This window comes from Oceanobacillus jeddahensis (assembly GCF_000750635.1).
GTDB lineage: Bacteria > Bacillota > Bacilli > Bacillales > Amphibacillaceae > Oceanobacillus > Oceanobacillus jeddahense.
Genome location: NZ_CCDM010000002.1, coordinates 288,358 through 403,700, shown reverse-complemented (window position 1 = coordinate 403,700; position 115,343 = coordinate 288,358). Strand labels below are relative to the sequence as shown.

At 37.9% G+C, this 115,343-nt stretch carries 106 protein-coding genes, 3 pseudogenes and 1 CRISPR repeat array (2 of these 110 only partly in view); of the genes and pseudogenes, 37 read left to right on the top strand and 72 right to left on the bottom strand.

Annotation, left to right across the window (positions count from 1 at the left end; genetic code table 11):
* From BN986_RS09705 to BN986_RS09685, 5 genes are all read right to left on the bottom strand, one after another.
* On the bottom strand, positions 1-101 hold the beginning of the coding sequence (locus BN986_RS09705; protein WP_040979598.1) for a 2,3-butanediol dehydrogenase. The gene continues 952 nt to the left of window position 1, outside the view; the window shows 101 of its 1,053 coding nt (coding positions 1-101); the start codon lies at positions 99-101; its stop codon lies off the left edge, out of view.
* Positions 102-441: 340 nt separating this feature from the next.
* The gene (locus tag BN986_RS09700) at positions 442-750 is read right to left on the bottom strand and encodes a PTS sugar transporter subunit IIB (RefSeq protein ID WP_040979597.1); all 309 of its coding nucleotides are present in this window, start codon (positions 748-750) and stop codon (positions 442-444) included.
* A gap of 1 nt (position 751) precedes the next feature.
* A complete protein-coding gene (locus BN986_RS09695; RefSeq protein WP_040979596.1) occupies positions 752-1,087 on the bottom strand; it encodes a PTS lactose/cellobiose transporter subunit IIA in 336 nt (111 codons plus the stop codon).
* 3 nt (positions 1,088-1,090) lie between these two features.
* Entirely contained in the window at positions 1,091-2,380 is a 1,290-nt protein-coding gene (locus BN986_RS09690) for a PTS sugar transporter subunit IIC (protein WP_081922176.1), read from the bottom strand.
* A 142-nt stretch (positions 2,381-2,522) separates the two neighbouring features.
* Complete coding sequence (locus tag BN986_RS09685) at positions 2,523-3,836, bottom strand: 6-phospho-beta-glucosidase (RefSeq protein ID WP_040979595.1); 1,314 nt, start codon at positions 3,834-3,836, stop codon at positions 2,523-2,525.
* Positions 3,837-4,156: 320 nt separating this feature from the next.
* On the opposite strand from BN986_RS09685, the gene BN986_RS09680 reads away from it, so the two are divergent.
* Both BN986_RS09680 and BN986_RS09675 read left to right on the top strand, forming a co-directional pair.
* Entirely contained in the window at positions 4,157-4,879 is a 723-nt protein-coding gene (locus BN986_RS09680; protein WP_040979594.1) for a GntR family transcriptional regulator, read from the top strand.
* A gap of 310 nt (positions 4,880-5,189) precedes the next feature.
* Positions 5,190-5,888: a carbohydrate deacetylase gene (locus BN986_RS09675; protein ID WP_040979593.1), complete on the top strand. Its 699-nt coding sequence runs from the start codon at positions 5,190-5,192 to the stop codon at positions 5,886-5,888.
* Positions 5,889-5,968: 80 nt separating this feature from the next.
* Here BN986_RS09675 and BN986_RS09670 read toward each other — a convergent pair whose 3' ends face one another.
* Positions 5,969-7,009 carry a YdcF family protein gene (locus BN986_RS09670; RefSeq protein ID WP_040979592.1) on the bottom strand — a complete coding sequence of 347 codons (1,041 nt, stop codon included), beginning with the start codon at positions 7,007-7,009 and terminating at the stop codon, positions 5,969-5,971.
* Positions 7,010-7,168: 159 nt separating this feature from the next.
* Here BN986_RS09670 and BN986_RS09665 point away from each other — a divergent pair, with 159 nt between their 5' ends.
* The gene (locus BN986_RS09665) at positions 7,169-8,326 is read left to right on the top strand and encodes a CapA family protein (protein ID WP_040979591.1); all 1,158 of its coding nucleotides are present in this window, start codon (positions 7,169-7,171) and stop codon (positions 8,324-8,326) included.
* Positions 8,327-8,460: 134 nt separating this feature from the next.
* On the opposite strand, the gene glnA is transcribed toward BN986_RS09665, so the two are convergent.
* The 7 genes from glnA to BN986_RS09630 form a co-directional block, all read right to left on the bottom strand.
* A complete protein-coding gene (gene glnA / locus BN986_RS09660; protein WP_040979590.1) occupies positions 8,461-9,798 on the bottom strand; it encodes a type I glutamate--ammonia ligase in 1,338 nt (445 codons plus the stop codon).
* Positions 9,799-10,125: 327 nt separating this feature from the next.
* Positions 10,126-11,523 (bottom strand): decarboxylating NADP(+)-dependent phosphogluconate dehydrogenase, encoded by a 1,398-nt coding sequence (gene gnd / locus BN986_RS09655; RefSeq protein WP_040979589.1) that lies wholly within the window; start codon positions 11,521-11,523, stop codon positions 10,126-10,128.
* A 151-nt stretch (positions 11,524-11,674) separates the two neighbouring features.
* Complete coding sequence (locus tag BN986_RS09650; protein WP_040979588.1) at positions 11,675-13,033, bottom strand: gluconate:H+ symporter; 1,359 nt, start codon at positions 13,031-13,033, stop codon at positions 11,675-11,677.
* A 2-nt stretch (positions 13,034-13,035) separates the two neighbouring features.
* Positions 13,036-14,595, bottom strand: coding sequence for a gluconokinase (gene gntK, locus BN986_RS09645; protein WP_040980786.1), 1,560 nt, complete (start codon positions 14,593-14,595; stop codon positions 13,036-13,038).
* A 361-nt stretch (positions 14,596-14,956) separates the two neighbouring features.
* Entirely contained in the window at positions 14,957-16,681 is a 1,725-nt protein-coding gene (locus BN986_RS09640; protein WP_040979587.1) for a class I adenylate-forming enzyme family protein, read from the bottom strand.
* A gap of 37 nt (positions 16,682-16,718) precedes the next feature.
* Entirely contained in the window at positions 16,719-17,987 is a 1,269-nt protein-coding gene (locus BN986_RS09635) for a beta-ketoacyl-[acyl-carrier-protein] synthase family protein (protein ID WP_148417099.1), read from the bottom strand.
* Positions 17,988-18,252: 265 nt separating this feature from the next.
* Positions 18,253-18,849 (bottom strand): DNA-3-methyladenine glycosylase, encoded by a 597-nt coding sequence (locus BN986_RS09630; protein ID WP_040979585.1) that lies wholly within the window; start codon positions 18,847-18,849, stop codon positions 18,253-18,255.
* Between the two features lie 176 nt (positions 18,850-19,025).
* Between BN986_RS09630 and BN986_RS09625 the strand changes: the two genes are divergently transcribed.
* On the top strand, positions 19,026-20,180 hold the full coding sequence (locus tag BN986_RS09625; protein ID WP_040979584.1) for an acyl-CoA dehydrogenase family protein: 1,155 nt from the start codon (positions 19,026-19,028) through the stop codon (positions 20,178-20,180).
* 342 nt (positions 20,181-20,522) lie between these two features.
* Here the strand turns inward: BN986_RS09625 and BN986_RS09620 are convergent, their stop codons facing one another.
* The 8 genes from BN986_RS09620 to BN986_RS09585 all read right to left on the bottom strand — a co-directional run bounded on the left by BN986_RS09620 (position 20,523) and on the right by BN986_RS09585 (position 31,700).
* On the bottom strand, positions 20,523-21,689 hold the full coding sequence (locus BN986_RS09620) for a YeiH family protein (protein ID WP_052400737.1): 1,167 nt from the start codon (positions 21,687-21,689) through the stop codon (positions 20,523-20,525).
* Positions 21,690-22,020: 331 nt separating this feature from the next.
* Entirely contained in the window at positions 22,021-23,502 is a 1,482-nt protein-coding gene (locus BN986_RS09615) for an APC family permease (protein WP_040979583.1), read from the bottom strand.
* Between the two features lie 345 nt (positions 23,503-23,847).
* Positions 23,848-25,623 (bottom strand): sulfoacetaldehyde acetyltransferase, encoded by a 1,776-nt coding sequence (gene xsc / locus BN986_RS09610; RefSeq protein ID WP_040979582.1) that lies wholly within the window; start codon positions 25,621-25,623, stop codon positions 23,848-23,850.
* Between the two features lie 32 nt (positions 25,624-25,655).
* The gene (locus tag BN986_RS09605) at positions 25,656-26,585 is read right to left on the bottom strand and encodes a selenium metabolism-associated LysR family transcriptional regulator (RefSeq protein ID WP_052400736.1); all 930 of its coding nucleotides are present in this window, start codon (positions 26,583-26,585) and stop codon (positions 25,656-25,658) included.
* Positions 26,586-26,627: 42 nt separating this feature from the next.
* A complete protein-coding gene (locus tag BN986_RS09600) occupies positions 26,628-27,983 on the bottom strand; it encodes an aminotransferase (RefSeq protein WP_040979581.1) in 1,356 nt (451 codons plus the stop codon).
* Positions 27,984-28,401: 418 nt separating this feature from the next.
* Positions 28,402-29,127 (bottom strand): GntR family transcriptional regulator, encoded by a 726-nt coding sequence (locus BN986_RS09595; protein WP_040979580.1) that lies wholly within the window; start codon positions 29,125-29,127, stop codon positions 28,402-28,404.
* A gap of 300 nt (positions 29,128-29,427) precedes the next feature.
* Complete coding sequence (locus BN986_RS09590; RefSeq protein WP_040979579.1) at positions 29,428-30,660, bottom strand: MFS transporter; 1,233 nt, start codon at positions 30,658-30,660, stop codon at positions 29,428-29,430.
* Positions 30,657-31,700 (bottom strand): ArsR/SmtB family transcription factor, encoded by a 1,044-nt coding sequence (locus tag BN986_RS09585; RefSeq protein ID WP_040979578.1) that lies wholly within the window; start codon positions 31,698-31,700, stop codon positions 30,657-30,659. The genes BN986_RS09590 and BN986_RS09585 overlap by 4 nt, the downstream gene beginning before the upstream one ends.
* A 228-nt stretch (positions 31,701-31,928) precedes the next feature.
* Here BN986_RS09585 and BN986_RS09580 point away from each other — a divergent pair, with 228 nt between their 5' ends.
* Positions 31,929-32,219, top strand: a complete 291-nt coding sequence (locus tag BN986_RS09580; protein ID WP_040979577.1) for a UPF0175 family protein — start codon at positions 31,929-31,931, stop codon at positions 32,217-32,219.
* Positions 32,220-32,723, top strand: a complete 504-nt coding sequence (locus BN986_RS09575; RefSeq protein WP_040979576.1) for a PIN domain-containing protein — start codon at positions 32,220-32,222, stop codon at positions 32,721-32,723.
* 254 nt (positions 32,724-32,977) lie between these two features.
* Here the strand turns inward: BN986_RS09575 and BN986_RS09570 are convergent, their stop codons facing one another.
* The gene (locus BN986_RS09570; RefSeq protein ID WP_040979575.1) at positions 32,978-33,187 is read right to left on the bottom strand and encodes a hypothetical protein; all 210 of its coding nucleotides are present in this window, start codon (positions 33,185-33,187) and stop codon (positions 32,978-32,980) included.
* Between the two features lie 272 nt (positions 33,188-33,459).
* On the opposite strand from BN986_RS09570, the gene BN986_RS09565 reads away from it, so the two are divergent.
* Positions 33,460-34,326 carry an SDR family oxidoreductase gene (locus BN986_RS09565; protein ID WP_040979574.1) on the top strand — a complete coding sequence of 289 codons (867 nt, stop codon included), beginning with the start codon at positions 33,460-33,462 and terminating at the stop codon, positions 34,324-34,326.
* Positions 34,327-34,382: 56 nt separating this feature from the next.
* Here the strand turns inward: BN986_RS09565 and BN986_RS26970 are convergent, their stop codons facing one another.
* The 3 genes from BN986_RS26970 to copZ form a co-directional block, all read right to left on the bottom strand.
* On the bottom strand, positions 34,383-34,547 hold the full coding sequence (locus tag BN986_RS26970; protein ID WP_157037071.1) for a hypothetical protein: 165 nt from the start codon (positions 34,545-34,547) through the stop codon (positions 34,383-34,385).
* 3 nt (positions 34,548-34,550) lie between these two features.
* Positions 34,551-36,977: a heavy metal translocating P-type ATPase gene (locus BN986_RS09560; protein ID WP_040979573.1), complete on the bottom strand. Its 2,427-nt coding sequence runs from the start codon at positions 36,975-36,977 to the stop codon at positions 34,551-34,553.
* 108 nt (positions 36,978-37,085) lie between these two features.
* Positions 37,086-37,292, bottom strand: a complete 207-nt coding sequence (gene copZ, locus BN986_RS09555) for a copper chaperone CopZ (RefSeq protein WP_040979572.1) — start codon at positions 37,290-37,292, stop codon at positions 37,086-37,088.
* Positions 37,293-37,775: 483 nt separating this feature from the next.
* Here copZ and BN986_RS09550 point away from each other — a divergent pair, with 483 nt between their 5' ends.
* From BN986_RS09550 to BN986_RS09540, 3 genes are all read left to right on the top strand, one after another.
* A complete protein-coding gene (locus BN986_RS09550; RefSeq protein ID WP_074435646.1) occupies positions 37,776-38,756 on the top strand; it encodes a glycine betaine ABC transporter substrate-binding protein in 981 nt (326 codons plus the stop codon).
* Positions 38,757-39,182: 426 nt separating this feature from the next.
* Positions 39,183-40,157 (top strand): glycine betaine ABC transporter substrate-binding protein, encoded by a 975-nt coding sequence (locus tag BN986_RS09545; protein ID WP_040979571.1) that lies wholly within the window; start codon positions 39,183-39,185, stop codon positions 40,155-40,157.
* A gap of 105 nt (positions 40,158-40,262) precedes the next feature.
* On the top strand, positions 40,263-41,060 hold the full coding sequence (locus BN986_RS09540; RefSeq protein WP_040979570.1) for a GNAT family N-acetyltransferase: 798 nt from the start codon (positions 40,263-40,265) through the stop codon (positions 41,058-41,060).
* Between the two features lie 117 nt (positions 41,061-41,177).
* Here BN986_RS09540 and BN986_RS09535 read toward each other — a convergent pair whose 3' ends face one another.
* The 9 genes from BN986_RS09535 to BN986_RS09500 all read right to left on the bottom strand — a co-directional run bounded on the left by BN986_RS09535 (position 41,178) and on the right by BN986_RS09500 (position 48,349).
* Positions 41,178-41,597, bottom strand: a complete 420-nt coding sequence (locus BN986_RS09535; RefSeq protein ID WP_040979569.1) for an OsmC family protein — start codon at positions 41,595-41,597, stop codon at positions 41,178-41,180.
* An 18-nt stretch (positions 41,598-41,615) separates the two neighbouring features.
* Positions 41,616-43,154 carry an AbgT family transporter gene (locus BN986_RS09530; RefSeq protein WP_040979568.1) on the bottom strand — a complete coding sequence of 513 codons (1,539 nt, stop codon included), beginning with the start codon at positions 43,152-43,154 and terminating at the stop codon, positions 41,616-41,618.
* A gap of 325 nt (positions 43,155-43,479) precedes the next feature.
* Positions 43,480-43,935, bottom strand: a complete 456-nt coding sequence (locus BN986_RS09525; RefSeq protein ID WP_040979567.1) for a DinB family protein — start codon at positions 43,933-43,935, stop codon at positions 43,480-43,482.
* Between the two features lie 229 nt (positions 43,936-44,164).
* A complete protein-coding gene (locus BN986_RS27350) occupies positions 44,165-44,317 on the bottom strand; it encodes a hypothetical protein (RefSeq protein ID WP_187378542.1) in 153 nt (50 codons plus the stop codon).
* A gap of 146 nt (positions 44,318-44,463) precedes the next feature.
* Positions 44,464-44,943, bottom strand: a complete 480-nt coding sequence (locus tag BN986_RS09520) for a GNAT family N-acetyltransferase (protein WP_040979566.1) — start codon at positions 44,941-44,943, stop codon at positions 44,464-44,466.
* A 171-nt stretch (positions 44,944-45,114) separates the two neighbouring features.
* On the bottom strand, positions 45,115-45,612 hold the full coding sequence (locus BN986_RS09515) for a nucleoside 2-deoxyribosyltransferase (protein ID WP_244444984.1): 498 nt from the start codon (positions 45,610-45,612) through the stop codon (positions 45,115-45,117).
* Positions 45,613-45,687: 75 nt separating this feature from the next.
* Positions 45,688-46,470: an HAAS domain-containing protein gene (locus tag BN986_RS09510; RefSeq protein WP_040979565.1), complete on the bottom strand. Its 783-nt coding sequence runs from the start codon at positions 46,468-46,470 to the stop codon at positions 45,688-45,690.
* Positions 46,471-46,803: 333 nt separating this feature from the next.
* Positions 46,804-47,421: an NUDIX hydrolase gene (locus BN986_RS09505; protein ID WP_040979564.1), complete on the bottom strand. Its 618-nt coding sequence runs from the start codon at positions 47,419-47,421 to the stop codon at positions 46,804-46,806.
* A gap of 628 nt (positions 47,422-48,049) precedes the next feature.
* On the bottom strand, positions 48,050-48,349 hold the full coding sequence (locus BN986_RS09500) for a Dabb family protein (protein WP_040979563.1): 300 nt from the start codon (positions 48,347-48,349) through the stop codon (positions 48,050-48,052).
* A 189-nt stretch (positions 48,350-48,538) separates the two neighbouring features.
* Between BN986_RS09500 and BN986_RS09495 the strand changes: the two genes are divergently transcribed.
* Positions 48,539-49,624, top strand: coding sequence for a hypothetical protein (locus tag BN986_RS09495; RefSeq protein WP_040979562.1), 1,086 nt, complete (start codon positions 48,539-48,541; stop codon positions 49,622-49,624).
* A 271-nt stretch (positions 49,625-49,895) separates the two neighbouring features.
* Positions 49,896-51,054: a CRISPR direct-repeat array (repeat unit 32 nt; unit sequence TTCGCACTCTATATGAGTGCGTGGATTGAAAT).
* 101 nt (positions 51,055-51,155) lie between these two features.
* Here BN986_RS09495 and BN986_RS09490 read toward each other — a convergent pair.
* From BN986_RS09490 to BN986_RS09470, 5 genes are all read right to left on the bottom strand, one after another.
* Positions 51,156-52,028: an AraC family transcriptional regulator gene (locus tag BN986_RS09490; RefSeq protein WP_040979561.1), complete on the bottom strand. Its 873-nt coding sequence runs from the start codon at positions 52,026-52,028 to the stop codon at positions 51,156-51,158.
* Between the two features lie 92 nt (positions 52,029-52,120).
* On the bottom strand, positions 52,121-53,101 hold the full coding sequence (locus BN986_RS09485) for a zinc-dependent alcohol dehydrogenase family protein (RefSeq protein ID WP_040979560.1): 981 nt from the start codon (positions 53,099-53,101) through the stop codon (positions 52,121-52,123).
* Between the two features lie 87 nt (positions 53,102-53,188).
* Positions 53,189-53,914 carry an ABC transporter permease gene (locus BN986_RS09480; protein ID WP_040979559.1) on the bottom strand — a complete coding sequence of 242 codons (726 nt, stop codon included), beginning with the start codon at positions 53,912-53,914 and terminating at the stop codon, positions 53,189-53,191.
* A complete protein-coding gene (locus tag BN986_RS09475; RefSeq protein ID WP_040979558.1) occupies positions 53,915-54,625 on the bottom strand; it encodes an ABC transporter permease in 711 nt (236 codons plus the stop codon).
* Positions 54,622-55,533: an ABC transporter ATP-binding protein gene (locus BN986_RS09470; RefSeq protein ID WP_040979557.1), complete on the bottom strand. Its 912-nt coding sequence runs from the start codon at positions 55,531-55,533 to the stop codon at positions 54,622-54,624. Before BN986_RS09470 ends, BN986_RS09475 begins: the two co-directional genes overlap by 4 nt.
* Before the next feature lie 67 nt (positions 55,534-55,600).
* Here BN986_RS09470 and BN986_RS28075 point away from each other — a divergent pair.
* Positions 55,601-56,040, top strand: a pseudogene (locus BN986_RS28075) (sigma-70 family RNA polymerase sigma factor).
* Entirely contained in the window at positions 56,024-57,118 is a 1,095-nt protein-coding gene (locus tag BN986_RS09460; RefSeq protein ID WP_040979556.1) for a DUF4179 domain-containing protein, read from the top strand. Before BN986_RS28075 ends, BN986_RS09460 begins: the two are co-directional and overlap by 17 nt.
* A 121-nt stretch (positions 57,119-57,239) precedes the next feature.
* On the opposite strand, the gene BN986_RS09455 is transcribed toward BN986_RS09460, so the two are convergent.
* From BN986_RS09455 to BN986_RS09405, 11 genes are all read right to left on the bottom strand, one after another.
* Positions 57,240-57,734, bottom strand: coding sequence for an NUDIX hydrolase (locus tag BN986_RS09455; RefSeq protein ID WP_040979555.1), 495 nt, complete (start codon positions 57,732-57,734; stop codon positions 57,240-57,242).
* 45 nt (positions 57,735-57,779) lie between these two features.
* A complete protein-coding gene (locus BN986_RS09450; RefSeq protein WP_040979554.1) occupies positions 57,780-59,147 on the bottom strand; it encodes a sensor histidine kinase in 1,368 nt (455 codons plus the stop codon).
* The gene (locus BN986_RS09445) at positions 59,144-59,812 is read right to left on the bottom strand and encodes a response regulator transcription factor (protein ID WP_040979553.1); all 669 of its coding nucleotides are present in this window, start codon (positions 59,810-59,812) and stop codon (positions 59,144-59,146) included. The genes BN986_RS09450 and BN986_RS09445 overlap by 4 nt, the downstream gene beginning before the upstream one ends.
* A gap of 1,154 nt (positions 59,813-60,966) precedes the next feature.
* Entirely contained in the window at positions 60,967-62,127 is a 1,161-nt protein-coding gene (locus BN986_RS09440; RefSeq protein WP_040979552.1) for an FAD/NAD(P)-binding protein, read from the bottom strand.
* A 149-nt stretch (positions 62,128-62,276) separates the two neighbouring features.
* Positions 62,277-62,636: a hypothetical protein gene (locus BN986_RS09435; protein ID WP_040979551.1), complete on the bottom strand. Its 360-nt coding sequence runs from the start codon at positions 62,634-62,636 to the stop codon at positions 62,277-62,279.
* 410 nt (positions 62,637-63,046) lie between these two features.
* Positions 63,047-64,276 carry a helix-turn-helix domain-containing protein gene (locus BN986_RS09430; protein WP_040979550.1) on the bottom strand — a complete coding sequence of 410 codons (1,230 nt, stop codon included), beginning with the start codon at positions 64,274-64,276 and terminating at the stop codon, positions 63,047-63,049.
* 276 nt (positions 64,277-64,552) lie between these two features.
* A complete protein-coding gene (locus tag BN986_RS09425) occupies positions 64,553-65,338 on the bottom strand; it encodes an HAD family hydrolase (RefSeq protein WP_040979549.1) in 786 nt (261 codons plus the stop codon).
* Positions 65,339-66,163, bottom strand: coding sequence for a carbohydrate ABC transporter permease (locus tag BN986_RS09420; protein ID WP_040979548.1), 825 nt, complete (start codon positions 66,161-66,163; stop codon positions 65,339-65,341).
* Positions 66,164-66,185: 22 nt separating this feature from the next.
* Positions 66,186-67,109, bottom strand: a complete 924-nt coding sequence (locus tag BN986_RS09415; RefSeq protein ID WP_040979547.1) for a carbohydrate ABC transporter permease — start codon at positions 67,107-67,109, stop codon at positions 66,186-66,188.
* Between the two features lie 77 nt (positions 67,110-67,186).
* On the bottom strand, positions 67,187-68,479 hold the full coding sequence (locus tag BN986_RS09410; RefSeq protein ID WP_052400733.1) for an ABC transporter substrate-binding protein: 1,293 nt from the start codon (positions 68,477-68,479) through the stop codon (positions 67,187-67,189).
* A 184-nt stretch (positions 68,480-68,663) separates the two neighbouring features.
* Positions 68,664-69,965, bottom strand: a complete 1,302-nt coding sequence (locus tag BN986_RS09405) for an ABC transporter substrate-binding protein (RefSeq protein WP_052400732.1) — start codon at positions 69,963-69,965, stop codon at positions 68,664-68,666.
* Between the two features lie 406 nt (positions 69,966-70,371).
* Between BN986_RS09405 and corA the strand changes: the two genes are divergently transcribed.
* From corA to BN986_RS25710, 4 genes are all read left to right on the top strand, one after another.
* Positions 70,372-71,322, top strand: a complete 951-nt coding sequence (corA, locus tag BN986_RS09400) for a magnesium/cobalt transporter CorA (protein WP_040979546.1) — start codon at positions 70,372-70,374, stop codon at positions 71,320-71,322.
* A gap of 153 nt (positions 71,323-71,475) precedes the next feature.
* Positions 71,476-72,243 (top strand): IclR family transcriptional regulator, encoded by a 768-nt coding sequence (locus BN986_RS09395; protein ID WP_040979545.1) that lies wholly within the window; start codon positions 71,476-71,478, stop codon positions 72,241-72,243.
* 85 nt (positions 72,244-72,328) lie between these two features.
* Entirely contained in the window at positions 72,329-73,735 is a 1,407-nt protein-coding gene (locus BN986_RS09390; protein ID WP_040979544.1) for an APC family permease, read from the top strand.
* A 1-nt stretch (position 73,736) separates the two neighbouring features.
* The gene (locus tag BN986_RS25710) at positions 73,737-74,546 is read left to right on the top strand and encodes a creatininase family protein (protein ID WP_052400731.1); all 810 of its coding nucleotides are present in this window, start codon (positions 73,737-73,739) and stop codon (positions 74,544-74,546) included.
* A 380-nt stretch (positions 74,547-74,926) separates the two neighbouring features.
* On the opposite strand, the gene murQ is transcribed toward BN986_RS25710, so the two are convergent.
* From murQ to BN986_RS09350, 7 genes are all read right to left on the bottom strand, one after another.
* Positions 74,927-75,835 (bottom strand): N-acetylmuramic acid 6-phosphate etherase, encoded by a 909-nt coding sequence (gene murQ, locus BN986_RS09380; RefSeq protein WP_198136793.1) that lies wholly within the window; start codon positions 75,833-75,835, stop codon positions 74,927-74,929.
* Positions 75,836-75,849: 14 nt separating this feature from the next.
* Positions 75,850-76,872, bottom strand: a complete 1,023-nt coding sequence (locus tag BN986_RS09375) for a serine hydrolase domain-containing protein (RefSeq protein WP_040979542.1) — start codon at positions 76,870-76,872, stop codon at positions 75,850-75,852.
* Positions 76,873-77,850, bottom strand: coding sequence for an N-acetylglucosamine kinase (locus tag BN986_RS09370; protein WP_040979541.1), 978 nt, complete (start codon positions 77,848-77,850; stop codon positions 76,873-76,875). It abuts the gene before it with no gap.
* A 6-nt stretch (positions 77,851-77,856) separates the two neighbouring features.
* Complete coding sequence (locus tag BN986_RS09365; protein ID WP_040979540.1) at positions 77,857-78,729, bottom strand: MurR/RpiR family transcriptional regulator; 873 nt, start codon at positions 78,727-78,729, stop codon at positions 77,857-77,859.
* A gap of 54 nt (positions 78,730-78,783) precedes the next feature.
* Positions 78,784-79,956, bottom strand: a complete 1,173-nt coding sequence (gene anmK, locus BN986_RS09360; RefSeq protein WP_040979539.1) for an anhydro-N-acetylmuramic acid kinase AnmK — start codon at positions 79,954-79,956, stop codon at positions 78,784-78,786.
* A 101-nt stretch (positions 79,957-80,057) separates the two neighbouring features.
* Complete coding sequence (locus tag BN986_RS09355; RefSeq protein ID WP_040979538.1) at positions 80,058-81,146, bottom strand: DUF871 domain-containing protein; 1,089 nt, start codon at positions 81,144-81,146, stop codon at positions 80,058-80,060.
* A 149-nt stretch (positions 81,147-81,295) separates the two neighbouring features.
* Complete coding sequence (locus tag BN986_RS09350; RefSeq protein WP_198136792.1) at positions 81,296-81,616, bottom strand: PTS lactose/cellobiose transporter subunit IIA; 321 nt, start codon at positions 81,614-81,616, stop codon at positions 81,296-81,298.
* Positions 81,617-81,896: 280 nt separating this feature from the next.
* On the opposite strand from BN986_RS09350, the gene BN986_RS09345 reads away from it, so the two are divergent.
* The 3 genes from BN986_RS09345 to BN986_RS09335 are packed head-to-tail and all read left to right on the top strand — an operon-like array spanning position 81,897 to position 83,861.
* Positions 81,897-82,202 carry a PTS sugar transporter subunit IIB gene (locus BN986_RS09345; RefSeq protein WP_040979537.1) on the top strand — a complete coding sequence of 102 codons (306 nt, stop codon included), beginning with the start codon at positions 81,897-81,899 and terminating at the stop codon, positions 82,200-82,202.
* Positions 82,203-82,231: 29 nt separating this feature from the next.
* Positions 82,232-83,503, top strand: coding sequence for a PTS sugar transporter subunit IIC (locus tag BN986_RS09340; RefSeq protein WP_040979536.1), 1,272 nt, complete (start codon positions 82,232-82,234; stop codon positions 83,501-83,503).
* A 52-nt stretch (positions 83,504-83,555) separates the two neighbouring features.
* Entirely contained in the window at positions 83,556-83,861 is a 306-nt protein-coding gene (locus tag BN986_RS09335) for a hypothetical protein (protein WP_040979535.1), read from the top strand.
* 181 nt (positions 83,862-84,042) lie between these two features.
* Here the strand turns inward: BN986_RS09335 and BN986_RS09330 are convergent, their stop codons facing one another.
* The 4 genes from BN986_RS09330 to BN986_RS09315 all read right to left on the bottom strand — a co-directional run bounded on the left by BN986_RS09330 (position 84,043) and on the right by BN986_RS09315 (position 89,512).
* Positions 84,043-85,317: a (Fe-S)-binding protein gene (locus BN986_RS09330; protein WP_392392281.1), complete on the bottom strand. Its 1,275-nt coding sequence runs from the start codon at positions 85,315-85,317 to the stop codon at positions 84,043-84,045.
* A gap of 47 nt (positions 85,318-85,364) precedes the next feature.
* Entirely contained in the window at positions 85,365-86,777 is a 1,413-nt protein-coding gene (glcD, locus tag BN986_RS09325; RefSeq protein ID WP_040979533.1) for a glycolate oxidase subunit GlcD, read from the bottom strand.
* A 56-nt stretch (positions 86,778-86,833) separates the two neighbouring features.
* A complete protein-coding gene (locus BN986_RS09320; protein WP_040979532.1) occupies positions 86,834-87,982 on the bottom strand; it encodes a CdaR family transcriptional regulator in 1,149 nt (382 codons plus the stop codon).
* 180 nt (positions 87,983-88,162) lie between these two features.
* Positions 88,163-89,512, bottom strand: coding sequence for a PTS transporter subunit EIIC (locus BN986_RS09315; RefSeq protein ID WP_040979531.1), 1,350 nt, complete (start codon positions 89,510-89,512; stop codon positions 88,163-88,165).
* Between the two features lie 291 nt (positions 89,513-89,803).
* On the opposite strand from BN986_RS09315, the gene BN986_RS09310 reads away from it, so the two are divergent.
* The 8 genes from BN986_RS09310 (at position 89,804) to BN986_RS09275 (ending at position 98,332) form a co-directional block, all read left to right on the top strand.
* On the top strand, positions 89,804-91,003 hold the full coding sequence (locus BN986_RS09310; protein WP_040979530.1) for an enolase C-terminal domain-like protein: 1,200 nt from the start codon (positions 89,804-89,806) through the stop codon (positions 91,001-91,003).
* A gap of 213 nt (positions 91,004-91,216) precedes the next feature.
* Positions 91,217-91,930 (top strand): GntR family transcriptional regulator, encoded by a 714-nt coding sequence (locus BN986_RS09305; RefSeq protein ID WP_040979529.1) that lies wholly within the window; start codon positions 91,217-91,219, stop codon positions 91,928-91,930.
* 192 nt (positions 91,931-92,122) lie between these two features.
* A complete protein-coding gene (locus tag BN986_RS09300) occupies positions 92,123-94,027 on the top strand; it encodes a BglG family transcription antiterminator (protein WP_040979528.1) in 1,905 nt (634 codons plus the stop codon).
* 224 nt (positions 94,028-94,251) lie between these two features.
* Entirely contained in the window at positions 94,252-95,547 is a 1,296-nt protein-coding gene (locus BN986_RS09295; protein ID WP_040979527.1) for a 6-phospho-beta-glucosidase, read from the top strand.
* Positions 95,548-95,634: 87 nt separating this feature from the next.
* On the top strand, positions 95,635-95,940 hold the full coding sequence (locus tag BN986_RS09290) for a PTS sugar transporter subunit IIB (protein ID WP_040979526.1): 306 nt from the start codon (positions 95,635-95,637) through the stop codon (positions 95,938-95,940).
* A gap of 14 nt (positions 95,941-95,954) precedes the next feature.
* Positions 95,955-97,238, top strand: coding sequence for a PTS cellobiose transporter subunit IIC (gene celB / locus BN986_RS09285; protein WP_040979525.1), 1,284 nt, complete (start codon positions 95,955-95,957; stop codon positions 97,236-97,238).
* Positions 97,222-97,995 carry a ChbG/HpnK family deacetylase gene (locus BN986_RS09280; protein ID WP_244444981.1) on the top strand — a complete coding sequence of 258 codons (774 nt, stop codon included), beginning with the start codon at positions 97,222-97,224 and terminating at the stop codon, positions 97,993-97,995. Before celB ends, BN986_RS09280 begins: the two co-directional genes overlap by 17 nt.
* Positions 97,982-98,332 (top strand): PTS sugar transporter subunit IIA, encoded by a 351-nt coding sequence (locus BN986_RS09275; protein WP_040979523.1) that lies wholly within the window; start codon positions 97,982-97,984, stop codon positions 98,330-98,332. Before BN986_RS09280 ends, BN986_RS09275 begins: the two co-directional genes overlap by 14 nt.
* A gap of 252 nt (positions 98,333-98,584) precedes the next feature.
* Here BN986_RS09275 and BN986_RS09270 read toward each other — a convergent pair.
* Positions 98,585-99,306 (bottom strand): annotated as a pseudogene (locus BN986_RS09270) (SDR family NAD(P)-dependent oxidoreductase).
* Between the two features lie 72 nt (positions 99,307-99,378).
* Positions 99,379-100,109 (bottom strand): annotated as a pseudogene (locus tag BN986_RS09265) (SDR family NAD(P)-dependent oxidoreductase).
* 208 nt (positions 100,110-100,317) lie between these two features.
* On the opposite strand from BN986_RS09265, the gene BN986_RS09260 reads away from it, so the two are divergent.
* Positions 100,318-100,923 carry a TetR/AcrR family transcriptional regulator gene (locus BN986_RS09260; RefSeq protein WP_052400729.1) on the top strand — a complete coding sequence of 202 codons (606 nt, stop codon included), beginning with the start codon at positions 100,318-100,320 and terminating at the stop codon, positions 100,921-100,923.
* A 75-nt stretch (positions 100,924-100,998) separates the two neighbouring features.
* On the opposite strand, the gene hmpA is transcribed toward BN986_RS09260, so the two are convergent.
* Positions 100,999-102,219, bottom strand: a complete 1,221-nt coding sequence (gene hmpA / locus BN986_RS09255) for an NO-inducible flavohemoprotein (RefSeq protein ID WP_040979522.1) — start codon at positions 102,217-102,219, stop codon at positions 100,999-101,001.
* 158 nt (positions 102,220-102,377) lie between these two features.
* Between hmpA and BN986_RS09250 the strand changes: the two genes are divergently transcribed.
* On the top strand, positions 102,378-102,818 hold the full coding sequence (locus BN986_RS09250; RefSeq protein WP_040979521.1) for an RrF2 family transcriptional regulator: 441 nt from the start codon (positions 102,378-102,380) through the stop codon (positions 102,816-102,818).
* Positions 102,819-103,062: 244 nt separating this feature from the next.
* Here the strand turns inward: BN986_RS09250 and BN986_RS09240 are convergent, their stop codons facing one another.
* A complete protein-coding gene (locus BN986_RS09240) occupies positions 103,063-103,932 on the bottom strand; it encodes a GNAT family N-acetyltransferase (RefSeq protein ID WP_040979519.1) in 870 nt (289 codons plus the stop codon).
* Positions 103,933-103,995: 63 nt separating this feature from the next.
* Positions 103,996-104,277 carry a hypothetical protein gene (locus tag BN986_RS26965; RefSeq protein ID WP_148417098.1) on the bottom strand — a complete coding sequence of 94 codons (282 nt, stop codon included), beginning with the start codon at positions 104,275-104,277 and terminating at the stop codon, positions 103,996-103,998.
* 138 nt (positions 104,278-104,415) lie between these two features.
* Here BN986_RS26965 and BN986_RS26685 point away from each other — a divergent pair, with 138 nt between their 5' ends.
* On the top strand, positions 104,416-105,582 hold the full coding sequence (locus BN986_RS26685; protein ID WP_244444980.1) for a short-chain dehydrogenase: 1,167 nt from the start codon (positions 104,416-104,418) through the stop codon (positions 105,580-105,582).
* 698 nt (positions 105,583-106,280) lie between these two features.
* Here the strand turns inward: BN986_RS26685 and BN986_RS27615 are convergent.
* The gene (locus BN986_RS27615) at positions 106,281-106,376 is read right to left on the bottom strand and encodes a putative holin-like toxin (protein ID WP_222860955.1); all 96 of its coding nucleotides are present in this window, start codon (positions 106,374-106,376) and stop codon (positions 106,281-106,283) included.
* Positions 106,377-106,546: 170 nt separating this feature from the next.
* Here BN986_RS27615 and BN986_RS09225 point away from each other — a divergent pair, with 170 nt between their 5' ends.
* Both BN986_RS09225 and BN986_RS09220 read left to right on the top strand, forming a co-directional pair.
* Positions 106,547-106,981: an NUDIX hydrolase gene (locus BN986_RS09225; RefSeq protein WP_040979518.1), complete on the top strand. Its 435-nt coding sequence runs from the start codon at positions 106,547-106,549 to the stop codon at positions 106,979-106,981.
* Between the two features lie 61 nt (positions 106,982-107,042).
* Complete coding sequence (locus tag BN986_RS09220) at positions 107,043-107,264, top strand: hypothetical protein (protein ID WP_040979517.1); 222 nt, start codon at positions 107,043-107,045, stop codon at positions 107,262-107,264.
* An 83-nt stretch (positions 107,265-107,347) separates the two neighbouring features.
* On the opposite strand, the gene BN986_RS09215 is transcribed toward BN986_RS09220, so the two are convergent.
* Both BN986_RS09215 and bla read right to left on the bottom strand, forming a co-directional pair.
* A complete protein-coding gene (locus tag BN986_RS09215) occupies positions 107,348-109,342 on the bottom strand; it encodes a penicillin-binding transpeptidase domain-containing protein (RefSeq protein WP_052400728.1) in 1,995 nt (664 codons plus the stop codon).
* A 15-nt stretch (positions 109,343-109,357) separates the two neighbouring features.
* Positions 109,358-110,275 (bottom strand): class A beta-lactamase, encoded by a 918-nt coding sequence (gene bla / locus BN986_RS09210; RefSeq protein WP_040979515.1) that lies wholly within the window; start codon positions 110,273-110,275, stop codon positions 109,358-109,360.
* Positions 110,276-110,614: 339 nt separating this feature from the next.
* Between bla and BN986_RS09205 the strand changes: the two genes are divergently transcribed.
* The 3 genes from BN986_RS09205 (at position 110,615) to BN986_RS09195 (ending at position 113,429) form a co-directional block, all read left to right on the top strand.
* Positions 110,615-112,405 carry a BlaR1 family beta-lactam sensor/signal transducer gene (locus BN986_RS09205; RefSeq protein WP_148417097.1) on the top strand — a complete coding sequence of 597 codons (1,791 nt, stop codon included), beginning with the start codon at positions 110,615-110,617 and terminating at the stop codon, positions 112,403-112,405.
* Positions 112,406-112,420: 15 nt separating this feature from the next.
* The gene (gene blaI, locus BN986_RS09200) at positions 112,421-112,807 is read left to right on the top strand and encodes a penicillinase repressor BlaI (protein ID WP_040979513.1); all 387 of its coding nucleotides are present in this window, start codon (positions 112,421-112,423) and stop codon (positions 112,805-112,807) included.
* Between the two features lie 91 nt (positions 112,808-112,898).
* Positions 112,899-113,429, top strand: a complete 531-nt coding sequence (locus BN986_RS09195; RefSeq protein ID WP_040979512.1) for a GNAT family N-acetyltransferase — start codon at positions 112,899-112,901, stop codon at positions 113,427-113,429.
* Positions 113,430-113,494: 65 nt separating this feature from the next.
* Here BN986_RS09195 and BN986_RS26960 read toward each other — a convergent pair whose 3' ends face one another.
* Positions 113,495-113,671 carry a P-loop NTPase family protein gene (locus BN986_RS26960; protein ID WP_157037070.1) on the bottom strand — a complete coding sequence of 59 codons (177 nt, stop codon included), beginning with the start codon at positions 113,669-113,671 and terminating at the stop codon, positions 113,495-113,497.
* A gap of 311 nt (positions 113,672-113,982) precedes the next feature.
* Between BN986_RS26960 and BN986_RS09190 the strand changes: the two genes are divergently transcribed.
* On the top strand, positions 113,983-114,726 hold the full coding sequence (locus BN986_RS09190; RefSeq protein WP_040979511.1) for a class I SAM-dependent DNA methyltransferase: 744 nt from the start codon (positions 113,983-113,985) through the stop codon (positions 114,724-114,726).
* A 46-nt stretch (positions 114,727-114,772) separates the two neighbouring features.
* Here BN986_RS09190 and BN986_RS09185 read toward each other — a convergent pair whose 3' ends face one another.
* A complete protein-coding gene (locus tag BN986_RS09185; RefSeq protein ID WP_040979510.1) occupies positions 114,773-115,144 on the bottom strand; it encodes an iron chaperone in 372 nt (123 codons plus the stop codon).
* An 80-nt stretch (positions 115,145-115,224) separates the two neighbouring features.
* Positions 115,225-115,343, bottom strand: the final stretch of a protein-coding gene (locus BN986_RS09180; protein WP_040979509.1) for a DUF1572 domain-containing protein. 415 nt of this gene lie beyond the right edge of the window; only the last 119 of its 534 coding nucleotides appear in the window; the start codon falls outside the window, past its right edge; it ends in the stop codon at positions 115,225-115,227.

Here is a 115,343-nt window from a genome sequence, read left to right as displayed (position 1 = left end):
GTCCAAGCTACTTCAACTTTCACATCTTTTGCTCCGACTTCTTTTACTTCAACGTCCTCCACACGAACATCTTTCTCAGCATAAATTCTTGCTGCTTTCATAAAAATTCTCTCCCATCTTATAATTTTTCTTATAGAAGGCAGAGTTTGCTTTTTCTAAATGAAAAGTATTTCTAGTTATATACACCTAACTATTTTATCAAGTATACTCTGTCTACCAATCTATTATATCACTTATCTAGTAAAACTTAACCATAAATGCTCATAACTTCGACGCATTTAGCTTCATGATTTGTCTCTTTTATACTACCTTTTCTTTTTATCCTTAATAAAATACAACTATTTATTTTGGAGTGTTACTATACCGGTACTTCTAAAAAATATATTTATATGTAAAAACTCGAATCTGCAAAAACGCAGATTCGAGTTTTCAATGTCTAATTTAATTTTCTCCATATAAGTCAATGGCCTGCTTAAGAACTTTATCTCCCTGCATCATTCCATATGCCATCTGATCAATGACAGCCACTTTCACACCTTGTGGTTCTACTTTTTCTTTGATCTTCCCCTCTAAATAGCGAACTTGTGGACCAACCAGAACGACTTGCAATCCTTCAAGGTGATTATTCAGCTGTGATTCTGCAACAGCTTCAATATCAGCCTCTACATTTTGAGCCTCAGCCGCTTCTTTCATTTTTTTCACAAGCATGGACGTAGACATTCCCGCTGAACAAACTAAACGTATCTTCATATTACTTTTCCTCCAGACGAGTTATTTTTTGATGCATATCTATCATTTCAATAGCTAAATCTTTTACTGTTAACGCATTCATTAAATGATCTTGTGCATGAATAAGGATAACCGAAAGCTCCGTTGTTTTTCCATTAGCCTCATCATGTAATAGATTTGTCTGTATATGATGCGCTTCGGCAAATGCTTCATCAGCTGATTCCATCTTTTTAGCCGCTTCTTCAAATTCCCCTTTTTTAGCAAGCAGTAAAGCCTCCATCGCGTCTGATTTTGCGTTTCCTGCATGTAGAATAATTTGAAAAGATAGCATTTGTACTTCTTCTTTCGTCATTGTCATAATTTACTGACCTCCCATTTTCTCTTTCATCGCCCGAACTCCTGCCATAATGAAAGGAATATAGATAATAACCGCTACAGTTAAATTGATAAGCTGAAGAATAATTCCTCTGACACTGCCTCCAGTTACTAAGTAGCCACTTAAAATTGGCGGCGTTGTCCATGGCAGAATTGCTACAGTTTTTGGTACAAGACCAGTTGATAATGCGATATAAGAAATAACTGTTAACGTTACCGGTACAAGAATAAATGGAATCAAGAAAATTGGATTTAACACAATTGGCAAGCCAAAAATCACCGGTTCATTAATATTAAACAGTCCTGCTGGAGCAGATACCTTGGCAACCTCCCGATATGGATGATTCTTTTCTCTTCTTATCACAATAAAGATAGCAATCAAGAGCGCAATTGTTGTACCTGATCCACCCATAAAGACGAAAGAATCCAAGAATGGTTTGGTCACAACATTTGGCACGTCAAAAGCAGACATTCCCTGCTGGAAAAGACTTGCATTTTGCTCAATCAATGGCAGATAAACTGGCTCAATAACAGAACCGATAATATTTGTGCCGTGCAGACCAAAGAACCAAAGTAAATGATTTAAGAAAGAAACAACCAATGCTGCCGGCAACGTGTTCCCAAGACCTTGTAATGGTTCTTGAATCGCATTAAAGATAACCTCAAACATACTGATTCCAACAAACACATTAATCAGTGCTTGGAATAAACCTACCAACGCAAGAATAATCATTGCCGGGATCAAAGCAGCAAACGAACGGGTTACCCCTTCTGGAACACCATCCGGCATCTTAATGGTAATATTCGTCTTAAAAAGAAAACGGAATAATTCAGTGATAAGTATTGAAATAATAATTGCTACAAATAAACCTTGAGCACCTAACCAGGCAAAGTCCAATCCCCAATCTCCTGTTTCTGGAACTAATATAATGTAGGAAGCAATAGAAATTAACCCTACAGATAATCCATCTATTTCATAAGACTTAGCTAAATTATAAGCGATTGTAAAGGAAATGAGTAGTCCAATAACAGCAAACGTTCCATTCCAAACGCTTCCGCCTAAAGTCTGCCAATTCCCTTCTCCAAAAATGTTATTTAAAATCGCAACAACGTCAAAGCTCCCAAAAGCAGGAAAATTATTTATGAGTACGGCTAATGAACCAATAATAATCAAAGGCATTATAGCTACAAAACCATCACGAATCGCAACCAAATGACGTTGTGAACCGATACGACCAGCAATTTCAATGAACTTTTGCATAAATGTATTATTCATTTTAATATCCCCTTATCTGTTGAATTGTGTTCGAACAAAACTCGATTTAGCAGGTGGTTTCCCTAAGATCTTCCAGCCTTACTTAGCCAAGATACTTTACGGTTGGATTTCCTTTTCTTATTTTGATATTTTCAGAGGGAAATCAGACACGCATAAATTGTGGTAAATACGCTTTATGTGCTTCTAAAAGTTCATCTAAAACTTTTTTGGCCTTTTTCTCATCTTGAATCAATGGGTTTACTAAAAAGGCATTGTATGCGTCTTGGTAATCACCTGAAATACTTGCTTTAATCACCAGCTCTTCCATTGCTTTCATATTCTGAATCATCCCCCGCATCGGTGCAGGAATTCCGCCAATTGAAATTGGTTTTGGACCATTTTTTGTAATCACACAGTTTGCTTCAATAACCGCATCGTAAGGTAAATCAGGAATCGTACCATGATTCCATGTATTTACCGTTTGAATATCTTCTTTATTATTATAAATAGAATCCATCAAACTGCATGCTACTTGACTATAAAAAGCACCGCCGCGTTGTTCTAATTCCTTTGGCTTGTTGCGAAGACTCTCTTGTTTGTACAATTCGAAAAGTGATTCTTCCAGCTCTTGAACGACTTCTGCGCGTGTCCCATTCTCCTCGTAAGCCTTTAAATCCTTTTTCAATACTGTTTCCGATTGGAAGTAATATTGATGATATGGATTTGGTAATAGCTTCGTAGACTTCATAAATGTTTCTGACCATTCTAACGGCATAATGTTCGCTGGGCTGTAATCAAATTCTTTTTGAAGAAGTTTTTGGAATACTTCCTCAGTACGATCCTCCCCTCCTACAAAAATTTTATCTCCAAACACAAAATGGTTTAACCCGATAAATTGAATCAATACTTGTTCTGGGGGTACTTGTAATAATTCAGCTGTGGAATGGCGCATATTAAATGGGATGTTACATACACCAATGATCTTTTTATGATCGGAATGATTAAGCAGTGCTTCTGTAACCATTCCTGCTGGATTAGTAAAATTAATCATCCATGCATTGGGACAAAGCTCGTTCATTTCTTTAGCTACTTCCATTAATACCGGTATAGTTCGAAGCGCTTTCATTATTCCGCCTGCACCATTTGTTTCCTGCCCAATTAACCCATGTTTTAAAGGGATACGTTCATCATGAGCCCTTGCATTTAGACCTCCAACACGAATTTGTGTAGATACAAAATCAGCTCCCTGTAAAGCACTTCTTCGATCCAACGTCCAGGTTAATTTAATATTCACTTTGGCTTCTTCCACCATTCTTTTTCCTAATTGACAAATTGTATCTACCTTTTCTTTCCCTGCTTCTACATCAACTAGAACAATTTCCGTGACAGGGAATGTAGATTGTCTTTGAATAAGCCCTTCTAGAATTTCTGGAGTATAACTAGAACCTCCACCAATAATCACTATTTTTAAAGACATGATTGGTTGCTCCTTCACTTCGATTTTATAATCAATTGAATTGCTTCTGTTATTAACTTATTAAAATGTATCATACAAATAATTATTTGTCTACACAAAATAAAATTTATTTGTTATAACAATTGTTTTTTTACTTATAATCTAGTAAACTATCTTTATAATAGAAACTTTCTAAAGAAACTTTTTGTTAATTTCATAATGAATCTTATGAGCAGTCAACATTAATAAGTCTTTAGTCCTAATAAATGTTTTATCACTTGTACTTTTACATCTAAAAGGGTATGATTTTTTAAAAGTGTCGCTAAAGGAGTACGGAACCTATGGAGAGAAACCAATCACTACACACTTATATCAAGGAAGAGTTGTTACATCGCATTAAAACAAATCAATACCAGCCTGGGGAGAAAATTCCACCCGAACTGGAATTATGCAAAAGCTTTAATGTAAGCCGTACCACTGTACGCACTGCATTGAACCAGCTTACATTAGAAGGGTATTTAGTTCGTCAGCAAGGGCGGGGTACTTTTGTTGCGGATTCAAAAGTAAAGCAAGCCTTATCGCAAACCATCAGACGATACAGTGATCAATTAGTCGATCAAGGAAAGCATCCGGAAATTGAGGTATTAGGTATTTCTGTCGTTGCCGCCAATGAATTATTATCCAATCATTTAAATGTGAATCTTCGGGATCCTATTCAGCGCGTGGAGCGTGTTCGTAAAGCGAATGGAGAGCCTACCCAATACGAAGTGGCTTATGTTCCCTGGTCTGTTGCCCCTGGGATTACAACAGAACAAGTGGCCAGTTCCTTATACAAATCATTAGATGAGTTCTTTGGTGTGTGGATTGCAAAAACCTCAGAAAATATTGAAATCGCTTTTGCAGATGAACAAATATGTAAATTTTTAGAATGTGAGCAAGGACTTCCCTGCTTTTATATTGAAACATCAGCTGAAGATGGAAATGGAAATAAGGTCGAATTTTCCAGATCCTTCTTTCGCGGAGACAAAACCAATTTTTCTATTGAACGTACCTATTCTAAATAACTCAACTTTCGCACCTTAAAAAGAAACTTCATTTCCACAGAAACAGGAGTTGATCGTTCAGGAAAAAGCTGCCATTTCGTCAAACATATCAAAATATTATCTCTTTCATTCGCTGTAGAATCCTATCAGAGCGGAGTGGTTGGCCGGAGCGGGGCCATGCACAATCACCAATTCCCAAAAGGCCGGTTATATAACCAAAAAGCAAGTATGGTAATGGAGAACATGTTCATCTTAAAATAGCAAGATATATATGCTTATTTTAAGGTGCGAAAGTTGAATAAATAACTATAAATCTATCAGGAGTGTTTTTATGCGAATAGAAATCAATGCAGACGATTTCGGGCTGACAAAAGGGGTTACAGATGGTATTATCCAAGCACACCAACACGGTTGTGTGACATCAACAACCTTAATGATGAATGGATTTGCTACTCACTACGCAGTAGAAAAAGCAATGGAAAACCCGAATCTAAAAGTTGGGATTCATCTTGTATTGACTTGGGGCAGTCCGCTTCACCCTTCTGTCCCTCACCTAATGAAATCAGATGGAATATTTAAATTTACGAATGGGTTCCTTGATATGGAAGCTCCGAATATCTCAGAAGTTGAATTAGAATGGCGAGCTCAACTTGATGCTTACTTAGCAACAGGATTAGCTCTCGATCATATGGATAGCCACCATCATGTTCACGGCTGGCCGCCTTTAAAAAACCTCGTTATAAAGCTTGCTAAAGAATACAATGTTCCTGTTCGTTATGTTGATTCCTTAGCAGACCATCCAGAAATATGCTGGACAGATATGCTATGGACAGGCTTTTATAAAGAAGGGGTCACAGACGATTTATTCGATGTTATTCAAAAAGAAAATGTCTCCTCCATTGAAGTGATGACACACCCAGGACAAGTGGATGAAGATTTAAAAAAGGTTAGCTCGTATACGGATGCCCGCCAGAAAGAAATAGAAATTCTTAGCAGGATAGAGATTCCTGATTGGGCGGAGCTAAATTAAAAAAAGAAATCCAAACACTTATCAAAATTCTTCCATGAGAATTGGAGATGTTTGGATTTCTTTTTTCAAGCACTATTCTTTTATGTGAAAAAGTAAGCGACCAGGGTCAATAATAAGGAGAAACCCATCACACAACTAACTATCATAAAATGACGGCGACGTCCCATAACGACAACAGCTATATATTCTCTAACCATAGCATTAGGCCAATAATAAAATGCCGTTTTTGAGCCAATTCCCTGGCTATCCAGTCCAGCTTTTCTTGCATACATTCCTGCCCTGAACAGGTGGAAATTATTCGTTGCAAAAATACTCCTGTATGCTCCCTCTCCATTTCTCTCGTCCATAATTTTTTTAGAAAAGACCATATTCTCATATGTGTTCACAGATTTATTCTCTTGAATGGTGTCTTCGATTGGTATCCCCTTTTCCACAGCATAGTTTTGCATTGCTTCTGCTTCAGGAAGCCCTTCATCCGGCCCCTGTCCGCCGGAAAATATAATTTTGGGAGGGGCGACTACCTTTTTCTGCTCATTATAAAATGCTATTGCTTTATCAATTCTGCTTGCCAGTAAAGGAGGTACACGATCATTAATTAACCCGCTTCCTAACACGATAATAAAATCTTGATTGCGCTTTGGCCGTTTCCACTGATTCAATCCATAAGCGGTTAAAAAGTTAAACATATGTAAAAACACATAGAAAACAACTAATCCAGCACCACTAAAAAGCGGCTGCAAATACTCCGGAAAAAACTGTGTTGGATTAACAAGATTAATAATAATTAATGTTAGTATACCAATAGCCATGATTAATGTTAAAGAATTTCTAAATCGTTTCCCTTCCTTCTGCCTCAATACTTTAGCATTGTAAAATAAGCCGGCAATTAACGCGAGGACACCAAAAGGAATCAGCACAACTAAAAGGAAGAACGGAAAGACTAACACAATATACTGATATGGTCCATCAATATATATGTAAAAGAATATACAAAAGAGAATGAATGTTATTAAAAAACTATTAAACAAAAGCCCATTGATTAGTTTCCGCGGGTCCCGTAAATAATTGATTAGAAATAGAATAAAAAAGAATAGCGGTATGGAGGCGATAAAATATACCAAATAAATTACCCTTTCTAGTTATTATCATGTAATGACTCTACTACTAAAATAGAAGTTCTTCTTATTATAAGCTTTTATATAATTGAAATCATCATTTGTTTAAAATTAATTCTATGGTAGGATATAACCAAACAAAGTTAAAACAAAGTGGTGAAATCGATGCATCTATTCAAAGCATTTTTATATTTTTTTACTATTCTTTTTAGCCTGGCAGCATGCTCCCCGTCTCCAGATGATCAAATAAGCAGCATACATTCTCCCAAAAATATTTCTATCGGAATTAAAGAAACAGACTGGATTTCTCCTAAGATTACAGTTGCAGCAATCGGAGATATTTTAATTCATGACCGTGTTTACGAAGATGCCTGGGACGGAGAAACATATGATTTCAAACCAATGCTTACTGAAGTCGCTGATATTTTAAGAGAACCGGCCATCACCGTTGCCAACCAGGAAACTATTATGGGTGGTGAAGACATCGGTTTATCAGGATATCCTAATTTCAACAGCCCGTTTGAAATTGGAGATGCTTTACAAGATGCCGGTGTTGACATTGTTACCATGGCAAATAACCATACCTTAGACAGAGGCGAAGAAGCGATCCAAAATGCCATTGCTTATTATCAAGAAATGGGAATGCTGTACACTGGAAGCTTCCAAAGTAAAGAAGATCAATCCGAGATTAGAGTATTAGAAACAGACCAGGATATTTCTGTTGCTTTTCTCAGCTATACATACGGAACAAACGGCATGCCCATACCAGATAAAAAACCTTATCTCATTAATCTGATTGAACGGGATCAAATAAAAGAAGAAGTTGAAGAAGCAAATAAACTGGCAGATGTAACCATTGTAAGCTTACATTTTGGTGAGGAAGAAGAGCGAATGCCAAATCAAGAGCAAAAAGAATTATCCCAATATGCTGCGGACCTTGGAGTAGACGTCGTGATCGGACATCACCCCCATGTTCTCCAGCCAATAGAATGGCTGGAAGGAAAAGAAGGGAACAAAACATTGGTTGCTTATTCTTTAGGAAATTTCTTGTCAGGCCAATATCAGTTTTATAATCGTATTGGCGGCATTTTTGAATTTGATTTGGTAAAAGAAGATGATGACGTGCTTGTCCAAAGCCCCCGTTTCCTACCGACCTTTGTAGTGTTTGAAGAAGATGGAGGCACGATGACAAATGTTCGAGTTGTCCCACTGGAACACGCAGCAGAGGAACAAATAGAAAATCTTGAAGAAGTTCTATCTGAAATACAGACCCATATGACGCAGTGGATGCCGGAATTAGAATGGAGCGTTTTAACTGACTAAAAATATAAAAAACGGAGAATTTAATAAAGCGTTTCGGACAAATATAACCATATCATTTACATCATTTTCTCTTTTTGGGTAAACAAAAAAGATATTGCAGTTTTTATTACATTGCAATATCTTTTTTATTAACCTTAATAGGTTTTCAAATACTGTTCTCTCTCCCATGGATGCACAGTGGTGCGGAACATATCCCATTCTATATCTTTTGCTTCAATAAAATGTTCGAATAAGTGGTCACCAAGAGATTCAACAAGTACGTCATCTTGTTCGAGCAAACCCATTGCTTCTTTAAGGGTAGATGGTAGATCCTTCACACCATTTTCTTCCCGTTCTTTTTTATTCATCACATAAATATTACGATCAACAGATTCTGGTATTTCCAACTCTCTCTTAATTCCATCTAAACCAGATGCCAGCAGTACGGATAAAGCCATATACGGATTAGCCGATGGGTCCACGCTGCGAACTTCAATGCGTGTACTTAAACCGCGGGAACTTGGAACGCGAACTAAAGGACTGCGATTTGACGCCGACCAAGCTACATAGCAAGGAGCCTCATAACCCGGTACTAAGCGCTTATAAGAATTGACAGTAGGATTTGTCACTGCTGTAAAGTTTGTGGCATGTTCAAGGATACCAGCTGTAAATTGATAAGCCGTCTTACTTAATTGTAACGTTGCATTCTCATCAAAAAATTGATTGTCTTTCCCTTTGAACAGCGACATATTTGTATGCATTCCAGAGCCATTTACTCCAAACAGAGGCTTCGGCATAAATGTAGCGTGCAAGTTATGCTTTCTGGCAATTGTTTTTACGACTAATTTAAATGTTTGAATATCATCTGCATGCTTTAATGCATCAGAATATTTAAAATCTATTTCATGTTGCCCAGGTGCAACCTCATGGTGAGATGCTTCAATTTCAAAACCCATTTCTTCCAATTCCAATACAATATCACGACGGCAATTTTCACCTAAGTCTGTTGGAGCTAAATCAAAATAACCGCCATGATCATTTAACTCTAATGTCGGTTCTCCTTTTTCATCTAACTTGAACAGAAAGAATTCCGGCTCCGTACCAATGTTAAATGCATCGAATCCTAATTCCTCCATTTTTTTCAAATTACGCTTCAGATTATAACGCGGACATCCTTTAAAAGGCGTACCGTCCGGATTATAAATATCACAGATAAAACGTGCAACTTTCCCTTTTTCGGAAGTCCAGGGAAAGACAACAAATGAATCTAAATCCGGATATAAGAGCATATCTGATTCTTCAATACGTACAAAACCTTCAATACTTGATCCGTCAAAAGCCATTTTATTATTCAGCGCTTTATCTAATTGACTTAAAGGTATTTCAACGTTTTTAATCGTACCAAGCATATCCGTAAATTGTAGTCGGATAAAACGCACATTCTCTTCTTTAATTTGTTTTAGAATCTTTTCCTTTGTTAGTTTTTCTGCCATATGATTCCCTCCCAAAATATTGAATGATTATAACGCGGAACTTCTTTAGGCCCGAACGGATCGGGCAATTACTGGCTGCCTTATCCCCCGATTAGAATTCACAAACCTGACCAAGACCATTCGTCATCTTTATCCATGGAGAATCGTCCATAAAACTTCCACTGAATGAAGCTTCGTTTTATCAGCTTAACTTGCCAGGTTTTCTTTAATGTAATTAGATTACACTAATGTTAGATTGTTTGTCAATATTATGTTAGTTTTTATTACATATAAATTCATAAAAAAAGAAGCGCTCAAACCAAAACGCTTCTTTTTTGCCAATATATTTTACCACTGTATATGAAAATGACCGTCTTTATCGGTACGCTCAAATGTGTGCGCTCCAAAGTAATCACGCTGCGCCTGTATTAAATTTGCACCGCTTTTGCCAGAGCGGTAGCCGTCATAATATACTAACGAAGCATTGAAACACGGCAATGCTAAACCCGTTTCCATTCCTTTGATCACCACTTTACGCATTGCAGCCTGATACTTATTCAAAATTGCTTTGAAATATGGAGAGAGAAAAAGATTTGATAATTCCTTATCCTCTTTAAAAGCATTGCTGATTTCATTTAATATTCCTGCACGGATAATACATCCTCCACGGAAAATCAATGCAATTTCATCGAGCTGCAAATCCCAGTTATACTGTTCTGACGCCCGTTTATATTGATAAAACCCTTGTGCGTAAGTGCTTATTTTCCCCATAACCAATGCTTGTCGCACCAGTTCAATCCATTCATTTTTATCATCTTGTTCCAATAATGAAGCAGGACCTGAAAGTTCTTGTTCTGCAATCATGCGCTCTTCCTTCACATTTGATAAAAACCGCATAAACACAGATTCTGTCACAATCGTTAAAGGAACACCAATATCAAGCGCATTTTGACTGGTCCATTTGCCGGTTCCTTTTTGTCCGGATTTATCTAAAATAACATCAATCATAGGCTGATTTGTTTCTTCATCCACTCGTGTCAAAATATCAGCTGTGATTTCCATCAGATAACTTTCCAGCTCGCCTTTATTCCATTCTGCAAAAATAGCGGCTATTTCATTTACACCCAGACCTAATCTTTCCCGCAGAAATTGATAGGCTTCTGTAATAAGCTGCATATCTGCATATTCAATCCCATTATGCACCATTTTCACGTAATGACCAGAACCTTCTTCGCCAAGATACGAACAGCAGGCTTTACCATCTACCTGCGCTGCAATTTTTTCCAAAATAGGCGCAACATGCTGGTAAGCTTCTTTATCTCCACTTGGCATTAATGAAGGTCCATTCAATGCTCCTTCTTCTCCACCAGAAACACCGACTCCAATAAAATGCAATCCTTTTTCCTTCAAATCATTATATCTGCGATTGGAATCTTGAAAATTGGAGTTTCCTCCATCCATGATAATATCGCCTTGATCTAACAAGGGGAAAAGACTATCGATAACGGAATCTACCACTGCTCCAGCTGTTACCATCAAAAAGATTTTCCTCGGCTTTTCCAATGAATCGATAAAACGTGTCAGCTCATAATACGCTGTTGCATTCTCATGCGGATGCTTTTCTTGAAATGCTTCTGTTAAATCCGGTGTATAATTATAGACCGCAACCTTTTCATCCTTATTCGCCATATTCAAAGCAAGGTTCGCTCCCATTACTCCCAGTCCAAAGACGCCAATTGAATTCATTTTTTTATTCCATTCCTTTCAATAGATGTCCAAACGCTCTATATAATCAAGAGAGCCCGGACATCCTTCACACAAATATTTCAGTTAAAACTTGAGACAGTGCTGCGATATTTTTAAGATAGAATTTCTATCTGTCAGTTTGCCCAATTTTTTAAATGACTAAGCTTAATAAGAGAGTAAATATTAACCCCGATACCGAAATAATCGTTTCCAGCAACGTCCAGGTTGCAAATGTTTCCTTCATTGATAAATTAAAGTATTCCTTAAAAATCCAAAAACCGGTATCGTTTACATGGGAAGCAATCAAACTTCCTGCGCCTGTAGCTAAAACCATGAGGGCCAAGTTCACATCGGTCCCTTCAATTAACGGAATAACCATTCCTGCCGTTGTTAATGCCGCAACTGTTGCCGAACCTAATGAAACTCTCAATATAGCAGCAATCAGCCAAGCCAGCAGGATGGGAGACATATTTGAACCAGAAAAGATATTCGCTACCGCATCACCGACACCGCCGTCGATCAATACTTGTTTTAAAGCACCGCCGCCTGCAGTAACCAAAAGAACAATACTAATTCCACGGACAGATTCCTCTGCTGAAGCCATTAGCGTTTTCATCGGAATCTTGCGCGCAATCCCCATTGTGTAAATTGCAAATAATAATGATAAAAGCAAAGCTATTGTCGGGTCTCCAATGACACGAACAATTTCAAAAAATAAATTATCCGCAAGACCGGCGATTTCCTGGACTAACTGCACAACAGTTGTAACCGCCATCAATATGACAGGAGAAAGTGCAGTTAGAGCACTTATACCAAATCCAGGTGTTTCTTCTTCTTCAAATGTCTTCGTTGTCCCGAGTGATCCAATATTGCCGATCCTAGCAAAAGCATCCGGCACTAATTTCTGAGCTATTTTCGTAAATAACGGTCCGGCGATAATCACCGTCGGAATAGCAATAACAATACCGATAAGCAGTACCATGCCAATATTTGCTTCATACTGCTGTGCAATTACTGTCGGTCCTGGATGAGGAGGCAAGAATCCATGTGTCACGGATAACGCAGCCGTCATCGGCAGTCCAAGATATAGTAATGGCAATTTCACTTCTTTAGCAATCTGATACACAATCGGGATCAATAAAACAAGTCCTACTTCAAAGAACAATGCGATACCAATGATAAAAGAAGCAACAACAACAGCCCATTGAATCCGTTTTTTACCAAATACATTAATTAATGTTAACGCAATACGATGCGCACCGCCGGCATCAGCTAATAATTTCCCCAGCATCGCGCCAAAAACAAAGATAAGTGCAATATCGCCGAGCGTTCCTCCAAGTCCTCCTTGTACGGTTTCAACAATTTCCCCAAGAGACATTCCCAATGCCAATGCCGTTAATAAAGAAACTACAATTAATGCAATAAACGTATTTAAGTTCCACTTCATAATAAGCAATAATAATGCAACTACTGCTAATGCTACTATGATAAGTGGATAGATATTTTCCATTTTTATTCATTCCTATCTTCATGTTTTTTATTTTCCAGCGATCTTTTTTCCTGGTAAGCCGTAATCTGTTCGTATTCCTGTTCCAGCGAACGTGAAATATTGATAAAGATCGGCATTAATTCCCGATATGCCTGACTATGTTCCGGATTCGGCTCATGCTGATGCGTAAATCCAATTAATTCTTCCACCACATCAAAAGAATCTATTTTTCCTTCCGCATATAATCCAAGTAAACAAGCACCTAAACAAGAGGATTCATAACTTTTGGGAACAATGACATTTTGATCAAAAATATCTGCCATCATTTGTCGCCATAACTCTGATCTGGAAAAACCGCCTGTTGCCTTGATGGACTTCACCGGTACATCCATTACTTCTACTAACGCCAGGAAAACGGTATATAAATTAAAAATAACGCCTTCCAAAGCAGAACGGACCATATGCTCTTTTTTATGATTTAAAGTTAACCCGATAAATGAGCCACGAACATTTGCATTCCAAAGCGGGGCACGCTCTCCCGCTAAAAATGGATGAAATAGTAACCCGTTAGATCCCGGCTCTACCTGTTTTGCGATTGCAGTTAACACTTCATAAGCGTCTATATTTAAACGTTTTGCTGTTTCCACTTCACTTGCTGCTAATTCGTCGCGAATCCAGCGCAGCACCATGCCGCCGTTATTTACCGGACCGCCGATAACCCAATGATTTTCGGTTAACGCATAACAAAAAATACGTCCTTTTTGATCTGTACGCGGTTTAGGAATAACCGTACGAATCGCCCCACTCGTACCAATCGTAATGGCAACGTCACCTTCTTTTATCGCATTTACTCCAATATTGGACAGCACACCATCACTTGCTCCAATAATAAATTTTGTGTCTGGAGCAATTCCTAAATCCTTTGCAATTTCTGGGTGACATTTGGTAAAGCTTTCCGTAGTTGGAACAAGTCGCGGCAGCTTATCCTCTGAAATACCTGTAATTTGTAAAGCTTCTTCATCCCAAGCAAGCTTTTCTAAATTCATCATTCCAGTAGCCGAGCCGAGGGAATAATCCATTACATATTCGCCAAAGAACTGATAAAAAACATATTCTTTAATCCCGATGTATTTCTTAGTCTTTCCAGCTATTTCCGGATGCTCTTGCTCTAGCCATGTAATTTTACTCAGTGGAGACATTGGATGAATTGGTGTTCCCGTTCGTAAGTAAACTTCATGACCATTCCAATCATTTTTAATTTTATTTGCCCAATGTGAACTGCGATTATCCGCCCAAGTGATACATGGTGTAATTGCTTTATCATCTTCATCCATCGCAATCAAACTATGCATTGCACTACTAAAGGAAAGAAAGGAAAGATCTTTTTTATCAATTGCTGATTCCTTCATCGTTTGTTGAATAACGTAACGTACTGCCTGATAAATTTCTTCCGGATGCAACTCAGCTGTGCGAACATCTGGTGTATGCATTTGATATCCTTGATTGCTTTGCGATATGATTTCACCTGTTTCTCGGTAAAGTACTGCTTTTGTACTTGTTGTCCCGATATCTACTCCGAGCATAAATTTATTTTGATCCACTTCTGTCCCTCACCATCTTCTTTATTTTGAAATATATTCATTCCTTTGATATATCCTTCTACCATTTATTTAATCCATTCGCCCGCACTTTTCATATAATTGAAATAAAGGGCTTACAAAACATATCTACTGTTATTCGAATACTTGTATACAAGTATCCTAACACGGATTTATTCCCCTGTAAACGCTTTTATTTCATTTTTTATATAAAGAATAAAGTCAGATAAATGATTGGAAAGTTGTGACATATTGGATTTGAAAATGAATATATGTGAATCTATCTTAACGAAAAAAACTCCTGTCAAGAAGATAACTTATCTCTCATGACAGGAGGAGTTGCATATTACTTATTCAATTTTTCTTCCGCGATATCTTGCAGTTTGAATTTCTGAATCTTACCTGTTCCTGTAAGCGGCCAGTCCTCCGCTTCCACAAACCAGATATAACGCGGTACTTTAAAACGCGCTACATGTTTCCGACACAGCTTTCTAATTTCTTGTTTCGTACAGGTTTCGCCTTGTTTTAATTCAACAAAAGCGGCTCCTGTTTCCGTTGTTAGTTGGTCTGGTACACCAACAATATACACTTGGTTCACTGCCGGATGCATGGAAATAATATCCTCAACTTCTTTTGGAGCAACAGTTTCTCCAGATACTTTATAAAGGTCCTTGCTTCTGCCTAACAGACGAATATAACCTTGCTCATCAATCGTTCCTAAATCGCCGCTGCGGATATAACCATCTTCATCCTTCGCAAAGGCTGTTTCTTCCGGTTTTTTATAATAACCTTCTGTTACCACATTGCCCCGCACTGCTAATTCACCAACAGATCCATCTGGCAATGTTTCCCCCGTATCCGGATCAATCACTTTGTATGCCACACTTTTATTTCCATACTCCGCATGAGCTGCAGCACCTGCTGTTTTTACTTTCCCAACTGTTGTGGAGATAATCTCCAACGGATCACCGATTTCAGTAAGCATTGTTGTAGAACCTGCTTCGGTTGCTCCACAGCCTGTTCCTATCTCTGTTACTTGTAATTCGTCTACCGCCCGCTTCCATAGCGGAACCGGTGAAGGTGCTGCACAGCATAATAGTGCATAAAGGTGATCCAGATTGGTATGTTTCACTTCTGGACGATTTAACAAAGCAACCAGCATCGATGGGACAGCCAGAAAATCATGCACCTGGTATTTCTCCATTAACTCCAGTGATTGCAATGGTTGAAACGCATGACAGGTTACCATTCCTCCACCTACAAAGGAGGCTGCAAACAATCCTTCCTGCAAAAAGTAAACATGGTACATCGGCAATGGTGCATAAATTCGTCTTCCAACTTCATATCCTCTGGTTAAACATGTTGCAAAACCAGAACGGAGCAGCATATCATCGGTCAACATAACACCCTTTGGCAAGCCTGTAGAACCGGAAGTATAAATAATGGCAGCCGTTGTGTCCGGGTCATCTGTTTCTTTCCAACGATTGTTCAACTCCATTTCTTCCACTACGTCTGCGCCGTGTAAAAATACTTCCCATGTCATGTAAATTTCCGGTACAGCTGCTCCTTTATTAGGAATGCAAACCGCTTTTTTAAAAGGGCTTTCTGTATCATTTTGGAGTTCAGAAACAATATCCTCTAACGCTTCCGCATGATGCTGCTTCCCGGCGTATTGATGTGTAATCAGCCAATTCGTATCGGATTGACGAAGCATATAGGTCAATTCTTCCTTTTGAAGCTGCGTATTCAATGGCACCACAACTGCTCCCACCATAGATGAAGCAATAAATAAAGCGACATATTCCGGTTCATTTTCCATTAACACAGCGACATGATCTCCCGGTGCAACGCCTGCATACAGCATTGCTTTTGCATAATTATATGCTTCTTTCCACATCTCTTCGTAGGTCACAACTTTATCCGGCATCATTATCAAGGGATAATCATTATATTGCTGGCACTGCTTATAAAAATGGGTTGCAATGGTCCGCTTCTCCCAACTTGGATACATCTTTTCCAGCCCAGCTTGCCGCTCCTTTATATTTGTATGGCTTTGTTGCTCTCCCAGCATTTTTTATCTCTCCATTTCATTCTTCGGTTAATCTTTTTTACTCCCCTTGAGGTGCCTGCCAAATCACAATTCCATTTTGTCCGCCAAACCCAAAGGAATTACTCATTGCTGTTTTAATTTGCTGCTTCCGGCTGACATTGGGAACAATATCCAATGGAGCCTCTTCGTCCCGATTTTCGGAATGAAGGGTAGCCGGTAAGATTCCAGTCTCCATCGCTTTAATTGATGCAATGCTTTCGATGGCTCCAGCCGCTCCTAATAAGTGTCCGACGCTGCCTTTAATGGAGCTGACCGGCTTATGGTCCAATTTCTCTCCAAATATCATTTTTAAAGCTTTTGTCTCTGCGATATCCCCAGCTGATGTCGATGTCGCATGCGCATTAATATAATCAATATCTTCCGGATTCAGTTGTGCTGAACGGAGTGCCCGCTCAATAGCCAATGCAGCGCTTGTTCCTTCTGGATCTGGTGATGTATCATGGTAAGCATCATTCGAAGCTCCATAACCTTTTAAAGTCGCATAAATATGTGCCCCTCTTGCTTTAGCACGCTCCAGCGGTTCCAGAACAAATAAACCTGCCCCTTCTCCCATGACCATCCCTGTCCGCGCTGCATCAAACGGCCGGGACCATGTTGAAAAATCTTCGGGTCCTTTCATTGCTAATGCGCCGGCATCCCCTAACCCTGATAAGAATACATTTGACCACAGGCTATCGACGCCCCCGGCAAGGATATAATCCACATCATCACGGAAAAACCAGTAAGCAGATTCGCCGATCGCATTTGCTGAAGCAGCACAAGCGGTTACATATGTATTCGATGGACCGCGGAATCCGTACTGAATAGAAATCGTACTTGCTGCGGCATTTGGAATCGATTTAGAAATCATACGTGGCCCAACTCTTTTCGCCTTTCCAGTCGCTAATTTTTCAGACGCCTGCTCCAAAGACTGAATACCTCCAAAAGCCGTTCCAATTGCTGTTCCGAACCGATTTCGGTCTACATCATCGATAAAAGATTCTCCATCCTTTTTTAACAATCCGGCATCTTGTAATGCTTCATCCGCTGTAATCAAAGCCAGTTGTGTAAAATAATCGGTATTTCTGATAACTTTTTTAGAAAGAAAATCAGAAGCTTCGAAATCAGGTACACGTGCCCCAACTTTTGTCCATTTACTTATATTTTCATCGGTTATTTCCCTTACCGCAGAACGATTCGCAATTAAATTGTCCCAAAATGTGGTTACCCCCATGCCGAATGGAGAGACAGCTCCCATTCCCGTTACCGCAATCTCTATCTGCTTCATCATTGATGCTCCTTTTCATATTATTTAGACAAAATTGTCCCTTGTGTCTTACCTTTATTATGAACATGATTGTTTATTATTCCAAAAGCTACCTAGGGCTTTAAAACCCTAGCATCATTATAAAGTAAGTATATATTTTCCTCAAACCATCCATTTCCAAATTTGTTTTATGAGTGAAATAACTGTATTTGTTATCTCACTCATTAGAAAATCTATCGTACAAAAAACCCCGTTATTCAATAAATGATAACGAGGTTCTTAATTATTATTTAGAAACAAATTTATTCCCGGCAACCCAAAATCGATAGGGATAATCTCTTGCCTCACCAGAATTATCTATCCCAATCCGTGGACCAGTGTTTATTTTCTCCGGCTTCTTTCCGGCAGCGATAAATAAGGGCGGCTCCTGGAGGGACCGTCCATAGTCACCCATATTGATATCTAAAGCTTGTGACAGTTTACCTGGTCCGCTAGTCAAGTTCTGAAATTTTTTCACTGGGCGGCGGGCCAGCATTAAATCAACTCCTGTATAAGGTTCCACCGCTCGAATTAATACACTTTCCGGTACTTCTTTTTCCGCACTGACAACATTAATCAAACAATGATTATGGATAAGATGCGTATATGTCATCCCTGCCTCGGCATAAAGAATTTCTGTCCGCTTCGTTCTTCGGTTTCCGAATCCATGCGCTGCTCTGTCAGCATTTCCTAAGTATGCTTCTGTTTCCACGATAAATCCGGAGCTCGTTCCTTCCTCTGTCTGCTTTACTAAAATACACCCAAGCAGTTCTTCCGCTAATTGTAAGGTTGGGTACTGGTAAAAAGCGTCCGGTAAAGGGGTTAAATTAAGATTTTGTTCCATCACTTACACTCCTTACATTCTTTCTCTCTATTATTTTACCCTATTTTACGAGGTATAGTTCATTACCCTATACAAAAATATGTTACGCATTCATTGAACTATTTCTCTAATAATGAAATAATATGAATAAACAAATCAGATTAATATACTTTGCTTTTTCGAGGAGGAATACTGATATGACTCATTTAGGACAATTACAAACAAAAGAAGAACGTATTCAGCTTTTATCCAAGACGGTTGAACCCTTTGGAGAACGTATTCGCCAACTTCCAGATGGCGCTTTTCCTTATGAAAACTTTAAAGATCTACAAGAAATCGGCTATCCGGCACTTACCGTTCCAAAAGAATACGGTGGAGCAGGCGTCTCCCTGAATGAGCTGCTTACCTATCAACAGCTTATTGCCAAAGCAGACGGTTCAACTGCATTGTCTATTGGCTGGCATATGGGAATTATGAAGCTTTTGGGTGAAAGCAAACCTTGGGATGAAACGATTTATACGAAAGTTGTTAAAGACGTTATCGAAAATGGTGCATTATTAAATAATGCTGCGACGGAACCAGCAACCGGCAGCCCAACCCGCGGAGGAAAACCGGAAACAACCGCTGTAAAAAAAGATAATGGCTGGGTCATTACCGGACGAAAAACCTTTACAACGCTGTCACCAATCTTAACTTACTTTGTTGTCAGTGCGTCTATTGATGGAACAGATGATGTTGGTAATTTCCTTGTGAAGCATGACCTGGAAGGTGTTAACGTAGAAGAAACATGGGATTCGATCGCCATGCGTGGTTCCGGGAGTCACGATCTGGTTTTAGAAGAAGTCCATGTAAATACAGATGATCTTGTTGAAATTACATCGAATCAGAAAAGAAAACCAGCCGGATGGCTTTTACATATCCCTGCATGCTATCTCGGGATTGCACAAGCTGCTCAGAAAGATGCGGTCGCATTCGCAACAAGCTACTCACCAAACAGTATCAAAGGTACCATTTCCGAACTGCCGAATGTAAAACAAAAACTGGGTGACTTAGAGCTTCTCTTACTGGAGTCCGAATACTTTCTGCATGCAGTTGCGGATAAGTGGGATAACGGTGATGAAGAAATTAGAAATTCGATGGGACCGGAATTAGGAGCAGTGAAGCTGTCTGTTACCAATAAAGCCGTTCAAGGTGTAGACCTTGCCATGCGTGTTGTTGGCGCGCAAAGTCTCAAGCTGAAAAATAATTTTGAGCGTTACTATCGTGATGTCCGGGCAGGATTGCATAATCCGCCAATGGATGATATGACAGTGATGCAGTTAGCGGATAAATCGATACGGGCAATAAAGTGAAACTTCATTCATTAGGGATTTTTTCTCCCACTGAATGATTAATTGAGTGATTCAGGGAGTTAGCTCACCTGATCTCCCACCTGAATAAATTTATTCTCCCTCTTTATTTGAGGACGAGAGCTTTACGGGCCCTTCTCCGTGATAAAAGAATATGTTAAAGCGTTAGAATAAATGAGACAGAGGAGAAAGTGCTATTAAAAGGAAAAGGGAGAATTTATATCCTCCTTTTTCCTTTTTTAACAGAGGAGAATTACTTTCAAGTTTTTCATTAACCTTGGATTAAACTAGCATTTAATTTGGTCAAATAGTTATCGTTTCCAAAACACAGCAAAAACATAAAAATTAGACCCTGACAAGCCCACCAAATAAAGAGATCAATATAACACTTACCACTCCTACCACCACTGCCGCAGTAAAACCAATATAAAATGGTTTGACCCCAATCCCTCTAAACATCTTAAAATTCGTGGATAAGCCTACTCCTGCCATAGCCATTCCAAGAAGATATGTAGTTCCAAATGAACTAAGATTAGAATAAATACTTTCCCACGTATCTCTCCCAAACAATCCAAAAGCTGCGTTTGCACTTCCTAGTGTCGCATCACCAATGGTTCGTACAACAGAAAGAAGTAAAAAAGCAAGCACAAATAAAGGAATAAATTTATACCATTTCGGTAAGACGATTTCACCATCGTTATTCTTCATATCTTTATTTCCTTCATTTTTAAAAAATAAATAGGAAACAAAAGGAATAATAATAATGATAAATAAATTCCTTGTTAATTTTGCAACAGTGGCTATCTCTACCACCGTCTTTGTCTGGAAGAATTGATCATAAATTAATGCTGCTCCCGTTACTTGGGCAGTATCATGAATGGCTGTCCCTAAGAATAAACCTATCTTTATCGGATCATTCGCAAATAAAAAGTTGGCTAAAAACGGATAAAGCATCATTCCTGTCAAACCAAATATTGTAATGTTGGCAACAGCGTAAGAAATTTCATCTTCCTTTGCTTTGATAACAGGAGAAGTAGCCATAATAGCAGTCACTCCACAAATTCCTGTTCCACATGCTATTAATGTTCCTAGACGGGTCGACTGCTGCATTCTATTTGTTAAATACAAAGTTATAAATAACCCGACAGAAATACATGCAATTATAAGTGGAATTCCAAATGCACCTAGCTTCAATGCTTCCATCAAGCTTAATTTCAGTCCCAGTAGAATAATTCCAGTACGAAGAACATATTTCACAGAAAAAGAAATCCCTTTTAAAAAAACATCCGACAAACCGACTGTATTTCTAATAATTAATCCAAGTATAATCGCAACAAAGATTCCGGAAATGGGTGTCTGACTTTCTTCCGATAGTACCCCTATCCAAATCATCAAATTTCCTAACAACTCTGCACCATATATCCCAATCAACATCACTATGCAACAGAGAATTACACCGGGAAGTACTTTTATTAAAAAATATGATTTGTTTTTAGCTACTGGCTTATCCAAGTTACCCCCCCTTAACTAGCAACACATTCAATAACAATCTTTATATTTTAAGAATAACCAAGACTATTGAAAATGAGAAATAGTAAATTTTAATACATCTTATAAGAATGCTCTATAAATAAGGTTCGAGCAAAATTTGTTATGTCAATTCACTAAAACTCTCCTTTTACAAACAGTTATAAATCACTTGTTTTATCCGAGAAATTAAGGGTTTTCTCAAAATTTAAAGCAGCTAAAAAGGAAATAACTCATACCTTTATAACTGCTTTTTGTAATTTACTACACGTATTCAACACGATACTATCTTAGAAGCAACCTTAGAAACTACTAACTACCCACTCGCTTCCTCCGTTTCCTCTTTAGTCTGTTTTCCAAGAATAAGATATTCAAGTCGTTCTTTTGGTATTTTTCTAAATTCTGGACCTTTAATCAGATAAAAGATAACCCCAAGCGATACCCAAACAATTAGCGCTATTAATGAAGGCGCTCCCATGAAAGCAGGTGAATTTGGAATGAGTAATAAACCAAGAAAAATAAATCCAATTAATGTACCAGCTAAACTAAAGCCTTTCTTAACAGGAGCAGCAACTGTAGGCATATGTCGACTCTGATTAACTGACAACAATCCTTCTTCTGACCATTTAAATGATTTGAATGCAACAACACATGTATAAATATACGCAATCGTTACTCCAACAGAAGACATGTCAACAACCCAAGTTAAAACTTGCCGTCCAAACCAGGGAGTAATTAAACAAACTACACAAGTGAAAATAATACCTGCAAAAGGAGTTTTATATTTTGAATGTAATTTCCCAAAAATGTTTGGAATTATTTGAGCACGTCCCATTGCAAATAATAAACGACTACTGGATACGTAAAATCCATTTAACCCTGTAAACACCCCCATTGACAATGCAATTGCCAGGATCAAGATTCCAATATTTCCAAATAAACCTGACATCGCATCACCAGTGCCCCATTGTGATTGAGCACTTACCAGTTCCTGCCAAGGCATATACAAAGCTGTTGCCATAATCATCATCATATAAATAAGACCCGCACAAATAAGTGAAAAAATAATGAGCATAAATGCTTTTTTTGCTGGAAAATTAAATTCTTCAGCCGCCTGAGGTACATTATCAAATCCGACAAACGCCCATGGAGCAATGGCTACAATAAGTATGATACTTGAAAAAGTAGTTGTTTCCGGATTAAAAACTGGCTGAAGATTTGCAAATGATGTAGCTGGATTTAAAACTGCACCTATTCCTAAAAATAAGACCCCTAAAATCATGAAGATGACAAATATAAATTGTAATCGCCCAGAAAGTGTTGAGCCTCGAAAGTTCATATAAGCAAAAATAATTAAAGCTGTACTTGCAATCAGTACTTCGACTAAATAAACATCCCAGCCTGCGATACTATACAAATAGCCTTGTTCAGCCACAGACGGGAAGATATATCTAATCATTAATGCTAGTGCTGAAGCATTTAACGCTACAATACACATGTAACCCAAAACGAGAAACCAGCCGGCAATATAAGCATGATTGCGGTTAAATCCTAAATAGGCATATGCAAATTCTCCACCAGATACAGGAAACTTTTCGACAAGAAAACCATAACTAACAGCAATTATCATCATCAGTAGAGCTCCAATTCCAAACCCAATTATTGCACCAAGAGGACCTGAGCCGCTCATCCAAACAGAAGGTTGAACAAATGCTCCCCAGCCAATAGCTGACCCTAATGCAATAGCCCATACCCATTGCGGCTTTAATGTTCGTTTCAATTGCTCGCGTTCTTCCATACAATTAACCCTCCTATACTTCGTGTTAGGTACATTTCTGAGCAAAAATCTTAACAAACTATTTGAACGTTTGTCATAACAACCTACCTAATTTCTCTTTTCCGTAGCCCCTGATTCTTATTAAAAATACTGGATACAGCTGGAGTATTCTGTTGAAATGGAATATTTACTTTTGTAAACCTACATAAATGCTAATTTTTTAATCCTAAATCTTTTTAATTACATTTCAAACCTATTGTTTATCAAAATATATAGTATTCTTAGAAATTTTTCTTTTACTTTCCTACCGCGGGCGGTATAAAGAGCCCTCTTCCATAATGGGATAGAGAGCTCTTGAAGACATCGTTATTTACCCCATTCATTAAAATCAAGATGTTTATATTTATCTAAGAAGCGCGTTGGCATCTTAAGTGCATCTTTCCGGAAAGGAGGGGCAAGTTGTGTACCGTCAACGTAAATGTTCAATACAGCAGGTTTTCTTTTTTCAAGCACTTCTTTAATAACTGGAGCAATATCTTCCGCTTTTTCAATTGTATATCCAAGCGCCCCCATTGATTTAGCTACTTCAGCGAATTCAGGGGCACTAATATCAGAGCCAACATAACGATCATCATAAAAATCCACTTGATTTTTCTTTTCAGCAGCCCATGATTTGTTGTTAAAAACACATGCTACAACTGGAATGTTCTGTTCTACCGCTGTACTTACTTCATGCAAACTCATCCCCCATGCACCATCTCCGATAATTGCAAATACTGGTGCATCTGTATCGGCAAGTTGCGCACCGAGGGCTGCTGGATAGGCAAAACCGGTATTACCAAATGTCAATGCTGCAATATGACGACGTGGATGGTTAAACTTCAAATAAGCATTAGCTGTAGAAGAAACGTTACCAATATCCGTTGATACAATCGAATTTTCCGGCATTGCTTTGGTCAATTCTAATAGGGCACGACGCGGATTAATTGGATTCCCGTCCTCCATGGCTAAATCTATTAATTCTTGTTCCCATTCTTTTTTTCGATTGCCTACTACTTGCATGCGGCCTGTGTCTTTTTCAGATGACGGCAGAGCTGATTGCAATTGTCGATAGATTTCGTCACTTGCCGCTTTGGCATCACCAATGATCCCCACTTCAACAGGATGTGTACGACCAATTTGGCGTGGATTTATATCAATTTGAATAATCTTTGCATTCTTAGGGAAATAATCAATATCATAACACGGCAACGTACCGAATTGAGAAAGCCGAGTACCTACTGCCAATACAACATCAGCTTCCTTCAATGTGTACATCGCTGCTTTTGAACCCATATAACCAATCGGACCAACTGCTAATGGATGATCTGCAGGAAACGCATCATTATGCATATAAGCGGTAGAAGCTGGCGCTGTCAAATGCTCTGCAATGTTAACAACTGTATCAACTCCTCCTGCATCAACTGTACCTCTTCCAGAAATAATAACTGGTTTTTTCGCATTCTTTAATAACTCAACCGCTTTTTCAATAGAATTCTGATCACCGATCCCCCTCTTATCAACACGATATTGATTTGGCTTAAGGATAACATCTTCCAGTTCTCCATAGAATAAATCTCGAGGAATATCAAACAACACTGGACCGCGTTCTGCATATGCAATTCGAAATGCTGTACGTAAATTATCAGCTACTCGGTTTACGTTGGTTACTCGAACGGTTTCTTTGGTGATATCCTGAAAAATAGAGACTTGATTCGCTTCCTGGAAACCATCTAGACCAATCGAATTTGTTCCTGCTGATGGAGAAATAACGACCATTGGACTATGAGCCTGATTTGCCGCAGCAACAGAGGTAACCATATTGGTAACCCCTGGCCCGTTTTGGCCAACGATAACACCAGCAGTACCAGAAACACGTTCATACGCATCTGCCATATGCCCTGCACTTTGTTCATGGCGTACTGGAATAAATCGGATCCCAGCTGCCGGGAATAAATCGAGCATATCCATAAACGCGGAACCAACAATACCATAAACTTCCTTAATATTTTCTGCGACCAGCGTTTCCACAATGGCCTCACTTGGTGTCATCTTCTGTTTTTGCCTTACTGACATTTTCATTTCTTCTGTTTGTTTGACCATATTATAAAATCCTCCTTAAAATTTTATTAGGTTTACCAGCTCGTTTCAGTTATTTGCAATGTATCTATTTCCTGCTTTTTTCCACACAAATCATTCAGAAATAATTCTGTTACCGATTTCAACACATGGTTCTTCTTGTAGGCGACGTAAAAGTGACGCTTTAATTTCATGTTCGAAATGGAATAAGCTTTTAAAAGTTTCAACTTCTGTTCTTTTTTTATTGCATTTTTTGAAATGAAGGAGACTCCTAACCCAGATTCCACTACCGCCTTAATAGCCTCGGTACTTCCAAGTTCCATGACTATGTTCAAATCATTCATCGACAACCCTGCTTTTTCCATATAATGATTCACAACAGAGCGTGTTCCTGATCCTTCTTCCCGAAAAATAAGTGGAGACTGCTCCACTTGTTCCCAGGATATCCAATGGTCGTTACTTGGAAAATAATCTGGTGTTGCAATTAAGACGAGTTCGTCTTCCAGAAATGGTTCCAATTCGATTTGATTATCCTCTATCGGTGTCTCCACCAGCCCAACATCAATGAATTCATTTTTAATAGAGTCTACAATAAATTCCGAGTTAGCAATATTCACTTGTATTTGAATTAAAGGATACGCTTCCTTGAATTTCTTCAGAAAATTCTGTAAAATATATTCACCAATAGTTAAGCTGCACCCCATGCCCAATTCACCATATATCGTACCCTCCATGTGCAAAATATCTTTACGAGCTAAATCGTTCATTCTAACAATTTCCCTGGCATATTTTAATAAAATCTTGGCTGATTGAGTCATTTGAACTTTTTTCGTTGTTCGTTCAAATAATTTCGTTCTCAGTTCTACCTCTAACGCTTTAATTTGTGATGTAATTGTTGGCTGTGTAACAAATAGTATCTTGGCCGCTTCTGAAAAGCTCTTTTTTTCCGCCACAGTAATAAAGGTTTTTAAACGCTCATAATTCATGGATACAACCTTCCCATCGGATTTTTCTCATATAGATCACTTCTACATATGGTGAATGACTGATGAGACCGTCTCGTTGATAAAATCCAAATCCTCCTCTGTGCTAGTAAGCGGCGGTGCAATGATAAGGATATTATTTCCACCAGGCACGGTGTCCCCGTTTTTCCCGATAATAAGCCCTTTTTGTTTACAACTAGAAATAATCTCGTTCATTTTGGCATCTGATAAAGGGACTTTCGTTTCTTTATTCTCTACCATCTCCAATCCAAGAAGAAAGCCGATTTGTCTTACTTCACCAACATTGGCGTGATTTTTAAGGTCATGTAATATCTTCAATTTTGATTGTCCAAGCGCATCCACCCGCCCAACTATATTTTCCTTTTCTATAATTTCAATATTTTTTAACCCTACTGCACATGCTGCTGGGTGCCCGCCATATGTTGATACGTGACGTAAGTGATTGTCTTTCCCTTCTTTTTTGAATGCTTCATAGATTTCTGCCTTTACGGCTGTCGCACCAAGTGGCAAGTACCCACTTGTCAATCCTTTTGCCATAGTGACAATATCTGGTTGTACATTGGAAGTATGCATGAACCCAAACATTTTACCCGTCCGTCCAAAGCCAGATACTACTTCGTCCATAATAAGCAGCACATTTTTCTCTCTGCAGATCTCAGCAACCCGCTGAATATATTTCATAGATGGAATAATGACTCCTCCGCCAGAAATAAAAGGCTCCATAATAAAAGCAGCAATGGTTTCTTCTCCTTCCCACTTAATCATTTCTTCCAATTCATCTGCCGCCCTTAGATCTTTTTCTTCCTGATTTCCTGAATACAATGAACGATAGCTATATGGAGGCGCAACATGTAGAAAACCCGGTGCAGAAGGATCATACTTCACTCTACGTATTGCCTGAGCAGTTGCACTCATTGCTCCCATAGTTGATCCATGATAAGCGCGATAACGTGAAATAAATTTGTATTTTCCCGGGTTACCTGTTTGAATATGGTACTGCCGGGCAATTTTAAATGCTGTTTCGTTAGCCTCAGAACCACTATTTGAAAAAAACGTCTGATATTCTGCTTCTAACAAATCACTAATTTTTTCTGCTAAACGAATTGCTGGCTGATGATTCATGGTTAACGGGAAATACGAAAGCTTTTTCATCTGTTCAGCTGCTGCATCGACAATTTCCTGCCTTCCATATCCGAGATTTAAACACCACAGTCCGGAAACACCATCAAGATATTCTTTACCGTTTTCATCCTTAAACCAAGATCCCTCCCCGGAAACAGCCACCATTCCCTTTTCATCCGGGTTAAACCGATGCATCGCATTCCATAGCCGTGATTCTTTTTCAGTCACTGAACTTTTCATTTCAATTTCTGATTTCATTTCTTCCCCTCATTTCCTTTTCGTTTTTGGTAACATAAGCAAATGAATTGATTACTTCTAAAGAGATCAAAGCTAATATTATTCTGTCTACGTCAACCCTCCTCCCTTACAATAAAAGCGCTTTCATTAATAAACAACATTATCAACATCAGTTTGAGCTGATAATGCATTCTACCAATAATAAGGAATACTTCAATCACAAAATGACCCCAACTTTCCATGATTCTCAGCATTAGCGGCGGAGGTCCGTACCAATTTTGATTGGACTGTTTATAGTATATGATAAGAATTTAGCAAATTCAATATTTTAAATTAATTCAGTTATTTAAATTTATAATAAATGCTATAATAATTTTATATGAATACAGCTATTCCTATCTCATGTAAATAAGCTTAATAATTATACTTTGGTCTCTTATTATCCAAATTTCCGAGATAAATTGATATGAAAGTTATACATATCGCTTCGATAATAAGCTTTCTCAAATTCTACTGTATTACCACCGTGATCTTTAATAAGTCTTTCCGCAATTAGAACATGCAGTTGCTTAGGAACTTTCAGGAGATCCGCGTCAGCATTCGTTATAATTCCACTTCCAATCGTTTGATCAGCTTCCGCAAATAAAATGCCAAGTTCATTTTGTTGAATATCATATAATGTCACATCATTTAAGTTGTATTTTGAAAGTTCCTTCCCAATATGAATGGGATAGTAGTGACACTCTACACCAATTGGAACTCCGTCTGCATAGCGAACGCGCTTCACAAAATAAGCTTCACTAAAACCAGTTTTCTCCTGTATATAGGAAGGCGGTGTTAATTTATAGTGGGTAATTAATTTAGCTCCAGGCCTCATCCCCATCTGTCTAATCACTTCCGTAGTGCTGGTAAGGTTCCCAAGCCATTGATGAATTGGCTTGAGAGAAACAAATGTACCAGCACCGTGACGTTTCTCCAACACCCCTTCCCGGACAAGTAAATTGATTGCCTCTCGTATAGTACTTCGACTAACATGATAAATGTCCATAAAATTTCGTTCACTTGGAATTTGTCCTGTAAGTTCTCCTTCTGCTATTTTTTTTTCGATTAACATTTTTAATTGAACATGTAACGGTGTTGAACTTTTAAATTCTAACTGCAACACATATCACCTCTTTATTTAAATGTGGAAATCAGTTTTCTGCCTCCTTGCTTTCACTAAATGAATAACATAGAGATACGTACCACTTTACAAATTTAATAATAATATAATATTCAGAGTAAAACAATTTCAAAATATTAAAATAATGTAGTTATTAAAATTTCTAGTTAATACTTCTTACAACTATTAGAAAAATTCGCATACGCCCGCCCTTTAGTGAATCCGTAGTATTTCTTATACTTTCCAATCGTGTAAAAAAGACTTTCATCTCGGTATGTATTAACTAACTTAAACCAAACTCCTTTAGCTACCTTTTTCTACATCCTCATCGATAAATTTAAAATACGGCAGCAGTATTCCTAAGAAAGAAGTTGTACTTATCATCACTCCTATTAACAAATACAATGGGCGGACTCCCCATACTTCACTTAAAAAACCTCCAGCCAATACACCTAGTGGCATCATACACCGAATAATCAATAACCGGACGGAGAATATTTTCCCCATTAAATGATGCGGTATGATTTTTTGACAAATTGTCGTATTATGTATCCCAAAAACAGCCATAGCAATTCCACCGATTATTTCTGTTAGAATTCCTAATAAAACACTTGTATTGATAAATAAGAAAATAAAGGTAAGCCCGCCTATAAATAATGCTCCAAGCATTAACCTTCTGCGGCTTCGATATTTTATTTTCCCAACCAGGATGGATCCTAAAATAAATCCAACAGGAAAACCAGCCATAAAATAACCGTATTCTGCATAGCTTCCTGACAATTCCTCTGTAATATATGGTAGTGTTGTAACCATTGTCACGCCAACACCAAACTGGACAAAACCCAAAAATATACCCAGCCAAACAATGACCCGCTTTCTAAAAAAATAAGTCAGTCCTTCTGTAAACTCCTTTAACCATGAAGCTCTCTTCTTTTGTGGAATTCTGGTTTCTTGAATAAAAAATAATGTAAAGCTGCTTAATAATAGCAATGTACTTACTAGAATCATCGTAGGCATGACACCTATATATTCAATTACAACTCCCCCTAAAAATGGAGCCGTAAACGTCATGAACCGCGCTGTTCCTTCCAAATATGCATTTGCCGTTTCTAATTGCTCTTTTGCTACGATAGAAGGAGTTATCGCTTGATTTGCCGGAACATACAGCGGTGTAATTAAACCGACGATCATCTGAACCAAATAGATATGCCAGGGCACAAGTGTGTCGGTCAATAAAGCAACCAGTGGTACAAGAAACACAAAGCCTCTTGCCATCTGAGAGAAAATTAATATCCACTTTCGGCTCCAACGGTCAATAAATGGTCCAATAAATAATTGAAGTACTAAAGAAGGAATTAAATATAACAGCCACATACTTCCCAACGCTAGTTTAGAACCTGTTAATTGAAAAATTAATATGGAATTACAAAAGGTTCCAAAAGCACCGCCCAGCTCTGAGATTCCATTCCCCATCCATATAGACAGGAAGGATCTATTTTTAAAAACTGACGTCTCCAACCGCTTCACATCTTTCATTTCTCCAGATACCAGTTAAATTCTTTTACTAAAAGAGTGAACACATTCTTTTTCAAGCAATATTTTGAATCGACTATTTCTACGATTTTTGCTGCTCTCAGTATTTTTAAATGATGATGAATGGTCGACTTCCCGATATCCAGTTTTTCCGTCATTTCCTGCAGCGTTCTTGGATGTTCGGATAATAACTTCACCATTTTCAGGCGCACTTCATCACCCAATGCTTTATATTTCTGAACAAGAAAATAATCTGGCATATATCGATCGCTTGGAGACACACTTTCATTCGCAACCGGGTAATAAAATACTTTGGTTCCTTCGATATCCGCCTCAATATTCCAAGGACGATAAATATATTGGGGAATTAATAAAACAGTATGCACACTAGGTTCCGGTGTATACGTAACTCCGCCGGTCGCCCACTGCACTAATTCCTCCGAAGATACCTTCTGGTGCATCTCCTTTTTTGACTGATAATCCTTTTCCAGAATTGTTTCTGTTTCTTGTTGTTTGCCTCTCACTATTTCCTGATACCAGCTTTCCATTACCTTGATCAAATGCTTTTTTAAAGTTGCCGCTTCACAGATACTAATAAATTCGATATATGTCGGAAAGAAGGGATTATTTTTAGTAATATGCATTAGCTCTTTAACAGCATTCATTTCACCTTGTGCAGCTTGCTCCCGATATGTCTGATACGAATTCCCGACAAAAGGAAGACAAATAAATTTTAATTCTTTATCTGCTAAACGCTCTACATATTGCTGAAAATCTTCAAGACTTGAAAATTCCTGCTGATGGAGTATTTGGAGTAATGCTTTCCATGTATTATTTTTCTCAACATATTCCAATTCCTCTGATAACGCTACGGAAATAGATTCTTTCGTTTGTGTCCAATATTCTTTAGGCTTATCTAATGTATCCAGCAGTTTTGTATTTGTTATTGCCGCAATTCCTAACGCGCATTCCCATAAAATAGAATAACGAAGCTTGACATGATACGTTTCTCTTTCTCTGCTTGTTGATTGAAGAACATCCACTTTACCACTCCTTGTATGTTATTTATTTTAGTTTAACACATATTCTATGATTATAGAATATAATATTTCATATTTATAGAACACGAAATTAGATTTCTTTTAATTATCTATTGCACTGCCTTGTTCTTGCTATGTAAAAGATTATTTAATAAAAAAGAATGGAAATAGTCCACAAATAAGGTAAATGATATTATGAATACATATATTAAAAAGAAAGGGTGAAGGAATATGTTAGAAAATAATGATAAAAATGTTCGATTACCTCGAGAAATTATCCAAATTCTTGATAAAAGTACTACTGGAAAAAATATTGATGAAAAGGTACGTTTATCCCTGACAATTGGAATGTTTGCAGAAGGTGCTGTTACTTTAGAACGAGCAGCGGAACTAGCAGGAATACCACTCACAAATTTTATAGACGTCTTACGTAGTAAAAATATCCCGTGGATGGAATATACTCTTGAACACACGAAAGAGGATGAACTGGCTATCCAAAAATATAAAGGCGGTACAACGTAAATGACATCAATCATAACAAATACGAGTCCTATTATTGCTTTATCCATGATTAATAAATTCTCTCTTCTTTGTAATTTATTTGACGATGTTTATGTTCTAAAAGCAGTTTTTAATGAATTAACTTCAAGTTTTAATGAGGATGATTTTGGTAAAAAAGAAACCCTGGAAGCTGTACATTCTGAAAAAGTAATCTTGTATTCTGTAAAAGCGGATGATTGGGTTCAGCAAATGTATGCCAAGCTCCATTACGGTGAATTAGAAACAATCATTGGCGGTAAAGAATTAGATATTGATTTTGTATTGATTGACGAGAGGGGTGCCAGGAGTATGGCAAAAAGTTTATTTTTAACCCCTTTAGGGACTCTGGGGCTTCTCCGTTTAGCAAAGTCACAAGGAAAAATAGATAAAGTTAAACCCTATATCGATACCTTAGTCAAAAATGGTTTCAGAATTGGAAAGCAATTATATGAACAAGTACTAAAGCAAGAGAATAAATGGAGTTAACGCTTCTAGTGATTAACACACGTTTAAAAAATCATTAGATAAAAGATTTTTTCTATTTTTACTGGATATCATTGTTGAAAGAGAAATAAACTGATTCATTATAACTTATATGAATGGTTATCCTTTATTTCATCGAACATCTCTTTACTAAAGATTTCTAATCACCAAGTTATTCTTTTAAACTAAAAAAGACTGATATAACCGGAATAAATACCATGTCAGAAAAAACAAGCATGCTTCTCATACACATATATCTACCCTTTACAATCAGCCTTCTCCAATCTTCTAAGATGGATAAAACGAGCAAAATAAACAACCAGGACAACTAACACATGCAATCCAACCCATATCCAGTTAAAGGAATAAGCTAATAAATTGAAAACAAGAACAAATACCAAAAGAGCAACAGAAAAACCAAGCAGGGTATTGAACAGGTTGCGCTCCACCCGCTTGTTTGGCTTCATAGCTTTTTCTCCACTCCTAGACCTTGTTGGGATGTCCAAACAATACTTATATTCTGGTTATCCTTTAGGTTGTTTTCTTCCTATTCGTTTCCCTGAATTACATTCATAAAAACACAGCTGAAAAAGCTTGTTTTATACACTAGTTATTTTTAAAATTTATATCTTATATTCACCTCTTTGATATGTCTTTCAAATTTAAATGTTTATAAAACGTCCGTAAGTGGAAAAATGTTGATACATACTTGGAAACTAATAAAAGGGAGGAACGTATGATGGATCCAACAGAAATGCAAAAAGGAAGCACACCCAGACAAACTCAAAATAGACAGCCGGGAATCGAGTCAGAAATGAACCCGCTCCCGCATCAGCCAACGGATTATACAGGCACGGATAAATTGAAAGGAAAGAATGCCCTAATTACCGGCGGTGACAGCGGAATCGGTCGGGCAGTTGCTATTTTATATGCAAAAGAAGGAGCAAATGTAGCAATTTCTTATTTAGATGAACATGGTGATGCGGAAGAAACTAAGAATTTAGTAGAAGCAGAAGGCGTTCAATGCCTCCTTCTCCCTGGAGACATCAAAGAAGAACCCCATTGTATTGATTTAGTAGAAAAAACAGTGGAAGCATTTGGCGGCATTAATATTTTGGTTAATAATGCAGCGATTCAATTTGAACAGGAAAATGTAGAAGATATCCCTTCTGAACAGTTTGAAGACGTGTTCCGCGTGAATTTCTTTTCACAATTTTATCTGACGAAAGCAGCTGTTCCACACATGGGACAAGGAGATTCAATCATTAGCACTTCTTCCATCAATGCTTATAAAGGAAATGCCACTTTAATGGATTATTCTGCAACAAAAGGAGCGATTACTGCTTTCACAAGAAGTATTGCGCAAAGTCTTGCTAAAAAAGGAATTCGGGCGAACACTGTTGCTCCAGGTCCAGTCTGGACGCCGCTAATCCCCGCCTCATTTGATGAAAATAAAGTGGAAAAATTTGGACAGGATTCTTTAATGGGACGCCCTGGTCAGCCGTCAGAGCATGCTTGGCCATATGTTATGCTAGCTTCCAAGGAATCTTCTTATATGACCGGACAAGCTATTCATATTAATGGAGGAAACTGGACATCGTCTTAAGCTCTATGTAAAAAAGCTTGTATTCTTTCATCAGAATACAAGCTTTTTTACAATTTCTATTTGACCTCCATCGAATCCACTTCTAACACCTGCACCGCTGCATGATCATGCGTCTCTAAATCATTACTTTCAAATGGATTATTTCCTGTAATCACACCATATGCAATAACAACAGCACATACATAAACAATCCCGATACTTACCCATTTTTTAATCGACATCGATTACGCCTCCCTTTTCAGCTTCAAGCGTTGAAGTCTGAGCGCATTAAGCACAACAGATACCGAACTGCATGCCATCGCTGCTCCGGCAACCCAAGGAGCTAATAGTCCAACCGCAGCAACGGGAATGGACGCAGAATTATAAACAAAGGCGAAAAATAGATTTTGCTTGATATTCCGCATGGTTTTGGCGCTTAGCTCAATACTGTCAGCTACACTGTGTAAATCACCGCGCATCAGCGTCACATCTGCTGCTTCTATGGCGACATCGGTTCCTGTACCAATCGCCATTCCAATATCGGCAATTGCTAAGGCGGGAGCATCATTAATGCCGTCGCCTACCATCGCTACTTTTTTGCCTTCCTGCTGAAGCCGTTTAATTTCATCTGCTTTTTGATCCGGTAAAACTTCTGCAATAACTCGATCGACACCGACCTCTTTTGCGATCGCCTGAGCGGTGCGTTCGTTATCTCCTGTCAACAGAATAACTTCCAGCTCTTGTGCATGTAAACGTTCAATAGCCTCTTTCGATGTTTCTTTCACCGTATCAGCAACTGCAATGATTCCTGAAAGCTCGCCTTGGAAACCGACAAGCATTGCTGTCTTACCGGCAGCTTCCAGCTCTGTCATGGTTTCTTCAATATTGCTGATATCAATGTTTTGCTGCTTCATCAGTTTTCTTGTTCCAATATAGAGAGGTTCTCTCTCCCATGCCACTTGGATACCGGCACCAGGTACTGATTCAAAATCTGTTGTTTCTCTTAAATCAATATGCTGTTCTTCTGCACCTCTGACAATGGCTTCTGCAAGCGGATGCTCAGAATGCTTTTCAGCAGAAGCAGCCATTTTCAACAAGTTTTCTTTTGTAACGCCTCCTTGAGGAATAACATCTGTCAGTGCAGGTTCGCCTTTTGTTACCGTTCCTGTTTTATCTAATACTATCGTTTCAATGGATCGTGTATTCTCTAAATACTCTCCGCCTTTAAACAGTACACCTAATTCCGCAGCTCTGCCGGAACCAGCCATGACAGAAGTTGGCGTCGCTAAACCGAGTGCACAAGGACAAGCAATAACCAGCACCGTAATTGCAGGTACTAATGCTGAACGGAGGTCTCCGGGCGCTACAAAAATATACCACGCAAGGAATGTCACCACTGCAATACCAACAACTACAGGAACAAAGATACCAGATACACGGTCTGCTACACGCTGAATATCCGCTTTGCTTCCCTGCGCTTCTTCTACTACCTTTACAATTTGCGCAAGTGCTGTATCTTTTCCAATCTTCGTCGCTTCAATTGTCAGCATTCCGTTTTTGTTAATCGTTGAGCCAATCGCTGTATCCCCGATGTTTTTATCAATCGGAATACTTTCTCCGGTAATCATTGACTCATCTACAGCTGATTTTCCTTTTACAATCGCTCCGTCCACCGGTATTTTTTCTCCCGGCCGGACAATAATATTGTCGCCGACAGCTACTTCTTCAATAGCGATTTCCATCTCTTCACCATTACGAATAACACGGGCAGTTTTTGCCTGCATATCTAGCAGCTTTTTAATCGCCTGCCCTGTACGGCCTTTGGCACGCACCTCGAATAATTTCCCGAGCAATACCAGCGTAATAATCACTGCAGCAGCTTCGAAATAAAGTTCAGGCATTCCGGATGCCCCTTGTATTTGCCATTCTATCCCCAGGAAAATACTATACAAATATGCTACAGATGTTCCTAAGGCAACGAGCACATCCATATTCGCACTTTTATTTCTTAACGCTTTATACGCGCCTACATAAAACTGCTTCCCCACAATAAACTGGACAGGTGTTGCCAGAGCTAATTGCACCCATGGGTTCATCAGCATATCCGGTGAATAAATAAACGATGTAAAGGAAAAATGCGTCACCATCGTCCATAATAACGGGAACGTCAAAATAGCGGAGAAGATAAACTTTCCGGTCTGATGACGGATCTCCTCTTCTTTCCGGTTTGATGTTTCTTCCTTGGACACCTGAGGTTTAAGTGCATAGCCAAGCTTTTTCACAACTTCCATCATATCCTGGCTGGTTACTTGTTCTTCATTATATTCAACTGCAACATTTTCCAATGCAAAATTAACATTGGCTTCTGTTACACCATCCATTTTGTTTAAACGTTTTTCAATCCGGTTGGCACAAGCTGCACACGTCATTCCTTCTACGTCAAAGGTCTGTTTTTCATGCTGGACATGGTAGCCCAGCTGCTCAATTTTCTTCTCAAAATCCTCTACGGATGTTTGCTCCGGATTATAGTGGATCGTTGATTTTTCAATCGCAAAATTGACATTTGCATCTTCTACACCGTCTACCCGCTTCAAACCCTTTTCAATTCGGGTTGCACAAGCTGCACATGTCATCCCTTCGATAGGCAATGTGACTTCTTTTTTAGCTTCCACCCAAACCACCTCCCATACCTATGCAGGGTATGTTTTATTTAAAAAGGAGATCGTGCAGCATATTCTGCACGACCTATATGAACCTATCTGAAAAATAGCTTTATATAATTAAACAACATCATAACCTTGATCTTCAATGGCTTCTGTAATATCGTTCAACTTTACCTTCCCTTCATCAAAGGAAACATCCACTTTTCCTTCCTGAAGATGAACATTTACTGTATCAACACCATCAAGACCGCCAACAGCTCCTTCAACAGAGCTTACACAATGCTGACAAGACATACCTTGAACTTGAATTGTTTCATTTGCCATTATTTTAACCTCCCCTTACTTTCTATACCAATCATAACATACCCCTTATAGGTATTGTCAAGAACTTTACTTATATAGAACCATCAGCACAACGAACAACTTTATTCTCTCAAAATATTTTCTTTTTTATTCGCTTCCTTCATCTCCTCTCTACTTTTACACCAACCAATCTGCTATATATACCCCTCCATATATCTTCTTCTAACTTGTTTTAATATATCAACCAGTAAAGTTTTATTTCATTTTCAAATGTTTACCTTCATATAACGATAATTCAAGAGATTTCGGCAAATTAGCTGGTTTTCTAAGATTATCTTGGATAAAATCAGCATTTTCGTCATTTTATGCTGTTTTACAATATATATAAGTGCATTTATTCAGTTGATACATCCCTCTATTCCCGGTACTCTAATAAGATAGACATATTTATGAAAATTGAAATTATTGTAAATATACTTATAGAAAAAGCGAGGAGAAATGTGTATGACAAAAAAGAAATGGACTTATTGGATCTTTGGGGCTTCCCTTATGCTGCTTGTTGCATGTGGAAGTGAGAATACAAATGAAGGCGGCGCGATTGTCCTTGCAGACAATGGATGGGACAGCTTAAAATTCCATAATGCCGTGGCTGAATTTATTATTTCAAATGGCTATGGCTATGAGGCAGAATCCATATCTGGATCAACTGCTGCAATTATGTCAGGGATTGAAGATCAGGAAATTAATATACAAATGGAAGTATGGACCCAAAACCTGGGTGAATCTTATGTGGAAGGTCTTGAAAATGGGGACTATCAGAAGGTCTCTGTCAATTTTGATGATAACTTTCAGGGCTTATATGTCCCTACTTATATGATTGAAGGTGATCCAGAGCGCGGGATTGAACCATTAACCCCGGACTTGGAATACATCACTGATTTACCGGAGTATTGGGAGGTTTTCGAAGACCCAGACGATAGTTCAAAAGGAAGGATTATCGGATCTATATCCGGTTGGGAAGTCGATGAAGTGCTCTATGACGGAATTGTTGAATACGGGCTGGATGAATATTATAACTATTTCCGTCCTGGTTCCGAATCAGCTATTAATATCTCCCTTTCCGATGCTTATGAAAATGGAGATCCCTGGATTGGATATAACTATGAACCTAATTGGGTCATGGGTATGTATGATATGACACCAATCATTGAAGAATCAGAGGACGGACCATTGGCAGAAATGGGCGCACAAGATATTGATATTATTGTAAGTAATGATTTAGAGGATTGGGCACCGGATGTAGTAGAATTTTTAAGCAACTATGAAACCTCCAGTGAAATTGCCAACGAAGCTTTACAATATATTCAAGAGGAAGACGCAAGTATTGAAGAAACTGCTGAAAAATTTCTAAATGATTATGAAGACCTTTGGACAGAATGGGTAACAGATGAAGCTGAGGAACAAGTAAAAGCTGCTTTGGAATAACTGATGAATCATATGATGCCTCAAGGCGCAATAATTCTTATTACAGCTTGAGGCGTTATTTATCCGGGAAGACAGGCTTATTTCAAAAATAAGTAAATAAAAACAATCATTTAAATCTGGTAGCAATATTCTTGCTAAATTCATTTTCATCCCTCTTATTGATCGTTTTCAAATTTAAAGTCTCTCTTTTTAATACCCAGTTATTCATCAACCACAATAATTCATCATATTTCGACAAATAAGTTGATATGATAAGTTTATCTATAGAAAAACTCGTTTATTCGCTATTTTACGGAATTTTATCACCTATATAAGGGTATTTGCTCAGTTGATACTCCTCTTTATTCCCGTTATCCTTAAAGACAGGCTTATTTATTAAAAGCCGATTTTTATTAGAGTGATAGAGAGATGAGGAGAATTTTTATTATGAAGAAAATATTAAGTTATTGGCTTATCGGTTTTTCCTTTATGTTACTTGCTGCATGTGGCGAGAATACAAATGAAGGAGGTCCAATTATTTTAGCCGATGAGGGTTGGGATAGTTTAAGATTCCATAATGATGTTGCGGGGTTTATTATTTCTAACGGATATGGTTTTGAAACAGAAACAATGACAGGATCAGCAGCTGCCCTAATGACTGGACTGGAAGATCAAGAGATTAATATACATATGGAAGTGTGGACTCAAAATCTCGGAGAATCCTACTCTGAAGGTTTAGAAAATGGCGATTTTCAGAAAGTTTCCGTCAATTTTGATGATAACTTTCAAGGCTTATATGTTCCTACTTATATGATTGAAGGAGACCCAGAACGTGGAATCGAACCAATGACGCCAGACTTGGAATATGTTACTGATTTATCTGAGTATTGGGAGGTTTTCGAAGATCCAGATGATAGTTCTAAAGGGCGGATTGTCGGCGCTATATCTGGCTGGGAAGTTGACCAAATGCTCGCCGATGGTATCGACGAATATGGTCTGGACGAATATTATAATTACTTCCGTCCCGGTTCTGAATCAGCGATTAATATTTCCCTTTTAGATGCTTATGAAAGTGGAGAGCCTTGGGTTGGCTATAACTATGAACCTAATTGGGTCATGGGGATGTATGACATGACGCCACTTTTGGAAGAAGATCCAGAAGGTCCACTCTCTGAAATGGGTGCACAAGACATTGATATCACTGTAAGCAATGATTTAGAGGATTGGGCACCGGAAGTAGTGGAATTTTTAAGCAACTATGAAACCTCCAGTGAAATCGCCAATGATGCCTTACAATACATTCAGGAGGAAGATGCAAGTACAGAAGAAGCTGCCGAGAGATTCCTAAGAGAACATGAGGACATCTGGACAGAGTGGGTAACAGATGAAGCTGAGGAAAAAGTAAAAGAAGCTTTGGAATAAATTTTATCATTTTGATAAAATCAAACCTGGTGAGTGCCACAGTTGCTGGAATGAATTTCATCCAAAACTGTGGCATTTTATGTTAATCAATGAGGAGTAGAAAATATGAATCAATCTGAACAGAAGCAAGTAATGATAAACAACTTAACTGCAAAAATAAAAGAAAGAGCAAATTTTCTAGAGCAAGCAAAAATTTACGAAAAAGATGGTTTCACATTTATTGATGCATATCTTCCATCCTATAATTTTAATGCTGTGACATTTTCTGAAACTGAGCATTCTCTGCAACGTAATACTTTTAAAGAAATCATCGACTATTATAACAGTAAAAAATACCCTATAAATGTATGGTGCTGGGAGCAACAGACAGACATTATCTCTTTATTTAAAGAAACTGAGCTATATGACTACGGAACGGATTATGTAGGTATGATTGCAAACCTTCAAAACTTCCAGCCTACAATTCCAGATACGAATAAAGACTTTCATTTTGAAAAAGCAACCAGTACTGAACAGTTTATTATTTTCGGTGGTATTCTTTCAAGTTTATATAAAGGTACAAACGAAGAAAAACAAATCAACATCTATTTTGAAAAATTGACCCAGTCAGCTCTTTTAGATAATGATCGCTTTCAGCATATCATTGGTTATTTTCAGGATAGACCGGTAGCAATAGGCTCTATATTCTTCACAGACAAAATAGCCGGTTTATATGATATTGCCATTTTGAAAAGTGAGCGAGGAAAGGGCCTGGGAACGAAATTAACAAATTACCTATTAGAAACAGCTAAAGCTGAAAATGCAGCATATTGCACTTTACAAGCCTCTCCAGAAGCTGAAAATATTTATCGAAAACTGGGATTTGAAACAATTGGTACGTTGAAAGTATTTGTGAATTTTTGATAAAACGAAACTTTACTCAGGGGGAGGTTTACGGACGATTCTCCGTGACAAATAGCAAAAAAAGAGCTGTAAGTACGCAAACTTGAACGGTTTGTTAACTTACAGCTCTTTTATCACTTATGCTTCCTGTTCTTTTCCATTTAAAATTAATTTGAATTTTACATCTGCTTTTAATGAATCAGCAACCATACAATATTTTTCTTCACCGAGGTGGATAGCTCTCCAAACTTTTTTACGATCAATATCGCCATCTACCATAAAAGTAATTTCCATACCTGTAAAACCTTTAGGCAATTCTTCTTTTCTGATGCCTTCCGTAATCAATTCTATTTTTGTTATTTTATCTAAATGTGGTCGTAAAATCATTGTTACATCTATACCTATACAACCTGCTAAAGAGCTTAGTAATGCTTCCGCTGGAGTCGCTCCATTCCCAGCACCACCAGCATCCTCTGTCGCATCCATGTTTACTTCATAGCCTGAATCACCTACAGCTGTAAAAGCACGTCCACCTTTCCAAGTGGTGACTACTTTCATATCTATCCTTCCTTTCTATTAATAATTCATGCTTGTTCCTGGTCCGACAGGAATACCTAATACATACCAAATAACAAAGAATACAGTCCAAGTTATTAGTATCATCACGGAATATGGCAACATCAATGAAATTACCGTACCAACCCCATTTTCTTTGCCATAACGCTGTGCAAACGCAACAACTAACGGGAAGAATGGCATTAGCGGCGAAATAATATTTGTTGCAGAGTCTCCAATCCGATAAGCAACCTGTGTCACTTCAGGAGATATACCCATCTGCATAAACATCGGGATAAAGACAGGAGCCATAATCGCCCACTTGGCTGAATCAGCAGCAATAAATAAATTGATTAAAGCTGTAATAATGATTAAGGCAACGAGCAATGGCGCTCCCGTTAAATGAATGGACTGCAAGAAATCAGCGCCCTTCACCGCAATAATTGTACCTAGGTTGGTATAATTAAATAATGCAACAAATTGTGCTGCAAAGAAGATAAGTACAATAAACCCTGCCATGGTTTCTAATGAAGATGTCATTAACGACGCGATATCCTTATCGTTTTTCACGGTTTTGGTCACAATCCCATAAACAATCCCGGGAACAAGGAAAATCAGCATCATAATAAAAATAATACTGCTCATAAATGGAGATTGAATAAATCCTCCATCTTCGCCGCGCAATGGGCCATTTTCAGGAATAACCATCAATGCAATGACAGCAATCGTCAACAAGACGGCTCCATTGGCAAAGTATAATCCTTTTTTCTCCTGTTTAGATAATCCATTCGATTTCTCATTCATGTCATTGGATTGGTAGGTCCCTAACTTTGGCTCAATGATTTTATCTGTAATCAACGTTCCCAAAATAACAACCAGAAAAGTAGATACAAACATAAAGAACCAGTTATCGGTCGCATTAACAATATAGCCCGGATCTAAAATATTTGCTGCTTCTGTGGAAATACCACTTAGTAATGGATCATTTGTGCCCAGGATCAAATTGGCAGAATAACCCCCGGCAACACCGGCAAATGCCGCAGATAAACCGGCTAAAGGATGCCGTTTAAACCCCAGAAAAATAATTGCTCCAAGCGGTACTAAAACAACATAACCCACAGAAGCTGCAGCGTTAGAGAGAATACCCATTAAAACGACAATTGGTGTCACCAGCTTACGTGGAGCTTTTGTTACCGTATTGGTCATGATTGCACTAATATAGCCAGTTTTTTCGGCTACACCGACACCAAGCATCGCTACCAGCACAGGTCCTAAAGCAACGAAAGAAGTAAAATTCTCAACAACACTTGAAAACATATGTGCAATCCCGTCAGCAGTCAGCAGACTGACAGCAGCTACAGTTAATTCTTCAATTTGTCCGGTCTCATCATTTACTCCTTCAAATTGCACACTTGTCCCGTTCATATACAACAAATGCGAGACAGCAATCACAATTAGTGTAAAAATAATAAATATAGTTACTGGATGAGGCAGCTTATTTCCTTTCTCTTCTATAAAATTTAATATTCGTAATGTTAAAGACGGCTTTGAATCTCTCATGACGCACTCCTTATTTTATTGTTGTGTTGCTTAGTATAACCCTGCAGGAGAATTTTTTAAAATGGTATGCTTGAGGTTTGTTTTAAAGCGGGGTATCAAATAGCAGATACTGTTCACTGAACAGCATTTGCTATGAGGAATAAAAAAGCTCCGGCAATACCCTTCTATTTGGTATAATTACCGAAACTTTTTTATTAATTCTTTAATATTTTCCATTACGATTAAGTTCTATACTTCCACTTTTTCATATCAAAAGAAGCAGTCGTATCTTCAGCAAATAGTTTGATACCCTTGCTTTCTTCTTTTGGAAACACCCATATACCCTTCAGGAAGAAGAAGTTAAGAAGTAATCGATCTGCTTTAAATGATGCGCATCATGTTTAACAAATATTTTTACAAAGCTTTCAGAGGAAAAAGCTCTTTTCCCGTTTCCAATAGTAAATCTATCCTGCTTGTCTACTTTTCTGATAGCTTCTAAAAAATCCTCTCTTCGCGCAAGAAACAAATCGATTATTTGATAAACAGTTTGCCCTTCAAGTGATTGGATTGCCTTTTCATTTTGTGCATCATGATTAGGAAATGCTGGCAGATTAGCACCATTTTGCATCTGAGAAATCATATTATGGAGGTTGGAATCATCCCAATAATACATATGTCCAATAATTTCTCTGATTGACCAGGCATTTTCCTTAATTGGAGTAACAAGTGTTTGTTCATCTACTTCTTTTAACTTGGAAACCTCATCTACCGTTTTACTATACTCCGTAAATACTTTACTCATCGCAGCCTCTCCTTTGAATTTTTTATATTATTAGAAATCTTCTGACACTAGTGTAACATAAATTTATGCAAAATATTCTTTATTTACCACTTATAATCCATTTATTCCGTTGCTCCCAGCTAAATAATTCATTGCTTTATAGGAAAAATTCGTCCCATTCCATAGTCGATAAACCATTAAAAATGGAACGCTTTCTAAAACCACTATTATTGATACGGATCTACATTATTTACTCTTTATCATCTGTTCTCATTAGCTCTAAAATCGTATAGCGGAATTGGAAATCAACAGGTAAAAGAACCGATTTTTTCACTCTATTATTTACTTTGATAAAACCGCAATATGTTTGTTCTATTTTTGATAGGGATAGAGGGTTTATCACGGAGAACCGCTCGTAAAACTCCCGCCTCAAAGTAAAGAGTAAGAATGAATTTATTTAGGCGGGAGGTAACGGGCGCTAACTCTCTGAATCACTTAGGCTAATTCAGTGGGAGAAGGACGAAAACTCCCACTGAATGAAGTTTCGTTTTATGGAATTTGTAAAGCCATAATATATTGCTCTCCCTTAGGACCTTCCTTTCTTTTTTCTGTATCTAAAAAGCCAGCATTACTATATAGTTTTTGTGCCGGTACATTTCTATGATTTACCGCTAAAACAATTTCATCGCATGCAGGAAATACGTCCTTCACGAAATTAGTAAGCAATATCATTCCTTCTCTGGCATAGCCTTTTCGCTGATGAATCTCATTAATGGATAAAGCAGTTAAAAGCATGGCATTTGGATTATCTGAGTATTCTTTTACCCGCTCTGTCTGATGCAGCAGGAAAAAACCAACGGGCTCCTCATAATGCATAATCATTACTCCATATTGACCTTCAGTGAGTTCAGAAACTTCCTGTGGCAATGCAGTAAATTGATGCTGTTCTTCTGAAAGTTTAAATTGGTATAAGTAATCTATATATGTTTTTGATAACAGTTTTAATGTTATTTTTTCTACTTTTTGCATATGTTTTCTCCTTTAAATTAACCTGTTTTAAGGTCATTATATATGATCTAGTCCAATAATCAATATCATCAGAATCATTTACTTTTCTATCTTTAAACAATAATAAAAAAGAGAAAATCAAATCCATCCCTCACACTCCAGAATGACAATTTAGATTTTCTCTTCCCATCATTATATACGTTTATTCTTTATCTCTAAAACAGCTCCCACGGCTTCCTCCAAAGAAGAGGTGATGACCCCATTTCGTTTTACTAATCCCACTAAAAATAAATTCCGATAAACAAATTGATTTTCTAACCCGTCTTCTATAAGAGCGTCAATCTTTTTTTGATTATCCCTCCCCTGTTGACGTGTATCGGTAAATACACCAACAATAGGACGTTGAAGCATTGAAAAAGCTCCAATTTCAGCAGCTACACCAGAATCTACTTCTATTCCATCAAGTACTGCTATTAAAATATCACTCTCTTCTAATTTGGATAAATCCGCTTCTGCAATAAGCTCACTATTTGCATAAGCAGCCTTATCATTAATTGCATCATTTTCCTGCGGTACATATAAATCAATCTCTGGAACAGCCTCACGTATTGCTTTTGCCAGCTGTTCATTCACATAACGATCCCCCATCGAAAATAACCCATTTGCTAAATAACCTTTCACATCAAGCACCTCTAGTCTCTTCTGATTCCCTTACGCTATTTTTCATTCATTCCATTACATTTTAACAAAATTATCCTTGCTTGTTTATCCCTGTTGTTCTTCCTGAAACTCCAAATAGATATAAGCCCCAACAATCAACACAGTCAAAATAATACTCAGAAAAGCTTGCATATCTACGCCAAGCGGTGTATTTTCCAAAATCAACGGAGGAAAATTCCAAGCAATTAAAATAACAGGCAATATCCATGTTTTCGCCCAAACAGACAGCAGTATCGCTATTACTGTTACGATTCCTAATAGAATCATATTTCCTAAAGATTGAATCGTAACGAGCGACGATTCCACATAACCATCCATAAAATAAGCCGCTATAAATAAAAGCATACTGATAGCTGCCGGAATAGCGAGAATCATATATTCTTTCGAGCCAGATAACTGATTTTTAGAGGTGTATCTTACTGCAAATGCAGAACCAGCGATAAATAGCAGTCCAATAACCACCGTACTTAGAATTCTAAAAAAGCTGTATGCAACGATTTCTCCATATAACACACCGCGTAAGACATCACCAAATACCATAAAAATAATTGCACCTATAAGGATGTATGGAATTAACCAGGATATGGATTGGTCCGCTGTCTTTTTAGTTTTTTTAGCTTCTTCTTTCAAGATATCCAAATACTCTTGTGGGGATTTATCCGTAATTTGTTCAATAGGTTCATTATTTTGTTCCATCTCATAGAGTTTCTGCGCCAGGTTGTCTGCCACTTCCTCAATATCAGACTGTTCTATGCCTTGAGAAAATAAATATAGACGCAGTTTTTCTATGAAACGATTACTTTCTGAGCTTAATTTTGAACGGTCCATTTCTTTTCTCCTTTCTGTATCTTTTTATCACGGAGAACCGTCCGTAAAACTCCCGCCTCCAAATAAAGAGCGAAAATAAATTTATTTAGGCGGGAGATAACGGACGCTAACTCCCTGAATCACTCAACTAATCATTCAGTGGGAGAAAGGCAAAAACTCCCACTGAATGAAGTTTCGTTTTATATCAACATATTCTATTTATCTTCATATCATAAAAACATCCCTATTCTAAAGGACATTTTCTTGTTTTACAAGAAATTCGGTTAGAAAAACTATCGCCCAAGAAAAAATTACTCTTTCACATGAAAGAGTAATTTTTTCAAAAGAAGCATATCAATCAAATAAAGCAGGTTTTTCCGGATCTCTTAAAAATTCAAATAAACGTTTGATTTGTATTTCTGTATTCCTGTTTAACGAAAGATTGGGAAGGTTATCTTCAGCAAAAAAATCAATTCCTTTGGTCTCCATGCCTAAGCTGGCTTCCCCACTTATAATCTCACATTGGATACAAAGCTTATAATACTGATAAGGCTGTGGTGGATGCGCATGCTTATTTGTATCAAAAATCGCCAGCAGCTTCATCGGTTGAACATGAAATCCTGCTTCTTCTTGAATTTCTTTAGTAACATTTTCTCTTGGAGATTCACCAATATCACAGAAACCACCAGGCAACGCCCATGCATCATCATGTTTTTCACGGACCATCAGAATACGGTTATCTTTAAAAATCACTCCTCGAACATCCGCTTTTGGAGTCTGATAACCTGTTTCGTTCGCAAACAAATCACGGATCGATGTAAAATCAACACCAGTATATTCGTTCATAATCTCAATGCTTAACGTCCGCAGCTGTTCATAACGTTCCCTATCATACATATCATTTGTGAAAGTCAACCCGGCCTGAGAAATAGACTGGATTCGTTTTGCCCATTCTAGCCATTTATCACTCATTGAGTTACATCCTCTCCTCTGATAAATCCATTCATATACTTATTTAAAAAAAAGCACAGATCATTTTCTACGTTGTTTTTACCTTTATTTATCACGGAGAACCGCCCGTAAAACTCCCGCCTCAAAATAAAGAGCGAAAATAAATTAATTTAGGCGGGAGATAACGGGCGCTACCTTCCTGAATCACTTAGGCTAATTCAGTGGGAGAATGAAGGAAGCAGACTAAATTCGCGACGTCCTGGGACTGCGATTACTCGCCCCATAAAACCGTTGTCGCAACGTCTGCACTAGCACATCCTGGGACTGGGACTGCGATTACTAATGTTGTCAGGTTAATGAACTTTCTTAAATTTAATACAGATAGCAAAAAATCTATCTAACGGAGGAAAAACACGGAGACTCCTGTGGGAAAGCGCAAATGTCTTCGGTGGGGCGAGTAATCGCAGTCCCAGTGGGAAGACCCCTCGAAAAAAAGCGAACTTCTTTTTTTCGAGGAGGCTGAGCTCAAGCCCACGGAAAGCGTAGTGTTTTTCCGTAGCGGTCGATTAACCTGACAACATTGCTGCGATTACGCGTCCCATCGTAAAGAGTTGTGCGTCGAAAAAATCCCACTGAATGAAGTTTCGTTTTATAGTTGATAATCTACACAAATACGGTCCTGTACACATTCTTTCACAAAACTGGAGACACGGACATGCTCCGGGTGTATTTGATATTGCTGTAACGCCTCTTCTGTCTCAAATTCACTATCCAAAATAATATCACGGTCACTTGTCGCTAGCGGATTAATAATGACATTGATCGAAACAACACCATCTATTTTATCTTTTAAACTCTCTAACTCGTTTTTGATTTTCCCCGCATTTATTTTCTTTTCTGCTTCACTAAAATTTTCACGATGATTCCACTGTACAATATGTTTAATCATACCTAACAACTCCTGTTCCATTTATATATTTAAATTTTATCATAGACTTCGCTTTTGGCATATCGATAACATAATTATACAATTCTTATATTTTAGAATCATTTGATACAATTGCCGCTTAATGGTAAAGTATGACCAAGGAATTATTTGCTCAAATTTCAAAAAATTATACGGAAGGAAGTACTAATGATGTACAAAGCAGTAAAAACACCAAGTTTTTTTCGAACACTCATTTTATTTATTGCTCTAGCTGTCTTTATGATTGGATGCGGCTCTAATTCTGAGGAAAACAATGACGACTCAAACACAGCTGATCAAAACGAAGAAACGGAAACTAATGCCGCAGCAGAAGAAGATGCAAATGATGAATCAGAAGCTTCTGATCTTTATCATGAAATTGGAGAGACATTTGAAATGACAGGGTATTATTCGGATGTACCAGCAGAAGTTACTATCAATGATATATGGATTGAGGATGATCCGGAACATCAAGAATATATTGAGGATAATATCGCCTCCCCTACAGAAGATGATGTTGTCGTCTTTGTTGATTATACGGTTAAAAATGTCGGTGATACCGATATGACAATGGGAGATTTAATTCCAGAATATACCGATGCAAATATAGAGCTTGATCTAAGCTATCCAGAAAACGATACATTTACCGACTTTACAGAGTCCTTCCAAGTACCTTTGGAGGCGGGAGAGTCTATGGATGTTGTTGGAGCTGTTCCTGCAGATAAAAATGATCAATATACCAGTGCATTAATGTGGAATATCACCCAGGATGTCCCTGAGATTGTTTTCCATACCCCCCAGGACGAACGCCGGGACAAGATTGGTACGTATGACATTGGAGAGGATATGTATCTATTTGATCAGGGAGAAGATAGCTTTTATAGAGTAAATATCAGTAACATAGAAGTTGTAGAAGAATATGAAGGTATTGAAAAGTTTGATGACAACAGTTCTTTCTTTGCAATCGATATGGAATTTGAGAATCAATTAGAGGAAGATGTATCTTTATACGGCACATTCCCAAGCGTTTTTGCAGATGGGCAAGAGGCAATTCATTCGGGCAATCTTGTCATAGATGGTCAAGTTGTAGAAGACTTATATGAGGGGCCAGAAGGGAAAATTAGTCCCGGAGAAACGATAGAAGGAACAGTATATCTCGAAGTAATTGATGAGAATATGGAGGAGGTCGAGTTACTCTACCTAAATCCGACATTGCTCACTTTCCCGGATTATGCCATGCGTATCAATTATAATTAGGAGGATGAAGCATAACTTGTTTGTGTAAAGCATCCTGTTTTTCTTTATAAATAGAATAGGATAAAATAGCAGTAACACGTATGATAAGCCTAGATGAATATTTAGTGCTAACCTCAAGCACACATCAATTACTAAGGAGGTTAGCACTTCCTTTACAGCAAGAGGTTTAGCGAAATATCCTAAGAATAAAAGGAAATAATTTTAACTTTTGATGCGGTTAGCACTTTTTCGTTTTTTAAACCTTGTTGTATTAGGGTGTATGATTTGTGCTTTCGCACTCTATATGAGTGCGTGGATTGAAATCGTTTGGGTAGGCCGCCCTTAATGCAGGTAACGTTTCGCACTCTATATGAGTGCGTGGATTGAAATAACCTCTGCACCCTCTGCAGCTGCTTCGGGGTTAGTTCGCACTCTATATGAGTGCGTGGATTGAAATCGGGCGATTACGTGAAGTATGAGTATGTATATGACTTCGCACTCTATATGAGTGCGTGGATTGAAATCGAGTGAGACAGATAAAGAAGACTACGAAATGTTTCGCACTCTATATGAGTGCGTGGATTGAAATTTTCCATCGCACCCTTTAAAAATCCAATCATGTTTCGCACTCTATATGAGTGCGTGGATTGAAATTCCGCCTTTTATTATAGTTATCACTGATTCGACATTCGCACTCTATATGAGTGCGTGGATTGAAATGATATGATGCAAGTTAAGTCATATTTCTATAAGCTTCGCACTCTATATGAGTGCGTGGATTGAAATTAGTAACACTTGGGCGTCCGGCGTTTCTGCCCTGGCTTCGCACTCTATATGAGTGCGTGGATTGAAATCTTTATGGCTACTTGTTGATTCAGAAAAATACTATTCGCACTCTATATGAGTGCGTGGATTGAAATCACTGATTGGAGAACTACGTACATTCTTCGTGCTTTCGCACTCTATATGAGTGCGTGGATTGAAATCGTTAATAGCGATGGTACTAGCGTGCGAAAGAGGGATTCGCACTCTATATGAGTGCGTGGATTGAAATTATTTGGTTAAATGGCATATCATAAACGAATGTATTTCGCACTCTATATGAGTGCGTGGATTGAAATAGATAACGTATCAAGGTTTGCAGCACCAGTCGTTTTCGCACTCTATATGAGTGCGTGGATTGAAATAAATGCTGCCGGCGCTGATAGAGTCTGGGATTCATTCGCACTCTATATGAGTGCGTGGATTGAAATTCCAACTTGTTCACTGATAAATACTGTGTTGCCTTTCGCACTCTATATGAGTGCGTGGATTGAAATCTTGATATTTCTTGCTGTTTTTCAAATTCTTGTATTCGCACTCTATATGAGTGCGTGGATTGAAATAATACATTAAAACGCCATGACACAGTGCGAAAAGTTCGCACTCTATATGAGTGCGTGGATTGAAATGGTTAATTACCAACCTACACGGATCCTAAAACTAACATTATCAATACGAAAAAAAACGAGGAGTCATAATTGATACCTCGTTTTTCGTATTTGTGTCCCTCCTAACCTTTTTTCTTCACAGCAATCCAAATCTCACTATAGACTTGATCAAGATTGCTATAATCTTCTACAAAAGAAATTTCAGGTGCCTCCACCAACTCATAATCCGAAGAAGGAAGCCATTCTGCTGCTATTTTCGCCCATGTTTCCTGCATTGTTTGAGGGAATGGCCCTTGAGATGAAAACACAGCCCAAGTATGATCAGGCACCTCTATCACATCCAGCCCTTTAAAAGGCCCTTCTTCATCTGTCAATACGCCAATCATATGCTCCAAATAGCCTTCTTCTTCCATTCTTCCATCATCAAAGTTATAGGAAGCATTAATTACCTTCGTTGGATCTACATTAGCGTGTTGGTGCATCTTTTCTTTTTGAGACTCGGTAATACTTTGCGCCAATTTTTCAATTTCTGCATTAACTCCTTCAAACTGCATTGGCACCCTTTTACTGACACCAATAATTTTAAATGCTTCTTTCTCCACAATTCGATAATTCATTTCTAATCCTCCTCGAATGGTTAATTGGAAGGTGAGTTTCGGAAAAACTTTAAGATCCTGCTTTTGCTGATGTTTCACTTCAGACGGTTTAAATCCCGCCCATTCCCGGAATGCGCGGGAGAAACCATCCACAGAGTTGTAACCATATTTAAAAGCAGTATCGGTTACATGAACATCCTCCCGCAACAGATCAAACATCGCATTAGAAAGCCTCCGATTACGGATATAAGCTGTCAGCGTCATTCCAGACAGAAAAGAAAACATGCGCCGGAAATGGTAAATCGAGATGCCAGTAATTTTTTCAATTTCTTTCTCATCGATTTCTGCATCCAAGTTTGCCTCAACATACTGTAATGCTTCATTCATGCTGATTTGCATTTTTTCTCCCCCCTTCCATTGATTTCAAGTATAGAAGCTCCCCGGATAAATTACTCGACAAAAAAGAAACGGGTTTTATCGGACACATAGCATCAGCCGCTGGATAAGATTACTTTTCCCTTTCTGCCATCCGCAACTGTATTGAGTGCTGATTTGATATCTGCCAAATCATAATTGGTTTTCTCAAAACCAAGCAGAAGCTCTTTCTTCTCCACAAGTTTGATAATTTGCCGGAAGATTACCTGCCATTTCGCCTGCCCAGTCTTCTTATTCCAATGCCTCAAATGGAAAATATTCATTTGCACTTTATCCGCAAACGCTCCCCAATTCATTTGCTGTCCAGACAATAAACCGATACTCAAAAAATAACCCTGACTACGCAAACAACCAGCTAAATCCGATCCTGCACTTCCGCCCAATGAATCAATTGCTGCATCGGCACCTTTTCCATTTGTTTTCTCCATCACCACTTCAAAAAGGGATTGACTTGATGTATCCACCACTTCAGAAGCTCCAAGATTTAAAAGCTTCTGCGTATGTTTACCATTTCTCACAACTGCAATCAAACGTACATTTAACACTCTTGCAAACTGTGCATATAAGTGTCCTATGGCTGATCCACAGGCATTAACTAACAGTACACTGCCCGGCCGTAATTGCAATACCTCCGTCATAGTCACCCAGGCCGTTACAGGGTTAATATACAGTTGTGCAGCAGTATTTGTATGTATAGATTCCGGCACAGGTACTGCAAATTCAGCCGGCACTCTGACAAAATCCTGCCAAGTTCCTTCCCCGCGTAATGGTAAGACACGCTTGCCAATAAGCTCTGCACCAACATTATCCCCAACCTCCTCTACCACTCCAACACCTTCATAGCCTGGAATATAGGGCAGAGGGATTCTGTGTGAATAGCTTCCTCTAACCGGAATTAAGTCAGAAGGATTAATCGGTCTAGCTAACATGCGAACAAGCACTTCTCCTGCTTCAGGGGGAGCAATTTCTTTTTCTTTTATCTTTAATACTTCTTTAGGATCACCAAATGTGTCACAATAAATAAGCCGATTTCGCACTTTAAGATATCCTCTCTTATAAAACTTTACCCTTCATTATAATGGAAAAAAGAACAGCAGACGACTGCCATTCCTTTTATATTTCCATTAAATCGCTTTTCTCTTGAAATAAAGATAACCTCCAATGAAAAATAATAGAAAACTTCCGCCAGTAACCATTAGTATTTGGTCCCAAGGAACAAAAAAGATATCTTCTGTACTTCCGCCTACATTCATCATTAGAAATGGCTGTCCCCATGGATAATACGGGCCAAACCGCTCCGAATTAATAACTAAAATTGTCGGCAAGGTAAAGATAACATTTATCGTAAATGGAGCTGCAAAACTTTTAAATGCTATCGAAACCCATAATTGTAAAGCTATTAACGGAAATGTTGCCAGCCAGCCTCCTACAATTGATTTCCAAACAATATCCATTGGAAAAGGATCTGTAATCCCTTCTATCATGCCTACTAAATAAATAGAGAACAGATACAATAATTGCATTCCAAACATCAGGAACAGCAACAACAGATATTTGGAAAGGAAGACTTTACCTCTCGTCACCGGCAGTGCCAACAGCTGCTTCCAACCTCCCTCCTGATGCTCATACCGGCAAATCACACTCGCTAAAACACCGGATATCAACGGTAAAAATAAAATGGCATAAGTAGGATTCATCCCAATAAGCTTTTCATACCACTCGTTCATTCCTTCTATTGTAAATGAGCTGGACAGTCCAATTAATAATCCAATCAGCGGCGCTACCAATAGAAGTAACAGCACTTTTGACTTTCGCAGTTTATACCACTCAGAACTTATTACGGAAATCATTTATTTTACGTCCCTTCTTTTAAAATCAATCATCCCCAACAAATACAGCAACAATCCAAAGCCGATTCCCAACAGAGCATTGATATACGCATGACCCCAGTCATTAGATAGCGCCGGCCATTTCCAAATCACCCAATCAGGCAAAAGTGTGGCCAAATAAGTAAGAATAACGCCAATCACTCCTAATGTTACCGGAATAGCTTGATTCTTACTTATCGTAGCTACCCAGAGCTGTAGTCCCAATACCGGCAGCGCAGCAAAGAAAGGGAAAAAACTGTACTCTATTAATTGTAAATACGGAATATCTGCTCCTAACCCCAATATCAGTCCGTAACCAAATACAAACAAAAATAAAAGGATAGAGGATAAAAATAAGATACAGCTGATTACCGTAAATTTAGATAAATAGACCGCTTTTTTGGATACAGGCAATGCAACTACTTGTTTCCAAGCATTGGTTTCATCTTCAATACTTGCCATAAAGGATGTCAAAATCACAATGCCTAAGACAATCGCAAGCGGTGTAAATGTATTGATATTCAAAAGATAGTAAAGCCAACGGTCATCCATTTGCTCGAACAGATAATCTTTTCGCACCCCGTAATTGACCATCTGCAATGCCACCACGCCAAGAGGACCGATCAGACTTAACATCCACATTCCTTTACGCTTTATCTTTAAAAAATCCGATTGTATCAGTGGAAAAATCATCCTGTTTGTTCCTCCTTTGTCATCTCCAGGAATATATTCTCTAAAGAACGTTTTTCCGCTTCCACCCGATAAATGGAAAAGCCTTGCTGGACGAGATAGTGGATGGAAGCCGCAACCTGCTCATCATCTTCCGCCTGCAACGTAATATGTTCTCCCCCTAAATCTGCTTTCTGCCCATTTGCAAGCAGCGTACGCCATGCCGCTTCATTATCATTTACCCTCACCTGGATAGAAGCTTGTGCAATTTTACGCATGGATTCAATCGAATCCTGAAAAATCATTTTCCCTTTCGACACAACACCTACTCTCGTAGCCATCTGATCAATTTCAGATAATAAATGACTGGATATTAATACCGTCATCCCGTATTCTTTCGGTAAACTTTGTATCAGTTCCCGCATTTCAATAATACCGGACGGATCCAATCCATTCGTAGGCTCATCCAAAATCAGCAGCTCCGGTTGGTGTAGCATGGCGGCAGCAATCCCGAGACGCTGCTTCATTCCAAGCGAAAACCCTTTTACTTTTTTATTTCCAACTTCATGCAGACGGACCAGCTTCAGTACTTCATCTATTCTTTTCTTTGGTACGTGAAGGATCTTTCTACTTGCTTCTAAATTTTCTTTGGCAGTTAAATGTGGATAATAAGAAGGATTTTCTACCAATGATCCCACATTTTTTAAAATATCTATCCGGTTGTTTTTCATATCTTTACCAAATAGTTGAACAGAACCGGATGTCGGACGCATCAATCCTAATAACATGCGGATTGTTGTCGTTTTTCCAGCTCCATTAGGGCCAAGAAAGCCATATATTTCTCCTTTTGGTATCTTCATCTCTAAATTGGATACTGCTTTTTCTTTTCCAAATGATTTGGTTAAATGCTTCGTTTCAACGATATATTCCATTATTATCACCTCTACCTTTAAGGATAGAGCTATGAGTTTAAAATAAAGTATGTGCTTTGTTTAAAATTTGTTTAAAAATCGAGGCAATAAGCAAGATGCTTTGAATGCCATTCAAGAAACATCCTGTAAAGCATTCCTATCCATCGGTCAATTACGAAATCCGGAATATTTTTCAACCTGGTTATTCAGAATCCTGATACGTGAGTGTTATCAATTATTAAAAGATCGAAAACAAATCATTCCCTATGAAGAAAATGAATTGTTGATTCGATTAGAAAGCAAGATAAGGAGATAGAATCTTTTCATTTGAGTGAAGTTTTATCCAAACTGAAAGCATCCTATCAGACCTCTATCATCTTATTTTACTACCGTGACCTGTCGATTCAGGATATTGCAGAAATTATGGAAAAGCCTGTTGGCACAATAAAAACATTTTTACGCAGAGCAAAGAAAAAATTAAAAATCGAGTTAGAAAGGAGCTATAAATTACATGAAAAAACGATATGAACAGTCAGAAATCTTCCCAAAAGAACAAGTGCGTTCAGCTATTCAAACTGGCATGGAACAAGCAGAAAAACAACGTAGTAAAGGGAAAAAGAATCCACAGGAGCATCGAAGAAATAAGGTTAAACGAAAAGTACTCTATGCTTTTGGCAGTGTAGCGGCTATTTTTGTCATATTAGTTGGTTCATCTTACTATTCTCCAGCTCTAGCAAGCAGTCTATCTCAGATTCCTATTATCGGTTCAGTATTTGGAAATTCTGAATTGATTGGTTTACAAAAAGCTCAAAAACAAGGGTTAACAAGCCAAATCGGAGAAACTCAGATAATTAACGGAATATCGGTAACACTGGATGAAATCTTGTATGATCAAAATAACATTACTATTGGTTATATCATTGAATCAGAAGAACCGCTTGGAGAGTACTATTTCGGGGGTGGCGTTATGGATTATACGATTGATGGCGAATCACCCAGCAGAGGTTCAGGATCTTACAGGGAGAACATTCAATCAGCAACAACCCGTACCGCCATTCAAGAAATTAATGTAACGGAAGAAATGCCAGATAGCTTTGAACTGGGATTAATTTTACAGGGAGAAGACGACGAAGAATCCTGGTACTTCTCGACACCTATAGAAAAGATTACAGATATTCGCACGATTCCCGTTAATCATTCACAAAGTGTTGACGGGATTGATTTAACTGTTACGGAATTATCATTAAGTGAAACAGGAGGCAGCATATCTTATGAAAGCTCTGAAATAGGAACGGATTTTGAACTGAGTCGTGGAGGCAATATTGCATTCCGGATAGTCGATCAAGATGGAAATGAAGTTATCAGTAATTCAGGGGGAGGGATGGGAGAGGTCATTGACAATAGCTTGCTATTTACGAGCAAGGGAAAATTTGATCCCATTGATCCTAGTGTTACAGAGCTGACCATTACTCCTTATACAGCCCTTCCAATAGATGGCGGCGGCGTGGAAATTAATGAAAATAGGGTGGAAAAAACCCTCGAATTTATAGGTGGAAATTTAAATGATGTTGAATTTGAATCTTTTACAGTGGAAATACCAAACTAAACCCATTATCTAAAAATTATATTCATCATTAAAAGCAGTGATTTTCTTTTCTACAAAGAAATTTCACTGCTTTTTAACACGATAAGAGAGTATAAAAATTTGACCTTTTTCCAATAATTAATTACTTTCTCATTCTTACAGCACGATCCAAAATACGCTGATAAAGCAGATTCCAATCTGTTTTATAATTTTTTACTTCTGCCGGATGAATCCAGATCCTGTCTGTCGATTCATAGGCAGCTTTAAATTCAACTATTTGCTGGATATCCATATAGTAAAAAACCTGATAACCAATTTTTGGATAAAGCCCTTCCGAATCCCATTCGAAGTTTTCGGTATGGTCTACTGTAATATACCCTAAAAGAGCACAGCTGCCTTCAATATAGCCCTCTTCATACGCCTCACGTTTAAAACAATCTACTGGTGCTTCCCCTTGTTCCATATGTCCCCCGGGTATATCCCAATTTCTATCATTTAAATTTACCAAAAGCAATTTATTCTCTTTAAAGCATAGGCCATGTACACTCGTTATAAGCGCTTGTGCAGGCAATTTGTCATCTGGCACCCAAGTTAATTTCACCTTCCCATTTCCCCAATATGCATACATACTTGTCATCAAAGCTCCTCCTTCTTGAAGCTTTCTTAGCTCAAATCAAGAGATCTAATTGTTCACTCTTTTTACTCTAATAATTTTTATCGTTGTTCCTTGTTCGGTAGAATCCATCTCCCAATCTAAATACATTCCTTTCACCATCATATCAACAATTGAAAGACCGATTCCTGCCCCTTTTTGCTCTGATCCTGTCTGCATTCCCTTCCCTTTATCTGTAATAACAATAGCATCGTGCTGGTCCGTTGACTCTGTTCTTACTGCAATATATTTACCATCTCCTGCATGACGCAGCACATTTTGCAAGATATTATCTAAAATTCGACTGAACCATAATGCATCCACTTCCCATGTGTTTTGTTCAAAAGGTTCTATGTCAACATCAACGTCAAATCCTTCCTTCTCAAAAACAGGATACCAGGTTGCCAAATATTGACGAAGGAATCGCGTTATATCTTGTTCTTTTAATTCCTTCTTATATTTACTCGCCATAAGCAACGTATAAGACATTAGATTTTCAATTAATTTATCCACGTCTTCAATAGAGGTTGATGCTAACTTAAGAGAGCGTTTCGCCTCTTCTGGCAAATCCATTTTCTGCAATGTATAGGCTTGTGCATTTATTTTGGTTAAAGGCGTCCGCAAATCATGTGATAAGTTGGCAATCAGTTCTTTACGCAGTTGTTCTTCTTCCTGTTCACGCTCTCTGCTTTCCCTTAATTCCCGTACCATTTGATTAAAAGCCTTCTCTAAATCACCAATCTCATCCTGCTTTTTTTCTTCAATGAGAATCGGTAATCCATCTGTATCCCGAATTTCCATTGCTTCTTGCAGGTAGACAAGACGTTTACGAATTCCTCTGAAAAACCATAGAGAAAGAAAAATAAATAGAAACACGACACTTAGCGTCAGCGTAACAATAGCCCAGCTATACTGATCAAAAAGGCGCTGTCCTAGGGATTTCATCACATCCCGTTCCAGTTGAAAAACAATAAAGCCATCTTCCTCATTTCCCCCAGCAAAAGCAACGACAGTAAATGGGTCATTGTTATAATGTCTTTTTAGAAATTCTGCAGTATACGCTGCATCCCACTGATCTGGTACATTTTCTTGGAGATTGCTTTGTATATCCAAAACACCGTCTTCGTTCACCCAAAACATAGATGCGTTTGGATAGACTTCTTGCCATTCCTCAAATAGCTGAATCACATCTTCTTCCGATACGATTGCGCTGGCATCCTGATGCCATTTTTCTTCTATTTCTGAGAATGAATGCTGCCCATCTTCTGGTGAATCTATATCCTCTATTAAATTAAAGAAAACAAAAATGATAATGAAGTAAGCTGCTTGTATTAAAAAAATGGCAATAAGGATAATTAAAATATACTTTGCTAATAAAGATTTGAAAAAACGCTTCATTTTTTCACCCGATAACCAATCCCGCGGATCGTCTCAATAATCGTTGGTTTTGCAGGATTTTCTTCAATTTTTTCACGTAAATAGCGGATGTGTACCATTAACGTTTTATCCCCTTCCATAAACTGTTCACCCCACACACCTTCATAGAGCTGTTCTTTCGTCAAGATTTGATTCAGATGGCGAAGAAAGTATTGAAACAGTTGATATTGCTTTCCTGTCAGCAAAATTTCTTCCGCTGTATGTTTATTAATAATAACCAACGATTTTGTATCGATTTGCAGATGACCTATTTCAAGCCTATCTTCTTCTTTTTGAAAACGGCGGAGCAACGCATCTACACGCGCTGCTAATTCATCCGGATGGAATGGTTTAGTCACATAATCATCCGCAAAACTTAAACCTTCTATCTTATCTTCCACTGCGGAACGCGCAGATAACATCACAATTGGCGTGTCCGGCTTTACTTTTTTTATTCGTTTTCCAATGGAGAAACCGTCAAGTCCCGGCAGCATAATATCTAAAATGGCAAGGTCAATATCGTTTATATATTTTTCTAGTTCGTTTCCAGATATTAGCCAAGTTACTTGATGGCCTCTTTCTGTTAAATCTTCTGTGACCCATTGTCCAATTTCTTTTTCGTCTTCGATATATAGAATATGTGCCATTTATTCCACCTCATCATCCATTGATTTACTAGTTAAGCAATATTTATTTAAAGCCAAGTATATAAGTCATAATCATTTCTTTGTAATCAATCATAGCAATTCTATAAATGAATGGAATAGACTATCTCTATTTTTAAACAAAATTTAAACATCATCCTATCTATCTTTGGATTCATTTCATTTAAATGGAGGAATTCTTTTTAACTTGCTTTACGGAAAATGTACTGAGAATGGAGTTATTTATCATTTATACTTATTTATCATTTTGGTCGAGAAGACTCCATCCTCAAGCGAAGCTAGGGTGGAGATGAATCGCCTTTTTTCGTATACAAACTTACGTTCTCTTTGTACAATATCAATATACGAAACATTCTTTGAGAACTGGGTATACAGGGGTGTGACAAGAAATGCTTTGTCACGTAAAATATCCAAGCACTACTTGACACGCACACACTGAAGTTGCGAAAACCAAGCTAAAATAGGGTGTGCGGTGAAGCCGTCGTATAAAGTATCAAAGCATTCACCATAGGGACTACGGGTAGAGCCTGCTAAAATAACTGATGGATGCATTGGTGTTCGCAGGAATCTCCATCTTCAGATTTTGCTTGAAATCAAGATGGAGTAGTTCAAGATAGAGTATAATTATATTATTCCCTAATGATTAAAAGGACGATTCACTTTATCATTATAGGATAACAACTTTTACGAGTAGATATTGGAAAAGTTTCTTATTTTTGGCTTTGTGCTAACCTTAAGCGAACATCCATTACTAAGGAGGTTAGCACCACTTTATTTATAAACATTTAAACAGCTTTTCTACAGATAATTTGTAAAATATATCCAATTATAATCAGGTTAGCACTTTTCTTATTTTGAAGTTATATTTTATATGGCTGTATGTTGGGCGCTTTCGTACTTATGTAAGTACGTGGATTGAAATGTATAACTTGACGCACGTAAAATAGCAGTCGAACCGTTCGTACTTACATAAGTACCTAAACTAAAACCTTTTCGAACAACCCACAACAGCCGAATGAAATAATTCATACCCTATCTAATGATAAAAATCATTAAGCCTAAACAACCTCAACCCATTAAAAATCCGCTCTCATCATAACAGTTAAAGAGGCGGATTTAATTTTCTATCCCACTTGCTAAGCAAGCTGCAAAATCCGTTCCGCCGCCTTTCTTGCCCCAGCAATATTTCTGGAAACTGGGCCAATTTCCAACTCAGCTAATGCACCTGCTACAAAGAGGCCTTTTTTCCACTCAAGTGTTTTAGTTACAACCGGAAATCCACAAGGCGCACAAGGCAACTGCATTTTATCTATTAACGGGTCTAACCATGCTTTTCCCGGTAAGGCAATAGCTGGACCGGTTGCTAACAAAATAGAGCTCCCAGCTATCATTTCTTCATTTTCCATAAAAAGCTGCATCTCCCCATCCATATCTTTCCTTATTTCCTGGATACAACCTGTATGAATATCCAACTTTCCTAATCTTTCTTGTTTCAGCAGCTTAAAATATAAATCCCGGGTAATAGAGCCACGATTCCTTGCTTTTTGAATAACTTCCCTTCTTTCTTTATAACTGGTCAGTTTATGATACGTGTTTAAAAATTTTGGCCCAAGCCATCCTGGATCACTATCAAAATGATGAATACGTAACGGATGGCGTTTCACCATAGTTACGGAATGAATCGATTCTTTTTGAGTAAGTGCGTAAGCAAGATGCGCTGCAGTCATCCCGCCGCCAATCACAATCACATCTCCTGTTTCTGGAAGCTCGTTATCCATTTCAAATACATGCTGAATGGAAGGACTCTCTTTATACTTTTCCATCCACGAGGGGTAGTAAGGAGTATGATTCACACCGATAGCAAGCACGACCCGTTCACTGGTGAAACAACGTCCATCTGCAATACGTACTGTCCACCCTTGTTCCGCCCATGAAAGTTTATCTACCTCTCCTTGCAGCCAGCATTCCATTACACCTGTTTCTTCCAATAAATCCAAGCTATGCTGATTAAACATGTCTAAACGCGGCCGCTGATACTGTCCTTTAAATCCCGAAGCATAATTGTGTATTGAAGCATATTTTTTTAAGCTGTATGGATCGGTATCTAAATGGTGGACTAAAGGGGAGCGCAAATATTCCATTTCGATCTTTTCTGTAATCGTCATCCATCTTTCTAATGGCTGTTTGTGGGGATCAATAATCAATAAGTCTCTTTTCTCCACTTTTTTCTCTTCCAGAAGACGGGAAGCAACACAGCTTCCTTGTATTCCTCCTCCAATCACTATCCATTTATACACACATATCCCTCTTTTCTTTTTCGCTTCCAAAAGCGTAATCATTACGGTTAATTCCCGAAAAATTTTTTACATGTCTTTTAAATAATTATTCTCTTTGCTTTTGAGTATCTATTTTTATTGTCCAATCTTCATTTCACACACCTATTTACTTACCGTCCTTCTGTAAAAAAATATTTCCTATTGTTATTCACCTCAAAAGCAGCTGATACGACATTTGTACAATCCATCCATTGCGTTTCCACTTTTATCTGTTCTGTTCTTTTCTCTATTTTCTCTTCTATTTCTTTTAATATTTTTAACAGCTCAGGTAAGGATAATTCGAATGCTTCAGCTACATGCTGATGAGGAGATTCGACTCGAAGTAAATCCATAAAATGTTCCGGTGTGCTTGCCTTTTCGGAAATACGATTTTCCATATTGATTACTTTTTCATATACTAACTGTTCTTCTTTCGAGAGGAAACGGCTCATCACCTTTTCCAGAAGCTTTTTTTCTAAGTAACTTTCCATTTTAAACACCTCTCAAGGAAATCATTCTTGCCATAAATCGTAATTATTACGATTTAATACGGAAATATTATTACTTTACCATGAAATTTCAATAAAAACAATATAAATCTTATCCATCTATTTTATAACCGATTACTCGTCATTAATTAGCGCCTAAAATTTTAGTCTATAGCAGCAAAGCTCGTATTCATTTGTTTTTCTTATCCTTCTTTACCATACAAAAAAGCTATCCTACGCCAATGGCACAAGACAGCTTTTTTCATCATGTACAACCAAAACAATACATTCCCCTTATTTCCCTTTTTCAACACTGAGTGTTGAGTTAGGATACTCAATCTCATCTGCACTCACAGTCATTGTTACACTGAAAAGTGAGAATACTACTAATACAGCAATTAATAGCTTTTTCATCAAATCCCTCCTTTCATCTCAAGGACATTTTTTATCTTAAAATAAGCTTGTTTATATAGCTTATTTTGAGAATAATAGTTGGACAGCATAACATTATATTGAATGAGGATGCTCGTTTCATTTATTTCTTTAAAAAAAGGAATAGCTACTTTTTCTAAGTACTCATGAAATTCCTCTCCATTCAACCGCAATTGAAGCACGTGGAATTTAATTATATATTCCTCCAAATCAAACTTTTCAGCCTCTATTTTCCCTTTTGCGATATAGTTTGCTGCGGTTTTCTTATTTTCCATGCTCAAATATAATTCAGCTAATGTATAGATTGTTTTCGTATTATGTTCCTCTTCTGTATAAATAGAGAGACTTTCTTGATAATAATGAATGGCTTTTTCAATATCTTTCTTTTTTTCAAAAGCAAGTCCCAAATTATGATAAACTTTTCGAAGCAAGTCCTTATCATTCTCGGTTACTTTCTCAACACGATGATAATAATCAATCGCCTCATCATAGTTTCCCATTTTAAAATAGTTAATCCCCAGCAAGAAATAGCAGACTGTACATTGATCATAGTTCATTTCCCTTAAATAAGCATTTAACGCTTTTTCTAGATGTTGAATCGACTTATATACATCATTTTTCCGATTATATGTCAGAGATATTTCGTAATGGATATCTGCTTTATATGGAAAATTCAAAGCATTTACCAAAGCTAAATATAGTTCTAATGCTTTATCATAATTACCAGCAGCATAATGATATAAGCCACACACTCTATTAAATAAAGGCATTATTTTCATATTACTAAAATCTTGCAAAGATTCTGCTTCTTGAAATTTTTCTTTCGCCTCTGCTATTGTTGAAAACCTTAAGGCAAATCGTAATTCAATTAAGCTGATAAGTAACCTTACACTTGGGTTTGATGAGTCACGGAATCGATTCAAAAAAGATTGGTAAGCTTCTTTTGCTGCAGTTTGGTTTTCTTTAATTAAATTATAAATATTTTCAGCTTCTTGCATAACCTTATCATTGACCACTTCATCTGTTTGAATTAACTCTTGCATTGTTATTCCAAATTTTTTTGCCAGCAGCTGTAGAATCTCTTCATTAGGAACGACATTTCCATTTTCAATCTTGCTGTAATAAGATACAGAACAAATACCTTCCACAATCTCATGTTGGGTAGAATTCTGCTTATTTCGTAAAAATTTTAGTTTTTGCCCTAAATCCAAAATCCTCTCTCCTCTTCGTGAATTATTTCCTACTCTAAATGTAACACAATTTTAATAAAAAATAGAACAATGACTTTCTATTTAATTAAAAAGCTTTATAATTTCTTCCTGAATATACTAAAAAATAAGCTGCTCTTTTATCGAAGCAACTTATCCATCACATGCAAATCCTATTTTTTCAAAACATTAAACATATTATTAAATCAATATCTTGTTTTACTCTATTGTTTGTTAGTAAAGGATTTCATTTATAGACAATCTAGAAATTTGTACTTTTTATTCCAGAAATACATCTATTTCTTTTGCTAGTTCTTCTATCGATTGTACTACCAGGTCAGGAATACATTTATTCTTTAGAAAAGGCGTTTCTCTTAATCTATTTTCTTTATACCACTTCTCTTCACACAGTCTAATGAAGCTTGGATGAGCTGCCCTTTCATCAACCGGAACTTTTAAAACCGCTTCCGGTAACGAACGATGAATAAACACGGAAAGAATTCCTAATTCATTTGCTAACTGCACATCATGATCAATTCGATCGCCAACATGTGCTATGACTTCCCCTTTTACTAGTAATTTACCTAAGATAGATGTGTGCGGTTTGGCAAAGCCTTCCGAATCAGATGTTATTACTTCTTCAAATACGGTATCCAGACCTAATTGCTTTAGTACCGGAAGCTGATACTTCGCATATCCATTTGTTACGGCAGCCAGACGAAAGCCTTTTCTTTTTATTTTTTCCAAGTTAAACAGCATATTCTCTTCCAATAGATATACTTTAGAAGGCTTCGAGTGCTTGATAACCATACTTTCGATATCAATACCTACTTCTATTTCTAATTTCTTAGCTATAGTAACTAGAATATCGTCCCAGTTGTATGCTTCTAAAAACCGCTCTTCGCTCATTCTCTGTAAATGTTCGTTAATAATGAGGCGCATAATATCTTCTTCGGTAACAGCTTCCCTTTTCAACATAGCAACCAACTCCGGAAAGACCCATTTTCCAAAAGGATTTTGCATCACGGTCTCATCCAGATCAAATGTAATCCATTTTGTTTGCACTTACTTCACGGCTCCTTCCGTTAAACTATCCATAAACTGTCTAGATGCGAATAAAAAGGCAATAATCATTGGCAAAGAGGATAATGTCAGTCCGGCAAACAATAAATTCCACTGGGTATCATATTCCCCAAACAACGTCAGCATTCCTAATGGGATGGTTGATAACGAATCGGTGCGAATAAAAATCAATGGATAGAAAAAATCATTCCAGACATTAATTAAGTTTACAATTCCTACGATCGAAATCGCGGGCTTCATGATCGGCAGTACAATGCGGTAGTATACTTGAAAGTCATTACATCCATCTAACCGGGCGGAGTCTTCCAAAGCTCTTGGAACGGTACGGAAAAAACCATAGAACAGAAATACCGCAAATGGAATCCCTCCAGCAACATAAATAAAAATTAAAGCAAATAATGTGTCCACTAACCCCAATTTTAACATGGTCATATAAAGAGGAATTACTGCCAGCTTCATTGGAAGCATCAGACCGATCATAAAAAATGCTAAGAAATATGGATTCCATTTAAACCGGTATCTTGAAAGGTAATAGCCTGCCAATGAGGATACAAACAGGACAATAAATACTGAAGCAGCGCTAACGATAATACTATTCAGCATATAATTAGAAAAGTTAACCACTTCCCAAACCTCTATATAGTTATCTAAACTAAAGGAAGCAGGCAAACTTAAAGGGCTTGTGAAAATTTCTGCATTTTCTTTAAAGGACGAAATAATCATCAAAAGAATCGGATACCCAAAAACAAATGTAAAAAAAGCTAAGACGGCATACTTTAAAATTTGTAAAAACGGATTGGTTTTCATCTTCTTTCCTCCTCTACTCGTTTTACCTTTCGAAGTCTTTACGCTTAAAGACAAATAAAATAATACTTGTTGCCATACCGATAATAATAAATAGTACGACGGCAACTGCTGAACCGAGACCAATTGCTTGCCCTCCATCGACTGTTCCAAAAGCTAAGCGGTAGAAGAAGGTTGTTAATACATCCGTTGAATAATATGGTCCTCCTGAAGAACCCTGCATCGCGAATACATATTCAAAGGTTTCAAAGGATCCAATAAATACTAACACCGTCATAATCATCAATGCTGGTCCAATCATAGGGAGTGTGATTCGAAACAATACCGTAATCGCATTGGCTCCATCTATTTTGGCCGCTTCAAAAATTTCCTTATCAATCGCTTGTAGTCCAGCTAAAAATATCAGCATAGAGAACCCGATAGATGCCCAGCTATCAACAAAAATAACACTGAAGAGTGCGGTACTCATGTCACCTAACCAGGGTCTGGTGAATGCTTCCAGACCGATTACTTCCAACAGCGTATTCAGAGCACCTCTGGTTGGATTTAAAATTAAGCTGAATAAAAAACCAATCACAATAACAGACAATAGTTTTGGCAAGAAGAACATACTTTTAAAAAACTCTTTCCCTTTGATTCTACTATGTATAATCAAAGCTAATATAAGAGAAATAATTAATTGGGTAATGACTGTAACGAAAAAATAAATCCAGTTATGGCTGAATGCATTAAAGAAAAAATCCTTATACGGGTTTTCTGTAAATAACGTGATAAAATTTTGGAAACCTACAAAACTTACTCGATCAAATCCATTAAACGAATAAAAGCTGTTTAATGCAGCTGAAATCAGTGGATATAATTGAAAGACACCATAAATCAATGCTGCAGGAAGTATAAATAAATGAACAAGATGCTTTTTATATTTATTTTTCCGCTTATGTTTAGTCACGGGGCTCAGCCTCCCAAAAGGTGAATACACAATCAGCGTGGATTGTGTATTCATTTTTTATTAATTCCATTCACGTGTTATTCTTCTTCAATCATTTCTAATTTTTCCACACCCTCTTCCGCAGCTCGCTCAGCATTTTCCTGTGCTTGTTCAAGCAATTCTTCCTTTGTGATTTCTCCTAAATACATTCCTTGCAGTCCATCTTCAAAAATACCTTTGGTGGATGGAGACCCTAACCCATAATGAACAAGCATCAAGTAAGGGGTGGAATTGACTTCAGAGGCCTCCATGATTTGTTGTATAATATCGTGTGATGCTGTGACGCCCTCTACCGCACTAACCCTGCTTAAGTTATCCGTAAATAATTGACCAAATTCTGGACTGGCCATAAATTCCATAAACCTCAATGCTTCTTCTTCATGCTCCGTCCCTTTAACCACACCATAGGAACCATCTACCCAGTTCATCACTAATGCTTCATCCGATCCTTCTTCCTTAAATCCAGGGATAACCCCAATGGATAGATCCGGATTACTATTTTCAAGTACTTCTAACTGAAAATCTCCATTTACATACATCGCTGCTTCTTCTGTATAGAATAATGCTTGTGAATCATTATCATCTAAAGCTGTAAATCCTTCAGGTAAATATGCTGTCAGCTCTTCCATTCTATTTAAGGACTCCATCATTCGAGGGTCTGTTAAATCGGCTTTCCCCTCGATTACATCTGATACAAATGCATTACCGTCATATGCTGTTGGCGTGATAACTCCATGCAGCATAGACAACAGCCACGCTTCTCTTCCACCTACAGATAATGGAACTACGTCATTATTTTTCAATTCCTGACTTACTTCTATAAACTCTTCCCAGGTTTCTGGCGGCTCCAGGTTGTATTCATCAAAAATCGCTTTATTATAATAAATCAATCCAATATTTAAGGATAACGGGATACCGTAGAGCTTCTCATCGCTTCCTTTTGCAGCTTCTAAATAGGATTCATCAAAGTTATCTATTCCTTCTATATCATCTAAAGCAACTAAATATCCATTGTCTGCAATTGTCTGAGCACCCGAATAAGGTCTGAGCTGCACAATATCCGGACCTGTTCCAGATACCAAAGCATTGGTTAAAATGGTATTATATTCGGTTGCTTCAAATGGATTAAAATTAATTTTAATATCTGGGTTTTCTTCCTCAAATACTGCGATTATTTCCTCATATGCCGCCCTGTCCTCTGTTCTCCAGCTGTACATATCAAGCTCTACTACATCTTCACCTGAGTTATTGGAACTGTCTCCACTTCCACATCCAGCAGCAATTCCGCTGAATAAAATGACAAGTAATCCTGTAAGCCACCTTTTCTTCATTATTAGAATCCCCCTCTATGCATTTATCACCACGCAGTTCTTTTCAATGAGGCAAGTAATCACAACAAGATTGGTTTACAAGTATTTCCGTCGTATTCCAGAACATGTTTGCGTTCCTAATTCTTCATGGAAGAAGCATTATAAATGTCCTTTGGCTACACTTTGGTTTCATTTCTTTTCCGTTTTATTCATCTTCTTCAATCATTTCCAACTCTTCTACTTCCTCCTCAGCAGCTCTTTCTGCATTTTCCTGTGATTGTTCTAGCAAATCTTCCTTCGTTATTTCTTCTAAATACATTCCTTGCAGCCCATCTTCAAAAATTGTTTTGGTTGTCGGTGATCCTTCTCCATAATGAACAAGCATCAGATAAGGGGTGGAATTTGTCTCTGAAGCTTCGGTTACTTGCTGAACAAATTCATGTGTAGCCGTGACCCCATCAACCGCACTAACACGACTCAATTGATCACTGAACATTTGACCAAACTCCTGCGTTGCCATAAATTCCATAAACCGGAGTGCCTCTTCCTCGTGTTCAGAACCTTCCACAACCCCATAAGAGCTATCTACCCAGTCCATTACCAGTGGTTCTTCCATTCCTTCCTCCTTAAATCCAGGAATAACACCAATTGGAATATCTGGGATATTATTTTCAAAGGTTTCTAACCGATAGTCCCCATTAATATACATCGCCGCTTCCTCTGCATAGAATAAAGCTTGTGCATCATTATCATCTAAAGCAACAAAATCATCCGGCAGAAACTGCGCTATTTCTTCCATTCGATCCAAGGATGCTACCATGCGCTCATCTGTTAAGTCGGTACTTCCTTCTGTCAATTCATCAACAAATTCATTCCCGCCATATGCTGTCGGTGAAATCACCCCATGAAGCATGGATAATAAATAAGCATCTCTTCCGCCTTGAGCTACAGGAATAATATCATTTGCCAATAATTCCTCACTTACATTTACAAAGTCCTCCCATGTCTCTGGCACAGCTAACCCGTATTCTTCAAAAATAGTTTGGTTATAAAAAATTACACCTACATTTAACGACAAGGGTACTCCATAGGTATTCCCGTCACTCCCTTGAGCAGCTTCTAAATAAGAATCATCAAAATGATCGATTCCTTCTATGTCATCCAAAGCTACCAAATATCCGTTATCTGCAATTGTTTGAGCGCCTGAATAAGGCCGAAGCTGCACAATATCTGGCCCTGTTCCTGATACCAGAGCATTCGTTAAAATCGTATTATATTCTGTAGAATCAAATGGATTAAACTTGATTTTTATATCTGGATTCTCCTCCTCAAAAGCAGCAATTATCTCCTCATATGCGGATCTATCTTCTGTTCTCCAACTGTACATTTCCAGCTCTACTGCATCTTCATTTGAGGTGCTGGAACTTCCTTTATCCGTATTGCCACAGGCAGCAACCATTGTGATACATATAATAAAAAATATTCCTAGAAATAGCTTTTGCTTCATAATTAACCCCCCCATAATTTAATAATATTTGTACACCTATCAAATTATTCAGAGCAGTAATCCGCACACCCCCTCTATATTTTTATGGAAATGGTAAGATTCTTTCTTCGATAATCTGCAGCATTTCTTTTCAGCGTTTTTATATCGTCGTTTGTTTTTTCTTTTCACGTGTACACATCATCATTATTCATGCTTAAACACCTTCATAATCATTTATATGAAGCACAGATGAAATTTAATGTCGATATTTTTCAAATCATTAAAATTTAAATTCAAAATTATGGATGTTTCAAAGTGATAAAATGAAAAGGATTATTTTCATAATAAAATCTCTCGCGAGGCAAGAAAAATATTGATATGATAACAATAATTATTGCGGACAAAAGAAGTAAAAAGGAGCTGTATGATGCCAATTTTTATCTACTATCAAACGACTGCAAAAGAATGGAAACGAGCAGAAAATGATGCTGCTGTTCCAAATGATGCACTTTTTATATGGTATGATTTTGTAAATGCTAGTTTAGAAGAAAGTAAACTATTAACTTCCCAGTTTCATTTCGATACATTAGCTATTGAAGATACGGTGAGTACTATTTCACGACCGAAATTAAAAGAGTACCCATATTACCAATTCTTAGTCTGTCATCTAATAAATCCAACAGATTATCGTGCGCAGGCTATCAATATCTTTATGAAAGGCCATATTCTTGTAACTTATCATCAAGATAAATTAAAAAGCGTAGGCAGTATGGAAGAAGTCATTCAAAAACGCTATCTTTCCAAAGAAATCACACCAGTAGATATCGCTTTTCTTATTTTAGATTTTATTGTCGATAGTTATTTTGACTATATTTATCATATTGAGGATGAGGTATTTTCTTTTGAAGACCGGCATGTAAATGATGCTACTGATAATAAACTAATGGAGGATGTTTTCCGAATTCGTTCAGTTATTATTAAACTGAAACGTGTGCTCATGCCTATGCAGGAACTTATCGAGCATTTAAAAGAAGAAGCATCCTTTACAAAAACGAAGAAACAAAGAATGTATATACACCATATCGAGGATCATATTATCAAACAAATACATATCATTAAATCTGCACAGGAAATGACTGGTGATATCCGCGATAACTATGATTCCTTAAACTCCTATCGATTAAATAATGTAATGAAAATCCTAACACTGGTTTCGGTTATCTTTCTGCCATTAACTTTAATAACCGGCATCTATGGTATGAACTTCTGGAATATGCCCGAATTAGAATGGAACTATGGGTACTTTAGTGTCCTTGCTGTTATGCTGCTTATCAGTATTGCACTTATTGTTTACTTTAAAATGAAAAAATGGTTTTAAATATGATTATAAGACTTTCCCTCCGAATAAAGCTTGCTAAAGAGAGACATTTCCATTGTCTTTCTTTTTTAGTTCCCCTCTTCTCTGTCATCTTAATAAATACGAATGGTATACTTTACTTAAATAAAGCTATTTATCGAATGGGGGATATTTATGAATGATAAAAAATCAGCCAGCAGTATAGAAAAAGCATTGCAGCTTCTCAATTGTTTCTCAGAAAAAAGATTTCAAATGACTGCTGAAGACTTGGTAAAGACTACCGGAATACCTAAGTCATCCGTATTTCGTATGCTAACTACACTAGAAGAATACAACTACATTAAGCGTACGAAAACAGCTCATAAAACATGGTACAGTCTCGGCTTCTCTTTTTTTGAAAAAGGAATGATGGTACATCGACAATTTAATATAAAAGACTACGCAAGAAGCAGAATGATAGAACTTCGTAACGAGTGGAATTTAAATATTCAATTAGCGATTCAAGATGGACATGATGCCTTATACATCGAACAAGTTCCTTCTTGGCGGCCGATACAGTTATATCCTGCTATTGGCAGACGTGCTCCTCTCTATGCAGCTTCTTGTCCCAGAACCCTATTAGCTTATATGGAAGAAAGCGAGCGAAAAGCAATTCTTAACCAGGCGAAATGGAAAAAATTCACGTCAGCAACGCCAGCGAATATCGAAGAGACAGAAAATGCCATCCAGCAAATTATCAAAACTGGTTATAGCATTAGCAGAGGGGAGCTTATTGAAGGAACAATTGGCATTGCAGTACCTATTTTTGAACCCGTAACCAATGAGATTTGGGCCGCACTCAGTATTGTAGGATTAGATAAAGACTTTGAAAAAGATACATTTTATTATATTAATGTGTTGAAAGAAACAGCAAAAGAAATTCAAAATTCTATAAAAACATAAAGATTTTAATATATGTAATAGATTTATTTTTCTGATTCTTATATAATGGACTTTAAATATCATTATATGAGATGGAGGAGTTTTTATGGCCGTTGCCAGTAACAGCACGACAAGTAACTTAAAACGCGGCTTAAGTTTTATTGATTTATGGAGTGTCGGAGTAGGTGCTCTCATTGGTGGAGGAATATTTACTGTCATTGGGCCAGCTGTCGCCCAAGCAGGTCCTGGGTTATTTATTGCTTTTATTATTGCAGGACTGGTTGCAACACTATCCTCGATGAGCTACGCTGAATTAGCTTCTATCTGGCCCTATCAAGGGGCTTCGTATGCTTATTCTAAGTTTGCATTTGCACCAATATCCTCTCATCTGGGGAAATTAGTTGCTCTATGGTGTGCAGGTTTATATTTTTTGTCATTTTCCTTTGCTGCAGGTGCAGTAAATCTGGGGTTTGCAGGTTACTTTAATTTTATTTTTCCTAATTTGTCTCCTGCTATTGTTGCACCGGTAGTTTCCATTGTTATCACAGGGCTTCTTTTAGTTGGTATCAAAGCTACTGGAAAAGTTAATACATTTTTCTCTATTATCCAAGTAGTTGCTTTATTTGCCATTGCCGTGATCGCTATTTCTGCAAATCCTTTCGGCCCATTCGAACATGATAGTTTCTTACCAAATGGATGGAGTGGTGTATTTGCAGCTACCGCTTTGATTGCTTTCGGTCAAATGCAGGTAGAGGCCGTTTTAACACTTGGTGAAGAGGCCAAGAATCCAAGAAGGAATTTACCCTTGGCACAAATTTCTGCCCTAATTACGGTAGTTATTTTATATATTATAACGGGTTACGGTGTTGTATCATCAGCAGATCCAGCAGAGCTGGCAGCTTCTAGTGCCCCACTATCACTAGCGGTTGAAAACGTACTGCCAGGTATTGGTGCAGTCTTGATTGCCGTTGCTGCGCTAACCGCAACGGGGACCTCCACCATTGGCTGTTTACTTGGATCCTCCAGAATGCTTTATGCAGGAGCACGTGAACATGCGTTTCCCCGCATTTTTGCAAAGGTAGGTGAAAAATCAGGAGTACCTTATATAGCAATTATTTTCACCGGGATTATCGCACTGATTGCAACAATGACAACTATATTAGGATATGCCGTTGCAATCAATTTATTAGTAAGTGCAGCAGTATTTGCTAACTGGTTTATGATGGCACTTATGAATATTGCGCTTATTATTGTCAGGGTAACCCGAAAAGAGCTTAATCCAAGCTTCCGTTTCCCTATCAATATAAAAAACATTCCGATATTAGCTATATTTGCAGCTATTTCCTGTATATGGATACTTACATATATTGAACCATTACCCCTAATTATCGGGGTCTCATGGATCGTTTTATTAACTATATGGTATTTTGCCTATTCAAAAAAACGCTGGAAGCTGCTGGATGAAGAGCAAATGATAGAACTAACAAAGGATACAGAAAGAAAGGAAGATTAAAATGAAAAAATTATGGCTACAAGAAAATAAATGGGAAGATGTAGAAAATTATTTAAAACAAAAAAGCACGATTCTGATCCCATTTGGAAGTGTAGAACAACATGCGAAACATTTACCGCTGGGAACGGATGCTTATCTATCCCAGCAAATTGCAGAAGATGTTGCTAAAGAAACAAACACGTTGATTGCTCCGCCCGTATGGACAGGATGGGCGCCTCATCATATGGCTTATAAGGGAACCATCACATTACGACCGGAAACCTTAACAAGTATTGTGGAAGATATGTGTGAAAGTCTCATCTATCATGGATTCAAAAAAATTATTTTAATCAACGGACACCGTGAAGCTAATTTACCTCCGATTAAAATTGGTATGACAAAGGTAAGAAATCGGACAGGTGCCTTCCTGGCAATAGCTGATCCTTTCTATATTAATGCAGAAAAAGGAAAAGAACTCAGTGAAGTTGCGGACGGAGGGATTGGACACGCAGAAGAACTGGAAGCGTCTCAAATGTATCATTTCTTCCCGGATCTCTGTTCTTCCGAAAATGCAGAAAAGAACATACCGGAACATCATCGTTTTATGCAGCATGATCCGCATGTTTCCGGTGATAAAATGATTACTGCAAGCGATGTCGGCACTTATAAACAGGCTACAAAAGGCATTGGAATTATGGGAGATGCTACGAAAGCTAATCCCAATAAAGGAAAAACGTATCATGATGCGATGATCGCTAATATTGCAGAATTCGTAACCTATTGTGAAGAAAAAATAGATGTTGAAATTCGAAAACAAGATATTCCTTTGTAAACAAAGCTTTAGTGGGTGATAGTGTTGCGGATAATGACACTGCAGTAAATAAAGCAAATCATAAAACCATACAGCCGGTCCAAAGTTGTTAGGGGCTGTATGGTTTTTATTTACAATTTTACAAGCGTCTCTTTTTTCCAAACTTTCATCTGTTTTCTTTTTCCTCTTTAACACATTGTTCATAATCAACAGAACAAGCCCTGATCTGAAGCTATCTATTACATTTATTAATACTCCAAAAAACTACCAATTTTAATTAGGATAAGACTTATTAAAATTCTCCTGGAAGTTATACATTTTACCCATCAAATAAAACAGTAATATTTCTCTCAAAAATTACCACGATCCCTTACTACCTGATATACCACCCCTTTTATATTTTATTCATTATTCAAATCTCCTAATGCTTTAACAAAATTCCCTTGGTACTTTTCCAACTTCGTCTTTGCCGTTTCCACATCCGTATCAAACATCAGTGTTAAAATAGCAGCTTTCGTATCACCATCCGCTTTATCATAAGCTTGAGCAGCCTTTTGATCATCAGCCTGCGTTAATTCTTTAATAATAGAAACTGCTCTATGGCGCAATTTCTTATTCTTCGCCTGTAAATTAATCATTAGATTTTCATATACTTTTCCTGTTCGTACCATGGTGGCTGTAGACAGCATATTTAAAACAAGCTTTTGGGCTGTTCCTGCTTTTAACCTTGTAGAACCGGTAACAACTTCCGGGCCTACCGGAAGTTCAATTGCTATATCAGCTTCTTGGGACAATACTGCATCCTGATTGCAAGAAATTCCAATCGTTTGCAGTCCTAAAGCTTTAGCCTTTTTGAGAGCACCCAATACATATGGCGTTCGACCACTCGATGCAATCCCAACGATAACATCTCCATCCTTAGCGTTTTTCTCTACATCTTCTCCGCCCAGCTGTTCATTGTCTTCAGCGCCCTCTATAGCAAAACGCAGCGCATGATCTCCTCCAGCAATAATACCTTGAATCACATCTGGTGTAACACCAAAAGTAGGAGGACATTCGGAAGCATCTAAAACGCCTAACCTTCCACTTGTTCCTGCACCTAAATAGATAACCTTATTTTCTCTTTCCAACGCTGCTACCATTACTTCTACTGCCTTCTCTATTTGAGGCAAGGCTTTTTCAACAACGTCAGGCACCTTTTTATCTTGTTCATTCATTAATTGTAAAATTTCATAAGTAGATTGTTCATGTAAATGATAGGAATTTTCATTTCTTTTCTCTGTCAACATATCTATTAACTCCCTTCCTATAAATTTATTCTTTATTAGCTGGTCAGCATTTCATATACCAAGGTGTGAAACTTCCTTCTAATATCAGACAATCGGTGTTGCCGCCCGTAATGAACCATATTGGTAAGCAAAACGGTAACAATTTCTTCTTTCGGGTCGATCCATAGGCTTGTTCCCGTAAACCCTGTATGCCCAAAAGAGCCGATGGACCAGGCAGATCCACTAGTTGTTCCAATCGTTTTATCACATAATACTTCAAAGCCCAAACCTCGATTTTGGATCACATTTTCTTTGATGAGAGCCATTGTCTCAGGTTTTAGAATCGGCTGCTTTTCCGGATACAACCAATAATCCGCATAGAGCGCTACATCCGAAATATTTGAAAATAACCCTGCGGAACCACTTACCCCACCTAAATGATAGGCTTTCTCATCATGGACTTCACCATGAACATATTTTCCGTAAACTTTTTCAGTTGCAGCAATCTTATTCTTCTCTATCTTTCGAGGGAGAAAACCGGTACTTTTCATTCCCCATGGCTGATACAGCTCTTTATCCACAAAGGTATCCAGCCCTTGATTTGTTATAGCTTCTACTATTTTCCCCAAAGCGATCATTCCGATATCACTATATAATACTTGGGTGTCTGGAGGATGAACAGCTTTACAGCTTAAAATCTCCTTCCATACATCTCTTTGCTGATACCGGTTTTTAACAGATAAATCTGCCGAAACCCCTGATGTATGCTGTAAAAAATGACGAATGGTTATCCCCTTTTGAGGGAACCCGGGAACATATTTCGTTACTTCATCATCTATATGTAGCTCTTTTCGTTCATGCAAAAATAGAATGCCCGGCAATGTACATATCACTTTTGTTAAAGAAGCTAAGTCAAAATAAGTGTCTGTAGTAACAGAGATTCTCTCCCCCTCATTATTTAAAAAGGAACCTGCACTCCGTAATGTTTTCTGCTGTTGATGATGTTTGACAAGATAAACAGCTGCAGGAATTTCATCTTTTGTAACCAGCTCCTCTAAATACCGTTCATAAGCATTCATTTATTGCACCTCTTTCCCTCTACTTATCAGCATTTTTTTGATTTCTTCTGGTGAATAGCCTTTCTGTTTTAAAACAAGTACAATACTCCCAATCACCGGGGAATTCTGTGATTTTAAAACCTTTAATAAGGGAGTCAAAGTTAGTTCATCTTTCACTTTCTTGACGATAAAGTCATTTTGAAAAATACCTCCTGCCAATATAAATGGCACATCCCTTTCCATTGTTTGAAACAGTCTTTCAAACAAAATTTTACCGCGATTCGCTATTTGTTTAGCAGCTTTTTGAGTTATCTTTATTGCAATATCATCTTCCAAATCGACTGCTTGAAAAACATATTTGGCAAATGCAGCTACACGCTGTTTTTCAAAATGTTGATAAATGATTGGAATCAATTCTTCTATTTGATGAAGCCCTTCCCCGTTCAAAATAAGATTAGTTAATGCCGTTTTGGGCCCTAGTCCATCCAGCTGGTTGAATACCGCTATCAAAGCCTGTGAACCTAAATCATAGCCGCTCCCTGGATCTCCGCCAATCACATGTCCCCAACCACCGACACGATCTGTCTTTGTTTGATGGATACCTAGAGTTACTGCTCCTGTTCCACAGATGGACACAATCCCATCTTCTCCGTATGTTTCTGAATAAAGGGCAATTGCCCCGTCATTTTCAATAACTATCTCATTGAGGGAGTGTCCATACGATGATATTTCCTGAAAACATTCCATCCATTTTCTTTGGTCTTCTTTTCTACCTAAACCCGCTATCCCCAAACCTAATGATAAATCTGCGTTTTCGGATAAATGGTTAGACGCATATGCTTTATCGATGATTTGACTGACAACTTTTGTAGAATGCGTATAACTTGTACTGTGGGGGTTAGAAGCCTCTGCCTCTGTTTCCCATAGAAACCCTTTTGTTTTGTGAAATAAAAAAGCTTTTGTTTTCGTTCCTCCGCCATCCACTCCTAAGATATACATTTCTCATCACCCTTTATGAGGATTTCGAAATTCATTTTGCAATACTTCACGTGTCTTATTAAGATAATGCACGGTTGAATCATAGCTTCTTGAAGCCACCCCGGTAAATAAAATATCAATAATGTTAAGCTGTGCCATTCTTGATGCTGTCGCGGCACTTCTAACCATTTCCGACTCAACAGAAGATACATATAAAGGAATATCAGCCAGCTCCGACAAGGTGCTCTTTCCGTATTTTGTAATAGCTATCACAGTTGCGTTATTTTTTTTGGCATTCTCAATGGCAGCGTTGACATGCTTCGTCTCGCCTGAATAAGAAATTCCAACCGCTACATCCTTTTCGGTTAATGTAACAGAAGAGGTTAATTGTAAATGTGCATCAGCAAATGCCGAGCAATATTTATTAATTCTCAAAAATTTTTGCTGTGCATCCTGTGCTATAACTTGTGAGGCAGCAGCTCCGTAAAAATCAATCCGATTTGCCTTATCTAATGCTTCAATTGCTTCCTCTACATGAGATAGGTCGATTATCTTCAAAGTCTGCTCAATAGATTGTATGTTTTTACGGGAAACAATATCCATAATGGAGCTGACCTTTTCACCAGAGGTTATTTCTGCATTGGTATAGTTGCTCAACTCACTTGTTTGTAAATTTCCGGCAACTCTCAGTTTTAAATCTTGGAATCCCGACACACCTACACTCTTGCATAGACGTATAATGGCGGCTTGACTGGAACCGCTCCGTTTAGAGAGTTCTTTTATCGACAGTCGGACGACTTCTTCCGGATGTTCCAATATATAATTGGCAGCATTTCTTTCAGCTGGCTTGATTGTATTCAAAGCTTCTTGAATTCGAATTAATCCGTCATTATTTCTCATGTTATAAAACCTTCCTCAGATCGTTTTATTTTTTAATGCATACTCCTTTATTCATTATAGTAGGTAATACGTATTATCTCCATAAGGAGGAAGAGTTATCTGGCCTAAGATAACAGGCTCTTTAGCGCCTGTTGCATTAGGTACGTTCGCTTTTTGTTGATGAATGGTCTCATTCGCCAAAACAGCAAACCCTACCGCTTCCTTCTCATCTGCAGTTATACCGAGTTGTTCTGATGTATACACATTTTTAGAAGGTAATAAGCTTTGAATCATAGTTATTAATGTTGGATTATTCCCTCCGCCACCACTGATAATAACGTCAGCAATTTCCGTTTTGGGTAATACGAATTTTTCATAAGCATCTGCTATAGAATATGCCGTAAAATAAGTCGCAGTCGCTACTAAATCTTCATACGGAAGATCCTTGTAATCTTTTATTATCTGAGAGGTAAACGCTTCTCCAAATGCTTCTCTTCCTGTTGATTTCGGCGGCTGCTTAGAAAAGAAATCATAGGTCATCCAGCTTTCCACAATCTCTTTATGAACAACTCCTCTTCCTGCAATTCTGCCGCGTTCATCATAGGGAACATTAAATAATCTTCTGCATAGTGCATCAATAATCATGTTTCCAGGACCGGTATCAAATGCATATATCGTATCTAAAGATGCGTTTTTTTCAATAACCGTGCAGTTACCGATCCCACCAATATTTTGTAAAATTCTTCCCTTGTATTGATTTCGATATAACAGCCAATCAATATAAGGAATTAAGGGGGCGCCTTCTCCCCCGGCAGCAATATCCATCATACGAAAATTAGAAACTACCATTGTATTTGTTTCATAGGCAATTATAGAAGGGTCTCCAATTTGTAATGTAGATCGAACCAAGGAATCCGTTTCTTTAGGAATGTGATAGACAGTTTGACCGTGAGAGCCAATGAGATCCAAATCCTCCAGATCTATACCAGCTTCTGCACAGACTTTTTTCACTGCCTTAGCAAACTGATAGCTTAATGCCACATTCAAGCTGCATATTTTCTCCACATTAGATTTCTCTACGTTCATTACATCTAATAGTTCTTGTTTTAAAGCATCCGTATATGGCAAAGAAATACTTTTTATCCTATCTACTTTCGTATCTGCACCAAAGCCGTTGATTTTTACAAGTGACGCATCAAGACCATCTAAAGATGTACCAGACATTAACCCTGCTACTAATCTGCTCATCTCAACTCCCCTTTCCTTTAAAACAGCTTACATATTTAAAACCAGCATAGCATCGTTGATTTTTTCTCGATATTTCCCTACAAGCATTTAGCGCATTCCCTCTATTCACTTGTGGTAAAGGCAAACTTTTCCCATGGTTTCAGATAATCAATTAAGAAGATTTCTTCCTCTCTGATTCTTCCTACCACATTAGACTTCCCGGAATTGACCATATCTTTCAAAGCAATCTGCAATTCGCCTGCATACTGCTCATATAAATCACTTTCTATAATAATATCGCCTCTTTTGATATCCGGTGTATGATGGACTGAAAACGAATGACCTCGATACTTTACTCTGCTCTGTGTGGAACGGATCATATAATCAGAGACGTCTCCCCGATAGAAATGTGGTTCATGCAGGATTATATTCTTTTCCAACTCACTTGATGTAGGAACAATATCCACATCAAACGTAATTTTTTCTTTATTTATCTGGCTGAGACGCTGCAATTCGGATTCAGATGCATAAGCATTACTGATAATGACATCATCAATGACATTGGTAGCAAAGAGATGTTTCGCTTGCACGTCAATTGGCAATTCACGATGCATTTCAACAGTCGGTAACCCTTCTACAACCGGCCAAGGTCCAAAAGTGGCATCGCTTGAAGAAACAAAGGCTGCCGTTCTTAATCCTTGTTGCTTAAATTTCCGGCTGCATTCCAGGAAAAAATCGTAAGAAAGGCCAGCATAACGATGCGGGTAAAAGTTATGGCATCCAATCAACTTAGAAAGATTAGGTTGATAGCTTAATAGATTCTCCAAATATTTATTAGAATTACTCATATTAATCTCGATACTTAGCCCATAGGGATTATAGGTCATCATGGCTTCCTCATTGCCAGTAAACCCCATATCTAAACGGATACCATCCACTCCCAGATCAGCGAAAAAGGATAAATCACTGTAGGAAATATCCAAGGCATCGAATATTCTTGGACTAATATCACAAATCACTTCCATATTCTTTTCTTTCGCAAAAGAAATGGTTTTCTTAAAATCAGAGAGTATTTTTTCTTGGTCCCCCTCTACAGATAACAGACAAGTAAATATTCGTTCAAAACCATATTTATTTGCAGTTTGTATATATTCCAAATCCTCCTCAACATTGGATTTATTCGGGTAGATTGAAATACCCAGCTTTTTCATTTCCAACACCTCTTTCAACCTCTAATTATTTTATCGCAGTGTAACTGGCTGGGGCTGCGATTACTCACCCCATCGAAGAACTTTTGCGATTACTCGTCCCATCGTAAAGAGTTGTGCGTCGAAAAACCCTCACTGAATGAAGTTTCACTTTATTTCTTCTCTAATTCGGAAATCTTTTTTAACATCTTCATCATATTTTCAATCAATGTGATTTCACTTATAGCTGCCATGAGATGATCTTGGGCATGAACCATCAGCAGGGTCATTGGTGTTTCTTCCCCATTTATTTCCGCCTGTATAAGCTTTGTCTGCGTATTATGGGCTGTGTTCAGAATTTGATTTGCTTCTTTCAACTTCTCTTCCGCTTGCTGAAAATCATTTTCGTGCGCTAATTCGAGCGCCTCATAGGCAATCGCCTTAGCGTTCCCTCCATTTGATATTATTTCAAAGATTTCTTTTTCCATATCCATTGGTGTCCCTCCCATTGTTTCTATCAATAATAGCAAATTGAATTTTTGTTTCAATAAATAAAAATATATTTGAAATTTTATTTTATATATTCTATAATACAATTATAAGAAAGCCCTTTCAAGTAATTGAGTATTATTTAATCTGAAAAATATTTATTTTCGAGAGGAGGTTTCTATCTAAAATATAGCTTTGAATCTATTTTCATAGTTTTCTTTTCATAGAAATTTGAATGTAAAGCACTAAAAATCTAAATAATTATTTTAAAAAGGACGTGACGTAATGAAAAAGGTATTATTTGTATGTTCAGGTGGCATGTCGAGTGCAATTGTCGTGGATGCTTTAAAAAAAGAAGCAGGAAAAAATGGACAAGATCTTGATGTAAAAGCTGTAGGTTCCAGTGAGGTAGACGCAGAACTGGAGAATCATTGGGATGCTATTATGGTTGCACCGCAAATCAGGCACCGTTTTAAAGACATCAAAGAAAAAGCGGATGAGCATGGTGTTCCGTGCGGCTCCATACCTCCCCAGGGCTATAATCCATTAGGCGGGCCGACATTATTAAAAGCGTTGAATGAACTAATTTAGTAGCTTAGGAATGAAAGGAGTCATGTATCATGGCTAAATTTACAGATTTTTTGGAGGAAAGGATTTCCACTCCAATGGCCAGGTTAGCTGAACAGAGACATCTCTTAGCTATTCGTGATGGTGTCATTTCTTCATTACCATTTATTATTGTAGGATCTTTCTTTTTACTTATTGCATCTCCGCCTCTACCCGAATCATGGGCAATTACGCAGTGGGCAGTAGATAACGCAGCAGAAATTTTAATTCCTTACCGGATGACTATGTTCATTATGTCTCTTTACGTCGCCTTTGGTATTGGGTATAATTTAGCACAATCCTATAAGGTAGATCCTTTATCAGGAGCTCAAATTGCAGTTGCTTCTTTATTGCTTACGATTACTCCTACAGTAATTGACGAATTATTTTATTTACCAATGGAGTTTCTCGGGGGCAGCGGTCTGTTTGTAACGATTATTGTTTCCATCTTATCTGTAGAAATATTTAGATTATGTAAGCAGAAAGGGGTAACGATCAAACTCCCGGATGCCGTCCCTAAATCAGTCAGCAGATCCTTTGAAGCACTTATCCCGGTAGCTATTGTTATCGTATTGATGACCCTTATTACAGTAGTTATAGGAGTGAATTTGCATACAGTTGTTGAAAAGCTGGCAGCTCCGCTTGTTACAGCCGGGGACAGTTTATTTGGTGTACTAGTCCCTGTGTTTCTAATTACATTTTTCTGGTCATTTGGTATCCATGGTGTTTCTGTGGTTGGATCCGTAGCGCGACCTGTATGGGAAGTATACTTGTTAAATAACGGGGAGGCTGCTGCGGCTGGAGAGGTTCTGCCCCATGTTGCTGTCGAGCCTTTATATCAATGGTTTATATGGGTAGGCGGAGCAGGTGCAACACTTGGCCTCGTCATCGTTATGCTCCTATTTGCACGTTCAAAGTATTTAAAAAATTTAGGGAAAACGGTAAGTATACCAGCTCTTTTTAACATCAATGAACCGGTTATTTTCGGGTTGCCAATTGTCTTAAACCCAATACTGATTATTCCTTTTATTATCACACCTATTGTTCTTGCAATCATTTCTTATTTTGCAACATCCATAGGTTTGGTATCACCGACATTTATACGAGCACCCTGGACGTTGCCAGCACCAATTGGCGCCTATTTAGCAACAGGAGGCGATTGGCGGGCCATTCTCCTGGTTCTTGTTAATATCGCCATATCCGTAGCAATCTATTTCCCATTCTTTAAAGTCTACGATCGAAAAATGCTTGATTTAGAAACGGAAGAAGACAATACAACTTCGTAAAATAGAGAGAGGAAATCGGTGAGATTTCCTCTCTTCCAAGGAGGTACACATTATGAGGGAGTCAAAATTAATACCACGTATCAGCTTTAAAGGAGTACTCGTGTTTCTTTTTATATTATTTATCGGAATGTTCATCTTCCCTCTTCCATTAAGTTATTTCCAGCTTCCTGAAGCAGTAATCTATTTTATCAGTGCTGGGATAGCATCTTCGTTAGGAATTGGCATTGTTCTTACCAAAATAGATGCAAAAACAGAAGACAAGCCTTATTTCAAAAAAAGAATCATTATCGCTCTTATTGTTGGATTTGCCAGCAGCGCTCTAATGACCTTTGTATTTGGAGGAGATGTCATTGGATAATGATGAAACTTCAGTCTAAGATATACTCAAATTCGAATAAAAAGCATGGGGAACCCACCTATGGATAAGAGAAAAGGGTATTTCCCCTTATAATAGAGAATACCCTTCCTTTTATCTATTCAAAAACTAGACTTTATACACTACTTGAGCGTGCTAAATTTCTCCATCTGGAAAGACAGAATCACACTTCCACAGCTTCCAATAATAAATCCACAATATGCACTGCGCGTACACTTTCAGACAGTCCTTCCCTTTCTATTCCTAACTTCATTTGCAGCAGGCAGCCCGGATTCGCTGTCACAATTGTCGCTGCCTGCGTTGCTTTTGTATGTTTCATTTTGGTATCCAATATCTTCATTGACATTTCTGATTCCACAATATTATAAATACCTGCTGAGCCACAGCAGCTGTCTGCCTTTTCCATCTCTCTAAAATCAATGTTATCCATTGCTTGCAGCAGCTTTCTTGGAGCATCTGCTGTTTTCATGACATTGCGGAGATGACAGGAATCCTGATACGTTACAATTTGTTCAGATAAAGCTAACGTATGTGTTCTATGAAAATCCAGCTCGACAAGTATACTTGTAATATCCTTTATCTTATCTGTAAATTGTTTTGCTCGATCTGCCCATTCCGGATCGTCTTTCAACAAGTGATCATACTCTACCAGAAAAGCCCCACATCCTCCTGCATTTGTAATAATATAATCGGCTCCTGTCTCTTCAAATGCCTCAATGTTCCGCTTAGCAAGTTCGGCTGCTCCCGCCTTCTCTCCGCTATGCCCATGTAATGCTCCACAGCAAGCCTGGCTATCTGGAATGACAATTTCACAGCCTGCTAGTTTCAGTAATTTTATGGTAGCGTCGTTTGTTTCCATAAACATCGTATCCATCAAGCATCCTGAGAAAAAAGCAACACGCTTCACAGCACGGGACTCTGCCTCAACGAATGATGGACGATTTTTCATTTCTTTTTTCCGCGGTACGTTCGGCAGGACTTTTTCCATCGTTGCCAGATTATCCGGCAAAAGCTTATTTAATCTTGTTTTATGAAAAAGACTCTGTATACCGGAACGCTGGTAAAACCCTAACAATCCTGTTAATGTTTGCATTCGATTTTCATGCGGAAACAATTGCTTAAATGCCAGATTTCTTGCAGCCTTTACAGGTGCACTGTGTTTTTTATTCTGCTGAATCGTATCTCTTGCCTCTTCCAATAAGTGCCCGTAATTAACTCCAGCAGGACAAACTGGCTCACAGGCCCGACATCCAAGACACATATCCAGCGACCGTTCCACATCCTCATCCGGCTCAATTTCTCCATCAGTCACAGCCTTCATTAACGCCAGACGTCCACGGGGTGAGTGCTCTTCCTGGTAGCCTGATTCAATATATGTTGGACAAGCTGGCAAACAAAAACCACAGCGCATACAGTTCATTAATTCCCCTTGATCCATACGCAGTTGGAATTGTTCACCAATAACCTTCTTTTCTTCTGCGGTTGTCATTTGTTCACCACCACTCTTTTTCTTGTGTCCTTCGCAAATACCTTGCCCGGGTTCATAATATTATTTGGATCAAGTGCCTGCTTCACGGCATACATTGCCTCTATTCCTGCTTCTCCAAGCTTCAAATGCAGATATGGCGCCTTCATCATACCTACTCCATGCTCTCCAGTAATCGTACCGCCAAGTTCTACTGCTTTGATAAATATTTCTTCAAAAGCTTGCTCCACACGATCCATTTCATCTTTATTTCTACCATCCGTCAGACAGGTTGGATGTAAATTTCCATCCCCTGCATGCCCAAAGGTACAGATTTGTAGATGATGTTTCTCAGCAATTTCATTAATCGCTTTTACCATGGTTGCTATTTCAGAACGTGGCACAGTGGCATCTTCCAATATCGTTGTTGGGTGCAAACGTGCCAGTGCGGATAATGCTGATCTTCTTGCAGTACGCAATCCATCTGCTTCTGCTTCACTCTCTGCCACTTTCACGGAAATAGCTTGTTGCTGTTCACAAATTTCCGCTATTTTTTGAATATCTTCTTCTACAATTTCCAATGGACCGTCCTGTTCAATAAGCAGAACAGCTTCTACATCTGTAGGCAGGCCGATTTGTGCATAATCTTCTACCACCTGCAGCGTCGGCCTATCCAAGAATTCCAATGTAGTTGGAATAATTTGATTTCGAATAATATTGGATACGCTCTCTGCCGCAGCCTCCATATCCTCATAAAGCGCAAGCATCGTCTTTTTTGCTGGCGGCATTGGCACTAATTTCAACGTAGCTTCCGTAATAATCCCTAAGGTTCCTTCTGCTCCCACTAATAATCGTGTGAAATCATATCCTGCTACATCTTTAGCAAGCTTTCCGCCTGTCCGCATGATTTCACCATTTGGCAGAACGACCTCCAAGCCCAGTACATAATCTCTTGTCACGCCATATTTCAATCCACGCAGTCCGCCAGAATTTTCATTAATATTGCCGCCAATCGTAGATATTTTCATCGAACTCGGATCTGGCGGATAAAACAAGCCCTTCGCTTCGACTGCATGAATCATATCAAGCGTAATTACCCCAGGCTGTACGGTTACAGTTAAATTCGCCTCATCAATTTCCAAAATGGATTGAAGGTGTTTAAAAAGAAGAACAATGCCTCCCTCTGTCGGGCATGTTCCTGCACAAAGATTAGTTCCAGACCCGCGTGGCACAAGCGGAATCTGATGTTCATTGCAAAGCCGGACAATCTGAGAAATCTCTTCCGTATCTCTTGGGCTAATAACCGCATCCGGCATTGCTTGAAATTGCGGTGTAGCATCATATGAATAAACGAGCTTACTCACTTTTGAATCTTCATAATTTTCATTTCCAACAATCGCAGTCAGTTGTTCTCTTAACTCAGCTGTTATCAAAAAAATCCTCCCCCATGATTCAATTATTTCTATTATAAAATATTGTTATATAGAATCTATGGATGAACCTCTGAAAATAAAGCGTTTTTATAATTATTTTTTAGATAATCCTCTAAAAAAGTTAACGCAATAGACAGCGTAGTTAAATGATGGAAATCTCGCGGATTGAGGCTCGTTACATTTTCAATTTTTTTCAGACGATAATGAAGCGTATTAATATGTATATGCAAAGCTTCCGCTGTTTTTTTAATAGATTGATTTAAAGTAATAAACAGCTTCAAAGTTTCTAATAGTTCCTGCTCTGTTAAAAGTGGCCGGATGGTTCGTTCCACCAATTCTATTCGGGTGGCCAAACTTACTTCCTGCAGACATATCTCCAGCTGTAATTCTTCGTCAAAAACCACCGTCCGCTCCCCTTGAGCTAGCTGTAATGCACGCTCTGCCTGCTTAAACGATTGAAATAATTGTTTAGCTTCTATCGCTTGCCCCACACCAAACAGAACAACCTGTTGATACTGTTCTGCAAAATAAGATTGAATCTGTTGTAACAATCGCTTGGTACTGGCAATGGATTTATGCCCGGCACGCAAAATCAAAAATTGCTCTGTTCCCCAACGAACAAAAATATCCTCATCATCCTCAGAATATTGTTTAATAACATCCGTCCAAATATCCGTCGACAGCTGTTTAACTTCCGGTTGTTTGTAATAGCCAATAATGACCTGCCTGTCTACACTTATATCAACCCCTAACACTGTTGATTGATGAAGGAAAGAAGCTGACCATTGTTCCTGCTTCATCCAGTCAAATACAAATAACTCTCTCGTCCTCGCTTCCCATTCCCGCTGCTCAAAATAATAACTTTCCTTCACCAATAATTCTGTCATTTTCTGCAAAAGCTCACCATATCCAGATACCTGTTTCGGATCACCGGTAATCCCGATGACACCTATAATTTGCTCATTAAAAAAGATAGGCAGATTAATCCCTGCTTTAACACCTTGTAATGTTGATTCATCTGCTTTAGAAATGATTACTTTTATCTGCTCACGACAGGTAATCACCGCTCCTTCATGAAAATGGCCAACCCTTTGTTCATCTGTACTGGCAATGATTGTCCCTGTAGTATCTACAACAATAAGGTCTTCCTCCAGAAGATTTCTAACCTTATTAATAATTCGCTTGGCCAAATTCTTGCTGATCATGGTCGACACCCTCCCGCCTTCTTTTCTTTATTGTAAAAGAAGGTGGAAAGCATTCGCAAGGTACTACAGTTATTATTGAAAAATAGAATAAAAAAAGCGCTCCACAAAATCACATAATATGACTTTTTGTGAAACGCTCTGTTTATTTTATTATTAATTAATTTATAGATATAACTATAATTAACTTTTGCTTTTTCTTTCCAGAATAAATGTAAGGGAAAAAGCTACTGCAATAGCTATTACAATTCCTATTACTGCATAAACAAAGTATGGTCCAACATACGCTACTAAGCTGACGATACTGGACAGTATATACCCATAAATCCGCACGCCGAAAATTGCAAAGAAAGTTGCGGCGGCAGCACTTCCTATTGTACAAGCGATAAATGCTTTTTTATATTTGATCAGGACACCGAACAACGCCGGCTCTGTAATCCCAAGAAATGCTGAAATCGCAGCCGAAAGGGCAACAGATTTTTCTTCTTTGTTCTTTAATTTGAAAAATATAGCGAGAGTTGCACCTACGATCGCCATATTAGTCATGAAGAACATCGGCATCAGCATATCATATCCATCTACAGCAAAGTTTTGCAATGCAACCGGGGTCAACGCGTGATGCATACCGAACACGATAGCAATCGGACGTATTCCTCCGACCACAATACCAGCGAGCACTGGAGAAACATCAAATAAAAAGTCAACGCCATGTGCCAATGCAATTCCAACATAGTTTCCTAACGGTCCGCTAACAATCAATGCGATTGGAATAGCAATAAAGAGTGTCAACGTTGGTGTAAATACTGTTCTCAAAACACTCGGCATTATTTTATCAACCCATCGGTAAATATAGCTTAATGCCCATACCGATATAATAATCGGGATAACGCTTGCACTATAGTCAATAACAGGAATCGGCAGACCGATAAAAGTAAACTGGGTAATTTCTTCAGCCTGTGCAGCCTCCATTAAAGTCGGATACATAAATCCGCCGGCGATGGCAAGTGCCAGATATTCATTTGTTTTAAAAATCCTGGCAGCTGATACAGCTAAGAAAAATGGCAGGAAGTGAAAAACACTGCTTGCAATTAAATCCAGTATGGACACGGTCTGACTATCTTCTGAAAGAATTTCCAGTGCAATTAATCCTGCCAAAATACCTTTGATCATCCCTGCACCGGCAATAGCTGGAACTACCGGTCCAAACACACCGGATACAATATCAAGCAGTCTTGAAAAGGCACCCTTTTTCTTCCCGGTCGTCTCATCCGTTTTTTCCTCATTCTCCTGTTTTCCAATTTGTTCAGAAATAGCATTATAATAAGCGTTTACATTTGTACCGAGTATAATTTGGTATTGATCATTATACAGCTGCTCTCCCATTACATCTTTCAGCTTTTTGATAGCGTCATGATTTATAAGAGAATCATCATACAAATCAAAACGGAGCCTCGTCATACAATGCCAAACTTTTTTAATGTTTTCTTCTCCACCGACATTATCTATAATTTCTTTTACAGCTTTTTTATTCATTCTGTCACCCTTTTCTGAATACAAACTTTCGTATATATTTTGCTTTGATTTGACAGACTTATAATAGCACAGTAACTGGAAGCTGAAAAACAACGCCAAAAAACCAAAATTGATACAATAACCCTGACATATCAGCATTTGTAAATTAAAAATCATAAAATTGGTATGGTAAAAATACAAAACTGCAATGTATTTTATACCAAATTGACGGTGTCGTTTTAGTGTGTTTTAATCAGAGTGGTAAAATTGCTTTGATTTGACTTTTGAATTTACCATAAAGGAGCAATCACATTGAAACCTACATGCATTACTAACGTCGAAGCGTTCGGTACGAATCCGCATCGACATAATCTGGTTGTCGTAAAAATTGAAACAGATAAAGGCGTTACGGGATATGGCTGCGCTACTTTCCAACAGCGTCCTTTAGCTGTGCAGAATATTATAGAGGAATACTTAAAACCATTGTTACTCGGCCGTGACGCCAATCATATCGAGGATTTATGGCAAGTCATGATGGTCAATGCCTATTGGAGAAATGGGCCAGTATTAAACAATGCCATTGCAGGAATAGACATGGCATTATGGGATATTAAAGGGAAACTTGCTGATATGCCTCTCTATCAGCTATGGGGTGGCAAATCCAAAGAAGCTATCGCAGCATATACCCACGCAGACGGGCTAACTTTGGAAGAGCTGTTTGAAAATGTAGACGAATTGATTGGATTGGGATACCGACATATCCGCTGTCAGCTCGGAAAATATGGTGGTAAAAATCATAATATGCATCAAACAAAGACACAAGCTATTGGTGAATATTATGATCCAGACGTTTATGTAAAAGATGTAGTATACATGTTTAAAACATTACGTGAGCGATATGGATATGAGATTCACTTTCTTCATGATGTGCATGAACGGCTCTCTCCAAATCAAGCTCTTCAGTTAGCGAAAGATCTGGAGCCATACAAACCTTACTTTTTGGAAGATATCTTACCACCTGATCAAAACGAGTGGTTAGCTCAGTTAAGGACACAATGTACCACTCCCATTGCAACAGGGGAATTATTTAACAATCCAATGGAATGGAAATCTATTATTATAAATAGACAGATTGATTATATCCGCTGTCATGTATCGCAAATTGGCGGGATTACACCCGCTTTAAAATTGGCAGCACTCTGTGAAACTTTTGGAGTCCGTGTCGCGTGGCATGGGCCATCAGACATGACCCCTATTGGTGTGGCGGTCAACACACATTTAAATATACATTTGTATCCGGCTGCTATTCAGGAAATACAGGAAGCTGACAGCACCACAAAAGAACTGTTTCCATCCAGCTTTGAAGTGATCGATGGTTATATTTATCCGCTTGAAAAACCTGGTATCGGCGTTCAATTTGATGAACAAATGGCAGCAAACCACCCTGTCTATTACCGAAAGCATGAATGGACAGAAGCACGACTTCCAAATGGTTCTGTTCATACGCCTTAAAACAGGAACTCCCTCAGTTGATTGAAACTGCAGGGATTCCTTTTACGATAACATTTCTAAAGCATTCTATTTCATTGATGTTTGGATTAAATTCTTTGATTTAATATAGATAAATTGAATGATTATCTAAAAGAAGCTCAACAAGTTACTGATACGTGATTACTATTTTTCGCTTTAATTGAAGTGATAACTATCATATGGGAGGCTTACCTTATGAAAAAAAGAGATTTTATTGCAGACGATATTCTCAGCAAAATCTACCAGAACAAGTATAAAGTAGGTCAGAAACTTCCCACCGAAAGAAAGTTGGCTGAAATTTACGGCGTATCCCGATATACTATCCGGGAAGCAATTAAAAAACTTGTAGAGATTGGCAGTATTAAAGTCATTCAAGGCTCAGGATCTATTGTTAATGATACAAAATATAAAAGCCCATTAATATATAATTCCCTAACTCAAAAAAAGTTTACTGATATTCAGTCACAAATTGTTTACTTTAAAAAAATCAAACCGGATGATGAGCTCTTAAAAATATTCGATCTTCATTCAGATCAAAAAACATTGTGGGAATATCAGCGTATTCGGATTATTGATTATCAAAAGCGACAAATCGAAACATCTAGACTTCCCTACATGCTTTTCCCTGATTTCACCGAAGAAGATGTCACGCTATCCATTCATGAATTTGTCCAAAGATGCGGTTATAAAATTTCACATTTCATCACGTCCTATACCCCAGTTAACCTTGACAAAGAACAAGCCACCCTTTTAAATTGCAAAAAAGGAACTGCGGCAATGAAAATCATCAATCGAGGTATGCTTCATGACGGGAGAGTATTTGAATATAGCGAAATGGTTAGCCTTGATTATTCTGTATCTTATTTCACACCGTTCGACCCTTCCAACCATCAATATAGAGCCAGATAGAAAGACGTTTCCATCGTCTTTCTTTTTTGTTGATTTTCAAATAAAGGCTTCCTTCAGCTCTCTAAATTCCCGACTTTGAAAACCCTATCAACATTGAAATTCCTTCATTATTGAGAATCAGTAATTAGTAGAATAAAGCTTATCATGATATATTGTGATTAGAATAAAGATTTTCCTAAAGAGGGTTGCTATATGAATGTACGATGGGAACAAATTTTACATCTACTTCTCACTTCCGAAAAACCTTTAACCAGTCAAGAATTAGCTGTAGAGATCCATGTCAGTTCCAAGACGATTCGAAATGATATAAAAAATCTACAGCCTCTTTTAGCTGACTATGGCCTGGAAATTGTTTCTGTACGCGGGAAAGGATATACCTTAACAGATAATGACCAGGAAAAAATGGCAGCTTTTTTGCAACATTATATGGAACAGAATATCCCTGTTGAACCAGAAGACAGGGTTCATTTTCTGTTGGAAAAATTATTGCTGCAAACGGACTATATCAAGATAGACGAAATAACGGAAAAGATTTATGTCAGCCGTTCAACGTTACAAAGTGATCTACGGCAGGTTCGTAAAATTTTAGCAGACTATCAACTCACACTGAAACAGAAACCAAACTACGGAATAAAAGTAGAAGGCGACGAAATGCAAATTCGTTTTTGTATCGCTGAATGGCTATTTCAGCAAAGCACTTCTCTTCTACGTTATGATATCGATTTGCCAATCTTAAATGAGAAAGAGTTAAACATGATTAGCAACACGATCTTATCCAATTTGCGGCAAAGTAAAATCGTTATTTCAGATATAAATCTTCATAACTTAATCACGCATATGGCTATTTCCGTTAGACGCCTTAGAGAAAACAACACGATCCAAACAAAAATAGATGATGCCAGTTTACAAGACACGATGGAATACCAAGTCGCTCAAAAGATATTACGTGAGATTGAAGAAGATTTATTTATCACTTTCCCACATAATGAAGTAGCTTATTTAACAATACATTTAATGGGAACAAAACTCCTTTCTCCTGAAGACAGTACGACAGAACCACATCAGGTTATTGACACAGATATACTGCGATTGGCAGAACTAATAATAGAAAGAGTCGACAAGCAATATGATTTTCATTTACAAGAAGATGAGGAATTAAAGCTAGCATTAGCGCTACATTTAAAACCGGCAATGAACCGCTATCAATATCAGATGAACATGCGAAATCCAATGTTGGATGAGATAAAAATGAATTATCCGTTATCGTTTGAAGCAGCAGTAGCTGGAAGCGAAGTATTGATTGAAGAAAAATCGATTCAAATCAATGAAGATGAAATTGCTTATCTCGCATTGCATATCGAAGTGGCTCAGGAGCGTAGAAAGCAGATTCTTTCCAACAAAAAACGTTGTCTTATTGTTTGCGCTTCTGGAATGGGCAGTGCACATCTCTTAAAATATAAGCTTAAAAACCTGTTCTCAGAAGACTTGGTTATTGTCGGAACAACAGAAATGCATAACTTAAAATACCACTCACTGGATTATATTGATCTAATCATCACAACTATTCCGATTCCCTGGGATACCGGAAAACCGGTTATTCAAGTAAGTACGATTTTAGGAAAAACAGATCTTTCTAAAATAAAGGTTCTCTTAAACAGGAGTAAAGATATGACAGACCATTATCTTCATGAATCGTTTACTTACTTGCAGCAGGATTTTAATCATCCAGATTCCATCCTTCATTTTATGTGCAATGAGATGTACAAAGCGGGATTTGCTAATGATAATTATCTTGATTCCGTTTTACAACGAGAAAATTATGCACCCACCAGCTTTGGAAATCTCGTTGCAATTCCTCATCCACTTGAACCAGAAAATACACATACATTCTGGTCTGTAATGACATTAGTAAAGCCAATTAAATGGGGAAACAAGCCGGTACAGCTCATTTTTTTATTAAGTGTACAGAAAGGAAAACAAAAAGAGATCAAAACCATGTTTGAAGAGTTAGGCGATTTGTTAGAGGACAAGGATTTGATTCAAAGGTTAATCGCCTGTACGTCATTTAAACAATTCAAACATACTTTACAGCAATAGAAAGGTCTTTAAATCTGAATAGGTTCATCCGGATTTAAAGGCCTTATTTGGTTACCCTCTATTCACGAATTTCCTTCATTCAATCCATATATAATCCCTTCTGTCATAAAATCCAGTATTATCCACTTGATTTTTTTCCTTTGCAAATGGAAAAGGGTGCGGTGCAAAAGTTCAATGATTTAAAATACAATAAAAGTAACAAAGGAGAAAGAGGTGAAGAGTACATGCAATCTATCAAAATAACAATTATCGGCGGCGGGTCCTCTTATACACCAGAACTTTTGGAGGGCATTATTGCGGAAGCAGACCACCTCCCGATAAAAGAAGTTTGGCTTGTTGATATACCAGCAGGGCAAAAAAAACTTCAAATCATCGAAGCTCTCGCAAATAGAATGGTTAAAAAATCGGGCCTCCCTATTCGTATTTTTGCAACCATGGATCGAGAAAAAGCGATTGAAGGTGCTGATTATGTCATTACGCAAATTCGAGTCGGGCAATTGGACATGCGGAGAAATGATGAATATATTTCGATGAAGCATGGCGTCATTGGTCAGGAAACAACCGGTGCAGGCGGATTTATGAAAGCGCTTCGAACCATTCCGGTTATTTTAGAAATATGTAAAGAGATGGAAAGGTTAGCTCCAAATGCATGGTTATTAAATTTCACCAATCCTGCTGGTGTCGTAACAGAAGCTGTGTTGAAGCATTCCAAAATTAAAGCAGTCGGGCTTTGTAATAACCCTATTAATTTCTATAAAAAATTCGCTGCAGTTTACGATGTACCCGTAGAAGATGTACGGATTCAGTTTATTGGAATTAACCATTTAATTTGGATAACCGGACTGTATATTGATGGTCAATCACGTATCCAGGATATTCTGACAGGAAAATCGGATAGTTATGAAGCTGCAAATATACCAAATTTTGATTGGGATACAGATTTCCTGCAATCCCTTGGCGCCATCCCTTGTGGTTATCACCGGTACTATTATCAGACTGATGCGATATTAAAAAAACAAAGAATAGAGTACGAAAAAAAAGAAACACGGGCAGACCACGTGCAGAAAGTAGAAAAAGAGCTGTTTGAACTTTATCAAAATCCAGAATTAGACAAAAAGCCGGAAGCATTAGAGCAACGGGGAGGCGCTTATTATTCCGAGGCAGCTGTACAGCTTATTAAATCCATTCATTTAGATACACAACAAATTCATACATTAAATGTCAGAAATAATGGAGCAATCCCCAGTTTACCAGATAATGCTTGTGTAGAAGTCAATTGTGTTGTGGAAAAGCACCAGATTACACCATTGCAAACATCAGAAGCTCCCCCGCAAATTCGTGGGCTTATGCAGATCGTCAAAGCATATGAAGAACTAACCGTTGAAGCAGCAATAACAGGTGATAAAGGAACTGCCATACAAGCTTTAACCATTCACCCGCTTATTCCTTCTGCAGAAAAAGCGAAAGAGATTCTTGACGATATGCTGGCAGTTAATAAACCTTATTTAGGATGGAGCTAGTCTCATCTCTTATTCAAGCTATGTTTATCATGAAGTAACGGATGAAACCGTTACGTTTCGTAAAATACATTCGGGAGGTTTTGGAAAATGAAAATTATACTGCTATGCGCACTTGGAATGAGCACCAGTTTACTTGTAAAAAAAATGAATAAAGAAGCGGCTGATCAATCGATTGACGCCACCATTGACGCTTATTCGGTAGATGATTTAGAGGAACAGTTGAAGATTGCAGATATTATCCTACTTGGACCACAAATTCGGTACAAAAAAAGAGAAATATTCAAAAAAGCGGAAGAAGCTGGTGTACCCATTGATGTTATTGATATGAAAGCTTATGGAGTCTTAGATGGAAAAAAGGTGTTGAAACAGGCTTTGGATTTAAAAAATAAATAAAGGAGAGAAGGCCAATGAATAGGTTTCAAGAATTTATGGAACGTTATTTCATGCCAGTCGCTGGAAGACTTGCGGAGCAGCGTCACTTAAAAGCGGTACGAGACGGCATTATTGCTGTGATGCCATTATTGATCATAGGAAGTGTGTTTTTAATCATTTCCTCCCCACCTGTTGAATCATGGGCGGAATTCATGGCTCCCTATGCGGCTAAATTAAGTATTCCTGTAGATGCTACATTTGGATTACTCGGATTAATTGCAGCATTTTCCATAGCATATAGCCTGGCGAAAAGCTATAAAATGGACGGACTTTCAGCTGGAGTATTAAGTATCGCAGCATTTTTTACGGCAACACCTTTGACAGAAGACGGTAACATTCCGCTTAACCTGCTCGGAAGCGAAGGGCTCTTTATCGCCATCATTCTGTCGATCCTTACAGTAGAAATATTCCGCTTCTTTGAACAGCGAAATATTGTCATTCGCATGCCAGAAAGTGTGCCTCCTTCTGTTTGGAGAGCATTTACCGCTCTGATTCCCGGAGCCGTTATTATTTCAGTAGTATGGGGAATTGATCTATTGCTCACCGGAGTTTGGGGTCTCTCTTTACATGAAATTGTTGGAGCTGTATTAAGAGAGCCTCTGCAAATGCTCGGATCAAGCTTTTGGGGCGCAATGGTTGCGATTATATTAATTCACCTGCTCTGGTCCTTTGGTATTCACGGTATTTCCGTTGTAGCCAGTGTCATGGCTCCAATCTGGTATAGTCTGACAGAGCAAAACGTAGCTGCACAGCAAGCAGGAGAAGAACTCCCACATATTGTCGGTCAGCCTTATATGGCAATCTGGTGGGCAGTAGGTGGATCAGGTATGGCGCTGGCGCTTACTCTGTTGTTTCTCTTTATGGCAAAATCTAAACATTTAAAAGGACTTGGAAGAGGTTCAGCAGGAGCAGCTTTTTTCAACATTAGTGAACCCGTCATTTTTGGAGCACCTATCGTCATGAATCCATTGTTGATTGTCCCATTTATTCTGGCTCCTCTGGCAGTTGGAATCATCACATATTTTTCCATGTCTATTGGTTTGGTCGGCAAACCATATGCCATTGTCCCATGGACAACACCGCCTCCATTTTCCGGTATATTAACAACAGGGGATTTCCGTGGCGGCATACTAATGATTGTAAATATTTTCGTAGCGATGCTTATCTACTTCCCATTCTTTAAAATGTACGACAAACAACTGTTAAAAGAGGAAGAAGAAAATAAAGAAGAAGCATCGGTGGATGATACAGATGACTGATAGATGGACGAAAAAGAAAATAATTATCAATGCCGATGATTTTGGGATGACTCCAGGTGTTACGGCCGGGATTCTCTATGCACATCAGTTTGGTATCGTTACTAGTACCACAGCAATGGTAAATCGTCCTTTCGCAAAAGAAAGCTTAACGTTGGCAAAAAACTGCCCTGATCTTGGTATTGGTTTACATTTTGTACTAGATGCCGGAAAGCCAATTTCTAAAAACGTTCCAAGTTTAATTGATCATTCAGGACAATTTTTAACTGGTCATTTCCTAATGAAATCCGCCAAGAAAACAGATATAAAAACCGAATTGCTCGCACAGCTGGAATTATTGCTGCAATGGTATCCCAATGTTACGCATATTGACAGCCACCATCATATGCATTTACATCTGCCAGAAGCATTGGAAGCAGTCTTAGAAGTAGCTGAAGCGTATAAACTGCCAGTCCGCTCCTTTACAGAAAATCACTGGCATACCGTGGATAGTACAGACAAATTATATTATGACTTTTACGGCACAGAGAATGTAACCGTTCCTTATCTCGAATCAATCTTGAAAAATATAGAAGATGGTGTAAGTGAAGTCATGTGCCATCCGGCTTTTCTAGATCCATGGCTCCTTGCAGCAAGCAGCTATACAGAAACAAGAATGAAGGAGTTAGAAATCTTAACAGACAATCGATTAAAAGAAATCATCCATGACCAAACAATGGAGTTGGTTCATTTTGGAGGAATACACCATGAATACAGATAATTTATCCATGCAAATCATTTTATACGCTGGAAATGCTAAAAATGCCCTGCATGAAGCTCTACAACAAGCAAGAATTGGCGATTTCTCGCACACACAGAACCGTTTAGATGAAGCTTCCAAGGAATTACTGCAAGCACACAAAATACAAACACGTTTTATTCAAGAAGAAGCAAAAGAAAATTTGGGCGAGGTATCCATCCTTCTTGTACACGCACAGGATCATTTAATGACAGTTATGTCTGAAAAAGAACTGATAGAAGAGATGATTCATATGTACGAAAACCAGCATCGGTTGGAAAGACGTGTGGAGGAATGGATTCGTGCAGGAAAAGATTAGTTACTAAGTAATAAAAAAGGACTTAACTGCGGAAAGAAACTTAGCGCATTATACCCATTGTATAAATATTTACTGTTAATCTGCTTCGTCTGCAGAATAGCGTGAAAGAGAATAACCTTTTATAGTACTAAGCTCCATTATAGTCAAATTTTTAATACTATAACTGGAGCTTAGTACTTTATAAAAAGTTTCTAAAGGCTCATGTTTTTTTATCAATAATTAAACTTTACGTTCTTCATTTCACCTGCTACATTAAGAGCTGGTTGTCCATCCGCCGTCAACAACTAATTCTAATCCTGTGACGTATTTTGATTCATCCGATGCTAAATATAGATATGCATTTGGAATATCTGAGGACTCTCCTGCATAAGGCTTCAAAGGTGTTCTCCCTTTAAACGTTTCTCCCATCTGTTCACGGGATTTAATTCCTGTCTTTTCAGCCATTCCCGTATAAATAGCGCCCGGATGAACAGAATTTACCCGGATGTTATCTTTACCAAACCACTGTGCCGCATGCTTTGTCAAAGATCGTACAGCCCCTTTGGAAGCACTATATGCCGCTCCCTCTGCATCACCAATTCCGCCAACAATTGCAGCAATAGATGAAGTATTCACAATAGATCCTCCACCTTGGTTCTGTAAATGTGGAATCACTGCTTTCATTCCTAACCATACACCCGTAGTATTTATCGCCATTACTTTATTCCAGTCATCTAATTCAGCATCTAAAATCCCTTTTGCCATATGAATGCCGGCATTATTTATTAATATATCTATTTTCCCGTATTGTTCCAGTGTTTTATCAATTACTTTATTCCATGATTCTAGATCGGATACATCCAATTTTAAAGCAATAGCGTCTCCGCCGCTTTCACAATTTCATTTTTCTTTTCATCTAATATGTCCACTTCAATATCTGTGACAACTACCTTTGCACCTTCTTTAGCAAATAATTGTGCGCCGGCCAATCCCATTCCGCTTGCAGCACCTGTGATAATTGCTACTTTTCCTGCTAATCTATTCATCCGATTCATCTCCATCTCCGTTTATTGTGCGCTTAATCCACCATCAATCACTAACTCGGTTCCCGTTACATAGCTGGACTCATCAGATGCTAGAAAAAGGACTACATTGGTAACTTCTTCTGGCTCCCCTGCTCTTTTCAAAGGAAATGCGCTCACTAATTCATCATTAATTAAATGTTCTGTCATTGATGTCCTTATAAATCCTGGATGAACAGAATTTACACGTATACCAAATTCACCTAATTCAAGTGCTGCTGCTTTTGTCATCCCTCTTACAGCAAATTTTGATGCGGTATATGCTCCTTTTTTATATGCTCCAATAATGCCGGCAAGTGAAGATATATTGACAATGGACCCTTCTTCAGCTTTTTTCATAGACGGAGCAACATGCTTCATTCCTAAAAATACAGAAATCTGATTCACGTCGATCACTTTTCGATACGTTTCTTCCGGATAATCTTCTAAATCAATTTCAGAAATATCAATACCTGCATTATTCACCAACACATTAATTGGTCCAAATATTTTTTCTGTTTCTTGGATGACCATTTCCCAATCTTCTGCCTTCGTAACATCATGTTTTATGAAGTGAACATTATTACCTAGCTCTTTTTCTAATTCTTTGCCGTCATCTTCCAATATATCTGTAGCTGCGACTTTCGCTCCTTCTTCCACCATTCTTCTTACGTGTTGAGCCCCATTCCTCTTGCGCCGCCTGTCACAACGACCACTTTTCCGTTTAATCTGCCCATGCGTAATTACCTCCCTTATAAGTTAATTGAGTAACTTCATGAATACATGTAAAATAAAAATAAGCAAACGCTTACAACTTTGATCTTAATTTAAGTATAAATACTCATTCTATATATTCAATCATTAAAAATAAGCAATCTGTATCGTTAATCAACAAATAAAGAAATACTGTTGCATTACCAATCTATTAAAAGGGAGGTTGTATTTATGATCACAGACAAAGGAGGAATAGATCGGCGGATTAGAAGAACGAAAAGGAACCTGCAGAGTGCGTTTATTCTACTTCTGAATGAGAAGGATTACTACCGTATTACAGTAACAGATATCGTAACACGGGGAGATTATAACCGGGCAACGTTCTATCGACATTATCAAGATAAAGAATCATTGGTTCAAGATTTAATTAATATTATCTTAGAGGATTTAATCAAATCTTTCCGTTATCCCTATAAAAATAAAAAATGGCTTTCCGTCGATAGTTTATCCTCTTCCAATGTAATTATTTTTTATCATATTCTGGATAATGCTAATTTCTATCGACTATGGAAGGATTCAGAAGGCGTTCCTGGATTCCAGACACAATTTATCAATACACTTATTCAACTGCACAAAAATGATATTTCTAACTATGCAAATCCTGATATGGATATGGATGATGAATTATTTATTACTTATCGAGCCTATGGTGTTTGGGGGCTAATTATAAACTGGATAAAAAGTGACTTCCAGATACCAGTGGAAGATATGACAGATCAATTAATTAAAATCTTAAATTATCATCCTGCTTCAAGATATAAGCTAAATCATTTTTAAATCATCAATTAACTTTCTTGTTATTTTTCAACCTTTAAAATAAAGAGGCTGCCACTTTGGGACAGCCTCTTTATTTTAATTCGCTATTTCATCCATCGGAGCAAATAACTCAAAATGAATATCATTATCTGCCACATTCATTTTTCTTAAATGACCATTCATCGCGCCCATAAATCCTTTGGGACCACACAGATAAAAAGATGCATCTACTGTTGGAACCACTGTTTTCAACCAATCAAAATCAATTCTTCCTTCTTTATCACACGCAGCTGCATCTGTATTATCCGCATAAACCGTGTAATAGGTTACTTGGTTATTTGCTTCAGCAATAGAAGCCACTTTATCCTTCATCGCATGGTAAGCCCGGGATCTTGCCGCATGAATAAAGATAACTTCTCTCTCCGGCTGCTCTTCTATCACGGTTTCTAACATACTCATTAATGGGGTTAAGCCGACTCCTCCACTGATCAATATTAAAGGTTTTTGTTCTGTTTCATTTAATACGAAATCCCCAGACGGCGAAGTGATTGGAAGAATCGCTCCTTCTTCCACCTGATGATGGAGGTAATTGGATACAATACCTTCAGGGTTATGTTCGTCTTCCCGTTTCACACTAATTCGCAAAAAGTCCTGTCCCGGCGCAGTGGATAAACTATATTGACGAAGATGATCATAAGGTTCTCCATCAATTTGTGCTTTTACTGTGATATATTGTCCCGGTTGATAAGCCGGAATTCTGCCGTGATCTGCAGGTTTTAAATAGAAAGATGTAATGACTTCACTTTCTTGGATTTTCTTCACGACTGTAAAATCACGAAACCCGACCCAGCCTCCTGGTGCATTTTGCTTTTCTTCATACATTTCTTTTTCAACACTGATAAAAACATCCGCAATCACGCCATATGCTTTTTCCCATGCATCGATAATATCATCTGTAGCAGCTTCCCCAAGCATGTCTTTAATCGCAATTAACAAATATTTTCCTACGATAGGATATTGCTCCGGCTTGATATTTAAGCTTGTATGTTTATGTGCTATCTGCTTCACATGAGGCAAAATATCCTCTAAATGCTCGATGTTTGCTGCGGCTGCATACACTGTATTTGCTAATGCTTTTGGCTGTCCGCCCTTCCGTTGGTTCGTCTGATTAAACACATTTTTCAATTCTGGATGATTTTCTAACATAATTTTATAAAAGTGGCTTGTAATTGCTTCCCCATGCTCCTGTAAAACAGGAACCGTTGCCTTTACTGTTTCTATTGTTTTTTGATCTAATTCAGTTGTTGTAGTCCCCATGATAAAACGCTCCTTTGTTTATCAGTCTCATTTTAATAAAATAAAAGATGTATTTTGTTTACATCTTTTATTTTATGCCTGTGAAAAAGTGAATTCAATGTGTCATAAGCAGATTTATGTTACAATTATGTGAAATAATTAACAAACGAGGAGATACCATGAACTTAAAAAAATATACAGACTTCTCTTTACGTGTCTTGATTTTTGCAGGTTTAAAGTCAGAGGAAGAGCTTTCGACGATTAAGGAAGTATCTGATGTATATTCCATCTCACCTGAACATCTGAGAAAAGTTGTCCATGATTTAACGAAAAGAGGATTACTGACATCTATAAGAGGAAGAAACGGTGGATTTCGTCTTGCTAAGCCTGCTTCTGATATAAATATTGGATTATTGATCCGCTCCCTGGAGAGCGATTTTAATCTATTGGAATGCTTTGATCAAGGAACCAATCATTGTGTAATTTCCCCAGGCTGCTCTTTGAAGCATGTCCTGAATAAAGCACTTTTTCAATTTTTTAAAGTGCTGGAAGAATATACGCTGGAAGATTTGATACAGAATGAAGAAGAATTGAAGGAATTGATGGGGATGAAAGATTAGTATTGGAAGATGTTCTTGTATTTATTTATTATGTTATTTACTAAACTGCCGTACACAAGAACATCTTTTTCAAATATGGTTTTCTCTTATAAGAAATCGTCTCGTTTTTTTGAAGGCTCCTTGCTCAGCATTTGTATAAACTGACATGCCCTCTGCTAAATCTATTTTTTCCCGATCAATCGATTTGCCATGCCTATCAGATACACTGCCATTTTCACATAACTTAATAAGATAGCTTATACTTCTAGCGTTGAAGTGCATAATTAATCAGTATATCCCCTTTTTCAAATCCAACTTTTTCATAAACGTGGTTCGCACGATGATTTTCAGCATCTACGGTTAGATGTATCTCAGCTATTTCAAGGTAAGCAAACATAGCTGTCAACGCTTCTTGTAACAAGAGACTCCCATATCCTTTATTTTGATAATCGTTCGCTATACCAAAATACTCCAATGAAGCTTCTGAAAGTTCCTTATCGATCTCGAAATAAACATAACCAATAAATGTTCCATGATTATCCTTTAAGATTCTCAATATATTATTATCATTTAATCTGCTTTGAATCGTCTCTGCATCATAATATGTGTCTGGAAAAGTAACATCATGCAGCTCTTGGAATGCGGAAAAATCATTTTCTTCCATCAAGTTGCTTTTTAATTTATCAAGTATTTCAAAGCGATCTCTTTTTACAATTAAATTTAAATGATGACCTTTTTCTGCTGCATCTATCTCCTTCATAAATGTCTGCTGCTTTGTATTTTCTTTATTAATAAAAAAGGAGTATTTCTGAACATCTGGATAAAACGCTTTTAAGCGCTCCCATAATTCAACGGAAATCTCCATATTCTCTGTTGTATTAAAAGGGCCCCAAACTTCTGCTTCATCATTCTCAATTTCCAATCCACATGCGGCCAAAACCTCTCCAGCACCATTTTTTGCTATAAAAAAGGAAACCTCTCCGTTCCCATCCATAAAATCCTCTTTAAGCGTTTGCAAAATATCGCCTTTATCCGTTCCGCAAAAGCCAATATGATGGTTCTTTTGTTTATTCATATCAGCAAAAAACGCAGAAAGTAATTCAAGATTATTTGCTCTTTCTATCATAATCTCCATTCAAAAACCTCCTTTTTCGAGTTAAATAAATCCACTCTTTCCTAAACAAATGGGAAGGAGAATTTAATGATCATACGCTTCTCTATTTCTCCGGTAAGACCTTCTCAATCCAACATAATTGCCAAAATAATAAATCAGACCGCCCAACACAGAGGGGCCGATATAATCTATCGCATGAGCATAATTACTTCGAATAACCATCATTAGCAGAGACGCTAATAGAAACACACAGAAAAATCTTATACTCGATAAGCGCAGTTTCTTTTTTCCCTTTGGAATGCTTCTTTTGTTGATACTTCTTCCAACTCCATTTCTTTCCTTCTCCTTTCCTTTTAAACGTAACACAGATATTCATTTCAGAAAATAGCCATATATCCGTCCGAGTGAAAATGTATGTGCTATCTTATCTATTTATGCAAACGCTTTTACAATAAACTGTAAAAGACCTACAATTATATGAGAAATATATAGAGGAGGGATTTTTTGCAGCATCATTCTTGGAACACCTTATCTGTTGAAGAAATAAATCATTTAATGAAAGGCATCCCTATTTCATGGTGTATTGCTGGCGGCTGGGCACTCGATTTGCATTACGGAAAGCAAACAAGAAAACATGAAGATATAGATATTCTTATTAGAAGCAAAGATTTCCCTGTATTAAAAAAGTATCTGGATGATAGCTACGAATTATTCGTTGCTAATAACGGCATTTTGACAAAACTGGATGATTCAGAGAAACGAACCGGAACATCTGACAGTCTTTGGGTAAGAAAGAAGCTTGGCACAAGCTGGTTATTTGAAATCATGCTGATAGAGACTGAGGATAACGAATGGATATATAAAAGAGATAACCAGATTAGACGGCCTGTCAACGAGATTGGAATAACCACTGACGGTGGTATTCCTTATATAAAACCGGAGATACAATTATTATATAAAGGCGGCAGTTCTGTTATCAGAGAGAAAGATAATAAAGATTTAGAGCGGTTGCTTCCTGTTCTAAAAAAGCGTGAAATAAAGTGGCTGTATCATTCATTAAGTCAGCAATTTAACGGGAAGCATGCATGGCTGGAAACCATAAATAACAAAATAAAAGGACTCCCTGTACATGCCTTAATTATTGGTGGAACGGGAATGCTATCTGGAGCATCCTTATGGCTTGCTGACAGGTCTAAAGTCTCCATCGTCGCGCGCAACGAAGCTAAAATGGAACGAGTGATAAATAAGGCTAATCCAGATTCTTCTATTACCCCGTTATTCGTTGACTACAAAGATAGTGCAGCGCTGAAAGAAAAGATTAGGGCAACCATCATTCAAAACGGCCCAATCGATTTAGTCATTGCGTGGATTCATTCTAATTCGAACAATGCATTGGATATTATCAGTTATGAAGTTGCCAAGGAAAGTCCATCCTGGAAACTCTATCACGTATTAGGAAGCAGCTCTAACTTAAATCAAATTAAAAATACTGCTGTAAAGACCTATCCTGGTTGCCAGTACAGACAAATTCAGCTGGGGTTTATTTTAGACAAAGAACATTCCAGATGGTTAACAAACAAAGAAATCAGCGATGGAATAATTGACGCTATTACGTATGATTGGGAAGTAAAAATTATTGGGACAGTAGAGCCTTGGGATAAGCGTCCTTGAATTCTTTTTTCTTGAGCAGCTGTATGCTTAGTTTATTAAAATAGTCATTCTGATCTTTTATCACGGAGAACCGCCCGTAAAACTCCCGCCTCCAAATAAAGAGTAAGAATGAATTTATTTAGGCGGGAGATAACGGGTGCTAACTCCCTGAATCACTAAGGTTAATTCAGTGGGAGAATGAAGGAAGCAGACTAAGTTCGCGACGTCCTGGGGTTGCGATTACTCGTCCCATCGTAAAGAGTTGTGCGTCGAAAAACTCCCACTGAATGAAGTTTCGTTTTATTGTTTAAGAAAGTTTTGTATCTCAGGAACAAAAGCGCAGAGCGCCTGTTTAAAAACGTAGAGATTGGAGCGGCGCAACTGAGATAAAGGAAACACGGTGAGGTGACGAACCGATGTTGACTTATCGTAGGGCGCGACGTGAAATCTCCTAGTTTTTGGCGCTCGGAGCTGGACGTGGCTGTTTTACTATAAATAGTTATCCACAAGGCAATAATTCTATAATTTCCTATGCAGTAAAATAAATGAATCGCCGCGTTTAGGTCATTTTACAGATAATAATAAGGAGTGTATATTTACAGTAGAAGCACATAAGTTATAAAGATCACCAGTGTTGCGAACGCTAGCGGTCTACAATAGCTAGGATCCCTGCAAGGGGGTTAGCACCGATTACGAAAATAACCCACCGAATCGAGCTCTCAACTCAAGGGTGGGTTATTTTTTTGATTATCTGTCAGTGCTAATATTAAACTGGCAAAAGCAACCGCTAGCATTAGACTTTCAAATACTGTCATAGCATCACCTCCTGTCTAATGAGAGTGTGCCAACCACCCTTGAGTTACCCGAATACTATTGATATATCGAATACACCATAAAACAAACATGTTTCAACGTCTAAATCCATCTATTCCCCCCTGTACCAACTTAAAAATCAATTATCAATAAACCATTGAGGAGGATTTCAATGCGAAAAGGAACCATACGTCCAATCGCCATTTGTCTATTTAAAAAAGACGAAACAATCCTTGTTGCTGAAGGTTATGATTCGGTGAAGGAAAACTTCTTTTACAGACCAATTGGTGGAGGAATTGAATTTGGAGAAAAAAGTTCGGACACCTTGATAAGAGAAGCGAAAGAAGAATTAGATGCAGATATTGCTAACCTTCAATTTCTCGGTACGATTGAAAATATTTTTACTTTCGATGGCGAAACAGGCCATGAAATTGTTCAAGTCTATGATGGTGAATTTATTGATAAGTCCATATATGATCAGTCTGTATTACTTGTAAAAGAGGATGATGGGAAAATACACCATGCAATGTGGAAGCCTCTATCCGCTTTTCAAAATGGAAAACTATGTCTTGTACCTGAAGCCCTTTACAATTTATTAACAAAATGAATTTTTCTGATTTTCTTTGTTAAAATCGGGTACAAGCATACTTTAGAAGGAGTGATACATCATGAGGTTGGAAAAATCTTATCTTGCAGCTTTGGGAGTTTCATTAATGCTTATTCTCGGAGCATGTCAGAGTGATGAAAATGAAGAACCAGAAAATCAGGAACCACCTCAAGAAGAGAATGGGAACGAAGATGGAAATGAATCAGGAGAGACAGAGGAAAATGATAGTGAAGATGGTTCTGATGATGACAAGGTTGAGGACATTTTTGAGGGTGGAGAATAGACCCGTTGGGAATCCATGTAAAACAGTCACCAGAAGTAACTTGAACGAGATTTAACAAGATGCTTCTGGTGAATTTTTATTTTCTACTCCATATACTCAAAAACATTTTTAGCCTTCGAAATCACATAACCGCTGCCACCGCGGTCCTTCACATCTTCCACCATCATGACCAATAATATGTCAGAATCGCCCTCCTCAAAGCCGACAAACCAGCCATTTTCATTTCCATTGTCATCTTCTTTACTTCCTTTAATCTCTGCTGTTCCAGATTTTCCTCCAATGACCGCCTCAGGGATATACGTACTATGTGCCGTACCTTCTGGGCTTTCGACTACCTGAATCAGATTCTCTTTTACCAGATCAGCGGTTTCTTCGCTGATCAGATTTTCCTTCCAAACCTTAAGCTCATCCGCTTCAATTAGAGAAGGATACAACATGTCTCCTTCATTCAGGTATGGCGTATATGTCAATGCAAGATGCAGTGGGCTCATCAAAACTTGGCCTTGTCCATAGGCCGTATCGGCAAGCTGCACTTCATGATCGATTTCTCCATTGTTTGTCAGGTTAGAGGCTGGAATAGTAAAAGGAAATGGAATTTCTTCTCCAAATCCAAAAGCTGCTGTCTCTTCTAAAAAGGTTTCTTTCCCCATTTCCAGGGCTTCCTGCGCAAAATAGATATTATCAGAATGAACAAAGGCATCGCGCAGATTAACGTTCGCTTTATCATGTACACGTGTGACATAATAATCTCCCCATGAATTGTCCTTTGTCCAATGAAGTCCATCAATTTGCCTGACCTTGTCCGGATTTGTAACTCCGGTTTCCAGCCCGATAGATGCTGTTATCGTTTTAAATACCGATCCTGGCGCATAACGACTTGTAAAGCGATTTAAGAATGGCTCTTCCGGATCTTCACTCCATTTTTCCCACTGTTCGTCTGATAAGCCTCTTACAAAAGCATTTGGGTCGTAAGCAGGCGAGCTGACTAAGGATAAAACATCTCCTGTATGCGGATCTAAAGCTACAGAAGTTCCTGCATCGCCTTCAAATTGGTTATATACTTCTTGTTGCAATGCAGCGTCAACGGTTAACTGCACGTCCTCTCCATCAACTGGTTCTTTTTTGGCTAACGATTCTTTCACGTCACCTTCTGCATTGCTGATATAAATATGAGTCCCATTTTCTCCTCGTAATTTATCTTCATATATCTTTTCCAGTCCGGCGTTTCCAATCACATCTCCCGCAGCATAACCATCCAGTTCTTCCAGCTGTTCTGCAGATATTTCCCGTACATAGCCTGTTAAATGAGCTGCTGAAGCTCCCAGCGGATAGGTACGAACCGTTTCTACTCGGGAGCTTACTCCCGGAAGCTCTACATAAGCTTCGACATCATCTTCTTCCATTGGCAATGTTTTTATCGGTACAAATACTTCGGGTGTTACCCAGGATGCTTCAAGTGCTTTGTCTATTTCTTCTACAGAAATATCCAAGCGTTCAGCCAGCTTCTCTTTTGTTTGACTTTCTTCTTCAAGCTCAGCTGGGATGACGCCTATGATATTTGCTTCTTTGTTGACTGCAAGCCCGGTTCCACTCTTGTCCTTTAACTCTCCCCTTTCTGCCTCTAATGTGCTCACCTTCACTTTATCTTCCGACCCTAACTGTGGAAAAATCTGTGACGAATTCCATTTGACCAGCCAAGCTCCCTCATCACCTTGTTCTAATGTCAGTTGATGCCTATATTCAATGGAACCAGCGGTGGTGTTCATCTCTACAATATATGGAATAGTAATGAGATCTTCATCTGGCTCAAACTGCTCTTCTGAATCTGCTGCTGACGTCACCTGTAAATCCTCAGCTTCTATTCCATCATATATATTTTCATATCGTTCGATAAACGCTTCTTCCGTTATTCTATTTTTCACCTCTTCGGAAAGCTGCTCATACATAGCAGAAAAATCTCTATTCTCCCAATTAGAAAGATAATCATCAAATATTTCCGAAGGCTCCTCTTGCTTCATACAACCTGCTGTTATCATAAGTGTCAGTACAATTAAAACAATTGTTCGACAGCTTTTCATGATTCCACCTTCCTATTATTCTTTATCCTGCAACTGTTCCATGACACGCTCAGCTGCTTTTTCAATTAATGCATCATCATAATCAGCATCCTCTGAATCACGACTGGATAAAACGGAGATAATAATCGGCTCTTTCTGATCAGAAGGCCATACCACAGCAATATCATTTCTTGTGCCGTAGCCTCCTGCTCCGCTCTTATCTCCTACTTCCCAATCTTCTGGAACGCCAGCACGAATCAACGTATCTCCCGCTTCATTTCCTGTTATCCAATCTATTAGCAAATCCTGTTTGTCTTCAGGAAGCAAATCACTTAGCACATAAGTTTGCAAACTTTCGGCAAGTGCTTTTGGTGTGCTTGTGTCCCTAGTATCTCCTGGAGCAGCTTCATTTAAATCCGTCTCCATCCGATCCATCTCTATGATTTCATCACCATTTTCTCTTAATATTTCTTCCAGTCCATCTGGTCCTCCAAGCTCTTCTAACAAAAGATTTCCTGCTGTATTATCACTGTAGCGAATAGCAGCTTCCATGATTTCTTTCAGTTTCATCCCATCATCTACATGCTCCTCCGTCACTGGAGAATAAGTTACTAAATCATCTTCCGAATACGTAATGACTTTCTCTAAGTCGTCCATGGAGGCTATTTGTAAAATAGCCCCTGCAGCTAAAACTTTAAAAGTAGAAGCATAGGCAAATCTTTCATCTGAACGATAGGAAACTGTCTGATCCGTTTCGGTATCAATCGCATACACACCAAGCCTTGCGTCAAATTCCTCTTCCAGCTCTTTAAAAGCTTCTTCGCTTTGTGATGCCTGTTCTGAAGTTCCATCACTAGCCTCGCCCTCATCAGAGCAACCCGCTAACCCTATCAAGCTAACGAATAATAGGATAGCTAGCCATCTCTTAGTAAAAACATCTTGAAAATGTATCATTTAAAATCCTCCTAAAATCATTTTGACTACGTTTGTAATACAATACTACACACGTAGTCTTAGTATGTCAATTCCTATTTTTCCCTTTCTAATTATAGGTTTGATAACTTTACCTTAGCATGCTAGAATTTAATATATTACAAATGTAATTTCAAAAATTTAGCATTTGTTAAAGGGAAACTTGAAAGTGTAATTTTCTTTCTTAAAAGCCCTTATACTCTTGAATGCAAACCTTTAGCTGCACTTATGCAGAAAGAAATATAAATATACTTTCTTTACTACAAAAAACTATCAGTAAATGGCTCTAATTACCATGGCTGAAGAATGGAGATAAAAATCATGTTTGTAACAACGCTTCTTACAGGTTTCATCATTTCTTCCATTACTATTGGGTTTATATTGCTTATTAAAAAGCTATTCCAAAAACAATTATCCGCAAAATGGCAATATAATCTATGGTATTTATTGCTCGCTGCACTGGTCATTCCATTTATACCTGCCCATTTGCTCCCTTCTGGTAATTTATTCACTTCTTTTACGGGCAGTCCATCTCCCAATGGAGGCTCTGCTTCCATAAACAGCGAAGTAAGTGGAACAGAAGGAACAAATGCTAGTTGGATGCAGGATTTTTCCGTAACCGTTACACAAACGAATACAGAACTGTTAAATGGGACTGTCCTCGGTATATGGGTTGCTGGAGCTCTCATATTAACCATTTTTGCTATACGAGCGTGGTTGAATTTAAGAAGAATTAAGAAGTCTGTTTCCCAAGTGGAAAACAAAGAAATTATTGACCTATTTATACAATCCAAACAGCAATTAAATATCTCAAAAAATATCACATTAGGTATTTCAAATAGAGTGCGTTCTCCACTGGCATTTGGGTTGGCTAAAACCTTTGTCGTCTTACCTGCAAATTTTGAAGAATGGCTATCTCATGAGGATATCAAGCATATCTTTTTGCATGAATTAAATCATTATAAATACAAGGATATTTCTACCAACTATTTGATGGTTTTCTTTCAAATCATCTACTGGTTCAATCCGTTGATTTGGATTGCATTTAAGGCAATGCGCCTAGACCGGGAGATTGCATGTGATCACGCTGTACTAACATCTTTAGATGAGCAAAGCTATAAAAAATACGGAAATACAATCATCCATTTTGTCGATAAATCTCCTACACCTCAGTACAATAAACTGGCAAACCAAATAAATGGATCTAAAAAGCAAATCAAAAAACGAATTATAGAAATTGCTTCTTTTCAAGCAGACTCTAAATTACAGCATGCTAGAAGCATTGGTATCTTTCTGCTGGCAGGATTATTTATAGTTGCACAGATGCCGCTAGCTTCTGTGATGGCAAACGACAACGATCGATATACGTCATTTAACCATAATCAACAAATAAACGAAGAAGATCTCAGCGCCTACTTTCAAAATTACGATGGTAGTTTTGTTTTATACGATATGCAGGAAGATACTTATCAGATCTATAATAAAGAGCAGAGCACACAAAGAGTTTCTCCGGATTCTACCTACAAAATCTATAGTGCTTTATTTGGATTAGAAGAGAACATCATCACAACGGAACAGAGCACCTTCGAGTGGGATGGTACAGAACAGCCTTATGACCAATGGAACCAAGATCAAAATCTGGAAACGGCTTTAAACCGTTCTGTTAACTGGTATTTCCAGCAACTTGATCAAGAAATGGGCTTAGACAGCATTCAAGCCTATCTAAATCATATCGATTATGGAAACCAGGATATTTCTAGCGGAAACGATCAGTACTGGCTGGAATCCACCTTGAAAATTTCGCCAGTGGAGCAGGTGGAGTTATTACAAGCATTTTATAACAATCACTTCAATTTTCAGGAAGAACATATTCAAGCTGTCAAAGATGCCTTACAAATGGAAGAAAAGGATGGCAATGCCCTCTATGGAAAAACGGGAACTGGTAACGTAAACGGCAAGGATATAAATGGCTGGTTTGTTGGATTTGTTGAAACAGACACCAACACATATTTCTTCGCAACCAATATACAGGATGAGGATAATGCCTCTGGAAGTATTGCAACAGAAATAACCTTAGCTATTTTAAAAGATAAACAAATTTATGAGGGATAAAATCGGGGTGAGAATATGACAGAGAAAGTACCAAGTATTTCTGAAGCAGAATGGGAAGTAATGAATGTGCTGTGGGAAAAATCACCGCAAACAGCAAATGATGTGATTACCTCCCTGCAAGGGCAAAAAGATTGGAAAGCAAAAACCGTACGTACATTGTTAGATCGATTAGTACAAAAAGGCGTTGCCGGTGTGAATAAAGAGCAGAGAGTCTACACATTTTATCCGCTTTATTCACAGGATAAGTGCCAGCGCGCTGAAGCTGAATCCTTCATCAAACGAATCTATGGAGGGACAGTAAAATCGATGCTTGTTCAATTTATTGAAGAAGATTCTTTATCTGAGGAGGATATTGAGGAATTAAAATCGATTTTAGATGAAAAACCGAAAAAGAAAAAATAACCTGTTCAAAGAAATGGTGAAAGGACTGAATGATGCGCAGATAACCATACTTTTTACAACAAATTCATTTTGAATATTGGAGGGAAAAGTATTGAAGGAAGAATTATTTACGAAAAGACTATATTTACGGAAAATGCGGTCATCGGATGCCACTTCATTATTTACCATTTGGTCGGACCCTGCCGTAGCAGCATTCATGAATATCTCTACTTTCACTCATGGATCGCAGGCACTGGAAATGATTAATCTGCTTAATAAATCAGCTGAAACCAATCATGCCATCCGATACAGTGTGATAGACTTGGGTTCTCAGGAAATTATCGGAAGCTGCGGCTTTAACTCTATTGATTCTGAAAATGCACGAGTGGAAATTGGCTATGATATTGCGAAAACACATTGGGGAAATGGATATGCTCCTGAATCGATACAGGCATTGATTCAGGAAGCCTTTAAGAATTTAGGAGCAAACCGAATCGAAGCAAAAGTAGAACCCGCAAATGTAAACTCGATGAAAGTACTGCAAAAACTAAAATTCACCTTTGAAGGAACGTTACGACAATACGAAAAAGTAAAGGGACATTTTGTTGATATTGACATGTATTCGCTTTTGAAAGCAGACTAAATTGATTTTTCTCTCTGTATCTCACAACAGATACAGAGAGTTTTTTTATGCATATATCTTTTCATTTACAATAATGCATATTCGTTAAAAGGATCTTTTTTCGTTCCGTAGCTTTTATTCCAAAATAAATCGTCTAGGTCAACAGCCTGGATAGCGAACATATCTGATAACACTTTTGCCAGATAGGTTTTCCCACTTCCAGCGCCTCCAACAATATGTATTTTCTTTCCCTTTTCCCGCAAAGTATCACCTGCTCTCTATTTCCAAAATGAACTACCTCTCTGCCACGGAAAAGTAAAGAAGCAAAGATATCATCTAAATACTATTAAACAAAAAACTCTATCCTTCATTAATAAGTAACCTTCCTTAACATTGGCATCATCCCCAATGAAAGACGTAAAACTTCCATACGGATATATACAAATGATTCCTTCTTTTTGTTCATTTTTAGATTATTCTCTTATTTTATTATAAAATGGAAGTATCTCATTCAAAACATACCAAGAATGATATCGTTTTCAGATGGAATTACTTAAAGAATAGAGGGATAGATATGTTCAAAGAATATGGAGAACTAAGTACAAAATTATATGAAATAACTAAACCAGTTGGATATTCTATGGGAGGCGATATAGAGTATTACTATGAAAAGTTGAAAAAGCGGCAAGGTAATGTACTCGAAGCCGGCGTCGGTACAGGAAGAATGTTGATTCCATTTTTAAAAGAGGATATTGCTATCGACGGCGTAGACATCTCCTCAGATATGCTGGATCAATGCAAAACCAATATGAAGAACCATCAGGTGAATACAAATTTATATAAACAAGATCTAACACATCTCCATTTAGACCAGAAATATCATACCATCATTATGCCAACAGGAAGTTTTTGTCTACTTCCTAGAGATCTTATTCATACGTTTCTTCAAAATTTATATCATCACCTGGAAGAAGATGGCCAATTCATTTTTGATGCCTTATTACCAACGGATTTTAAGACAGATGAGATAGATATAAATACTTACTCTCTAACAGAGGATTCAGGAATATTATTTACCAGCATAAGCAAGGACATCAATTGGCTGGAGCAAAAAGTTTCCTATATCCACAAATACCAGCAGCTTCTTCACGGGGCTGTAGAGAAAACAGAGATCTCTCATTTTATCCTTTATTGGTACGGAATCAAGGAATTAGAGCTTCTATTAAAAAATATCGGGTTCAGTAAAATCAGCTATGAAATCGGTTATGGAAAAGGAAAAGATACTTCTCTAATCACTTTTATTGCGGAGAAAGGATAGAGCTAAAGAAGCTCTTAGCAAATAACCGGTTGCCTAGAGCTTCCGATTATTTTCTCCAAAAAGTCGTACAGTCTGCTTTATCCTCTATATTATATTCAATAAGTTGTTTTAATACGTCGTAATTAACTGGATTTTCCCACGGAATTCGTATAATTCCTTTGGTATGGCCATACCCAGCTTTAGCAATTTCATCCGTAAAACGGAGTATTCCCGCTTCCTCAGGAGCAACAGCCATATGTTTCTTTGATACACTGAATCCGATAATAAATGTACCATGATCGGTAAAGATTGGTTTATTCCACGCTATCCTTGTTCCGAGCTGAGGAAAGTATTTACCTGTCCAATCTAATACTTCTTCTATTCTGGCACGGTGTTCTGGGTCATCTATGTTTTCTAAAAATGAGGTAAATACTTCCATATTTGCTTCCCTCCTGATTTTATATTTTTGCTAAAGGCAGGCTACGTTGTATAACAACAGCCCGAAAGAATAAAATCCTTTTAATTATATTTTCTCTGCATTTGCTCTAAATATGCTTTTGATTTTCCTTTGGGAATGCTGAGCGTTTCCCAGTCCTTTCCTTTTATCAGTTTCCCAATATAGACAATTTGCCCAATAT

What these genes read in the sequence shown, in the direction of transcription:
- BN986_RS09530 (WP_040979568.1), bottom strand. Translation starts at nt 43,154, where the DNA reads ATGAGAGATTCAAAGCCGTCTTTAACATTACGAATATTAAATTTTATA.
- BN986_RS09355 (WP_040979538.1), bottom strand. Translation starts at nt 81,146, where the DNA reads ATGAAAAAGCTGGGTATTTCAATCTACCCGAATAAATCCAATGTTGAG.
- BN986_RS09575 (WP_040979576.1), top strand. Translation starts at nt 32,220, where the DNA reads ATGACATCAATCATAACAAATACGAGTCCTATTATTGCTTTATCCATG.
- BN986_RS09500 (WP_040979563.1), bottom strand. Translation starts at nt 48,349, where the DNA reads ATGATTAAACATATTGTACAGTGGAATCATCGTGAAAATTTTAGTGAA.
- BN986_RS09395 (WP_040979545.1), top strand. Translation starts at nt 71,476, where the DNA reads ATGAATGATAAAAAATCAGCCAGCAGTATAGAAAAAGCATTGCAGCTT.
- xsc (WP_040979582.1), bottom strand. Translation starts at nt 25,623, where the DNA reads ATGGTCAAACAAACAGAAGAAATGAAAATGTCAGTAAGGCAAAAACAG.
- BN986_RS09215 (WP_052400728.1), bottom strand. Translation starts at nt 109,342, where the DNA reads ATGAAAAGCTGTCGAACAATTGTTTTAATTGTACTGACACTTATGATA.
- BN986_RS09650 (WP_040979588.1), bottom strand. Translation starts at nt 13,033, where the DNA reads ATGGAAAATATCTATCCACTTATCATAGTAGCATTAGCAGTAGTTGCA.
- BN986_RS09480 (WP_040979559.1), bottom strand. Translation starts at nt 53,914, where the DNA reads ATGATTTCCGTAATAAGTTCTGAGTGGTATAAACTGCGAAAGTCAAAA.
- BN986_RS09275 (WP_040979523.1), top strand. Translation starts at nt 97,982, where the DNA reads ATGAATACAGATAATTTATCCATGCAAATCATTTTATACGCTGGAAAT.
- BN986_RS09690 (WP_081922176.1), bottom strand. Translation starts at nt 2,380, where the DNA reads ATGAATAATACATTTATGCAAAAGTTCATTGAAATTGCTGGTCGTATC.
- BN986_RS09505 (WP_040979564.1), bottom strand. Translation starts at nt 47,421, where the DNA reads ATGAGTGATAAATGGCTAGAATGGGCAAAACGAATCCAGTCTATTTCT.
- BN986_RS09405 (WP_052400732.1), bottom strand. Translation starts at nt 69,965, where the DNA reads ATGAAGCAAAAGCTATTTCTAGGAATATTTTTTATTATATGTATCACA.
- BN986_RS09630 (WP_040979585.1), bottom strand. Translation starts at nt 18,849, where the DNA reads ATGGAACAAAATCTTAATTTAACCCCTTTACCGGACGCTTTTTACCAG.
- BN986_RS09635 (WP_148417099.1), bottom strand. Translation starts at nt 17,987, where the DNA reads ATGAAGCAGATAGAGATTGCGGTAACGGGAATGGGAGCTGTCTCTCCA.
- glnA (WP_040979590.1), bottom strand. Translation starts at nt 9,798, where the DNA reads ATGGCAGAAAAACTAACAAAGGAAAAGATTCTAAAACAAATTAAAGAA.
- BN986_RS09495 (WP_040979562.1), top strand. Translation starts at nt 48,539, where the DNA reads ATGTACAAAGCAGTAAAAACACCAAGTTTTTTTCGAACACTCATTTTA.
- BN986_RS09605 (WP_052400736.1), bottom strand. Translation starts at nt 26,585, where the DNA reads ATGAATTATGAGCGTTTAAAAACCTTTATTACTGTGGCGGAAAAAAAG.
- BN986_RS09445 (WP_040979553.1), bottom strand. Translation starts at nt 59,812, where the DNA reads ATGGCACATATTCTATATATCGAAGACGAAAAAGAAATTGGACAATGG.
- BN986_RS09220 (WP_040979517.1), top strand. Translation starts at nt 107,043, where the DNA reads ATGAGGTTGGAAAAATCTTATCTTGCAGCTTTGGGAGTTTCATTAATG.
- BN986_RS09300 (WP_040979528.1), top strand. Translation starts at nt 92,123, where the DNA reads ATGAATGTACGATGGGAACAAATTTTACATCTACTTCTCACTTCCGAA.
- BN986_RS09370 (WP_040979541.1), bottom strand. Translation starts at nt 77,850, where the DNA reads ATGTATATCTTAGGAGTGGATGGCGGAGGAACGAAAACAAAAGCTTTT.
- BN986_RS09615 (WP_040979583.1), bottom strand. Translation starts at nt 23,502, where the DNA reads ATGGAAGAACGCGAGCAATTGAAACGAACATTAAAGCCGCAATGGGTA.
- BN986_RS09320 (WP_040979532.1), bottom strand. Translation starts at nt 87,982, where the DNA reads ATGATCAGCAAGAATTTGGCCAAGCGAATTATTAATAAGGTTAGAAAT.
- BN986_RS09490 (WP_040979561.1), bottom strand. Translation starts at nt 52,028, where the DNA reads ATGCAAATCAGCATGAATGAAGCATTACAGTATGTTGAGGCAAACTTG.
- BN986_RS09460 (WP_040979556.1), top strand. Translation starts at nt 56,024, where the DNA reads ATGAAAAAACGATATGAACAGTCAGAAATCTTCCCAAAAGAACAAGTG.
- BN986_RS09375 (WP_040979542.1), bottom strand. Translation starts at nt 76,872, where the DNA reads ATGAATGCTTATGAACGGTATTTAGAGGAGCTGGTTACAAAAGATGAA.
- BN986_RS09700 (WP_040979597.1), bottom strand. Translation starts at nt 750, where the DNA reads ATGAAGATACGTTTAGTTTGTTCAGCGGGAATGTCTACGTCCATGCTT.
- blaI (WP_040979513.1), top strand. Translation starts at nt 112,421, where the DNA reads ATGACAGAGAAAGTACCAAGTATTTCTGAAGCAGAATGGGAAGTAATG.
- BN986_RS09510 (WP_040979565.1), bottom strand. Translation starts at nt 46,470, where the DNA reads ATGGACCGTTCAAAATTAAGCTCAGAAAGTAATCGTTTCATAGAAAAA.
- BN986_RS09535 (WP_040979569.1), bottom strand. Translation starts at nt 41,597, where the DNA reads ATGAAAGTAGTCACCACTTGGAAAGGTGGACGTGCTTTTACAGCTGTA.
- BN986_RS09250 (WP_040979521.1), top strand. Translation starts at nt 102,378, where the DNA reads ATGAACTTAAAAAAATATACAGACTTCTCTTTACGTGTCTTGATTTTT.
- BN986_RS09680 (WP_040979594.1), top strand. Translation starts at nt 4,157, where the DNA reads ATGGAGAGAAACCAATCACTACACACTTATATCAAGGAAGAGTTGTTA.
- BN986_RS09205 (WP_148417097.1), top strand. Translation starts at nt 110,615, where the DNA reads ATGTTTGTAACAACGCTTCTTACAGGTTTCATCATTTCTTCCATTACT.
- celB (WP_040979525.1), top strand. Translation starts at nt 95,955, where the DNA reads ATGAATAGGTTTCAAGAATTTATGGAACGTTATTTCATGCCAGTCGCT.
- BN986_RS26970 (WP_157037071.1), bottom strand. Translation starts at nt 34,547, where the DNA reads ATGTCGATTAAAAAATGGGTAAGTATCGGGATTGTTTATGTATGTGCT.
- BN986_RS09570 (WP_040979575.1), bottom strand. Translation starts at nt 33,187, where the DNA reads ATGAAGCCAAACAAGCGGGTGGAGCGCAACCTGTTCAATACCCTGCTT.
- BN986_RS25710 (WP_052400731.1), top strand. Translation starts at nt 73,737, where the DNA reads ATGAAAAAATTATGGCTACAAGAAAATAAATGGGAAGATGTAGAAAAT.
- BN986_RS09260 (WP_052400729.1), top strand. Translation starts at nt 100,318, where the DNA reads ATGATCACAGACAAAGGAGGAATAGATCGGCGGATTAGAAGAACGAAA.
- BN986_RS09545 (WP_040979571.1), top strand. Translation starts at nt 39,183, where the DNA reads ATGAAGAAAATATTAAGTTATTGGCTTATCGGTTTTTCCTTTATGTTA.
- BN986_RS09410 (WP_052400733.1), bottom strand. Translation starts at nt 68,479, where the DNA reads ATGAAGAAAAGGTGGCTTACAGGATTACTTGTCATTTTATTCAGCGGA.
- BN986_RS09520 (WP_040979566.1), bottom strand. Translation starts at nt 44,943, where the DNA reads ATGCAAAAAGTAGAAAAAATAACATTAAAACTGTTATCAAAAACATAT.
- BN986_RS09625 (WP_040979584.1), top strand. Translation starts at nt 19,026, where the DNA reads ATGACTCATTTAGGACAATTACAAACAAAAGAAGAACGTATTCAGCTT.
- BN986_RS09435 (WP_040979551.1), bottom strand. Translation starts at nt 62,636, where the DNA reads ATGGAAAGTTACTTAGAAAAAAAGCTTCTGGAAAAGGTGATGAGCCGT.
- BN986_RS09330 (WP_392392281.1), bottom strand. Translation starts at nt 85,317, where the DNA reads ATGGATCAAGGGGAATTAATGAACTGTATGCGCTGTGGTTTTTGTTTG.
- BN986_RS09340 (WP_040979536.1), top strand. Translation starts at nt 82,232, where the DNA reads ATGGCTAAATTTACAGATTTTTTGGAGGAAAGGATTTCCACTCCAATG.
- BN986_RS09525 (WP_040979567.1), bottom strand. Translation starts at nt 43,935, where the DNA reads ATGAGTAAAGTATTTACGGAGTATAGTAAAACGGTAGATGAGGTTTCC.
- BN986_RS09470 (WP_040979557.1), bottom strand. Translation starts at nt 55,533, where the DNA reads ATGGAATATATCGTTGAAACGAAGCATTTAACCAAATCATTTGGAAAA.
- BN986_RS09290 (WP_040979526.1), top strand. Translation starts at nt 95,635, where the DNA reads ATGAAAATTATACTGCTATGCGCACTTGGAATGAGCACCAGTTTACTT.
- BN986_RS09190 (WP_040979511.1), top strand. Translation starts at nt 113,983, where the DNA reads ATGTTCAAAGAATATGGAGAACTAAGTACAAAATTATATGAAATAACT.
- BN986_RS09365 (WP_040979540.1), bottom strand. Translation starts at nt 78,729, where the DNA reads ATGAGAAATAATGACGGATTAATTCGAATTCAAGAAGCTTTGAATACA.
- BN986_RS09280 (WP_244444981.1), top strand. Translation starts at nt 97,222, where the DNA reads ATGATACAGATGACTGATAGATGGACGAAAAAGAAAATAATTATCAAT.
- gntK (WP_040980786.1), bottom strand. Translation starts at nt 14,595, where the DNA reads ATGCTCGGAGTAGATATCGGGACAACAAGTACAAAAGCAGTACTTTAC.
- BN986_RS09640 (WP_040979587.1), bottom strand. Translation starts at nt 16,681, where the DNA reads ATGCTGGGAGAGCAACAAAGCCATACAAATATAAAGGAGCGGCAAGCT.
- BN986_RS09565 (WP_040979574.1), top strand. Translation starts at nt 33,460, where the DNA reads ATGGATCCAACAGAAATGCAAAAAGGAAGCACACCCAGACAAACTCAA.
- BN986_RS09685 (WP_040979595.1), bottom strand. Translation starts at nt 3,836, where the DNA reads ATGTCTTTAAAAATAGTGATTATTGGTGGAGGTTCTAGTTATACTCCA.
- BN986_RS09600 (WP_040979581.1), bottom strand. Translation starts at nt 27,983, where the DNA reads ATGAAATCAGAAATTGAAATGAAAAGTTCAGTGACTGAAAAAGAATCA.
- BN986_RS09390 (WP_040979544.1), top strand. Translation starts at nt 72,329, where the DNA reads ATGGCCGTTGCCAGTAACAGCACGACAAGTAACTTAAAACGCGGCTTA.
- BN986_RS09475 (WP_040979558.1), bottom strand. Translation starts at nt 54,625, where the DNA reads ATGATTTTTCCACTGATACAATCGGATTTTTTAAAGATAAAGCGTAAA.
- BN986_RS09450 (WP_040979554.1), bottom strand. Translation starts at nt 59,147, where the DNA reads ATGAAGCGTTTTTTCAAATCTTTATTAGCAAAGTATATTTTAATTATC.
- BN986_RS09665 (WP_040979591.1), top strand. Translation starts at nt 7,169, where the DNA reads ATGCATCTATTCAAAGCATTTTTATATTTTTTTACTATTCTTTTTAGC.
- BN986_RS09455 (WP_040979555.1), bottom strand. Translation starts at nt 57,734, where the DNA reads ATGACAAGTATGTATGCATATTGGGGAAATGGGAAGGTGAAATTAACT.
- gnd (WP_040979589.1), bottom strand. Translation starts at nt 11,523, where the DNA reads ATGAATTCAATTGGCGTCTTTGGACTGGGAGTAATGGGAGCGAACCTT.
- BN986_RS09540 (WP_040979570.1), top strand. Translation starts at nt 40,263, where the DNA reads ATGAATCAATCTGAACAGAAGCAAGTAATGATAAACAACTTAACTGCA.
- BN986_RS09345 (WP_040979537.1), top strand. Translation starts at nt 81,897, where the DNA reads ATGAAAAAGGTATTATTTGTATGTTCAGGTGGCATGTCGAGTGCAATT.
- BN986_RS09695 (WP_040979596.1), bottom strand. Translation starts at nt 1,087, where the DNA reads ATGACAATGACGAAAGAAGAAGTACAAATGCTATCTTTTCAAATTATT.
- BN986_RS09225 (WP_040979518.1), top strand. Translation starts at nt 106,547, where the DNA reads ATGCGAAAAGGAACCATACGTCCAATCGCCATTTGTCTATTTAAAAAA.
- BN986_RS09305 (WP_040979529.1), top strand. Translation starts at nt 91,217, where the DNA reads ATGAAAAAAAGAGATTTTATTGCAGACGATATTCTCAGCAAAATCTAC.
- BN986_RS09185 (WP_040979510.1), bottom strand. Translation starts at nt 115,144, where the DNA reads ATGGAAGTATTTACCTCATTTTTAGAAAACATAGATGACCCAGAACAC.
- BN986_RS09550 (WP_074435646.1), top strand. Translation starts at nt 37,776, where the DNA reads ATGACAAAAAAGAAATGGACTTATTGGATCTTTGGGGCTTCCCTTATG.
- anmK (WP_040979539.1), bottom strand. Translation starts at nt 79,956, where the DNA reads ATGAGCAGATTAGTAGCAGGGTTAATGTCTGGTACATCTTTAGATGGT.
- BN986_RS09240 (WP_040979519.1), bottom strand. Translation starts at nt 103,932, where the DNA reads ATGGAGATTATGATAGAAAGAGCAAATAATCTTGAATTACTTTCTGCG.
- copZ (WP_040979572.1), bottom strand. Translation starts at nt 37,292, where the DNA reads ATGGCAAATGAAACAATTCAAGTTCAAGGTATGTCTTGTCAGCATTGT.
- BN986_RS09580 (WP_040979577.1), top strand. Translation starts at nt 31,929, where the DNA reads ATGTTAGAAAATAATGATAAAAATGTTCGATTACCTCGAGAAATTATC.
- BN986_RS09295 (WP_040979527.1), top strand. Translation starts at nt 94,252, where the DNA reads ATGCAATCTATCAAAATAACAATTATCGGCGGCGGGTCCTCTTATACA.
- BN986_RS27615 (WP_222860955.1), bottom strand. Translation starts at nt 106,376, where the DNA reads ATGACAGTATTTGAAAGTCTAATGCTAGCGGTTGCTTTTGCCAGTTTA.
- BN986_RS09350 (WP_198136792.1), bottom strand. Translation starts at nt 81,616, where the DNA reads ATGGATATGGAAAAAGAAATCTTTGAAATAATATCAAATGGAGGGAAC.
- BN986_RS09335 (WP_040979535.1), top strand. Translation starts at nt 83,556, where the DNA reads ATGAGGGAGTCAAAATTAATACCACGTATCAGCTTTAAAGGAGTACTC.
- BN986_RS09420 (WP_040979548.1), bottom strand. Translation starts at nt 66,163, where the DNA reads ATGAAAACCAATCCGTTTTTACAAATTTTAAAGTATGCCGTCTTAGCT.
- BN986_RS09590 (WP_040979579.1), bottom strand. Translation starts at nt 30,660, where the DNA reads ATGAAAGATGTGAAGCGGTTGGAGACGTCAGTTTTTAAAAATAGATCC.
- corA (WP_040979546.1), top strand. Translation starts at nt 70,372, where the DNA reads ATGCCAATTTTTATCTACTATCAAACGACTGCAAAAGAATGGAAACGA.
- BN986_RS09675 (WP_040979593.1), top strand. Translation starts at nt 5,190, where the DNA reads ATGCGAATAGAAATCAATGCAGACGATTTCGGGCTGACAAAAGGGGTT.
- BN986_RS09315 (WP_040979531.1), bottom strand. Translation starts at nt 89,512, where the DNA reads ATGAATAAAAAAGCTGTAAAAGAAATTATAGATAATGTCGGTGGAGAA.
- bla (WP_040979515.1), bottom strand. Translation starts at nt 110,275, where the DNA reads ATGATACATTTTCAAGATGTTTTTACTAAGAGATGGCTAGCTATCCTA.
- hmpA (WP_040979522.1), bottom strand. Translation starts at nt 102,219, where the DNA reads ATGGGGACTACAACAACTGAATTAGATCAAAAAACAATAGAAACAGTA.